This is a genomic window from Hoylesella oralis ATCC 33269 (assembly GCF_000185145.2).
Classification (GTDB): domain Bacteria; phylum Bacteroidota; class Bacteroidia; order Bacteroidales; family Bacteroidaceae; genus Prevotella; species Prevotella phocaeensis.
Window position 1 is genome coordinate 57,672 of record NZ_GL833118.1, and the last position, 115,343, is coordinate 173,014.

88 protein-coding genes, 1 pseudogene and 1 riboswitch (2 of these 90 cut by a window edge) are annotated in these 115,343 nt (G+C 43.2%); of the genes and pseudogenes, 55 read left to right on the top strand and 34 right to left on the bottom strand.

Annotated elements, in window-relative coordinates:
- The 15 genes and pseudogenes from HMPREF0663_RS01915 to HMPREF0663_RS11625 form a co-directional block, all read right to left on the bottom strand.
- Nucleotides 1–1,115, bottom strand: partial view of a type I restriction endonuclease subunit R gene (locus HMPREF0663_RS01915; RefSeq protein ID WP_004368390.1) — the beginning only. It extends 1,852 nt beyond the left edge of the window; the window shows 1,115 of its 2,967 coding nt (coding positions 1–1,115); the start codon lies at nt 1,113–1,115; its stop codon lies beyond the left edge, outside the window.
- A 119-nt stretch (nt 1,116–1,234) separates the two neighbouring features.
- Nucleotides 1,235–2,131 carry a protein adenylyltransferase Fic gene (gene fic, locus HMPREF0663_RS01920; protein WP_004368391.1) on the bottom strand — a complete coding sequence of 299 codons (897 nt, stop codon included), beginning with the start codon at nt 2,129–2,131 and terminating at the stop codon, nt 1,235–1,237.
- Nucleotides 2,124–2,330: a helix-turn-helix domain-containing protein gene (locus tag HMPREF0663_RS01925; protein WP_004362600.1), complete on the bottom strand. Its 207-nt coding sequence runs from the start codon at nt 2,328–2,330 to the stop codon at nt 2,124–2,126. Before HMPREF0663_RS01925 ends, fic begins: the two co-directional genes overlap by 8 nt.
- A gap of 101 nt (nt 2,331–2,431) precedes the next feature.
- Nucleotides 2,432–3,094 (bottom strand): hypothetical protein, encoded by a 663-nt coding sequence (locus HMPREF0663_RS01930; protein ID WP_004368393.1) that lies wholly within the window; start codon nt 3,092–3,094, stop codon nt 2,432–2,434.
- 2 nt (nt 3,095–3,096) lie between these two features.
- The gene (locus HMPREF0663_RS01935) at nt 3,097–4,017 is read right to left on the bottom strand and encodes a relaxase/mobilization nuclease domain-containing protein (protein WP_004368394.1); all 921 of its coding nucleotides are present in this window, start codon (nt 4,015–4,017) and stop codon (nt 3,097–3,099) included.
- Nucleotides 4,014–4,367: a MobC family plasmid mobilization relaxosome protein gene (locus HMPREF0663_RS01940; protein WP_004368395.1), complete on the bottom strand. Its 354-nt coding sequence runs from the start codon at nt 4,365–4,367 to the stop codon at nt 4,014–4,016. Before HMPREF0663_RS01940 ends, HMPREF0663_RS01935 begins: the two co-directional genes overlap by 4 nt.
- Nucleotides 4,368–4,510: 143 nt before the next feature.
- Nucleotides 4,511–5,401 (bottom strand): DUF8464 domain-containing protein, encoded by an 891-nt coding sequence (locus HMPREF0663_RS01945; RefSeq protein WP_004368396.1) that lies wholly within the window; start codon nt 5,399–5,401, stop codon nt 4,511–4,513.
- Between the two features lie 218 nt (nt 5,402–5,619).
- Entirely contained in the window at nt 5,620–6,834 is a 1,215-nt protein-coding gene (locus HMPREF0663_RS01950) for a virulence-associated E family protein (RefSeq protein ID WP_004368397.1), read from the bottom strand.
- Between the two features lie 11 nt (nt 6,835–6,845).
- Entirely contained in the window at nt 6,846–7,202 is a 357-nt protein-coding gene (locus HMPREF0663_RS01955; RefSeq protein WP_004368398.1) for a helix-turn-helix domain-containing protein, read from the bottom strand.
- A gap of 99 nt (nt 7,203–7,301) precedes the next feature.
- Nucleotides 7,302–8,042, bottom strand: coding sequence for a hypothetical protein (locus HMPREF0663_RS01960; protein WP_004368399.1), 741 nt, complete (start codon nt 8,040–8,042; stop codon nt 7,302–7,304).
- 14 nt (nt 8,043–8,056) lie between these two features.
- On the bottom strand, nt 8,057–9,313 hold the full coding sequence (locus HMPREF0663_RS01965; protein WP_004368401.1) for a site-specific integrase: 1,257 nt from the start codon (nt 9,311–9,313) through the stop codon (nt 8,057–8,059).
- A 13-nt stretch (nt 9,314–9,326) separates the two neighbouring features.
- Nucleotides 9,327–9,884 carry a helix-turn-helix domain-containing protein gene (locus HMPREF0663_RS01970; RefSeq protein ID WP_004368402.1) on the bottom strand — a complete coding sequence of 186 codons (558 nt, stop codon included), beginning with the start codon at nt 9,882–9,884 and terminating at the stop codon, nt 9,327–9,329.
- A gap of 207 nt (nt 9,885–10,091) precedes the next feature.
- Entirely contained in the window at nt 10,092–12,005 is a 1,914-nt protein-coding gene (gene dnaK, locus HMPREF0663_RS01975; RefSeq protein WP_004368405.1) for a molecular chaperone DnaK, read from the bottom strand.
- A 155-nt stretch (nt 12,006–12,160) separates the two neighbouring features.
- Entirely contained in the window at nt 12,161–12,409 is a 249-nt protein-coding gene (locus tag HMPREF0663_RS01980; protein WP_231375178.1) for an oxidoreductase dimerization domain-containing protein, read from the bottom strand.
- An 11-nt stretch (nt 12,410–12,420) separates the two neighbouring features.
- Nucleotides 12,421–12,546: pseudogene (locus HMPREF0663_RS11625) on the bottom strand (FAD-binding protein); the annotation flags it as partial.
- Between the two features lie 236 nt (nt 12,547–12,782).
- Between HMPREF0663_RS11625 and HMPREF0663_RS01985 the strand changes: the two are divergent.
- The gene (locus tag HMPREF0663_RS01985) at nt 12,783–13,691 is read left to right on the top strand and encodes a TraB/GumN family protein (protein ID WP_004368411.1); all 909 of its coding nucleotides are present in this window, start codon (nt 12,783–12,785) and stop codon (nt 13,689–13,691) included.
- Nucleotides 13,692–14,096: 405 nt separating this feature from the next.
- On the opposite strand, the gene HMPREF0663_RS01990 is transcribed toward HMPREF0663_RS01985, so the two are convergent.
- The gene (locus HMPREF0663_RS01990; RefSeq protein WP_004368413.1) at nt 14,097–15,335 is read right to left on the bottom strand and encodes a glycoside hydrolase family 5 protein; all 1,239 of its coding nucleotides are present in this window, start codon (nt 15,333–15,335) and stop codon (nt 14,097–14,099) included.
- Nucleotides 15,336–16,352: 1,017 nt separating this feature from the next.
- On the opposite strand from HMPREF0663_RS01990, the gene HMPREF0663_RS01995 reads away from it, so the two are divergent.
- The 13 genes from HMPREF0663_RS01995 to HMPREF0663_RS02055 all read left to right on the top strand — a co-directional run bounded on the left by HMPREF0663_RS01995 (nt 16,353) and on the right by HMPREF0663_RS02055 (nt 41,576).
- The gene (locus HMPREF0663_RS01995; protein WP_004368419.1) at nt 16,353–16,928 is read left to right on the top strand and encodes an RNA polymerase sigma-70 factor; all 576 of its coding nucleotides are present in this window, start codon (nt 16,353–16,355) and stop codon (nt 16,926–16,928) included.
- A gap of 241 nt (nt 16,929–17,169) precedes the next feature.
- Nucleotides 17,170–18,108 (top strand): FecR family protein, encoded by a 939-nt coding sequence (locus HMPREF0663_RS02000; protein ID WP_004368420.1) that lies wholly within the window; start codon nt 17,170–17,172, stop codon nt 18,106–18,108.
- A 139-nt stretch (nt 18,109–18,247) separates the two neighbouring features.
- Nucleotides 18,248–21,637 carry a TonB-dependent receptor gene (locus tag HMPREF0663_RS02005; RefSeq protein ID WP_004368421.1) on the top strand — a complete coding sequence of 1,130 codons (3,390 nt, stop codon included), beginning with the start codon at nt 18,248–18,250 and terminating at the stop codon, nt 21,635–21,637.
- A gap of 10 nt (nt 21,638–21,647) precedes the next feature.
- A complete protein-coding gene (locus HMPREF0663_RS02010; protein WP_004368422.1) occupies nt 21,648–23,480 on the top strand; it encodes a RagB/SusD family nutrient uptake outer membrane protein in 1,833 nt (610 codons plus the stop codon).
- Between the two features lie 137 nt (nt 23,481–23,617).
- Nucleotides 23,618–24,562: a metallophosphoesterase gene (locus tag HMPREF0663_RS02015; protein ID WP_004368423.1), complete on the top strand. Its 945-nt coding sequence runs from the start codon at nt 23,618–23,620 to the stop codon at nt 24,560–24,562.
- 138 nt (nt 24,563–24,700) lie between these two features.
- Nucleotides 24,701–25,849 (top strand): glycoside hydrolase family 5 protein, encoded by a 1,149-nt coding sequence (locus HMPREF0663_RS02020; RefSeq protein ID WP_244859924.1) that lies wholly within the window; start codon nt 24,701–24,703, stop codon nt 25,847–25,849.
- 209 nt (nt 25,850–26,058) lie between these two features.
- Entirely contained in the window at nt 26,059–27,870 is a 1,812-nt protein-coding gene (locus tag HMPREF0663_RS02025) for a glycoside hydrolase family 127 protein (RefSeq protein WP_234955621.1), read from the top strand.
- Nucleotides 27,871–27,917: 47 nt separating this feature from the next.
- Nucleotides 27,918–30,086: a glycoside hydrolase family 3 N-terminal domain-containing protein gene (locus HMPREF0663_RS02030; RefSeq protein ID WP_004368428.1), complete on the top strand. Its 2,169-nt coding sequence runs from the start codon at nt 27,918–27,920 to the stop codon at nt 30,084–30,086.
- A gap of 47 nt (nt 30,087–30,133) precedes the next feature.
- Nucleotides 30,134–31,879, top strand: a complete 1,746-nt coding sequence (locus HMPREF0663_RS02035) for an alpha-amylase family glycosyl hydrolase (RefSeq protein WP_004368429.1) — start codon at nt 30,134–30,136, stop codon at nt 31,877–31,879.
- A gap of 278 nt (nt 31,880–32,157) precedes the next feature.
- Nucleotides 32,158–35,346: a SusC/RagA family TonB-linked outer membrane protein gene (locus tag HMPREF0663_RS02040; protein WP_004368430.1), complete on the top strand. Its 3,189-nt coding sequence runs from the start codon at nt 32,158–32,160 to the stop codon at nt 35,344–35,346.
- An 11-nt stretch (nt 35,347–35,357) separates the two neighbouring features.
- The gene (locus tag HMPREF0663_RS02045) at nt 35,358–37,136 is read left to right on the top strand and encodes a RagB/SusD family nutrient uptake outer membrane protein (protein ID WP_004368431.1); all 1,779 of its coding nucleotides are present in this window, start codon (nt 35,358–35,360) and stop codon (nt 37,134–37,136) included.
- Nucleotides 37,137–37,277: 141 nt separating this feature from the next.
- Nucleotides 37,278–38,705: a GDSL-type esterase/lipase family protein gene (locus HMPREF0663_RS02050; protein WP_004368432.1), complete on the top strand. Its 1,428-nt coding sequence runs from the start codon at nt 37,278–37,280 to the stop codon at nt 38,703–38,705.
- A 678-nt stretch (nt 38,706–39,383) separates the two neighbouring features.
- On the top strand, nt 39,384–41,576 hold the full coding sequence (locus tag HMPREF0663_RS02055; protein ID WP_004368433.1) for an alpha-N-acetylglucosaminidase: 2,193 nt from the start codon (nt 39,384–39,386) through the stop codon (nt 41,574–41,576).
- Between the two features lie 347 nt (nt 41,577–41,923).
- Here HMPREF0663_RS02055 and HMPREF0663_RS02060 read toward each other — a convergent pair whose 3' ends face one another.
- The 3 genes from HMPREF0663_RS02060 to HMPREF0663_RS02070 are packed head-to-tail and all read right to left on the bottom strand — an operon-like array spanning nt 41,924 to nt 43,645.
- Nucleotides 41,924–42,202 carry a DUF4834 family protein gene (locus HMPREF0663_RS02060; RefSeq protein WP_004368434.1) on the bottom strand — a complete coding sequence of 93 codons (279 nt, stop codon included), beginning with the start codon at nt 42,200–42,202 and terminating at the stop codon, nt 41,924–41,926.
- 10 nt (nt 42,203–42,212) lie between these two features.
- Nucleotides 42,213–42,950, bottom strand: a complete 738-nt coding sequence (gene pssA, locus HMPREF0663_RS02065) for a CDP-diacylglycerol--serine O-phosphatidyltransferase (RefSeq protein ID WP_004368436.1) — start codon at nt 42,948–42,950, stop codon at nt 42,213–42,215.
- 2 nt (nt 42,951–42,952) lie between these two features.
- Nucleotides 42,953–43,645, bottom strand: coding sequence for a phosphatidylserine decarboxylase family protein (locus HMPREF0663_RS02070; protein ID WP_036875720.1), 693 nt, complete (start codon nt 43,643–43,645; stop codon nt 42,953–42,955).
- A 117-nt stretch (nt 43,646–43,762) separates the two neighbouring features.
- Here HMPREF0663_RS02070 and dnaE point away from each other — a divergent pair, with 117 nt between their 5' ends.
- The 8 genes from dnaE (at nt 43,763) to HMPREF0663_RS02110 (ending at nt 58,503) form a co-directional block, all read left to right on the top strand.
- Entirely contained in the window at nt 43,763–47,470 is a 3,708-nt protein-coding gene (gene dnaE / locus HMPREF0663_RS02075; protein ID WP_004368441.1) for a DNA polymerase III subunit alpha, read from the top strand.
- Nucleotides 47,471–47,541: 71 nt separating this feature from the next.
- The gene (gene trxA / locus HMPREF0663_RS02080; protein ID WP_004368443.1) at nt 47,542–47,856 is read left to right on the top strand and encodes a thioredoxin; all 315 of its coding nucleotides are present in this window, start codon (nt 47,542–47,544) and stop codon (nt 47,854–47,856) included.
- Between the two features lie 303 nt (nt 47,857–48,159).
- A complete protein-coding gene (locus tag HMPREF0663_RS02085) occupies nt 48,160–49,785 on the top strand; it encodes a glycoside hydrolase family 76 protein (RefSeq protein ID WP_004368444.1) in 1,626 nt (541 codons plus the stop codon).
- A 225-nt stretch (nt 49,786–50,010) separates the two neighbouring features.
- On the top strand, nt 50,011–52,251 hold the full coding sequence (locus tag HMPREF0663_RS02090) for a beta-glucosidase (protein WP_004368445.1): 2,241 nt from the start codon (nt 50,011–50,013) through the stop codon (nt 52,249–52,251).
- A 101-nt stretch (nt 52,252–52,352) separates the two neighbouring features.
- Nucleotides 52,353–55,472 carry a glycoside hydrolase family 2 TIM barrel-domain containing protein gene (locus tag HMPREF0663_RS02095; RefSeq protein WP_004368446.1) on the top strand — a complete coding sequence of 1,040 codons (3,120 nt, stop codon included), beginning with the start codon at nt 52,353–52,355 and terminating at the stop codon, nt 55,470–55,472.
- Nucleotides 55,473–55,816: 344 nt separating this feature from the next.
- Nucleotides 55,817–56,332: a DUF4251 domain-containing protein gene (locus HMPREF0663_RS02100; protein ID WP_004368447.1), complete on the top strand. Its 516-nt coding sequence runs from the start codon at nt 55,817–55,819 to the stop codon at nt 56,330–56,332.
- A gap of 2 nt (nt 56,333–56,334) precedes the next feature.
- Nucleotides 56,335–57,468 carry an energy transducer TonB gene (locus HMPREF0663_RS02105; RefSeq protein WP_016665527.1) on the top strand — a complete coding sequence of 378 codons (1,134 nt, stop codon included), beginning with the start codon at nt 56,335–56,337 and terminating at the stop codon, nt 57,466–57,468.
- 525 nt (nt 57,469–57,993) lie between these two features.
- Entirely contained in the window at nt 57,994–58,503 is a 510-nt protein-coding gene (locus HMPREF0663_RS02110; protein WP_004368449.1) for a toxin-antitoxin system YwqK family antitoxin, read from the top strand.
- Between the two features lie 69 nt (nt 58,504–58,572).
- On the opposite strand, the gene HMPREF0663_RS02115 is transcribed toward HMPREF0663_RS02110, so the two are convergent.
- From HMPREF0663_RS02115 to HMPREF0663_RS02150, 8 genes are all read right to left on the bottom strand, one after another.
- A complete protein-coding gene (locus HMPREF0663_RS02115) occupies nt 58,573–59,322 on the bottom strand; it encodes an exodeoxyribonuclease III (RefSeq protein ID WP_004368450.1) in 750 nt (249 codons plus the stop codon).
- A gap of 3 nt (nt 59,323–59,325) precedes the next feature.
- Nucleotides 59,326–59,901, bottom strand: a complete 576-nt coding sequence (locus HMPREF0663_RS02120) for a DUF4840 domain-containing protein (RefSeq protein WP_004368452.1) — start codon at nt 59,899–59,901, stop codon at nt 59,326–59,328.
- Between the two features lie 47 nt (nt 59,902–59,948).
- Complete coding sequence (gene folE, locus HMPREF0663_RS02125) at nt 59,949–60,542, bottom strand: GTP cyclohydrolase I FolE (protein ID WP_036875734.1); 594 nt, start codon at nt 60,540–60,542, stop codon at nt 59,949–59,951.
- A gap of 20 nt (nt 60,543–60,562) precedes the next feature.
- Nucleotides 60,563–61,252, bottom strand: a complete 690-nt coding sequence (locus HMPREF0663_RS02130) for an SPOR domain-containing protein (RefSeq protein WP_004368456.1) — start codon at nt 61,250–61,252, stop codon at nt 60,563–60,565.
- A gap of 74 nt (nt 61,253–61,326) precedes the next feature.
- Nucleotides 61,327–63,396, bottom strand: coding sequence for a BT_3928 family protein (locus tag HMPREF0663_RS02135; RefSeq protein ID WP_004368458.1), 2,070 nt, complete (start codon nt 63,394–63,396; stop codon nt 61,327–61,329).
- 18 nt (nt 63,397–63,414) lie between these two features.
- Complete coding sequence (locus HMPREF0663_RS02140; protein WP_050786859.1) at nt 63,415–63,918, bottom strand: DUF1599 domain-containing protein; 504 nt, start codon at nt 63,916–63,918, stop codon at nt 63,415–63,417.
- Between the two features lie 109 nt (nt 63,919–64,027).
- Nucleotides 64,028–64,432 (bottom strand): hypothetical protein, encoded by a 405-nt coding sequence (locus tag HMPREF0663_RS02145; RefSeq protein ID WP_004368461.1) that lies wholly within the window; start codon nt 64,430–64,432, stop codon nt 64,028–64,030.
- A gap of 623 nt (nt 64,433–65,055) precedes the next feature.
- Nucleotides 65,056–66,720 (bottom strand): phosphatase PAP2 family protein, encoded by a 1,665-nt coding sequence (locus tag HMPREF0663_RS02150; RefSeq protein WP_004368462.1) that lies wholly within the window; start codon nt 66,718–66,720, stop codon nt 65,056–65,058.
- Nucleotides 66,721–66,907: 187 nt separating this feature from the next.
- Here HMPREF0663_RS02150 and HMPREF0663_RS02155 point away from each other — a divergent pair, with 187 nt between their 5' ends.
- From HMPREF0663_RS02155 to lpxA, 5 genes are all read left to right on the top strand, one after another.
- The gene (locus HMPREF0663_RS02155) at nt 66,908–68,338 is read left to right on the top strand and encodes a CCA tRNA nucleotidyltransferase (protein WP_004368464.1); all 1,431 of its coding nucleotides are present in this window, start codon (nt 66,908–66,910) and stop codon (nt 68,336–68,338) included.
- A gap of 202 nt (nt 68,339–68,540) precedes the next feature.
- Nucleotides 68,541–69,728: an efflux RND transporter periplasmic adaptor subunit gene (locus tag HMPREF0663_RS02160; RefSeq protein ID WP_004368466.1), complete on the top strand. Its 1,188-nt coding sequence runs from the start codon at nt 68,541–68,543 to the stop codon at nt 69,726–69,728.
- A 65-nt stretch (nt 69,729–69,793) separates the two neighbouring features.
- On the top strand, nt 69,794–73,057 hold the full coding sequence (locus HMPREF0663_RS02165; RefSeq protein WP_004368468.1) for an efflux RND transporter permease subunit: 3,264 nt from the start codon (nt 69,794–69,796) through the stop codon (nt 73,055–73,057).
- A gap of 1 nt (nt 73,058) precedes the next feature.
- Nucleotides 73,059–74,450, top strand: a complete 1,392-nt coding sequence (locus HMPREF0663_RS02170) for an efflux transporter outer membrane subunit (RefSeq protein WP_016665530.1) — start codon at nt 73,059–73,061, stop codon at nt 74,448–74,450.
- A 30-nt stretch (nt 74,451–74,480) separates the two neighbouring features.
- Nucleotides 74,481–75,263 (top strand): acyl-ACP--UDP-N-acetylglucosamine O-acyltransferase, encoded by a 783-nt coding sequence (lpxA, locus tag HMPREF0663_RS02175; RefSeq protein ID WP_004368472.1) that lies wholly within the window; start codon nt 74,481–74,483, stop codon nt 75,261–75,263.
- Nucleotides 75,264–75,729: 466 nt separating this feature from the next.
- On the opposite strand, the gene HMPREF0663_RS02180 is transcribed toward lpxA, so the two are convergent.
- Nucleotides 75,730–76,509 carry a radical SAM protein gene (locus tag HMPREF0663_RS02180; RefSeq protein ID WP_004368474.1) on the bottom strand — a complete coding sequence of 260 codons (780 nt, stop codon included), beginning with the start codon at nt 76,507–76,509 and terminating at the stop codon, nt 75,730–75,732.
- Between the two features lie 147 nt (nt 76,510–76,656).
- On the opposite strand from HMPREF0663_RS02180, the gene HMPREF0663_RS02185 reads away from it, so the two are divergent.
- From HMPREF0663_RS02185 to HMPREF0663_RS02220, 8 genes are all read left to right on the top strand, one after another.
- On the top strand, nt 76,657–77,535 hold the full coding sequence (locus HMPREF0663_RS02185) for a cell division protein FtsX (protein ID WP_004368475.1): 879 nt from the start codon (nt 76,657–76,659) through the stop codon (nt 77,533–77,535).
- 143 nt (nt 77,536–77,678) lie between these two features.
- Nucleotides 77,679–77,909, top strand: coding sequence for a DUF3098 domain-containing protein (locus HMPREF0663_RS02190; RefSeq protein ID WP_004368476.1), 231 nt, complete (start codon nt 77,679–77,681; stop codon nt 77,907–77,909).
- Nucleotides 77,910–77,938: 29 nt separating this feature from the next.
- Complete coding sequence (locus HMPREF0663_RS02195) at nt 77,939–78,802, top strand: undecaprenyl-diphosphate phosphatase (RefSeq protein WP_004368477.1); 864 nt, start codon at nt 77,939–77,941, stop codon at nt 78,800–78,802.
- Nucleotides 78,802–79,515: a tRNA pseudouridine(55) synthase TruB gene (gene truB / locus HMPREF0663_RS02200; protein WP_004368478.1), complete on the top strand. Its 714-nt coding sequence runs from the start codon at nt 78,802–78,804 to the stop codon at nt 79,513–79,515. Before HMPREF0663_RS02195 ends, truB begins: the two co-directional genes overlap by 1 nt.
- The gene (gene queA, locus HMPREF0663_RS02205) at nt 79,512–80,678 is read left to right on the top strand and encodes a tRNA preQ1(34) S-adenosylmethionine ribosyltransferase-isomerase QueA (protein WP_004368479.1); all 1,167 of its coding nucleotides are present in this window, start codon (nt 79,512–79,514) and stop codon (nt 80,676–80,678) included. The genes truB and queA overlap by 4 nt, the downstream gene beginning before the upstream one ends.
- A complete protein-coding gene (folK, locus tag HMPREF0663_RS02210; protein ID WP_004368480.1) occupies nt 80,679–81,086 on the top strand; it encodes a 2-amino-4-hydroxy-6-hydroxymethyldihydropteridine diphosphokinase in 408 nt (135 codons plus the stop codon).
- A gap of 182 nt (nt 81,087–81,268) precedes the next feature.
- Nucleotides 81,269–82,657: an SGNH/GDSL hydrolase family protein gene (locus HMPREF0663_RS02215; RefSeq protein WP_004368481.1), complete on the top strand. Its 1,389-nt coding sequence runs from the start codon at nt 81,269–81,271 to the stop codon at nt 82,655–82,657.
- Nucleotides 82,654–84,129 (top strand): MBOAT family O-acyltransferase, encoded by a 1,476-nt coding sequence (locus tag HMPREF0663_RS02220; RefSeq protein ID WP_004368482.1) that lies wholly within the window; start codon nt 82,654–82,656, stop codon nt 84,127–84,129. Before HMPREF0663_RS02215 ends, HMPREF0663_RS02220 begins: the two co-directional genes overlap by 4 nt.
- A gap of 138 nt (nt 84,130–84,267) precedes the next feature.
- On the opposite strand, the gene rpsO is transcribed toward HMPREF0663_RS02220, so the two are convergent.
- A complete protein-coding gene (gene rpsO, locus HMPREF0663_RS02225) occupies nt 84,268–84,537 on the bottom strand; it encodes a 30S ribosomal protein S15 (protein WP_004368483.1) in 270 nt (89 codons plus the stop codon).
- A gap of 140 nt (nt 84,538–84,677) precedes the next feature.
- Here rpsO and typA point away from each other — a divergent pair, with 140 nt between their 5' ends.
- The 10 genes from typA (at nt 84,678) to HMPREF0663_RS02275 (ending at nt 96,359) form a co-directional block, all read left to right on the top strand.
- Nucleotides 84,678–86,480, top strand: a complete 1,803-nt coding sequence (typA, locus tag HMPREF0663_RS02230) for a translational GTPase TypA (RefSeq protein WP_004368484.1) — start codon at nt 84,678–84,680, stop codon at nt 86,478–86,480.
- A 52-nt stretch (nt 86,481–86,532) separates the two neighbouring features.
- Nucleotides 86,533–87,327 carry a DNA-methyltransferase gene (locus tag HMPREF0663_RS02235; RefSeq protein WP_231375179.1) on the top strand — a complete coding sequence of 265 codons (795 nt, stop codon included), beginning with the start codon at nt 86,533–86,535 and terminating at the stop codon, nt 87,325–87,327.
- On the top strand, nt 87,299–88,126 hold the full coding sequence (locus HMPREF0663_RS02240; protein WP_004368486.1) for an MvaI/BcnI family restriction endonuclease: 828 nt from the start codon (nt 87,299–87,301) through the stop codon (nt 88,124–88,126). The genes HMPREF0663_RS02235 and HMPREF0663_RS02240 overlap by 29 nt, the downstream gene beginning before the upstream one ends.
- Before the next feature lie 529 nt (nt 88,127–88,655).
- The gene (locus HMPREF0663_RS02245; RefSeq protein ID WP_004368487.1) at nt 88,656–90,716 is read left to right on the top strand and encodes a TonB-dependent receptor; all 2,061 of its coding nucleotides are present in this window, start codon (nt 88,656–88,658) and stop codon (nt 90,714–90,716) included.
- Between the two features lie 5 nt (nt 90,717–90,721).
- Nucleotides 90,722–91,957 (top strand): MFS transporter, encoded by a 1,236-nt coding sequence (locus HMPREF0663_RS02250; RefSeq protein ID WP_004368488.1) that lies wholly within the window; start codon nt 90,722–90,724, stop codon nt 91,955–91,957.
- The gene (hemN, locus tag HMPREF0663_RS02255; protein ID WP_004368489.1) at nt 91,950–93,314 is read left to right on the top strand and encodes an oxygen-independent coproporphyrinogen III oxidase; all 1,365 of its coding nucleotides are present in this window, start codon (nt 91,950–91,952) and stop codon (nt 93,312–93,314) included. The genes HMPREF0663_RS02250 and hemN overlap by 8 nt, the downstream gene beginning before the upstream one ends.
- Before the next feature lie 5 nt (nt 93,315–93,319).
- Nucleotides 93,320–94,699: a protoporphyrinogen oxidase gene (hemG, locus tag HMPREF0663_RS02260; protein ID WP_004368490.1), complete on the top strand. Its 1,380-nt coding sequence runs from the start codon at nt 93,320–93,322 to the stop codon at nt 94,697–94,699.
- Nucleotides 94,700–94,780: 81 nt separating this feature from the next.
- Nucleotides 94,781–95,257, top strand: coding sequence for a GFO_1088 family ECF-type sigma factor (locus HMPREF0663_RS02265; protein WP_004368491.1), 477 nt, complete (start codon nt 94,781–94,783; stop codon nt 95,255–95,257).
- Nucleotides 95,257–95,724: a PG0215 family putative anti-sigma factor gene (locus HMPREF0663_RS02270; RefSeq protein ID WP_143150398.1), complete on the top strand. Its 468-nt coding sequence runs from the start codon at nt 95,257–95,259 to the stop codon at nt 95,722–95,724. Before HMPREF0663_RS02265 ends, HMPREF0663_RS02270 begins: the two co-directional genes overlap by 1 nt.
- Entirely contained in the window at nt 95,721–96,359 is a 639-nt protein-coding gene (locus tag HMPREF0663_RS02275) for a DUF5024 domain-containing protein (protein WP_004368493.1), read from the top strand. Before HMPREF0663_RS02270 ends, HMPREF0663_RS02275 begins: the two co-directional genes overlap by 4 nt.
- 193 nt (nt 96,360–96,552) lie before the next feature.
- Here the strand turns inward: HMPREF0663_RS02275 and HMPREF0663_RS02280 are convergent, their stop codons facing one another.
- Genes HMPREF0663_RS02280 through HMPREF0663_RS02295 form a run of 4 tightly spaced genes read right to left on the bottom strand, consistent with a single transcriptional unit; the run spans nt 96,553 to nt 99,635 of the window.
- Nucleotides 96,553–97,017 carry a hypothetical protein gene (locus tag HMPREF0663_RS02280; protein ID WP_004368494.1) on the bottom strand — a complete coding sequence of 155 codons (465 nt, stop codon included), beginning with the start codon at nt 97,015–97,017 and terminating at the stop codon, nt 96,553–96,555.
- Between the two features lie 7 nt (nt 97,018–97,024).
- Nucleotides 97,025–98,311, bottom strand: a complete 1,287-nt coding sequence (locus HMPREF0663_RS02285; RefSeq protein ID WP_004368495.1) for an outer membrane beta-barrel protein — start codon at nt 98,309–98,311, stop codon at nt 97,025–97,027.
- Entirely contained in the window at nt 98,308–98,892 is a 585-nt protein-coding gene (locus tag HMPREF0663_RS02290; RefSeq protein WP_004368496.1) for an RNA polymerase sigma factor, read from the bottom strand. The genes HMPREF0663_RS02285 and HMPREF0663_RS02290 overlap by 4 nt, the downstream gene beginning before the upstream one ends.
- Nucleotides 98,893–98,897: 5 nt before the next feature.
- On the bottom strand, nt 98,898–99,635 hold the full coding sequence (locus HMPREF0663_RS02295) for a NigD1/NigD2 family lipoprotein (RefSeq protein WP_004368497.1): 738 nt from the start codon (nt 99,633–99,635) through the stop codon (nt 98,898–98,900).
- A 233-nt stretch (nt 99,636–99,868) separates the two neighbouring features.
- On the opposite strand from HMPREF0663_RS02295, the gene HMPREF0663_RS02300 reads away from it, so the two are divergent.
- The 3 genes from HMPREF0663_RS02300 (at nt 99,869) to HMPREF0663_RS02310 (ending at nt 104,231) form a co-directional block, all read left to right on the top strand.
- Nucleotides 99,869–100,474, top strand: a complete 606-nt coding sequence (locus HMPREF0663_RS02300) for a DUF4840 domain-containing protein (protein ID WP_016665536.1) — start codon at nt 99,869–99,871, stop codon at nt 100,472–100,474.
- 203 nt (nt 100,475–100,677) lie between these two features.
- A complete protein-coding gene (locus HMPREF0663_RS02305) occupies nt 100,678–101,379 on the top strand; it encodes a porin family protein (RefSeq protein ID WP_231375180.1) in 702 nt (233 codons plus the stop codon).
- A gap of 377 nt (nt 101,380–101,756) precedes the next feature.
- Nucleotides 101,757–104,231, top strand: a complete 2,475-nt coding sequence (locus HMPREF0663_RS02310) for a bifunctional UDP-N-acetylmuramoyl-tripeptide:D-alanyl-D-alanine ligase/alanine racemase (protein ID WP_016665537.1) — start codon at nt 101,757–101,759, stop codon at nt 104,229–104,231.
- 91 nt (nt 104,232–104,322) lie between these two features.
- Here HMPREF0663_RS02310 and HMPREF0663_RS02315 read toward each other — a convergent pair whose 3' ends face one another.
- On the bottom strand, nt 104,323–105,063 hold the full coding sequence (locus tag HMPREF0663_RS02315) for a nitroreductase family protein (protein ID WP_004368501.1): 741 nt from the start codon (nt 105,061–105,063) through the stop codon (nt 104,323–104,325).
- 172 nt (nt 105,064–105,235) lie between these two features.
- Here HMPREF0663_RS02315 and HMPREF0663_RS02320 point away from each other — a divergent pair, with 172 nt between their 5' ends.
- The 7 genes from HMPREF0663_RS02320 to HMPREF0663_RS02350 all read left to right on the top strand — a co-directional run.
- Nucleotides 105,236–107,824: an adenosylcobalamin-dependent ribonucleoside-diphosphate reductase gene (locus HMPREF0663_RS02320; RefSeq protein ID WP_004368502.1), complete on the top strand. Its 2,589-nt coding sequence runs from the start codon at nt 105,236–105,238 to the stop codon at nt 107,822–107,824.
- Between the two features lie 6 nt (nt 107,825–107,830).
- Nucleotides 107,831–108,211, top strand: a complete 381-nt coding sequence (gene folB, locus HMPREF0663_RS02325; protein ID WP_004368503.1) for a dihydroneopterin aldolase — start codon at nt 107,831–107,833, stop codon at nt 108,209–108,211.
- Nucleotides 108,212–108,255: 44 nt separating this feature from the next.
- On the top strand, nt 108,256–109,446 hold the full coding sequence (locus tag HMPREF0663_RS02330) for an N-acetylmuramoyl-L-alanine amidase family protein (RefSeq protein ID WP_004368504.1): 1,191 nt from the start codon (nt 108,256–108,258) through the stop codon (nt 109,444–109,446).
- 6 nt (nt 109,447–109,452) lie between these two features.
- On the top strand, nt 109,453–110,352 hold the full coding sequence (locus HMPREF0663_RS02335; protein WP_004368505.1) for an MlaD family protein: 900 nt from the start codon (nt 109,453–109,455) through the stop codon (nt 110,350–110,352).
- Nucleotides 110,353–110,820: 468 nt separating this feature from the next.
- Nucleotides 110,821–112,230 carry a chromosomal replication initiator protein DnaA gene (dnaA, locus tag HMPREF0663_RS02340; RefSeq protein WP_004368506.1) on the top strand — a complete coding sequence of 470 codons (1,410 nt, stop codon included), beginning with the start codon at nt 110,821–110,823 and terminating at the stop codon, nt 112,228–112,230.
- A 201-nt stretch (nt 112,231–112,431) separates the two neighbouring features.
- The gene (locus HMPREF0663_RS02345; protein ID WP_004368507.1) at nt 112,432–112,926 is read left to right on the top strand and encodes a hypothetical protein; all 495 of its coding nucleotides are present in this window, start codon (nt 112,432–112,434) and stop codon (nt 112,924–112,926) included.
- A gap of 58 nt (nt 112,927–112,984) precedes the next feature.
- Nucleotides 112,985–113,082: riboswitch (TPP riboswitch) on the top strand.
- 75 nt (nt 113,083–113,157) lie between these two features.
- Nucleotides 113,158–115,343: the 5' portion of a TonB-dependent receptor gene (locus HMPREF0663_RS02350; protein WP_004368508.1), read on the top strand. It continues 97 nt past the right edge of the window; the window shows 2,186 of its 2,283 coding nt (coding positions 1–2,186); its start codon is at nt 113,158–113,160; the stop codon falls past the right edge of the window.

Below are 115,343 nucleotides of genomic sequence, written 5' to 3' on the forward strand. Positions count from 1 at the left end.
GGCAATAGTCTTTCCTTGTAATTTTGCTTGGTATTTGAGTTCAGAGCAATGCCTAATTTCTGAATGGTTGTAACAATCACCTTATCTGCATAATCGTCAGACTCCAATCGTTGTACAAGAGATTCTGTATTGGTGTTTTCTTCTACACAGTTCTCTTGAAACTTGTTAAATTCCTCACGAGTCTGTCTGTCAAGGTCTTTTCTGTCGACAACAAACAGACACTTTACTATTTCTCTGTTTTCCTTTAACAATGTCGATGCTTTGAATGAAGTGAGGGTTTTGCCACTACCTGTTGTATGCCATATATAACCGTTTCCTCTATTTTCTTCAACACTACTCATAATAGCCTTTACAGCATAAATCTGATAAGGGCGCATGATGAGTAGTTTCTGTTCGCTGGCAACCAATACCATATATCGGCTAATCATTTCTCCTAATTTGCATTTGGGGAGAAACTCATCCGTAAAAGCATCAAGGTTTGTAATCTTATGATTGTCCTTATCTGCCCAATAATATACAGGGAGAAACTGCTCATCAGCATTAAAGTTGAAATATAGGCTGTTGTTATTGGTAAAATAACAAGTGTGCGTCTGATTGCTTACTATAAATAATTGCATAAAGCATAGTAACGAATTAGTAAATCCGTTCCCTATGTCATTCTTGTAATCTACAATCTGTTGCATTGCTCGACGTGGACTTACTTCCAAGGTCTTCAGTTCTATCTGAACGAGCGGAAGTCCATTAACCAACAGAATCACATCATATCGCTGGAAGCTGTTCTTGGTGTTTATTCTTAGTTGATTGACAACCTCATATTCGTTTTTGCACCAATCCCTAATATTGACCAAGCTATATTGCAACGGTGTACCATCTTCTCGGATGAAAGTATTCACCTCTCTCAACATCTTGGAAGCTACATAAACATCGCTGTTGATAATATCTTCAAGCAATCTATTGTATTCTGCATCCGAAAGATGAACTCTGTTGAGTTGTTCAAACTTCTGTCTGAAATTCTGTTCAAGTGCTTCCTTATCATGAATATCCTCACGATAAGTATAATTTAAACCTATAAGTCGTTTTATAAGATTGTATTCTATTGTTTTCTCTGTATTCATAGAGTTTCCTATTTTACATTTTATTATAACGGAATCATATAATTTTCATTGTGAGATAGCGTTGTAATTCTTTTTTAAAAGAACATCCTACCTAACAATAGAGATTCTATGTGGAAAAATCAATCATTCTGCTCATAATAATATGAATAGTCGATACCTTTCATGAACATTTCTCGGTCATCAATCTTAGTGGTGAGTGCAGGCAGTACCAAAGTCTTGATGAGCGTGCTATCTGCTACACTCTCACGCATTGCGGTCAGATATTCGTTTTTATCTATCTGGCTCCAGTCCACACACCGTTTGAGAGAACGCTTTAGCATGAGGTCAAGCCAAATGCGAGTGCTGCGACCGTTACCTTCCATAAATGGATGCGCAACATTCATTTCAACATATTTGTCCATTATCTCGTCGAAGGTTGTTTCTGGCATTCGCTCGATTGCTTGCAGGGTTTCAGGGAAGTGCATACAATTAGCAAAGGTAAAACCACCTTTTGAAATATTTTTGGTACGGATTTGTCCTGCAAAGTCATACAATCCTCCAAAGAGATAAGCGTGTATCTGTTGCAGACACTTGATACTGCCAGGTTCTGCCGTTTGCAAGATGCCACTTTCAAAGAGTTGATATGCTTTCTTCTTGCTCTGTCCATCAATGGTGTTGTCGCTGTAGGTAAACCAATCAAGAAATCCCATTGCCTTGACATTGGGTATTGCTTTTGCCAGTAGAACAACCCCTTCTCCATCCAACATATCTGTCAATCGTTGTTTCCCATCTGGGGCTTGCAACTTCAACTGGTTAGTAGCACTAACCAGTTCGTTATTCTCCTTCTTCAACTTAGTTTTGAGATATTTCCAATAGTTCCTTGTCTTTTGATAATCGTCTTGCTCGTTAATTGCAGCAATGATGTCCAGCACAGAGAACCACCACTTATTGCGTTCGTCATCCCACACCGCCCTAACTTCACGGTCGTTGAAAAAACGAATAGATTTTTTATGCTCTACCATAATAAAGTTACTCATCTGGGGTGTTAATCAATTCCTTTGGATTGACTTGTAAAATCTCTGCTATCTGAAATAGCAATTCTAGGCTTGGCTGTCGACGATTGCAAACATATGAGTTCACAATAGTGAAACTCTTACCGAGTTTCTCTGCAAGCCATGTTTGCTTAATCCCTTTCTCGATAAGCACCTCTTTAATTCTATTAGTTGGACTTTCCATAAATATCATCTGATTGTTTGCAAATATAGTAAATATTCTTGTATAAAGAATAAAAAAGAGGAGATATTTTCTCCTCCTTCAAAAGTCTTATATCTACAATTCTATTTGCCTTTCTTATTTTGTAGATTATTCTGCATTAGGCTATCTGCTTTTGCTTTCAGTCCCACATTATAATCATCTGTATGCTTTTTGATTCTTTTAATTATTGCAGCATTGCGATGAATGTCAAATACATCGTTAAGCCACAGGATTTCCTTTGGGCTACATCCTCTCCATACTCTGATGATTCGGAATTTCAAAGCATCATCTTCATATTGCTGTTTGCGTTGCCACAAGAAGTAGTTGCTGACCAATGAAACAAAACAAAGGACAGATACTGCTACCATATAAGTAAAGACTTTCGAGGACTTGAGGTCAAAACTGTGCCTGTGAATATGTTCCTGCGGTATTGGATGCTCTTTATTCTCCTGCCACTCGTGCAACATGGTCAAGACGCTTGCCACCAATTTGTCCATGGATTTGGCCTCCTCGTCCTTGATGCGCACTTGTACACCAATATACTTGTTAATCACCTCTTTTGTGCGCTGTTCATACTGATTGAGCATTTCCTGTTCTTTCTGCTCATCACTTTGTGCTAGTGTAGATTGGACAGGGAGGGAAACAGAACCGTTCTCCTTTTCTTTTAACTCCTTTAGCTCCCTGTAAATTGTCTCCAGTTTGTTTTTGATTTCCTCAAAGAGGACAAATGTATTATTATTAGCCATAGTTATAAATGTATTTTACGTTTTTTCTTTTTCTTCTTTTTGTCGAGTGTGTTGTAAATCTCAGCAGGGACAGTACCATGAGTTTGAAACAAATCCAATCCTCCTTCTATGAGGTTGTTGGTAATTTCGCTCGTAACACTTGCAACATTGGATATGAGGTTTATCATTCCTTGTGTCTGCTGTTCGTGTTCCCTGTTATTCTGTTGCAGAGCAAAGTCTATCTTGGAATAACTGAAACCCCTATCCACTTTAGAGCCATTGAAATGATAGCCGTTCTTTTCAAAAATAATCCCCTGCACTTCCTGTGAGTTGCCTTTGTACTTGAAACGGACACCAATATCCTGCTTTTTCAAATGAGCAAGTAAGGCTTTCCAATCCCTGCACCGAGCTATTTCTGCTTTCAATGCCTGATAGATCTCATATTTGGTTTTATCAGGTTCTTTCAAGCGGTGTTCCTTGACTTTCTCCTTGCCATCCGCAAAATATAAACCGTATTTTGCGGTCAGTTCCTTGCAAATCTTTTCACTTCTGAATCTATCGTTACGGTCAGAAATGGTCTTGCCATTATTGTCTATCCGATTGAAAGTGATATGAACATGTGGGTGCTCCTTATCGAAATGGCGACCGATAATGTACTGCGTATCTTTTATTCCCATCTTCTCCATGTACTCACGAGCCACTTTCGCCATCCATTCATTGCTGAGCTTGGAAGAATCCTGTGCCGAGAAACTCAAGGAGATATGTCCGACAACCTTACTTACTCGTGGATTCAGTTCTGTCTGGTCGATGAAACTTTGGACAATATGGTTGATGCTCTCCGTTCTCACTCCAGAACTATCAATGAGTTCCGTTCCTTTTTTCGGGTCAAGGATGTAATTGATGACACCCTTGAAGCCTGAGCCTTTCATTATCTTGGCAATCATTTTCGTATCAGATTTAGAATTTCGTCAATCTTGCCAATGATGATTTTGTGAAAAGGAGCAACGACATGAAACCCATCCGCATTGGCACGATGTGCCAATTGATTGAGATTATTTGCCATTCCACACAGCTTGCGGATGAAGTCTGCTTGCTCTATGGTCAGTCGTTCAATGACATTTCCTTTATCAAGAACTTTTCTTACAAACTCACTCATGGTTACTCCTGCGCTTTTGGCTTTGCTTTTGAGCGTATAGTAATCCTTCGTATTCAGTTTCACCGTGATACGGTATTTCTTCTTTTCGGCTACGCCCTTGGTTGGACGACCACCTTTTTTATATTCTGTTTTTATCATACTTGTTTCTTTAATTTGATTTGATGGAGACCAGCGGGATAATCCTCTGCAACGACTGTCAGGAGGTGGAGCAAGTGGTTTTGGTATGCCCAAAACATAAACTTGCTCCCCGAAAAACAGATTACGCAAAGCAAATCCTACAATCATAGCTTAATCCCTTTGATTTTCTTGTTTTCTGTTTTCTCTGAATGCTTGAATTCAGCACATAAATACTCATTTAGGTCTTTATAATTCTGGAAGACGGAAGAGCAGTCTTGAACAGCAAAACCGTTTCTTTTAAGTTGTTCTAAAGTCCGCTTTCCTCCTTCATCATTATCTAAATATGAACAGATGAACTTGTGCTTTGAAAGAAAAAATCTTGACTTTTTGATATTATTAATCGAGTTCAGTATCAGTGCAGCTTTCTTCTCTTCATCTGGACTCATCGTAAGCAGACTAAGATAATCCATAAAACCTTCAAACAGATTGATTTGTTCTGAAGGACTGGGAACATACGACACATCGGAAGGAGGCAAACACCCTTTGAAGTATGGATTGCGCAACGCATACCCATAAGAATTGTTTGGAAAACCTATTGCGTAAAAACTTCTATCACCAATTCTATAATGGATCTCCTTACAATATTTTTTCGCAATGTTCAGATTGATTCCTCTATGTGTGAAATATTCTATGAGATTCGGATGACATAAGAAGGTAGAGCCGATAATCTCTATACGTGATTGGCTTGGAGAATTCGTTTCGCTATTAGCTATGGATAATTTCGGCAGGATATTTTGTTTGCCATTAAACAACTCTATAGCTTGTATTAAACTGCAATTATGTAATTTCTTAACTAAATCTATAAGACTCCCACCTTCATCAAGTGCAAAGTCATACCATAGATTTTGGTTATAATCAACTTTGAAACTTGGAGTATGTTCATTTCGGAATGGACTTTTATACATTCCGTAATAGCCATAATTTTTTATAGGGTATATAGACATACTACCTAAGTAATCTTTAATTGATATTGCTTTAATTTCATCTATTGTCATACTTGTAACTTTTAAGTTTAGTACTTACTACAATGTGATATTCTTGTAAGTCATTGGCAATGAAAGAAAAATATGTAGTACTAACTATCTTTGTAGTAATCATTGCACATGTATATGGTAGGTTGGTAGTAATGAGGTAGTAATACCTTATATCATTATTTACTACGGTCTAACCTTTTTTCTTTCAATGCTTTATCTCTCTTTGTAGTAAAGTAGTATTAATAATTAGTATTGTAACTTTGAATAAAGGGATTTGGAACAATCTTGCGTATATGATAGACATACATTGGATTGCCACTTATCCTTTTGGATTTCCGCAAGAAACCAGCCTTTTTCAAGGCTTCTCCCATTCTCCTTTCACTTAGGTTAAGCGTTGTATATCCACGCAAATAGTTTAGGATTTCAGAAGTGGTCATATAACTCTCTTCGGTTGCTGCTGGCTTTTCCATGCCTTTAAGAAGCATTTCATACTCAACAGTCTGCACTTGAAACCCTTCGCTCTCTTGATGCAGTTCAGCTATTTCCTCTTCATTGAACCAGTAATGATAGTCAACTCTCCACAATTCAACTGCCTCGGAGTACACCTTGTTGATATTAATCTCTTTAGCTGTGTCAATATCAATATGTTCAACTTCAAAAGGTAGAAAGCGACGACTGCCTGTCGGATCTGTTAGAAAATCATTACCATTAACAGATGCCATAAAGCTTGCTAAGTGAGGATACTCTTCTATGTAAGTGTCGTATGGTCTACGATATTTTACTCTTGGTGTCGTTATCAGATTCTTCAATTCATTTTCATCTCTCTTATTGAGTGCCTTTAACTGGTCGTCAATATTGATAAAAAGATATTCTGCAATCAATGTTTGTACATCTTTTCCCTGTGGGTCTATCTTTCCTGTGAAAAGATAACTCTTCAGTTCTTCTGGGCAGAGTAAATCAAGGAAAGTTGTTTTGAATTTTCCTTGTTCACCTGTAAGAACTAAACATGTATGATTACGACACTGTAAATCATCCATAGCATTGGCTACGACAGCAACCAACCATTTTACAAAGTAGTGTTTCCATTTATCAGGATTTCTCACCACAACACAATTTGCCAACCTTATAATTTCAGATTCATCTTCACCTTTAGGCTTTGGAAGATTCAACAAATACTCACGAATTGGGTTAACTTTATTGCAAAAGTCGCTCTCCAATATTGCTCGAATATTATCTGCTGGAGTATATATTCCCAAAGTCCCATCTACCAGCCGACGCATAGAATTAATATCATACTTAGTAAGAGGACGGAATGAAGTATTAGAATCTTGTTCTCGAAACTCTGTTCTACTTTTAACTGTATTAAAACGAAAAGCATAATGCTCTTTCAAGAATTGCTCTATGCGTTCATTCTTAGATTGCTTGGCTCGCCCTTCAGCTCTTTCCTTTTCCATAATACATATATTTATAAAAGGGAAGAATCAGAATGTTTCTCAGAGATAAAAGTTTTTGCCTCCTCGTTGATTTCGGCAACAGTCTTTTTCTTACCTCCTTCAATCCATGCCAACAACTCATCTTCAAAAAAATAGAGATGCTTACCATTCTTATAACAAGGTAGTAAGCGTTTTCGTACTAAGGTGTAAACTGTTGGCTTGGCTTTCCCTATTAGTTTACACGCATCATCTATTCCAATAGGAATACGTTTGGGAGGGACAATAGGTTTTTGTCCTTTACATACTAAATTCTTGATTTCAGCAACTTCGCTGACTAAGTGAGCAACTGCCTTTGGCAAGTTCTCAAAAGTGATTTCATTTTGTACCATAATACTTGTTATTGATTTTTACGGTGCAAATGAAAAAAGTGTTTCCTCTGTGTCCTAAGACACAGAAGAAACACTATAAAAACACAATAGGTTTGTGTGTTATTCTGTTATTTGGTGGTCTGAAAGGCTTTGTACAATAGGTATAGTGCCTTTCTTCTCATCATCACGGAGATGGCTTTTTATGCTTCCAACTTCCACATCTTTGAATGTGATGGCAAAAACCTGCTTAAGGAACTGCGAAATTTCATCTTGTTTGCCAACTCTAAAATGGTTCCATATATTCCAACCAAAATGAAACAGGTCTAAGGCAACTAAACCTTTAATATTAATTGGTTCAACGTGTGATAAGGGAAGCTTGGCGGAGTACAACTCTATATATTCACAAAGCTTGAGCAAATCTTTATCTGAAACATAAGGTGCGAATTGCTGTTGAGTATATTTAATAGCTATAGCACGTTTATCTTGTACTTTCTGGTCCATTAACTTTTGTTGCTGTTGCCGAATTGAGTCAAAGTCCATTGATTGTTGCTGTTGTGTGGAAGATGGACTGTCAACACCGTCTACTACTTGTCCAGCGTCGGATGCTTTATCATTTGTTTTCTCTTCTTGTTTCTTTGGAAAGAAAAACTTGACTAATGCCGTAAATAGTCCCTCAACCAAAATAGACAATATAGAATAAATGATGATGCCTATGGCAACAACACTCCAAAAGACTATTTGTGCAGTAAATTCATCAACCCCTAAACGTAAGGCAACCACTCTTGCAAACAACGCAATGATGACACAAACAACAAGAACGGACAGATAAACTACGATATGTTCAAAATATTTGGTATTCATATTATGTTGTCGAATTAAGTTTTATCATTTTCAATATCTATTTGAATAGCATTGGCTGCTTTATTTTTCTTTTCATCGACAACTTTTGCATATACTTGAGTTGTTTTGACATTTGTATGCCCAAGCATCTTGCTTACAGTATAAATGTCTGTTCCGTTTGCAAGTTGAAGGGTAGCAAATGTGTGCCTAAAGCAATGAAAGCTGAGGTGCTTCTGAATACCAGCTTTTTCAATCCATGCCCTTAATGGACGAGAAATCCAAGAAGGATTTGGTAACCCTTCAAAAACAAGTTGTTCTGGTTGTCTTGGCTCTCCGCAAAGCTTAAACGCCTGTTCCGAGATAGGCATATACTCTACCCCTTTTGTCTTTTTCTGAGTAAAGAGAAGTTTGGCTTGGTTTCCTTCTATAGCTATTTCATTCCATTTTAGTTTTTGAATGTCGCAATGTCTTAATCCTGTCAGAGCTGAGAATAGTGCAGCTCGTTTAAGTACATCCCGTTCACAAGGAGTATTAGCTAACTTGTTAAGTTCATCAAGGGTTAAGTATTCCCTTCGGGATTCTTGTTCCTGTATGCCTTTGATTTTTGCAGATAAATCTATGGTCAAATATCCGTCTATGAATGCTTGTTTGAGTGCAGCCTTAAAAATAGAAAAATATGTGGAAGCTGTGTTTCGTGATATTGTTCCTTTTTTACCTCCACCGCAAGGAGCGGATAACAAGAAATACTTGAAATCTTCTGCCAATCTATTATCTATCTGTGAAAAGAGCAGCGTGTCTCCAGCAAACATTTTCAATAAAACGTGTACTCGCTCCCAGTTTGTTTGAATTGAAAGGGAACTATTACGGTGTCGCTTGTCTGCCACTTTATCAAAGTACTTGATGAAATTTTGTTGCAATCGTTCTTTCTGTTCTGCTTGTGCTGTTTCTGTGTCACTATACAAGCTTGCATTATCATATTCACGCTGCCGTAGTTTTCTAACACTATCTGCATAAATACAGGCCTCTTGGTCTATCTCACTTTTGCACAAGATAATTCCATTCAAGTCCCGTTTAGGTTTGAAAGTTTGGGTCGCTTCGGTAGTACGGGCTGTTCTACTTTTATCCCAAATAGGAGTAGTGATTGTTCTGTTTAGATACTCACGCACTCTTTGTGGAGAATCTTTACCAACTACCCTCACAGGATAGCTTTCTATATACAGGTACCATTCTTTTCGATAGGCACTCTTTCGCAATCGTACTGTTGCCTTTGTATTATCAAGTTCCTTTCTCATTGTATGTCGTGGGTTAGTGTTTATACAAATTGTCTATCTCTGATTTTGGCACATAGACGTAATTACCAATCTGCCTTGTTGGAATAGAATATTTGCGAATATGCAGATATACAGTACTATCATGGATACCAAACTTCTTAGCTATTTCTCCAATCGTATAACAATCTTCAGGCTCAAGCCGATAAGTCTTTACTTCCGATTGTTTTTCTTTTCTTCTTTCATCGTAAGGACGTAGATTAAAGCGTTCTTGTAAATCAGCTTTGCAAATACGTATCATCCTTAGTCCGAGGTTATAATAACGGACTTGCTTGTTTCTGATTAAGCGATAAAGGGAATCTCGTCCAATATCAAATAATGCAGTTGCATCAGCTATTGAGAGATAAGGCTGGTTCTTCGGAACTCTCGCTGCCTTTTCTCTTTTCAATGCATCTAACAGTTCTTCCTTTTTTCTTTGTTTGTATGCAGCTTGAGAACAGTTCTTAGAGCAATATCTAGAGGTAAGCGTCTTTGCAATAAAAGATTTACCACAAATTTCGCATTTCCGCTCTATTTGAAATTTTGCACTCGCCATACTATTTGTATCTATTTGATTATCAATCTATCTTTTAAATTAAGTCGCACTTTATCTCCTATTAAGTCGCGGCACAAATATGGTACAAATATAAGCACAAAAACGATTAAAAACGATAAGATTTAATTATTATTAAGAAATAAAAATCCCAGCAACTTATTATGTTACTGGGATTTACTTATTTTTGATTAGTGTTTGTTAGCACTTTTACTTCACTTCCTCGAAATCGGCATCTTGGATGGTGTCGTCTTGTTTGGGGCCACTGTCTTGTGATTGGGTGCCGGCTTGCTGACCGGCATCTGCGTCGGGTTGCGGGCCTGCTTGGCTGTACATCTGCTGGCTGGCGGTCTGCATCACCGTGTTGAGGTTATTGATGGCTGTGTCGATGGCAGCAACGTCGGCGGCCTTGTGGGCGTCCTTGAGTTGCTGAAGTGCCTGCTCGATGCCGGGCTTCTGGTCGGCAGGAATCTTGTCGGCATTGTCTTTCAGGAAGTTCTCTGTGGTGAATATCAGCGAGTCGGCCTGATTCATCTTGTCCACTTTCTCGCGCTCGGCCTTGTCGGCTGCGGCGTTCTGTTCGGCCTCGGCCTTCATACGGTCGATTTCTTCTTGACTCAAACCGCTGCTGGCCTCGATACGTATCTTCTGTTCCTTGCCCGTTGCCTTGTCCTTGGCGCTGACGTTGAGAATACCGTTGGCATCGATGTCGAACGTTACCTCGATCTGCGGAACACCGCGGCGAGCAGGAGCAATGCCTTCGAGGTTAAACTGTCCGATGCTCTTGTTCTGCGAAGCCATGGGGCGTTCGCCCTGTAAAACGTGGATGGTTACGGCAGTCTGGTTGTCTACTGCTGTAGAGAATACTTCGCTCTTCTTAGCCGGAATAGTGGTGTTGGCATCGATTAGCTTCGTCATTACGCCGCCCATTGTCTCGATACCGAGCGTAAGAGGTGTAACGTCGAGCAACACAATGTCGCCTACACCGCTCTCCTTATTTAATATGGCACCTTGGATGGCTGCACCTACGGCTACCACTTCGTCGGGATTAACACCCTTCGAAGGCTCCTTGCCGAAGTAGTTCTTCACCAATGTCTGCACGGCAGGAATACGGCTCGAACCTCCTACGAGGATTACCTCGTCTATATCAGACGTCTGCAACTTGGCATCGCGCATGGCATTCTGGCAAGGTACGAGACAAGCCTGTATCAAGTCGTGGGCCAACTGCTCGAACTGAGCACGCGTAAGCGTCTTTACCAAGTGCTTGGGCACGCCGCCTTCTGCCGAAATGTAAGGCAGATTGATTTCGGTAGAGGTAGAAGAGCTCAACTCTATCTTAGCCTTTTCGGCAGCTTCTTTCAGGCGTTGCATGGCCATCGGATCTTTGCTGAGGTCGATACCTTCGTCGGCCTTGAAGCCTTGAACCAGCCAATCGATGATTACTTGGTCGAAGTCGTCGCCGCCAAGGTGTGTGTCTCCATTAGTCGAAAGCACCTCGAACACGCCGCCGCCGAACTCCAAGATAGAGATATCGAACGTACCTCCACCCAAATCGAATACGGCAATCTTCATATCTTTGTTAGCTTTGTCTACACCGTAGGCAAGAGCTGCAGCCGTAGGCTCGTTCACAATACGCTGCACGTTGAGCCCTGCAATCTCTCCGGCCTCCTTGGTTGCCTGACGCTGAGAGTCGGAGAAGTAAGCCGGCACGGTGATCACGGCATCGGTAACTTCCTGTCCGAGATAGTCTTCGGCAGTCTTCTTCATCTTCTGAAGAATCATTGCAGAGATTTCCTGCGGCGTGTATTTACGTCCTTCGATATCTACGCGCGGATAACCGTTCTCATCTACAACAGCGAACGGAACGCGCCCTACCTCTTTCTTACACTGCTCATAGGTTTCGCCCATGAAGCGTTTAATAGAGTAAACCGTGTTCTTCGGGTTGGTGATAGCCTGACGCTTTGCAGGATCGCCCACCTTTCTTTCGCCGTCTTTCACAAAGCCTACTACCGAAGGAGTAGTACGCTTGCCTTCGCTGTTAGCTATTACTACCGGCTCGTTGCCTTCAAATACGGCCACGCAGCTGTTGGTAGTTCCTAAATCAATTCCAATAATCTTTCCCATAATTGTATATTATATTTCTGTTATTATCTATGTATTATTCGAACAATAGCGTTCGGTTTCTTTATAACAAAACGTATGCCAAGGGGAAAGGCAGGAATGTCAGCATGCCAATTTGTCAGAAACGAGCGCAATATATTCCTCGTCCGACATAGGCATCAGGCAAACAAATCGTTAAGACCTTCGCTGATTGTAGGGTGCGTAAAGATCATATTGTGCACATAGGATGCCGGTATATGGTTATCGATAGCCATCTTAAAGAGATTGATTATCTCGTGGGAACCGGTACAAAACAGCGTAACTCCCAATATTTCACCGCTGTCATGATCAACGATTGCTTTTAATATACCGTCGGTCTGCGCAAGAACTTTCGCTTTCGGAATGGCATCTGCGGGCAGTTTCTTCACATCTATGTTGCGCACGTTCCGCCATACATCTGCTCACTCTGTTCCACCAAAATCACCTGCCTGCCGTGTTTAGCCAAATCGGCCGCAAGCGTTTTGCCTGCTTTGCCGAAGCCTATGATCAGATTTTCTACTTGCATTCTTTCCATACTTTTTACTTTTAAAATTCGATGTTCGAACAACAAATTTAGATAGAAATTGTAAGATATACAAGAAAAATATCTTTATAATGGTCGTTCATTTCTTATATTTATCGTATATTTGCAGCAGAAGGATATAATAGATACCACCGACGGCGCACGTTATCTACAGCTCCGGTAACGGTATCTGCGGTTTGTAGATTTCACATTATTAATATATATCAAACATACAAACTATGAAAAGATTTTTCGTATCCGCGTTCTTTTCATGCTTCATAGTATGGGGAGCACAAGCACAGCTACTGTATAAGATTTCCGGAAAGGAACTTACCAAGCCTTCGTATATCATCGGCACCTATCATCTTGCCAATGTAGGGTTCGTAGAGTCTGTTCCGGGCCTGAAAAATGCCCTCGACGAAACCGAGCAGGTGTATGGAGAAGTCGACATGAGCGATATGCGTTCGACCGATAACATGCAGAAAATAAAACGTGCAACCACGCTTCCGGAGGGTAAAAAGCTATCCTCTTTGCTCACCAAAGACCAGTTAAAACGTCTTAATGCCTATCTGAAAGAATCCATGGGAGCCGATCTCAACAACCCTGCCGTGGCCAAACAATTCGAACAGATAACGCCTGCAGCGCTGACAACCCAACTGACTTTGCTCATGTTTATGAGAAACCATATGGGGGAGTTCGATCCTATGACTACGTTCGACGAGTATTTTCAGAAGCAAGCCAAAGCAAACAACGAGCCCGTGGGAGGATTGGAAACGGTGGAATTTCAAATAAAGACGCTTTTCGAAAGTACGCCGTTGAAGCGGCAGGTAGAACAACTGATGTGCCTGATAGACCATGCCGGCTTCAATGAACAGATGTCGGAACGTATCGTCAAGGCCTTTTATGCGCAAGACCTCGACGCCATTAAGGCTGCTATGGATGAGAAGATGCACAACAATTGCGACTCTTCACCTGAAGAAGAGAATATGCTTATCTATGACCGCAATGCCGACTGGGCCGAAAAGATGCCGGCAATCATGGCTGCAAAACCTACATTTTTCGCCGTTGGCGTAGGCCATTTGCCGGGCGACAAAGGCGTTTTAAATCTGTTGCGCACGGCGGGCTACACCGTTGAAGGTGTGAAGTAACGAGAAAGTAAATCTTCTTCAGCCCCTTTAAAAGAGAGGAGTGAGGATGAATGATGCGGGATAATAGAAGAACGAGAGGAGTTTCTTTCGGCCGGTAAAAGTGTGGCTTCCCCTTTAACACCGTTTGCCTATAATGTTCATCAACGAATAGTTTGTATGAGATATTGACAACTCTGTTTATGTTAAGTATTGAAATGAGACTCTTTCTTAGTAAAGAATTCTGCATATATGTATATTGGCAATTATCATATTGATTTTTCTTTAATTTTCAAATAGATAATTTTATCTGACTTGAAGTGTATTTTGATTTAAAGGAAAAATTATAACAGAGGGAGTATAAATTTAACAGCGTCGAACCATACTATTTATGGTTCGACGCTGTTAAATTTATGTCCTTGTGTGTCGTTATTTCCCCGTTGCAGAAGTATCTTTATTCAGTTTCTTGAATACTTCTTTGAAATATTTGGCTCGTTCGGTTTCTGTTGCTTGTGGAGCCGGAGCTTTTTCTCTACTAAACCAGAATGCATTAAGACCTTCGGGGCTTTCCAAACTCCATCCTTGCCATTCGCGGAAGGCATGAAAACACCACGAGAAGTTGTTTTTTTCGAAGATGTCGATGACATCTTTAAACCAACGGATGGCAGATTCTACAGGTGCCCATGTGATAACACTGAACTCCCCAATCAAGACAGGAACTTTATATTCTGAAGCAAAGTCTGTCAGCGGTTTGAGTTCGGCCTCCAAGGTTGATTTGTTACAATATGTTTCTTCTTTTTCCCACCAATGATTCTTGGCCTTTCCCGGGTATTCCCTTTTGAAAGAAGCAATGGCTTCTTCATGAGTCATGGTTTTGGAATTGTATTCTCCGTTATATAATATTCCTTGACAAGCAAAGGTTTCAGGACAATAGAAATGAAGACTGTACACTACACGCTTGTCTTTCTGAATAATCTTTTCTTTCTCTTTTTGGAATGTTTCTGCTACCAGACCGGGCTGGAATACGATCCATACGTTTTTGTTTACAGTACGGATTGCCGTTATAATATCGGGTACCATTGCCAACCATTCCTGCACTGCAGCCCTACCTTTCTCGCTGGGTTCGTTGAAAAGGTCATATCCCCATATCTCGTTTTCGTATTCTTTTTTCGTAAAATGTTGTGCAATATTCTTCCACATCCGTATAAGAGCGTCTTTCATTTCCGGATGATTTGTCCAAAAACCACGTTGATTGTGGTCGTCTAATGTCGGTACTTTTCCGTTTACGTAAATGGGAGGCTCGTGCAAGTCTAAAATAACCTTAACATTTACACTTTGTGCAGCACGTACTTTTTCTTCTACCAAATTCAGGTATTCCGGTAAGGCTGTCCATAAGTCTTTTCCCCTTTTCAAAGCATAAGTTGCTGGATTAAGCTGCAATCTTATGACATTGGCACCCCATGTGCTCAAATCCTTGATTGTTTGTACATGCAGACCGTCTGCCGACTGAACCATAAAGCCGCGCACTCTTGGAGGTGAGGTTACTACTGCCGGTGGCGTAGGGGGATTGGGATCCGGATTAGGTTTAGGAGGGTTGTCGGGTATATTTTTGTCGCCGCAAGCAAGTATAATGGGCAGCATAAACAACAATGCGATAATTTTTTTCATAATTACAGTTTTAAGTTAATAATTAAAGTATATAAGCAATACTATGATCTTTCTCACAATTTTAGTTCTAAGTATTAATATGAGGTTATGATTGTATTTTGCTTAATAAATATCTCGATTTAAATCACCTCTTTTAATTATATATTACAATCTAAAAAGCATGAACCCTAAAATGGAAAACAGAATTTATGTAAAACATAAAAAGAATACGACTGTTTGGAGTAAAAGAGATAAAGAAAATAAGAATAATGTTTTTTTACAGTTGTTTGTCATTAGTCTTGTAAATGTAGTCCGTCGTTTAAATATCGTTGTTTGAGCTTTGCCGATACGGCATTAATATGATGAGAGGCTATTGCATCAAAAACACCAAGAACAACGTTTATCTTTCATCACCCAATGATGTATGCCTTATACAGTTATGCTGTATTATCGACACAAGACAGATGTATGCTTATTAACCGATGGGTATATAATAGGATGAACTTATTTTTATGCGGTGTCTACTGTCGGCACGTTGCCTTAATCTATATGGAAGTTATTGATCTTCAGTGCGTTTTTATTTGTTATGATAGTATGAAGAGAGAAATTTAGAAAATGTAAAAGTGTGTATATAACAATAATGCTTTATCGCAGGACTGTGATATCGTATTAGCATAGAATATAAAATAATAAATGCAGGACTGTTAACATCCTCTATTTCTGTTACCTGTGTGTATGAAAACATCCTATGTTTAGCTTCAATAAAAAATATAAATTCTGTTTATATTCTTTTATGAAAAGCCGGACTTATACAAAATTATGTATTTTTAACCTATAGTATTCTTACTTATATAGTTTAATTGTATATTTTTGTTACAATAAAAAATGAAATGCTGATGGAATAAAGTTTTTCTTTTTTCTTGACCACCAAATAAGATGTTACGGTTCATATTTAAATAAGTTGTTAATTTCTCAATTATGTAATATGCTTTATGTCTGAAAAATATATTTACTATAGAATATGGAATATATTATAAAATGAAGATAGAAGAAAGATTTTTTAATACCATATACAACAAATATTATCAGCGGTCATATCTGTTTGTAAAATCATACGTCCATTCGGATATTGTAACCGAAGACATTGTAACCGAAGCGATTATTGCATTATGGGAACACCTGAGACAGCAAGAATACTTCGAACAAGAAGAGAACTCAGGAAAAGATATTGCACCTTTATTGTTTACTATTCTCCGAAATAAGGCTTATAATTATCTGAAACATGAGGCAGTGAGGAGGTCTGCAATAGAAAATTTGCAAGATATAAGGAGTTACGAACTGTCTGTTAGAATATCTTCCTTGGAAGTATGTAATCCTGATAAGATATTCATGCAAGATATCAGTAGGATTGTGGAAGAAACTTTACGCCAACTTCCTCAGCAGACTCGAAAGATATTCCAAATGAGCCGTAATGAAGGAAAGAGCAATATGGAGATCGCATCGGAAATAAGTATATCTGAAAAAACAGTAGAATATCATATTACCAAGAGTCTTAAGGCCTTAAGACTATCATTAAAAGATTACTTGCCTATTTTCTTATTCTTTTTTGCATAATTTTCTTTTTCTTTTTAGGGTTTGAGTTTCTTGAGTTGTTTTATTATAAAGAACCAAACCTAAGATTGAAAAAACATGGAATTACCTAACTTGCAAAGCGTTGTTGCACAACATCTTGCACACTATGTTTCAAAAAGACATGAAAAAGGTTTTTCGTGTGTGGAAGCAGACTGTCTTGAGTTCGGGAATTGAATAGCTTACTCATATTTAAGTTTCAAAACGAAAATGAGATAAAAGAACTATGAATGCGGATTTACTTCATCGATATGTTGCGGGAGATGTTTCTGAGCAGGAAGCGTTGGAAGTTGCAGCATGGATTGCCGAAAGCAATAAGAATGAACATGAATATAAGGTTCTGCGCAGCTTGTACGATATTACATTATGGAGAACGGAAGAGGATGGAAGGTTTTTACAGAAAGGAAAATATGGAATTCTTTCCAAGCCTTTAATAATTAGGTTATGTCGTATTGCTGCGATTATTCTTGTAGTCTTTTCTCTCACATATTGGTGGACTCAAAGAAAGATAAATGTAGTGCCGGTCATACAGATGGTTCATACACCCAAAGGACAACGTACGGAAATGGTGCTGTCGGATGGGACTAAAGTGTGGATCAATTCTAATAGTACCTTAAAGTATAGCGACTTTACATCTCAAGATCGTCGGGTGGTCGAATTAGATGGCGAAGGCTATTTTATTGTAACGAAGAATCCTACTAAACCTTTTATCGTGAAAACTACCCGATATGATATCAAGGTATTGGGTACGGAATTCAATGTAACAGCCTATTCTTCGGAACGTGACTGGCACGCTTCGCTGGTTAACGGTAAGATAGATATCAATGCAAAAGATGGTAGCAATTTGATGGTACTTGAACCAAATACGGAAGCATACGTGGAAAACGGAAATCTGATGAAACGCAGTATGAGCACAATTGAAAGCGCGTTCAAATGGCGTAAAGGGCAAATAAGTTTTGAAAATCGATCAATGGCAGAAATCATTCGAAAATTGGAAACCTGTTATGATGTAAAGATTATTGTCCACAATAAAAGCATTCTTCAAAGCCGATATACGGGAACATTTGCCGTCCATGATGGGATTAGCCACATCCTTAATGTACTGAGTACATACGATAAATTCACATATGTTTTAGAAAAAGATAATAAGATTATCATTTATTAACCTAAAAATGAACCTTATAATATTATAAAAATGAAAGATGATCAATAATAACAAAGCGAGATAATGAGTAGCATTATTATCTCGCAAATCAAATTTGGAATAACCTAAATATTAATAACCATAATTCAATGCCAAGGGTATGAAAAATATGTTAGATACCAGTAAATTTTTCAATAAGACTTTGGAGAGCACAAAACGGCGAGTTGTACTTGTTCTTATGTTATTGTTTACAATCGTCTATGCCGGACAGGCAAATGCTCAATCCAAGAAAGTAACTATTGTAACTTCGGGCATGACAATAATTGATGTTATGCATGAAATTGAAAGGCAAACCGGCTATATGTTTGTCTACAATAATAAAGACATAAACCTGAATAAGGTGGTTAAAATTGACGTTGCCAATATTTCGGTTGCCTCTGTTTTGGAAACGATATTTAAATCTACGGATATCACTTACCAGATGAATGGAAATAATATTCTGTTGATGACATCTGCTCAGAAAGAACAGCTACAAGACGCAGCGAAGAAAGGGCAAGATACGCATCGACAGATTGTGGGAACAGTTAAAGATAAAAATGGTGAACCGATTATCGGCGCTAGTATTAAGGTAAAAGGTAGTAGAGGACAAGGTACAATGACCGATGCTGACGGCATTTTTAAATTGAATGTTCCGGATAATTCAACAATAGAGGTCTCGTATATTGGCTTTATAACACAAGAAACAAAAGTCGGTAATCGTAAGAGCTTTAATATCGTATTACAGGAAGATAAAAAGATACTTGATGAAGTGGTTGTCGTAGGATATGGTAATCAGAGAAGAGTAAATATTGCAGGTTCTGTTGCTTCCGTTAAGGGAGACGATTTAATAAAGTCACCCGTCTCAACAGTATCAAATGCTCTTTCAGGTAAAATGCCGGGATTGGTAACTTTGCAGTCTTCTGGTCTTCCCGGTTCGGATAATGCCACGTTAAAGATACGTGGATTTGATGCGCCACTGGTTCTTATCGATGGTTCTGAAGGTGATATTTCGACCGTAGATGCCAATGAGATAGAATCGATTTCTATTTTGAAAGATGCTTCCGCTTCAATTTATGGTGCACGAGCAGGAAATGGTGTTATTTTGATAACTACCAAGCGAGGTGTCAAGGGTAAGCCAACTTTGACCTTGAATACATCCTTTACTTGGCAAGGTATTACGGATATGCCTAAGATGGCATCGTCTGGACAGATGGCTCAAGTGCGACGGGAAGGGCATTTGCAAAGTGGACAACCGGAAAGCACTGCTCCGTATACAGAAGAAGAAATTAGGAAATATTATGAAGGTACAGACCCTCAATATCCCAATACTGACTGGTATGGTTTGTTGATTAGAGACTGGGCTCCCCAACAGCAACACAACCTTTCGATACGGGGTGGCTCCGATAATATCAAGTTCTATGGTTTCTTAGGCTATTTGAAACAAGAAACCTTATTTAAAAGAAGTGACGCTTTTTACAGACGATATAATATCAGAGGAAGTATCGATGCAAAGATTACCGAAGATTTGTCAGCCAGTATGGATTTTTCTTTAGTGGTGGGAGAACGTAATTATACTACTCGAAATATGAATGAGAATTTGTGGGGTGATTTTTGGAATACATCTCCTATGTATCCTGACAGATTTCCCGATCCTACAAAGATTCCTTATGCAGAAGGTGGAGGCACGGGTGGTGCCCATATTACAACGGATAGAAATCTTTCTGGCTATAACGATACAAGAAGCCAAGAAACAAGGTTTATTGGTGAATTGAAGTATAATTTTCCATTCTTGAAAGGCCTGCAGGCTAAAACCAGACTTGATTATCTGCAGACGTATGCGACACAGAAAATCTTTCAAAAGCCTGTTCCGTTTTGGAAGTATGATTATGGTGCAAATAGATATACGAATTCTGGTAGTTTCGGTTCTTCTGCGAATCTGGGTTATGTTCTTCCTAATAATCGGCGTATGATTTATCAAACGTCTCTTGAATATAAAAATGTATTTAAGAAAATACATGACATAAATGCATTGATTCTTTTTGAGGCAACCGACTATTTCAATACCCGTATTTTGGCCAATAGATCTAACTTTCTAACATCTGCCATAGATGAAATGCTTGCAGGAAGTACAGAGGGGATGACCAATGGCGCTTCTACAACAGAGATGGGACGTATGAGTTGGGTTGGTCGTTTTAACTATACACTTATGAATCGATACATATTAGATGCAACGTTTCGCGCAGATGCTTCTGCAAAATTTCCGAAAGAGTCGCGTTGGGGATATTTCCCGAGTATATCTCTTGCATGGCGTATCAATGAAGAGGCTTTTATGAAGAAATTTGAGAATCTCGATGCTCTTAAATTACGTTTGAGCTATGGCGCATCTGGAAATGACAATGTAGGTAATTTTGCTTATTTGGCTGGTTACGATATTATGGGAGCTAAGGATGGTGGTTCATATATCTTTGGTTCGCAACGCCAAATGGGAATATGGCCGAAAGGTTTGGCTAATCCTGACCTGACATGGGAGAAACTTAAGATCTATAATGTAGGTGTTGATGCATCTTTCTGGAAAGGTTTGTTATATGGTTCTCTTGACGTATTTTATCGTAAGAGAACAGGTATACCGGGAACACGATTGGTAACATTGCCTTCAACTTTCGGCGCTACCCTCCCTGAAGAGAACCTGAATAGTACAAGTACGAGAGGTTTTGAGTTGACGGTGGCATCTTCTGGCCAGTGGGCCGATCTTCGTTGGGATGTGAATGCTAATATATCATGGGCACGTTCTAAATGGATTTACTATGAAGAACCCGATTATACTGATCCTGATCAACGTAGAATAAATAGAAAAACTGGGCAATGGACAGATAGACGGTTTGGTTATGTTGCAGACGGTTTGTTTACTAGTCAGGATGAGATAGATAATCTTCCCTATAATCAAGATCAGCGTAATAATACAACATTACGTCCTGGTGATGTAAGGTTTAGAGATATTAATGGTGATAAAGTGATAGATTGGAAAGATGAAGTCGAAATAGGCAAGGGTACAATACCGACATGGTTTGCCGGTTTTAATCCCACGCTTCACTATAAGGACTTTGATTTAAGTTTGTCTTTCCAAGGAGCATTCGGGTTTGATGTGGTTGCGTCTTTAGGAGGTAATACACGTGAATATTTCGAATCTCGCTGGACTCCGGAAAACAATGACCGGAATGCTTTGATACCCAGAGTGGGTGGAACTAGTGATAATAGTCATATTTCAACTTACTGGTTAGTTTCTGGCGATTATGTGAGATGGAAATCTTTTACACTAGGCTATACACTTAAGCATGAGATATTGAAAAAAGCAAATATTCAAAGTATTCATTTTTTCTTCTCAGGTAGTAATATTTACACTTGGAGTAAATTAAAGAAATATGGTTTGGATCCCGAAGGGCCTTCGGGGAGAGGTGGTCTATATTATCCTCAACAACGTGATTTATCTATTGGAGCAACTGTAATTTTTTAAACGAAAAATTATGAAAACACAGATATATAAGACTAAAAAACTGGGACAATACATTGTGTTTGCTTGTGTTGTTTTATCGGTGACATTTTTTGAAGCTTGTGATGTTTTGGATAAAAAGCCGTTGGACAATATCAGTGATGCTACGGTTTGGAATGACGAGACATTGATCGATGCAGATATTACCGGTGCTTATGCCCAAACTACAGTCTTTGTGAACGAGGCTGATAATGTTGTTTCGGCAAATAAAAGCAACTTTTTTGCTATTTATTTTATAAATAATGTTAGTGATGAATCTAAATCTGCTTCAAATTTTGCAGGTAATGCTTACAGGTTTAAATTTGGTAATTTGAAAATACAAGGAGGGTTGTTGGAATATTGGGAACGCCCTTATAACATCATTCGTGTGTTAAATGAACTTTTGGAACGACTTCCTAACACAAATGTGTCTCAGGAATTCAAACAGAAAAGAATTGCAGAGGTTCGTTTCCTACGTGCTTTTAACTATTTTGCAATGGTAAAAAGATATGGCGGTGTGCCTCTTATCACGAAAGTACAACATAAGAGTGATCCTGAATCAGAGCTTAGGCCCGCGAGAAATAAAGAGAAGGAAGTATATGATTTCATTATTTCAGAAGCTATAGCAGCCAGTAAAGAACTTCCTGATGTTATAGGTGCTGACGATTGGGGACGTCCCAGTAAGTATGCAGCATTGGCATTGGCTTCTCGTGCAGCTCTTTATGCTGGGAGTATTGCTCAATATGGAACTGTAGAGTTGGACGGTGTTATCGGTATTGATCATAACTTGGCCAGCCGATATTATCAGGAATCATATGATGCTTCCAAGGAAATCGTTAGTTCTGCACGATACGCATTGTATAATGATGATGCCGACAAGGTTAAGAACTTTAAGGATATTTTCCTTAAGAAGAGGAATTCCGAGGTAATCTTTGCTCGTCAGCACGACGGTAGTGACAAGGAAGTCGGAGGCGCTGGTTGGTGTTATGATTATTTCCAGTGTCCTTATCCCAACGGATGGTCAAACGGGAATCATGATGCGCCCTACCTTGAAATGGCAGAAGCATTTGAATATAAGGATGGAAGTCCAGGTAAGATAAAGGAAGAATTTTATGAAAAAGATAGACTGGTTACTATGGACGAGTTATGGCAAGATAAAGATCCACGTTTCTTTGCAACGATTTATACTCAGGGTACACAATGGCAAGGAAGAACGCTCAATTACTATAATGGTCTTATTTTACCTGATGGATCAGTTCAGCAGCAAGGCTCTTATGAAGGTGTTTTGGCCAATGGCGAACAGAAGTATTGGGTAGCATGTGGATTTGGTGTGATGAAATATTTGGATGAAAGCAAGAATAACGGAGACGGTTCTACGGCAGGTATCTTTGGTTCTAAGCAAGATTTCATCGTTTTTCGTTACGGAGAAATCTTACTGAATTATGCAGAAGCGGCGTTGGCATTAGGTAAAACAAGCGAGGCGCTTGATGCCGTAAATCAGATACGTACCCGTGCCGGTATTGCGCAACTTACCTCTATCGATGTTGATAAGATTCGTCAGGAAAGACGTGTAGAGCTGGCATTCGAGGGACATCGGTATTGGGATTTACGCCGTTGGCGTATTGCGGAGGATGTGCTATCTCGCAATATGTGTGGTCTGAAGTTTATTTTGGATTATACAACAAGGAAGTTCCGTATCCAGAAAGTAGAAAAGATAGATGGTGCTACAAATACCCCATTATTCAGACATGAAAACTATTATTTCCCCTTAACGCATGTGCGTACAAATCAGAATCCTAATTTAGTTGAGAACCCGGGATATAAATAATATATCTCGATCAATTGATTCTCCTTTTGGAGGGACAAGGAGAGGGCATAATGGAACTTATGTGAAGGATTACACTTTCTCTTGCTATAATATGCCTTAATATTAGGAAACAACAACTTAAAAATAAATAAGAAGAAATGAAAACTTTAAATGTATTATTATTATTCGTATTATTTTCGCTGGGCCTGAATGCTCAAAAGTTCACAATTCCTGTGTTTCCTGATCCACAGAGTGAGGTGGATGAAAGAATGGATATGTTTGAAAGTCAGGTTGATTGGATAGTGAAAAACAAAGAAAAATTGAATATGCCTATTGTTCTTTGTGTAGGTGATTTGGCAAATTTCGACAACTTTACACATTGGGATAAGGCAAGCCAGCAATTCGAGAAGTTTGATAAAATCAGATTGCCTTATGCCTTGACTTTGGGAAATCATGATACTGAGGCTGTGGGAGAGTACAATGGAAGTGCTGCCCCCGGCAATACGAACCAAAACTTGAGAAAGACATTTAAGTTTAATTCCTTTTTTCCGACCTCTCGCTTTATTGCCCAAAGAGGAAGATATGAAGCAGGAAAAAGCGATAATGCCTATTATACTTTTAGAACGGGAAATACCTACTGGCTTGTTTTAACGTTGGAATTCTGCCCTCGTCAGGGAGCTATCAACTGGGCTAATGATGTTGTAAAGGCTTATCATGAATATAACGTTATTGTGCTGACACACTATCATCTGAGTGGTAAGGGCGAAATTGTTCAAAATAATGCTGGCTATGGAGACTTTAGTCCACAGTTTGTTTTCGATCATTTTTTGAAATTGCATCCGAATATTCGTTTTGTTGTCAGTGGTCATGTGATGAAATCGGCATTCAGAGTGGACGAAGGTGTCCACCACAATAAAATCTATCAGATATTGCAGAACTACCAGAACGAGGATAACGGAGGCGGTTATCTTCGTTTAATGCACTTCGATTTGGATAAAGGAACTGTTATTGCGGAACTCTATTCGCCTTTTTATAACAAGTACAAGGAGCCGGAAACGAGATATACGATAGAAGGCCTTGAGTTGGTGAAACCCAAATTATGATATTTATTTGTAGAGATGAACCTAAATCTTTGAACATTCTTGTTGGTGGATTAAATGGTTAAGTTTTTTATATCCCGAGCCTTTAATCCACCAACATTGAAAGACTGGTAGTTTTTGATAATATTATTTAGTATGGTGATGAAAAGTTATACTTATTGTTTATATCTATTCCTTTGTGTGATTTGTGGAGAGACAGCGGTTGCAAAATCTACGGTAAAAAAGACAACGGCAGACTATCCACAGACAGTTCGTGGCTTTATGGTGGAAACTGCAGAACGGCTCGACAAGAAAACACTGGCCGATGTAAAGAGCTGGGGAGCCAATGTTGTGCGGCTTCAGCTTAATCCTTTGAGTTATGCAAAAAAGAGAAATCGTGACTTTTGGGAAGTTTTTCCAGACTATCTTGATTTAGTTCAAGCAAAGATCGATGATGCCCGACGTATTGGAGTAAAGGTTATTGTGGACTTACATGAACCTCCGATGATGGTCGATGGCAAAGTTCCTTCGTCTACAACGCAAGGAACGGAAGAGTTTTGGGATATCCCAGAGCTGAAAGGCAATTTCATTCGAATGTGGAAAGAGATTGCTACTAAGTTTAAAAGCAAAAAATATAACGATGTAATATGGGGCTATGATCTATTCAATGAGCCGCAAATCGATTGGAAGCATACGCCGCAGCAATGGTTAGATATGTCACCTGACATCGTTACAGCTATCAGATACATCGACAAGGATGTATGGATAATTTATCAACCCGGTATCAATAATAACGAATATAAAACTTATGCCCCGCTGAAAGACAAGCGTGTTATATACAGTGTTCACTTTTATAAGCCATTCGGATTTACCCATCAGGGTGTCGAGAAAATATATGGAGCAGACTCATTGTCTCGTGAGCAGGCACTTGCCATTATTCAGAATAAGTATCCCGGTGACTATTACGGGCAGCATTGGGATAGCTCTACCATGGAAGCAGACCTGCGCCCCGTTGCCGATTTTGCTGAGAGGTACCACGTACCGATACTTGTCGGTGAGTTCAGCGCCATAGCATGGGCACCTGTTGAATGTTCAACAGTTTGGTTGAAAGATGCTATTCACACTTTTGAGAAGTATAATTTTTCTTGGTGTTACCATGCTTTCAGAGAGTGGGCGGGATGGAGTTTGGAGCATGCTGAGGGTACAAATGCTTTTTGGTTCAAGCATGATCCGACACCAACTCCTGTAAAATACGAAACGCAACGGGCTAAAATCATTAAAGAAGCATTAAAGAAGAATCAAGTACATTAAATAACTGATGAATAAAGAGAATATCAATATGAGGTCAAGATGAATGATAAGTCTATATCGACCATCTTGAAATTCTGAAAACACCCCTCTGCCTTTCTTTTATTCTCCGTCTTATTTTATAGAAAACAGGTATTATCATGATAAGTAAAAGACTTTTAATAGGCACATTCGTATGTTTGTTTTGTTTACTGTTATCAGCCCAACAACGAGTGAAAATAGTAGTGAAAGATGCCTTCGTGCCAGATAAAGTAGAGACTCTTACAGGTTATGTAGGTGAGAAAATTACCGCCTCTTACAATCATCGAATTCTTGCACAGGATATCGATAAGTTGGTAGAACCTTTTGCAAACAAGGTAGAGGATCATTTATGGCAGAGTGAGTTTTGGGGTAAGTGGATGAATTCTGCTGTCCTTGCTTATCGTTATAAACCGAGTAACCAGCTATTGGACAATATGAGAACGGCAGTAGATAAACTTATAGCAACACAAGATAAGAATGGTTATATCGGTAATTATGCTCCCGAATATCATCTTCATGAATGGGATATTTGGGGGCGTAAATATTGTATCTTGGGCTTACTTGATTATTATGGTATAACCAAAGAAAAGAAAGCACTTGTGGCTGCGTGTAGAGAAGCCGATTTCTTAATGGCGGAACTTAAGGCCAAGAATACAAGTATTGTGAGTATGGGTAATCATCGGGGGATGGCTGCGTCATCGGTATTGAAGCCCATTTGCTATTTATATCGCTACACAGGAAATAAAAAGTATTTAGATTTTGCATTACAAATTGTCCGTGAATGGGAAACCTCCGATGGTCCTCAACTTATTTCAAAAGCAGATATTCCTGTAGGAAAACGGTTTCCTCGACCTGATTATGATAATTGGTATAAGTGGCAACAAGGCCAAAAGGCTTATGAAATGATGTCCTGCTACGAAGGTCTTCTTGAACTTTATCGCCTCACAGGAAACGTTACTTACCTTTCTGCCGTTGAGAAAACATGGCAAAGTATCATGGATACGGAAATTAATATAACAGGTTCTGGTTCAGCAATGGAGTCGTGGTTTGGCGGCAAACAGGTGCAGTATATGCCTATTAAGCATTATCAGGAGACCTGTGTTACGGCTACATGGATCAAGCTGAGCAGACAACTGCTCATGCTTACGGGGAATTCTAAGTATGCCGATGCCATTGAGCAATCGCTCTATAACGCACTATTGGGAGCTATGAAATCCGATGGTAGCGACTGGGCAAAATACACTCCGCTGTCTGGTCAGCGCTTACAAGGATCGGAGCAGTGTGGTATGGGGCTCAATTGTTGCACGGCAAGTGGCCCTCGCGGGCTGTTCATTATTCCTCAAACAGCAGTGATGCAAAGCATTAAAGGTGCTGTTATCAATCTATATATTCCCGGGACATATACGCTCCAGAGTCCGAAAGGACAAGAAATCATTATTACCCAGCAAGGCGACTACCCACAAACCGGAACGGTACGTATCGCTTTCAAGGTAAAACAAACCGAGGAATTTACGCTCTCATTACGTATTCCTGAGTGGAGTAAGGATACTAAAGTAACCTTAAACGGCAACGATGTTGTACCTGCTCATAATGGAAGTTATTTACAGATTAATCGTAAATGGAGCGATGGAGACCATGTGGAACTTGTTTTGGATATGCGTGCGCAATTACATTTTATGGGCGAAAACCCACAATATCTTGCCATTACTCGCGGTCCGGTAGTGCTTACACGCGATGCTCGACTGTCTGGTGCAGATGTGCAAGCTATTATAACACCTGACGTAGATAAGAATGGTAACCTCGATTTGATACCTGTTGCGAACAGAAATCCCAATATTTGGATGATGTTCAAGGCGTGTTTTTATCCAGAATCTTATAAGGAAGAGGAACCGGAACCAATCGAAGTGGAGCTTTGCGACTATGCCTCAGCTGGCAATGCAACATCATCTTTCCCATTCTTTAAAGTATGGATGCCACAACTCTATAATCCGAGAGGAAACTAAAACTCTATACATAATGCGAGTTACATCAAATATAATACAGCAATAAAATGAAAACAGCAATTAAAAAAATATTCTTTATATCGGTTGCCTTAGTATCCGTAACCTTTACTTTTGCTCAAAGTAAAAAGGAAAAAGAGATGATACAGAAAGCCAAAAGCATTATTTCGCAATTGACATTAGATGAGAAAATTAGTCAATTGACACAAGATGCTAAAGGTATAGACCGTTTGGGAATAAAGCCCTATTACTGGCTTAATGAAGCATTGCATGGTGTTGGACGTGACGGAAGAGCAACTGTTTTTCCACAACCCATCAGCCTTGGGGCTACATTTGATCCCGAAATTGTGCAGCAAATAGGTGATGCAATTGCCACAGAAGGGCGTGCTAAATTTATTGTGGCCCAACGACAGAAGAATTATTCGATGTATGCAGGTCTGACATTTTGGGCTCCCAATGTTAACATATTCCGTGATCCACGTTGGGGAAGAGGTATGGAGACTTACGGTGAAGATCCTTTCTTAACAGGCGTTTTAGGTACAGCTTTTGTAAAAGGGATGCAGGGGAACGATCCCTTCTATCTTAAAGCAGCTGCCTGTGGAAAGCATTTCGCGGTGCATTCAGGGCCGGAGCGTACACGTCATACAGCTAATGTAGAACCCACGAAACATGATTTATACGAAACGTACTTGCCGGCATTCAAAATGTTAGTGCAGCAAGGAAAGGTAGAAAGTATCATGGGCGCATACCAACGTTTATACGGGGAGAGCTGTTCTGGCAGTAAATATTTGCTTACCGATATACTTCGCAAGGATTGGGGCTTTAAAGGTCATGTGGTATCCGACTGTGGAGCCGTTACCGATATGTACGAAGGGCATAAACTTGTAAAGAGTGAAGCAGAGGCAGTGGCTTTTGCTATTAAGGCGGGATTGAACTTAGAGTGTGGCAATTCAATGCGGACGATGAAAGATGCACTCAAACAAAAGCTCATTACCGAGAAAGATTTGGATAAGGCTTTGCTGCCGTTGATGATGACACGATTGAAGCTGGGTATTCTGCAGCCGGATGTTGCGTGTCCTTATAATGAGTTTCCTGAAAGTGTGATCGGCAGTATAGATAATCGTAATATTGCGCAACGGGCAGCAGAGGAAAGTATGGTGTTGCTGAAGAATGATGGTGTCTTACCTATTGCAAAGGATATTCGCACGTTGTTCGTGACAGGCCCGGGCGCCACCGATGCTTATTATTTGATGGGTAACTACTTTGGCCTTTCCGATCGCTACAGTACGTATCTGGAAGGTATTGTTGGGAAGGTAAGTAACGGTACGAGTGTTAATTACAAACAAGGATTTATGCAAGTATTCAAGAATTTGAATGATGTGAACTGGAGCGTATCGGAGTCTCGTGGTGCAGAAGTAAGTATTATCATTATGGGCAACAGCGGTAATACAGAAGGAGAAGAAGGGGATGCTATTGCATCTTCAGAGCGTGGTGATCGTGTAGACCTTCGTTTGCCGGAGCCGCAGATGCAGTATTTGCGAGAGGTTAGTAAAGATAGAACAAATAAGTTGGTAGTTGTCTTAACCGGAGGAAGTCCTATTGATGTGAAAGAGATAACCGAGCTGGCCGATGCTGTGGTGATGGCATGGTACCCGGGACAAGAGGGTGGTGTAGCATTGGCCAATCTTCTTTTTGGTGATGCGAATTTCAGTGGTCGTTTGCCGGTTACTTTCCCAGAAACAACAGACAAGCTACCGTCTTTTGATGATTATTCTATGAAAGGACGTACTTATAAATATATGACCGACAACATTCTGTATCCTTTCGGTTACGGCCTTTCCTATGGTAAAGTGGCTTATGGCAATGCTACTGTAACTAAATTGCCGACAAAACATTCTTCCATGACGGTAAGTGTAGATTTAAGTAACGATGGAAACATGCCCGTTGATGAGGTGGTACAGGTATATCTTTCTACTCCGAGTGCCGGCGTTACATCTCCAATAGAATCTCTTGTTGCATTTAAACGTGTGAAGATTGCTCCTCATGCTACTGTAACAACAGATTTCGAAATCCCTGTTGAACGATTGGAAACCGTTCAGGAGGACGGCACATCGAAATTATTGAAAGGTGAGTATAGGGTTATGATCTCGGGTGCTGCTCCCTGCAATCGTTCCAAAGAATTGGGAGTGAGTTGCAGCACTGCAACATTTAAGCTTTGATGGCAGCCGGCTAATCATTGAGAGATACGGCGAAAAGAATAACTAACATGAAAGGTCAACGCTCTATAGATAAGATAACAGCCATAATATTCATTGCCTTATTACTTCAGGTTTCAGCCATGGCGCAAAAAGGTCCTGCGTGGTTAAAGAAAGCTGTTTTTTACCAGATATATCCTTCATCTTATATGGATAGCGATGGAAATGGTATTGGCGATTTACCGGGTATTACCTCTAAACTCGATTACATTAAGTCCATGGGATTTAATGCAATTTGGCTTAATCCTGTGTTTGTGTCAGGTTGGTATGATGGTGGATACGACGTGATAGACTTCTACAAAGTCGATCTTCGTTTTGGAACGAATACAGATTTGGTTACTTTAGTCAACGAAGCACACAAACGGGGTATTCGCATTTGTCTTGATCTTGTGGCGGGACATACCAGTGACAAATGCCGTTGGTTTAAAGAGTCGTCGCAGGCTGATGCTAATTTGCGCTATAGTGATTATTACATTTGGACGAATAAGATTACAGAAAAAGATAAGGAAGACATTGAACTGCGTAAGAAAGAGACGAATACGCTTTATGGGGCGCGTGGACGTTATGTGGAAGCAAATGCTCCACGGGCTAAGTATTATGAGAAAAATTTCTTTGAATGCCAGCCTGCACTCAATTATGGGTTTGCACATCCCGATCCTAACCGGCCGTGGGAGCAACGTCCGGATGCGCCGGGGCCGCAAGCAGTGCGGCGTGAACTACGCAATATCATGGCATTTTGGCTGGATAAAGGTATCGATGGTTTCCGCGTTGATATGGCGTCATCGCTCGTCAAGAATGATTCCGATGGAACGGAAACCAAAAAACTGTGGAAAGAAATGGGTGAGTGGAAAGATAAGTATTATCCCGAAGCGGTGTTTATTTCCGAATGGTCAGATCCGCTGAAAGCTATTCCTGCAGGATTCAATATCGACTTTATGATACATTTCGGTATCAAGGCTTACATCCCGATGTTTTTTGCAAAAGGAACACCTTGGGGCAGTTGGGATGACCATAGGTGCTGTTATTTCGATCGGTCCGGTAAAGGAAGTATTAAAGTATTTATAGAGAATTTTTCGAAAGCTTACAACGGAACGAAGTCTGAAGGCTACATAGCTTTACCTTCTGCTAATCATGATTTTCAACGACCGAATATAGGTACGCGTAACACTCCGGATCAGTTAAAAGTGGTCATGACATTTTTTCTCACCATGCCGGGTGTGCCGTTCATCTATTATGGCGATGAAATCGGAATGAAATACCAGATGAATTTGCCGAGCAAGGAAGGAAGCAATGAACGGGCAGGCACGCGTACGCCGATGCAATGGACGGCGGGTAGCACAGCAGGGTTCTCCACTTGCCTACCCGAGCGTCTTTATCTGCCGGTAGATACAGAGAATGGCACATTAACTGTTGAGGCGCAGGAGAAAGACAGCCTCTCTCTATTAAACTTTGTTCGGCAACTTATCGCATTGCGACAGTCATCTGAAGCTTTAGGCAATACTGGTGGCTGGGAACTCGTGAGCGATGTAAATAAGCCATACCCCATGATCTATAAGCGTGTAAAAGGCAGTGATGTCTATTTCGTTGCGTTAAATCCGGGAAAGAAAAAGGTAGAAGCAACGATAGGTCCCCTCTCTAATAAATATACATCCGTAATCCAAGTGGGGAAGACAGACTGGATAATGCGAAAAGGCAAGCAATGTATTGCCATGGGGGGTATCAGTGCTGCCGTCTTCAAGGTAACGGTCGGGAATTGAGGCCTCATACGAATTAATTTGAAATTAAATGTATGATGCTGATGATGAGAAAAAGAATGTATATAATAGGAATTTTGTTACAGTTGAGAGCCTGCTATTCACATATAATGCATAGATGATTTCGTATAATTAATATATGATATTAACCATTTAAACATGAAAGCCTATGAATCAAAACTATGAATTTAATTAAAGCCTTGATTATGCTCGTATAATCGGCGAGAGTATTATTACTATCAGAACTTAAATCAAATTATTAACTTGTAATCATTTAATGTATGAAAAATAAATTGGATAAAGACTGTATGATACTAACATCCAATATGATGTACAAGAAAATCATACTTATGTCGTTCTTGTTATTTATCTTTGGCGGAGTTATGGTAAAGGCAGATTTGCACGAGAATGCCGTTTATCATATTGAGGCACAAACTGCTCAACAAACCGGCAAGAAAGTAACAGGACAAGTTTCCGATAATAATGGAGAACCCATTGTTGGTGCAAGTGTTGTTATTAAAGGTAAAACGACCGGAGTGGGAGCTATAACCGATGCAAATGGAAATTTCACGTTAGACAATGTTCCTACGGGGGCTGTCCTTGTTATTTCCTATTTAGGATACAACGCTCAGGAAGTCTCCGTAGGAAGACAGTCGAGTGTAAATATAATCTTGACTCCTGATACAAAGTCTTTGGACGAAGTGGTGGTAGTTGCTTATGGTAGTCAGAAAAAAGCAACGCTGACAGGATCCGTAGCATCGATTAATACAAAGGAAATCAAGCAGAGTCCGACGTCTAATTTGGCAATAACGCTTACGGGACGTCTGCCGGGACTTAGCGTCATCCAGCGTAGCGGTGAACCCGGACGTGACAATACATTGCTGTATTTGCGTGGACGTGGTACGATTAACGGCCAAAACCCTTTAATTATGGTAGATGGTGTCGAACGCGATTTAACCTCCATCGATCCAAATGAGGTTGAGAATATATCCATATTGAAAGATGCCTCCTCCACGGCCCTGTTTGGCGTTCGTGGTGCAAACGGTGTTATATTGGTGACGACGAAACGTGGTACAAGCGAAATTCCAGATATAAGTTTGAGTGCCGAAGCCGGTTGGCAAACCTTTACGCGTTGGCCTTCAGAGTTAAGTGCATATGAATGGGCGCTGCTGAAAAATCAGGCTTGGCATAATGATACTCCTAATCCTACGCCGTTACAACGTCCGCCTTACTCGGATTACGCATTGGATAGATATCGTTTGCAGGATCAGCCTGCAGCTTATGGTGACCACGATTGGGTAAAAATGCTGATGCATAAGTGGGTTCCACAGACACGTTATAACCTAACATTGAACGGCAAAGGTGCAAATGTGGCTTACTTTGTAAACGTTGGTTATCTAAATCAAGGTGGACAATTCAAACTCGATAATTCCGAAAATAGGAACTATGATGCCAAGAATTACATGGATCGTTTCAATTTCCGTGCAAATATCGATGTGGCTTTGAATGCACGTAAGACTTTGAAAGCGTTTCTGAATGCTGCTGGTGTTTATGAAAAGGTTAATGGTCCGAATATGACCTCTACGGCAGTTATAGAGCAGCTTCTGACCAAATGGCCTGTTATTTTGCCCGGTCCGTTGACACCAGATGGACAAGTTTTAGTTGGTGGGGGAGCATATCAAGAGTCTCCTTGGGCGCAAATCAACAGGACAGGTTACAAGAAAGAAACTCGCAGTTCTATCACGGCGACGTTCGGTATGCAGTATGATCTGAATTCTATTGTTAAAGGTTTGTCACTGAAAGCAGTCGCTTCCTATGACAGTAAAACTTACAACTATTTGGTAGGCTCGCGTTCTTATCAATATTGGGAGCAAGTTGTTGATCCCAATACAAAAAATCCTGATGGCAGCGATAAGATTACTTATAATCGAATACGTTCTGATTTTGACAATACTCCTCTTTCTACATCTAAGTCTGCTACATTTGCATCGTTCTATGATGTTCAGTTCCAGATTATTTATAACCGTATATTCAATAAAAAACATTCTGTAAATGGTTTGCTCATGGCACAGCAGCAATCACAAATAAAGACAGATCAGGTGCTTCCCTACAATGTAAATGGTTTAGCTGCTCGTTTGGTTTACGCTTATGATGACCGTTATATTGCAGAGTTTGATGCAGGGTATAATGGTTCGGAACAGTTCGCTCCCGGGCACCGATACGGTTTCTTCCCCTCTATTTCTGGTGCTTGGAATATTTATAATGAGCAATTCTTTAAAAAGTCTTCATTGGCAAAGACCATCGATAAGCTGAAATTGAGATTATCTTATGGTGTTGTTGGAAATGATAAATTGGGTGGAGACCGCTTTTTATACTTAGATAATATAGTGAGAACCGGCAGCGGTTATTCCGAATCTATCCAAAACAACCATAGTATAGCAGAAAGTTTCTTTGGTAATCCAAATTTGAAATGGGAGACAGCAAAGAAGTTTAACTTCGGTTTTGAGATAGGTTTATTGCAATCATTGAACCTGTCTGTAGATATCTTTTCTGAGCGACGCGATAACATCCTGATCAGAAAACAGACAATCCCTGATCTTGTCGGTGTTGCAACACAATCCGTAATACCTCCTTACAATTTGGGAAAGACAAAGAATAGAGGATACGAAATAGAGTTGAATTATACGAAGCCCATCAATCGTGACCTGCTTGTTATGTTGAAAGCGAACTTCAATTATAACGATAACGAAATCGTTGATGTAGACGAGTTGAGGTATGATGATACCTATGCGTATCGCTATAGACGTACGGGGTATATGATCGGACAACAGTGGGGATTGAAGTCGGATGGTTTCTTCAAAGACCAAGCGGAAATAGATGCTTATGCAAGATACGATGGTATCCAGCCCCGTCCGGGTGACTTGAAGTTTGTCGATGTCAATCACGACAATGTTATCAACGATAAGGATATGGTTCCCATTGGCTATTCTGATGTACCAAAATACACATGGGGAACAGCTTTAAGTGTCACTTATAAGTATTTCGATATCTCTGTTTTGTTCCAAGGTGCGTTTAAAGTTACCGGTATAATCTCGGGAACAGGTCCTTGGGAGTGGTACGACTTCCGTAAGTTCCATCAGAAAGCTTGGACAGCAGAGAGAGCCGCTGCCGGTGAAGAGATATTGTTTCCTGCATTGTCTACGGCACAATCTGCCAGTGAATTGAGAAGCAGCGACTTCTTTAATATGAATCGTTCTTACGTTCGTTTGAAGAATCTTGAGATTGGTTTCACATTACCACAATCTTGGTCGAAGGTATTGAATGCCAAGAAAATTCGCATTTATGCAAACGGATATAACCTGATTACTTGGGATAAAATGAAGTACGACGATTGGGATCCAGAAGTTGTTAGGAATAATGACTATCCTATTTTGAAAGTATTAAATGTGGGTGCTAATATTACATTTTAAATTGTAAGAATATGAAAAGCAAAATAACGAGAATGTTGCTGGCCGTCATGGCTGTGGCAATGACATACGGATGTTCTGATGAATTGAATATTACCCCCGACGGTCGATTGACGTTGGATATAATTTTTAGTGATTCAGACTATACCGAACAGTATGCGAATTCGATGTACGAGTATATTCGGAAGTATGGTAATGGATATCATTATTACACATGGCTGTCGGCATTCACAGACGATGCCACTGACAGTCAGGCTCCTGCAGATACATGGTTGATGCTCCACCAGTGGAACCAAGGCAATTTCAGTGCAGCAAATCCTCCGTTTATGGCAGGAAGTACTACTTTGCGCTATTCGGAAAGAGACTTTTGGGGTACAGCCTTTGGCGGAGTAAGAAAGACAAATGTCTTCCTCACGCGTGTCAATAATATGAATATGCCCAATGAAGTCAAGCGTGATCGCTATATGGCAGAGGCACATGTATTGAGAGCCCATTATTATTTTGAGTTGATAAAGAATTTCGGTGGAGTTCCTTTATTTGCGGAAGATATTACGCGGAGAGATAATTTCGCGGATATCGAGCGTGCCTCCTTCGATGATTGCGTGCAGTTTATAGTGAAAGATTGCGATGAAGCAATTGCAAGTAAGGAGCTGCCTTTCCGTACTATGGAAGATGGTCAACGGGGCAGAATGACTAAAGCAGTTGCCTATTTTATTAAGGCTTCGGCCTTGTTGTTTGCGGCCAGTCCACATTGGAATCCAAGCAACGATGTCGTAAAATGGCAGACTGCGGCAACTGCAGCGAAAGAAGCTTTAGACCAGCTTGTCTCTCATGGTTATCAGTTGTTCCCCAATTATGAAAGATTTTTTATCACCCGTCCTGATAAAAATCAGGACCCGCTTGATAAGGAAACGATCCTCGAAGCTATCGATACTTGGGGATATGGCAGTCAGACCTACAGACGTTTCGGCGTAATATGCTATTTGATGAATATGATCCCTGTGGATTTTGCGTCAGAGAAGTGCGGATTATGCCCTTCACAAGAATTAGTAGACAGCTACGAGATGAAAGACGGAACGGTTCCTATTCTGGGATACAATGATGATGCTCATACCAAACCGATCATCAACCCAGCATCAGGTTATGATGACCAGAAACCGTATGTAGACAGAGATCCGCGTTTCTATGCTTCCGTTTGGTATAACGGAGCCTATTTCGGGAAGAAAGACGGAAGAGATATTTATATAGAATCGTTTGTTGGTGGAAGACATGGAATCTCTGGTATTAAGCAGCGTACTCCGACTGGATATTATACCCGCAAGTATGTCGATCCATCGATGCGTTCAGCAGGATCAAGTAAAACATTGTGGCGTATTTATAGATTGGCTGAACTGTATTTAGACTTGGCTGAGGCAGAAAATGAGGCGAACGGTCCTACACAAATAGCTTATGACGCTGTGAATGCAACGCGTCGTAGGGCAGGAATGCCGGATATGCCGACAGGATTGACCAAAGACGAATTCAGAGAGCGTGTGAGAAGGGAGCGGCGCGTAGAGATGGCTTTCGAAGAAAATCGTTTTTATGATCTTCGTCGCTGGAATATTCTTGTTGAAAATTCGCGCTTGAAGACCGGTATGCGCTGGACGAAAGCAGCAGATGGAACTCTGTCGAATGAACGTATTCTTTCAGTCGACTGTCATGCAACGGCAAATGAAAAGTATTACTTGTTACCGATAGATTTAAAAGAGATAATACGTATGCCGTTGGTTAAACAAAACCCGGGTTGGGAATAATATAAAAAATGAGTCATATCGCTGCGTCCGACTTCAGGTGGGCGCAGCGATTTCATTGGTTCCGGCATATTTTACCGGATGGCGGCAGAATAATTTATAAATTTTATTATCATCCTTATATTGTAATTTAGTTGTGCGTTCATGAATATAAAGCCTTTTATCAACATGGTTAGAGAGTTTTCATTGCTTTTGTGTGTGTTGGCAACTTCAGCAGTTTTTGCGCAGAGTGTGGCTCGAAAGTTTCAGCTACCGTTGTCGGAAGATGGCGAAGCATCGCTTTTCGTCTATCTGCCTTCTTCGCCTACCGGTTGGGCCATTGTCGACTGTCCGGGGGGTGGATATGCTGTTTTGAGTATGGAGAATGAGGGCCACCAGTGGGCAGAATATTTCAACAAGCAGGGTATAGCTTATTTCGTGCTGAAATATCGTATGCCTCATGGCGATTGTTCTATCCCTATCGGCGATGCTGAAACAGCCATACGGTTGGTACGCGATAGTGCTGCCGTGTGGGGTGTCAACCCGTATGATGTAGGTATTATGGGCTTCTCTGCAGGTGGCCATTTGGCCAGCACGCTGTCTTCCCACGCACCTTTGTCGGCTCGACCAAACTTTTCTATCCTTTTCTACCCCGTTATTACAATGAAACGTGACGGTACTCACAAAGGTTCATGCCACAATTTTTTAGGAGAACACCCCGATGAGCAGTTGATAGAATTTTATTCCAACGAAACTTGCGTGCGTGTACACCAGACTCCGCCCGCCATTCTTTTTTTGACTAATGACGACTACGTTGTACCACCCGTGGAAAACGGGGTGGCTTACTACAGTGCTATGCGCCGTGTGGGTAATCCTTGCTCGATGTTTATTTACCCTTCAGGCGGTCACGGTTTCGGTTTCAGCACATCATGGCCATATCATAATTTGATGCTCAGCGAGCTCACAGAATGGCTCCACAGATTGCCTTCACCTCGCCATGATGCGCTCAGAGTGGCATGTGTCGGCAGTTCGTTCACCGAAGGTAGCGGTATCAGAATGGCTTCGCAAAGTGCATATCCGGCTCGGTTGCAATCTTTGCTGGGTAACAGATATTACGTAAAGAATTTCGGTGTGGATGGTAGTACGATACTTCGTAAGAGCAGTAGTTCCTACATGAATGAGCAGGCTTTTAGGGATGCTCTCGATTTTAAGCCAGATATAGTTATCGTAGAGGCGGACTTTAATAGTTCTAAGTCTGAAGATCGGCAGCGTAGCCGTGAGTTTGCTGCAGATATGCAGGTACTTATCGATTCTTTCAAGGCATTGTCCTCGAAGCCTCGAATATATTTTGTAACGTCGGGTTCTTCTTTGAAGTCCGGTCGTAAAGTAAACAACGGTTCAATGTCAAAAGGCACAATTTCTCTTATCCGCAAGTTAATCAAGAAAAACAAGTGCCGTTTGATAGATGTCCCCACCCATTATGTTACAGAAGCCGATAATATGCATAAAGGTGATATGTATCCCAATGAGGTTGATGCTTGCCGTGTGGCAAAGAGTATATCTGAGGGGTTGGCGCGTAAAACTAAATACTAATATCGCGTGGAAATAATTTATCTTTATCTTATGTTTATTGTATAACAGATATATACCTGTTTTGTATCGATGTTACAGCACCGGTGTATGGAATATATATTATTGAAGTATGGAAAATAAACAATGTTTTCGGCATATTGGAAGTACAGACTTTCTTTTATGTTGTTGTCATTTTATCATGCCAATGAAGTTCATATCTGTTTGATTATTACTATATCGTAAAACTACTGATAGATGGCAGAAAAAATATGTTTTTTATGTTTACCTTAACTGTCTGTTGCTACGATTGCTTCAATATCTGCAGTCTGGTGAATATACGTATTTAAAAAAATATATGAACATGTGCAATGGAAATGCTTCGATAAATCTGAAAGCAGGATAAATAGGTTCTCTTTCAGCTTATTATACGACTTGTAAAATCACGGAAATCTTTGGATATTCCATAGCTTTTATATATCTTTGTAACAATGTTAAAACGTGTTTGAAACTTTTGCGAATGATGTAAATTCATAAAGTTTGGGGTGTAATCGCATTACGTCACTTTGGTATTGGTTCGTAAAGTTATAATCGGTAGCTAATGAAAAATAACATCTTTAGATTATGAAATATGAAGTAAACATAATATGAGTATATTCTTTTTGTCTGTTTAATAAAAAATATCTAATAATTAATATAACAATGAAACGCTACAAAATTATTACATGGGTACTTTTGACGATATTGTTCCCTTTCACAACAGTGGCACAAGATAGTGATCTGATCACTATTCAGGGATTGGCGAAACGGCTTATACCGCAACAATCCGCACAATTTCAGTTTATAAAACTACCTGCACACAAAGGAAAAGACTGTTTTACTCTTGCGAGTAAAGGCGGTAAAATAGTGATTTCTGGTAACAATGCCAACTCTATGGCTGTTGGGTTAAATTATTATCTGAATAATTATTGCCGTACAACTGTATCGTGGTATGCAGAAGTTCCAGTCGTTCTTCCCGCTAAATTACCGGATATAAAATCGCCGGTTTCGTCATCTGCTAAAGTGGCGAGACGCTTTTTCTTCAATTATTGCACTTACGGATATACGGTACCGTTCTTCAATTGGAAAGAATGGGAACGACTTATCGACTGGATGGCCCTCAATGGAATCAACATGCCATTGGCAATTACAGGACAAGAAACCGTGTGGTACAATGTATGGAAGAAACTCGGTATGACCGACAGCGAGATACGAAGCTATTTTACGGGGCCTACCTATCTGCCATGGCATAGAATGGCAAACATAGATCGCTGGAACGGTCCGCTGCCTAAAGAGTGGCTGAACGGGCAAAAGGAATTGCAAAAGAAAATACTCGCACGTGAACGGGCTTTCAATATGAAGCCGGTGTTGCCTGCCTTTGCGGGACATGTGCCTGCTGAACTCAAGAGAATATTCCCCGATGCAAATATTAAATCGTTAGGCAAATGGGGAGGCTTTGAAGAGAAATATCTCTGCCACTTCCTCAGTCCCGAGGAACCTTTGTTCAGCAAGATACAGAAGCTGTATTTGGAAGAACAGACGGCTCTATTCGGTACCGATCATATTTATGGGGTGGACCCGTTTAATGAAGTGGAGCCACCCAGTTGGGAGCCTGCGTATTTGAGAAAGGTCTCTAAAAACATGTACGGTACGCTTACCGCCGTCGATCCGAAAGCAGAGTGGATGCAAATGGGGTGGATGTTCTCTTACGACAATAAACACTGGACACCTGATCGCGTACAGGCTTTCTTGACGGGAGTCCCTAAAGGCAAGATGTCACTGCTCGATTATTATTGTGAGAATGTGGAATTATGGAAGACCACGGATGGATTTTATGGGCAACCTTATATTTGGTGTTACTTAGGTAACTTCGGTGGGAACACCACATTGATGGGAAATGTAAAAGAAAGTGGCAGGCGTCTTGATAATGCATTGGCCAACGGGCAGCGTAATATGTTAGGAGCAGGTTCGACATTGGAAGGCTTAGACGTGATTCAATTTCCCTATGAGTATCTATACAATAAGCTATGGAGCCATGCTGTTGCAGATAGTCGGTGGATTGATGATCTGGCAGACCGCCACTACGGAGGTGTCTCTCCCTCGGTACGTAAAGCTTGGCATATCTTATTCAATGATATATATGTGCAAGTATCAGCCTCGATGCAGGGAGTCTTGACCAATTTTCGCCCTGCTTTAAATAATAATTATCCGCACCGCACTGCTATTGAGTATCCTGCAGAAAGGCTCGAAGAGGTGTGGAGATTATTGCTCGATGTTCCCCGTTGCGATAGGAATGAATTGCAATTAGATATTATCGCCGTGGGCAGACAGGTTTTAGGTAACAGATTTGCTGTCGTTAAAACGCAGTTCGATTCGGCCTATGCCAATAAAGATATTCCAAGGTTGAAGGCGAAGGCCTGTGAAATGGAAGAGCTGCTCGGCGATTTGGATCGTCTTACATCATTCAACAGCCGCTGTTCCATTAATCGGTGGATAGACGATGCACGTAAATTAGGCTCAACTAAAGAACTGAAAGATTATTACGAAAAGAATGCACGAAACCTCATTACCACGTGGGGTGGGAATATCAACGATTATGCAAGTCGTACATGGGGTGGACTGATTGGTAGTTATTATGCCCATCGGTGGCGTCTTTATATTGACGATATTCTCGCAGCTGCTGAAGCCAATAAGGAATTTGACCAAAATGCGTTCAATGAAAAGGTTTCGAAATTCGAGCAGGCATGGATTATCTCGACAGAACCGATAACGGTTCCGAAGAGAACCGATTTGCTTACTTTTTGTCGCATACTCATACAGAAGTACGGCTTGAACAGTGCTATGAATAGAGAATAGTTTTTTTTAAAAGCGTTCATAAACCTCCGCTCTGATATGGGCGGAGGTAAGATATACGTACTATAGATTGGTGTGCGAGTTATGAACGGAGATGTATGGATAGCTCTTGAAGCCGGTAATATTATGCGGTAATTTAATGTGAATTCGATGAATTCAGGATAAAGTAAGTTGTGTATCGCTCGTTCTTTACATGTTCTATGTATGGCTTCTTTGGAAGTAAGCTGTAAACTGTTGTTCTCCAAAGAGGTGCCATCGCAAGATTATCGAGGCATTTGCGTCTGGAACGTTGCACTTGCGTAATGTTCTTGCTTGTATTTCTTATTTAACATAGTGCTCTTTTCACTGCTCTAATGTTCATGATCTACTTCTTGATAATCCACGTATTCGCCTTCGTCTTTGGAGAATATTTTTTTATTGGCTTCCTGCTGTGTACGTCTGTCGATAATCGTTTCTTCGTCGCTAGCTTCACCATGCGTATAAGATGAGCGGTGTTGCTGTTTGTTCATTTGGCGCCTGAAATTGTCGGCAGCCCGATGAATCTGGTTATACAAACGATATGCAAATAGTGTAATAATAAGCACTATAGCAATAAAAATAAGTAGAATAAAATTGAGAAAAGTAGCCATATACGAAAGATTAGTCGGGCTTCTGTTCGTCCTTCTCCTTAGTCTTAAGAGCAATATAACACGAAATAACAAAGTATAGAGCTATGACTAACCAAAAGCCGTTGAGTGCTCCAAATAAAAAAAGTATAAAGACTGAAGTCAAGATAAAACCGTATTTCACTTCGTTTCCATGCCATCCCCAATGCTTGAATTTTAGAGCGAACATAGGTATCTCTGATACTAATAACCACGAACTGAGACATACAAGTGCGAGGAGTACGAAAACCATGTAAGGAGAATGTTCGAAATACGCGGCTCGGCTGATGAGCAATGAGCCCCAAAATAGCGCATTGGCTGGAGTCGGCAGCCCAATGAAAGACGTTGTTTGGCGTTCGTCGATATTAAATTTTGCCAGTCTGAGTGCCGAAAATGCGGCCATAATAAAAGCGAAATAGGGCAGATAAGTACGTAAGGGCTCCATAAAGTACGGATAATCCATTACACTTAATTCTGCAAAAATAATGGCAGAAGGAGCAAAGCCGAAAGTGATATCGTCGGCAAGCGAGTCGAGTTCTTTACCTATTGGCGAAGATACATGGAACAAACGGGCACTCATGCCATCGAAGAAGTCGAATACAGCACCAATAATGATCCATGCCAGTGCCCCTACCATATTGCCGGAAAATGCAAAAAAAGTAGCGATGCAGCCCGAAATCAGATTGCAGCATGTAAGAGTATTGGGAATGTTTCTTGTAATGAAATTAGCCATGTTTATTTTAATTTTGCAATAACGGTTTGGTCTCCGGTAGTGCTTTGTCCCATTTTCACACAGACTTCCGTACCAATAGGCAAGAATACATCGACACGGGAACCGAATTTAATAAAGCCGAGATGCTCGTCTATATAGCATTCTTCACCCTCTTTTGCGTAGGTAACGATGCGCCTTGCCACTGCACCAGCAATCTGCCTGCATAACACATCCACCCCTTCTGGTGTCGTAATCATCACATCGGTATGTTCATTTTCCTCACTTGCTTTGGGGAGCCATGCTTTGTGGTAATTTCCGTTAAAGTGTTTAACGAATTTCACCTTACCATCTACGGGAAACCAATTGGCATGTACGTTAAATAGACTCATGAATATGGATATCATGAGGCGCTTCTCGTGAAGATATTCGTTCTCTTCAACCTCTTCGATAACCACGATTTTGCCATCGGCAGGGGCTACTACGATTTTATTGGTGTCTTCGGAAGCGAAATATCTGATAGGACATCTGAAGAAATTCAATATGATACCATAAATTAATCCGAAGATGAAAAGGAAACTCCAAAAAGGTATTTTGCTGTCAAAACTATGCCAAAGAATCAGCGCAACGGCAGCTATGACAATAAAGCTATTGATGATCATATCTGTACCTTCGCGATGTATTCTGATTTTCTTTAGTTTGTTTATCTTTTTTATCATAGTAGGCAGAACGATTTTTACTGCTTGCAAAGGTAATCGTTTTTTATTTATTTCGCAAATTTTTTTGGTTATATCGTTTTTAAGCAGTAACTTTACGGCTCAAAGTTTATCACGGTTATGGAAGATTACGTACACTTGCACGTCCACACATATTATTCTATTCTTGACGGACAATCTAAGATTTCTTATCTTGTAGACAAAGCTATTGCCGACGGTATGCGCGGTATGGCTTTGACAGATCACGGTGCAATGTTCGGTATCAAGGAGTTTTCTGATTATTGTGAGGGAGTGAATAAGAAGCGGAAAGCCGAGGGTAAGGAACCTTTTAAACCGATTTTCGGGTGCGAGATGTATGTGGCTCGTCGCCATAAAGAGGATAAGGAAAAAGATAGCGGTGATAAGAGCGGATATCATCTAATCGTATTGGCTAAAAATTATAACGGCTATAAGAATTTAATTAAACTCGTCTCTCGTTCTTGGGTGGATGGCTATTATTACCGTCCACGTACCGACCATGATGATTTGGAACGCTATCATGAAGATTTGATTGTATGTTCTGCATGTATTGCCGGTGAGGTTCCGTCGAAAATACTCAAGGGAGATATTGAAGGCGCACGTAAATCCTTAGAATGGTATAAACGGGTTTTTGGCGAAGATTTTTATTTGGAATTGCAGCGTCATGAAGTAAAAGATCCATCGTTGATAGCCAATCGGACTACATATCCCTTGCAGGAAAAGGTAAATAAAATATTGATAGAGTTTGCCAAAGAGTATGGTATTAAGCTGATATGTACTAATGATGTGCATTTTGAGGATAAAGAGACGGCGGAAGCACATGATCATCTACTCTGCATATCTACACAGGCCGATTTGGATGATCCGAACCGAATGAGGTATACCAAGCAAGAGTGGTTCAAGACGCGTGCCGAAATGAATGAAGTTTTCTATGACATGCCGGAGGTGTTGAGTAATACACTTGAGATACTCGATAAAGTAGAAATATACAGCATTGGGCACGATCCGATCATGCCATTCTTTCCAATTCCTGAAGATTTTGGTACGGAAGAATTATGGCGCCAGAAGTTTACAAAAGAAGATCTTTATAAAGAATTTTGTTCCGATGAGAATGGAGAAAATATGATGTCGCCAGAAGAAGGGGAACTGCGAATCAGACATTTGGGAGGATATGATAAGATATACAGGATCAAGTTCGAGGCTGATTATCTGGCAAAACTCGCCTACGACGGTGCAAAAAAGGTGTATGGTTCTCCGATGCCTCAGGAAGTTATTGAGCGTGTAAAGTTCGAACTCCACGTAATGAAGACGATGGGATTTCCGGGATATTTCCTTATCGTGCAGGATTTTATTAATGCTGCGCGTAATGAATTGGAAGTTATGGTGGGCCCGGGGCGTGGTTCTGCAGCTGGTTCTGTGGTAGCCTATTGTCTGGGTATTACCCAAATTGATCCTTTGAAATACGATTTGCTATTCGAACGTTTCCTTAATCCCGACCGTATATCGTTGCCTGATATTGATACAGACTTTGATGATGATGGGCGTGGGAGGGTACTCCAATGGGTGATGGATAAATACGGACATGAGAATTGTGCACATATCATTACCTATAGTAGTATGGCCACGAAGAATTCTATTAAGGATGTAGCACGTGTGGAGAAATTGCCTTTAGAAAAATCGAATGCTTTATGTAAGGCTATTCCAGACAGACTTCCCGATGGAATGAAGATGAATCTTACCAATGCCATTTATTGTACACCGGAATTAAAAGAGGCTGAAGCCTCTACTGATCCTCGTGAACGTAATACCATTAAATACGCAAAGATGCTTGAAGGTACAGTTCGTGGGACGGGTATACATGCTTGTGGTTTTATTATCTGTCGAGATCCGATCAGCAATTGGGTTCCTGTTTCCACAGCAGATGATCCTGATTTCAAAGATAAGAAAGTACCAGTAACGCAGTATGATGGGCACGTAATCGAGTCTACTGGACTGATTAAGATGGATTTCCTCGGGCTGAAAACGTTGTCGGAATTAAAAGAAGCCGTAAAAGATGTAAAAATATCATTGGGTATAGAGGTAGATTTGGACCATATTCCGTTGGATGATGAGCTTACTTATAAACTTTATCAGGAGGGACGTACTATCGGCACGTTTCAGTTTGAGTCGCCCGGTATGCAGAAACATTTACGTGAACTTCATCCTACAGTATTTGAAGATTTGATAGCGATGAATGCATTATATCGTCCGGGACCGATGGATTATATCCCTGACTTTATCAGGAGGAAGCATGATTCTTCGTTGGTGCAATATGATATTCCATGTATGGAAAAGTATCTGAAAGATACCTACGGCATTACAGTATATCAAGAACAGGTGATGTTGTTATCGCGGCAACTGGCCGGTTTTACCCGTGGCGAGAGTGATGCACTCCGTAAGGCAATGGGAAAGAAAAAGAAAGCGATCGTAGATGCTATGAAGCCTAAATTTATCGAGGGCGGGAAAAAGAAAGGGCATGATCCGAAAGTACTTGAAAAGATTTGGACCGATTGGGAGAAGTTTGCTTCGTATGCATTCAATAAATCTCATGCTACTTGTTATTCGTGGGTGGCTTATCAAACGGCCTATATGAAGGCACATTATCCAGCGGAGTATATGGCTGCCATTATGACACGAAGAAGATCAGACATCAAGGAAATTACTAAATTGATGGATGAATGCAAATCGATGAACATCGCAACTTTAGGTCCGGATGTGAATGAAAGTTATCTTGAATTCGGTGTAAACAAGAAAGGAGAAATACGTTTCGGACTGGCGGCAATAAAGGGTATGGGGGATGCAGCCGCCGAAGCTATCATAAAAGAACGAGAGAAAAACGGAATTTATAAAGATATCTTCGATTTTGCCCAGCGTGTAGATTTTAGTTATGTAAATCGTAAAGCTTTCGAAAGTTTGGCTGTTAGCGGCGGTTTTGATGATTTCGGCCTGCGTCGTGAGCAATATCTCGGTGTAAATACCAAAGGTGATATGTTTTTGGATACCTTAGTAAGATATGGACAAATGTATCAAGCGGGGCAGACGGAAGCACAGAACTCGCTCTTTGGCGATGCCGATGCGATAGAGATTGCTACACCCCCAATACCACAAGGCGAAGAATGGAGTACGATTGAGAGACTTAACCGTGAACGCGAACTTGTAGGTATCTATCTGTCGGCGCATCCGCTCGACGATTTCAGTATCATTCTAAATTCGATGTGCAATACTCATTGTTCGGAATTGGATAACAAGGCGGAGCTTGCAAAGAAAAACGAAATAACGATCGGGGGAATTGTAACAGGTGTAAAATCTAAATTTACTAAGACAGGTAAACCTTGTGGTTTTGTAACCATTGAAGACTATGAAGGCAGTGGAGAACTTGCGTTTTTCGGCGAAGAATGGGGAAAGTGGAATGGAATGCTCACAGAAGGATGTACGGTATTCATCACTGCGAAATGTCTGCAGAAATACAGAGACAGCGATTATTACGACTTCCGTATTTCTGATATACAGTATATGCAGACAATAAAGAAAGAGCGGATAGAAAAGTTTACTATTACAATGAATGATGTTGCGGTAGATGAAAGTCTTGTGAACGATATTGCGACGATGGTCGTTCAAAATCCGGGTACCACACAGCTATATATTCAAATTGTGGACAAGGAACACAATAATAGTATTTTATTACGGTCGATGGCTAAGACTGTCAACTTAACACACGACTTTATCAATTATATTGAAAGTAATCCGGAAATGAGTTATCATGTAAATTAAAATATAACATAATCTTTAAAAATAAGATAAGATTTACCGAAATAATTATTTAATAAAAGAAAAATCATAAGATGGAAGTTACAATTACAACCGAGAATTTCGAAAGTTATAAGAATGGCGAACTGCCATTGGTAGTAGATTTATGGGCGACATGGTGCGGACCGTGCCGGATGGTGGGGCCGATTATCTCTGAACTTGCCAACGAGTACGACGGTAAGATCGTTGTAGGAAAGTGCGATGTAGAGGAGAATGATGAAGTTGCCATGCAGTTCGGAGTTCGCAATATCCCTACTATTCTCTTTTTCAAAGGCGGTCAGCTCGTAGATAAATTTGTAGGTGCAGCACCTAAGGCTACGATAGAAGAGAAGTTTAAGGCTTTATTATAGGCGGAAATAAATTCTTCATATTGTTCAATGAACTATAATAATCATTGTTATTTGGTAAGAGTTTAATTTTATTTTATCCATCACAAAGAATGTTCAAAGAAGAGATGGAAAAATAAAGCAATGTCATTATATATCCTTTTTAGTACTTATTTTTGTATAAGTTTTAATATCAGGATATATAATGTCATTATGATATTAGTGGTATTTGTAAACCGTATGATAATTTAATCATTATCTTTCGAGAAATATGAAGTTCAAAGATGATGTTTGATTATATTTTTTAAGAAATGAAATCCAACACAAATGAGAGCGTTTTTCTTTATTCTATTGGCGATAGGCATTACTGCCAATGTGAATGCTTCAAGATTGAAAACATCTGAAAGCCATAAGCTCGTTGCCGAACAAAACTTGAGAAGGGCCATGCAGCTTCTTGATACTGGCATTTCGAAGTTCTTTTCTGGTGATGATATGAGGATGGCAGACGTCTATGACGTGGCCGTTCATCGTGCTAAAGGTACGGCAGATGTGTGGCCTTATACGGCTGTAATCGAGTCGGTAAATTCGGTTCTCGAAGCTTTAGAGAGAACGAAAGACATCTATCCCGATATTTATGTAGACAACCACGAGCGTTATGTAACCCTGCTCGGCAAGTTACATGACAATTTGGGCTACTATAAAGGCAATTTTTCTTTGCACTCTTATGCTCGTATTGGCAATTGGAGTGTTTACGGAGTTCACAGAAGCGGTTCGATAGGAGGTGCAAATGTCGCCGGTATAGAGAATGTGTATGACGATCAGGAATGGCTTATAAGAGAGCTGCTTCGTACATACAATCTCACTAAAGATAAAAAATATCTTGATGAGGCGGAGAATTTGGCAGCTTATGTCATAGACGGATGGGACTGTTATCTTGATGATAATGGCGATGAGTATGGCGGAATAACATGGGGGCCGGCCTATAATTCGAAGCATTCTTGCAGTAATGGTCCGTTTATTTCTCCGCTCGTTTGGCTGTATGATATCTATAAAAACGATGTACATACTACGATGGTCAAGCGAATTATAACCGGCAATGGTACACGAAAGACCGAATATCCGCTAAAACGCGATAATTATCTCGATTTCGCCAAGAAGATATATGCTTGGCAGAAAGCCAAACTCTTGCGTAATGGTGTGTATGCAGATATGCTGGGAGCCGATAATACGATACAATATGTAACTGTTGGCAACAAGAAATACCGTAAACATGTGGATGTAGGAGGTGCTACGGGGACAGCTTTTTCGTATAATACGGGCACGATGCTCTCTGGTGGTGCCGATTTATATCGTGTAACAGGAGATGCTTCTTATCTCTCTGATATCCGATTGTTATCAAGGGTATCTTATTTCAAATTCGCTTCTGCGGTTACGATCAATGGCAAGCAATATCATGAGTATGTGTATCGTACAAGGTCGAACAATGAAAAGACGGTTTATTATTGGGACGGTTTCGACTGTTGGTTCCACGATGTATATATGAGAGGCCAGCAGGCCGTGCACGACTTTTTTGGTGGTTACTCAGAAAAAGTGCTCGATGAGTTCCAGACAAATCTCGACTATGCATTCGATAATTATCTGAAAGATGGGCTGTTGCCGGTAAATTTACTTGGCGGATGGGGTGCAGAAATCGGCGGTGAATGGAGAAATATCTCCGAAATACGTTGTATGTTCCAGTTTACTTTTGCTTCCGAATATGCCATGCTGGTAAAATATAATATGGATGTTACCGGAGTAAAACGGTTGCAGGAAAACGTTGGGCAGGTTGAACACGTTAATGTTTATACCGTTGATGGACAACAATTGCGGAGCAATATTTCGAAAGAAAATTCGTTGAGCGGGCTTGCTCGGGGTATTTATGTTGTGGATGGTCGTAAATATGTAGTGAGATAGGGATGTTAAGGAATGCTATGTTCTTGCAAATGTAACTATGTCTGCAATATATTTTAATAAAGTCTGTTTATTTAAAATGTGAAACCTGATAAAATAAAACTAAACTTAGAACAGAATAACCTTTAGGCTTTTCTTTGGCAATGTTAATAATAAAAAATGTTATTGATACGCCAACTTCAATAAAAAGATGTACTTTTGTAAAACATTATAATTTTAACCTTGAATATGAATAAATTACTTTTAGGAGCCGTTTTTTTTATGGTATCCAATGTTATTTGTGCACAACAACTTAGACTGAATGAAAAAAATGTAGACCAAATTCTTAAGGCAATGACGCTTGAAGAGAAAGCGCAGTTGCTGGTCGGAGTATCTCAAAACCTTGTGAACGGTGCTGCCGGTGCCGTTGCCGGTTTTCCGCAATTTGGTATTCCGAGTGCTATTTTGGCGGATGGTCCCGCTGGTTTGCGGATTGATTGGAAACGCGACGGCGATCGTAATAGCTATTATACTACGGCATTCCCTGTCGGTAGCTGTCTTGCAGCATCGTGGGATGTAGACCTTGCACGGCAGGTTGGCGCGGCTATGGGTAATGAAACGAAAGAATTCGGCTGCGATGTATTGCTGGCTCCCGGTATGAATATCCATCGTAATCCCCTGTGCGGGCGTAATTTCGAATACCTTTCGGAAGATCCGGTTGTATCAGGAAAGATCGCAGCGGCCATTGTGCACGGTATTCAAAGTAGTGGTGTAGGTGCAAGTGTTAAGCACTTTGTGGTAAATAGTCAGGAAGATGCTCGTCAATCTGTCAATGAGATTGTTTCGCAAAGAGCCTTGCGTGAGATTTATTTAAAGGGTTTCGAAATAGCTATCAGAGAGAGTAATCCGTGGACGGTCATGTCGTCTTATAATCGTTTGAACGGTCCTTTCACACAGGAAAACTACGAATTGTTGACTACGTTGCTGCGCGATGAGTGGAAATATAAGGGAATGGTGATGACGGATTGGACAGATCCACGCAACACAGTAGCACAAGTTCATGCCGGTAATGATCTGATGGAACCCGGGCATAAGGAGCAAGTACAGCAGATTATCGATGGGGTAAAAAACGGTAAACTAAGTATTGAAGAAGTTAATCGTAATGCAAGACGCATTTTGGAATTTATCCTAAAAACACCTAAATATCATGGGTATAAATTTAATAACAAACCTAATCTGAAAGCTCATGCTGCCCTCGTTCGCATCGGAGGTGCCGAAGGTATGGTACTTTTGAAGAACGAAAACGGGGTATTGCCATTGAGTAGCAATGTTAAGACGGCAGCTCTTTTCGGTAGTGCATCCTATTATTCCATGTCGTGTGGTTTGGGTTCCGGTACAGTTAATCCCGATCATGTGGTGAATATTGTAGATGGTTTGGCCGATGCAGGTATCAGTTGTACCAAAGATTTGCAAGAACTGTATGCGGAAATGCACCGGTTTGAAGATGCTCGTCATGCCATGGAACGCGGTGATGACTATGATTGGAAGCCCGGACGTGTGCAATATTCAGAATTTGAGTTGGGCGACAATGCCATCCGTTCGCAGGCTAATAAAGCCGATATTGCCATATTTACGCTCGGTCGTGAGGCAACAGAAGGCTCCGATCGCCCCGTTACAGGCAACAATGGATTTAATCTGACCGATTTAGAAATAAGGATGCTCAAAAATGTTTGTCGTGAGTTCCACGCTTTGGGCAAGAAAGTAATTGTGGTGATCAATAGCGGCAGCGTAATTCAGACTGCCAACTGGAAAGATGAACCCGATGCCATACTTCTTGCATGGCAGCCCGGCGAGGAATGTGGATATTCGGTTGCCGATGTTCTGACGGGGAAAGTAAATCCATCGGGAAAATTACCTATGACGTGGGTAGAGGATGTAAAGGACCATCCATCGACTAAAAATTTCCCGATGAAAGATGGCTGTAACCTTAGTGAATCGCTTCACAAAGAGGGTATCGATGTCGGATACCGTTATTTCAACACGGCACAAAAACAAGTATCTTATCCTTTCGGTTATGGATTGAGCTATACATCTTTCTCTTATTCGAAACCGGTTGTAAAGAAAACAAAAGAAGGTTTCCGCGCTACTCTTGTGGTTTCAAACACCGGTAATAGGAGTGGAAGAGAGGTGGTGCAAATGTATGTTTCCGCTCCGAAAGGGAATTTGAAGAAACCTGCAAACGAACTAAAGGCATTTGCCAAGACTAAAACGTTGAATCCGGGCGAGAAACAAGTGCTGAGTTTCGATGTTTCAAACTATGGACTTGCGTCGTTTGACGATGCTCTTGACCAATGGATCAGCGATAAGGGAATATATGTAGTAAAGTTCGGTGCATCGGTGGAAGATATTAGGGCTGAGGCCAAATACAATTTGAAAAAGGCTTTCGTCAAGAAAGTGAATGATATATTGAAGCCTAACAAGGTTCTCTAATCTGCTTATTGTTTAATACGGAAATGTATCGGCCTAAAAGTTATGTCTCCTATGAGAGTATAATATAGAGACTGTTACATTTCCATGTTTTGCTTTTTTATATGAAAAAACTACTTATCACTTCGGCTTTAATAGCCATGAGTCTGCCATCAAGTGCAGTTATCGGGCAATTGCCTACGTTTTCCGAATGGCATGATATGCAGGTAAACGAGGTCAATCGTTTCCCTATGCATACTAATTTCTTTACTTACGAATCGGTAGAAAAAGCATTGAAAGGCGATAAAACCGCATCTTCCAATTATCTCTCTCTCGATGGAGAATGGAAGTTTAATTGGGTAGAGGATGCCGACAAACGCCCTACTGATTTCTACAAAACGGAGTACAACGATGCTTCGTGGCACACAATGAGGGTTCCCGGGATATGGGAACTTAACGGATATGGCGATCCGGTATATGTAAATGTAGGCTTTGCATGGCGGGGACATTTCAAGAATAACCCGCCTGAAGCGCCGATAAAAGACAATCATGTGGGTTCCTACCGTCGTGTTGTCGATATTCCTAACGATTGGAACGGCCGACAGGTTGTCGCTCATTTCGGTTCTGTTACATCGAATATATATCTTTGGGTGAATGGGAAGTTCGTAGGATATGCCGAAGATTCGAAGGTAGCTGCAGAATTTGACATTACTCCATATTTGAAGAAAGGCAAAAACCTGATAGCTTTCCAAACCTTTCGCTGGTGCGATGGCAGCTATTGCGAGGATCAGGATTTCTGGCGTTTGAGCGGTGTAGGACGTTCATGTTATCTTTTTACCCGCGATGCATCGACTCAGATTACCAATATCCGCGTTACTCCCGACTTAGAGAATAACTATACGGATGGCACGCTTGCTGTCAATGTCGACGTTAAAGGGCACCCCATCGTAGAGTTCCTGTTGCTGAATGACAAAGGAATTGTGGTAGGCAAGAATACTGTAGACTTTAAAAAGCATAATTTCGGGGCAATTCATTTCAAGTTACGGAATGTAAAGAAGTGGACTGCAGAAACGCCCTATCTCTATACTCTTGTGGCTACGGTTATGCAAAATAATAAAAAGATAAGCGCAATACCGCAGAAAGTAGGTTTCCGAAAGGTAGAAATCAAGGGCTCCCAGTTGCTTGTCAACGGGCAACCTATTTATATCAAGGGTGCCGACCGCCACGAGATGGATCCCGATTTCGGCTATTATGTAACTCCGGAACGCATGCGGCAAGACCTTCAGATAATGAAGCGTTTCAATATTAATGCCGTGCGTACATGCCATTATCCCGACGATCCTTTGTGGTACGACCTATGTGATGAATACGGAATTTATATATGTGCCGAGGCTAACCAAGAGAGTCATGGCTTCGGATACGGCGATGAAGCGGTATCGAAGACGCCTCTTTTTGCCAAACAAATATTGGAACGTAACCAACATAACGTAGAATCGTTCTACAATCATCCAAGTATTATCTATTGGTCTTTGGGCAACGAAACCGCCGATGGCCCCAACTTTGCGGCAGCATACAAATGGGTTAAAGAGCGCGACCATAGCAGGCCGGTGCATTGGGAGCGGGCTATAAAAGGCGATAATACGGATATTTACTGTCCTATGTATTTGCCGCAAGATGAATGCGAGCGCTATGCATTTTCGACAGCCCCCGAAGATCAGAAGCCTTTAATACAGTGTGAATATTCTCATGTCATGGGTAATTCGGGCGGAGGCTTTAAGGAATATTGGGATTTAGTGCGCAAATATCCCAAGTTTCAGGGCGGTTTTATTTGGGATTTCGTAGATCAAGGGCTACACGGAAAGGACGCACAGGGGCGCAATATATATAAATATGGTGGCGATTACAATACTTATGATCCTTCCGACAACAACTTCAACTGCAACGGACTCATAAGTCCGGACCGCGTACCTAACCCGCACATGTATGAAACAGGATACTACTATCAGAATATTTGGGCCACGCCTGTCGACCTTAATGCGGGTAAAATCAAAGTCTATAATGAGTATTTCTTCCGCGATTTAAGCAATTATAAGCTCGTATGGAATATCACAATAGACGGCAAGAAAGTGCAGAATGGCGAAATAGACAATCTTGACATCGCACCCCATGAGACCAAAGAATACGCGTTGGGCTATCGTCTCGGCGACTCATATCAGGGAGAAGTGCTTCTGAATGTGGCATTCTGCCTGAAATCGGCAGAACCGCTGATGGAGTCAGGTCAAACTGTTGCGTACAATCAGATGCCGATCAAAGATTATCAGTTCGGTAAACCGATGGTTTTGAAAGGCGAGCAAGGCAGTAAATTGAAGCTTGTCAATAAGAAGAATGCAGATGCCATTACGGTGTCGAACGATCTTTGCAACATTGTTTTCAATAAGACTACAGGCCGCCTTACCGACTATACAGTAGGCGGACAACATATATTGGGCGAAGGCGGAACGCTGAAACCGAACTTCTGGCGTGCCGTAACAGACAACGATATGGGGGCGGAACTCAACCTTAAATATAAGGTATGGCGGAACCCTGTATTCGAGTTGCAGCACATAGATGCTCGAAAGCAGGGCGATGCCGTACAGGTGACGACTGTTTACACGATGCCGGAAGTAAAAGCCACACTTGCGCTTGTTTACACTATCGACAGGGGAGGAAGCATGCAGGTAGAGCAGAAACTGACGACAGATAAGGCTGCCAAGGTGCCGAATATGCTGCGTTATGGTGTGGTGATGGAACTTCCGTACGATTTAGATCGCTCGGAATTCTACGGCAGAGGACCTATAGAAAATTATTCCGACCGCAAACATTCACAGTCGATCGGTATTTATTCTATGACTGCCGATGAGCAGTTCTACCCCTATATCCGTCCGCAAGAGAGCGGAACCAAGAGCGATATTCGCTGGTGGAAGCAGACCAACAGCGCTCAGAAGGGCTTCCGCATAGAGTCGGATAGGGCATATTCTGCCGGTGCATTGCATTATGCCATTGCTGATTTAGATGGCGGAGACAAGAAGGAGCAACGCCATTCGCCGCAAGTTCCTAAGTCTAAGTATACCAATCTTTGCCTCGATTTGGTACAAACCGGCGTCGGAGGAGTAGACAGTTGGAGTCCTAAGGCCGAAGCACTACCCGAGTATCGAGTTAACTATAAGGATTATAACTTCGTATTCCGCATTATTCCGTTGAAATAATGTAGCGGTTTTCTTGATAAAATGCAACCTCTGCCTGTATTTCCCGTATGGAAATAGGCAGAGGTTTTTCGTTTCTGTCCAGACTGCAGCGGGCGTGGAGAGTTTGTAAGTATTCCGAATGTGTTGGAAAAGAGAGGGGCGAGTTTGAAATAGGCATGTGGTGTATCGGTAATAAACTGCAAGTATAAAACGATTATAAGTACTGTCTAATACAGATATACCGTCTTTTTAAGGATAGGAGTAAGGGTGTATAGGGCGATAAGAGCATGCAGAACTAAAAAATGCTAAAATGCTCTTTGTATGTTGGAAATATCGTATCTTAGCAGAAAAATAGGAGGATATGTATGAAGAAAATAATATTATTGACAGTTGTTTCGGCGGTTTTAGCTGGTTGTACGGTATCGCAACAAACTGTACAGCAGAAGGCTGAGCAGCAAATAAGGACTGCACGGCAGGTGAGAGAATTATTGCAAACCCGCCGCTATGCCGTGGATATTAAATATATGTATCCGCAGCGAGGCATGATGAAGGCTCTCGATTACGGATATGGGGTTCGTATATCGGGCGATTCTATCTATTCTTATCTGCCTTACTTTGGGATAGCTCGCGGATATGTGCCATATGGAGGAGGGAAAGGTTTGCATTTTAAGACTGTTTTTTCTGATTATTCGATACATAAATCTAAGAAACATCTTACACAAGTCGTGGTTATTGTAACCAATGAGGAAGACCGTTATCGATATACTATGGACATTTACGATAATGGGAACGTGCAACTATCTGTGCAGGCCGATAGACGCGATTTCATTTCTTTTTCGGGAGAAATGGTTTTGGACGACAAGAGAAATACGAAAGAATAGGCATGAGAAAGCTATCGATATTATTGGTTGTGATGCTGTGCTGTGCGAGTATGTCTGCTACAGGCGCATCGGTGGAGCGGAAATGGAGCACAATATATGTGAAAGAGCACCTGTATTACCATCTTGGAGACGAGTTGAATGTTGTCGATATAAATATAGAATGGCCGGAAGCTATAGATTATTCGGCTGTAAAACCGTTGCAACAGTTTATTTCGAAGAAACTTTTTCAGGTGGAAGCCGATAATCTGAAACAGGCTTATACGGCTTTCAAGAAACGGTTCGGGGAGCCTGTTACGCAAAAGTTCGATACGCTTCCCGATGACCGTAAGTATTGCTATGTAGACTGTTCTTTGAAACAAATTGCACATAGCGAGGGGAGGTTCATCTCTTACCGCCTTTCTTATGTTTCGTCTCCGGCCTCTCTGTCGTCGCAACCGAGCGATACGGTAAACATCTTGTTTACCTACGATGTTATTCATGATAGGGTGTTGATGATGAAAGACATATTGCGCGGAAACCGTGTGTCTGGCGATGTAGGAGGACAGGAGTTTTTCTTGAGGGTAGTCGATGGAACGAATGCAGATATTCCCGATGATATTGGGGCCATGTATCTCACAAATGCGTGTTTGTATGACAAGGGGATGCTTGTCGATGCAGTAGTGGTTACGCAGGAAAGTTTCCATATTCCGGTCTCCTCGGCCATTGGATTAGAGGATAATAAGAGCTTCTTTTCGAAGGGCTCGGCAGGTTTGTTTAATGATCGTACGCCAGTGGTGCATTCTGTCTTTAGGCCTGATAGTACGACATTGGATGGGCGTGTTATCGCGAATACTGTTGATGCGAAGCCGGCCTTTCAAGGCGGTATGGATAGTTTGCAGCATTTTCTTTCTTTGCATGTGAAATATCCCGATTTCGAAAGATTTAATAATATACAAGGCAGTGTGTTACTTTCTTTCGTTGTAGACGAGCGCGGACAAATTTGCGATATACGTGTTATTCGCCCCGTATCTCCTGCCATCGACCGTGAAGCAGTGCGCGTGTTGGGCATAATGCCACGGTGGGTACCGGCGAGAAAAGGCGATATGGCGGTGCCGTTCGAAATGAATATTCCGATTAGTTTTCAAGTCGTAAACTGACGGGCTGTGAACATTCAACCGGTGTGTTTAAGATTGTAGGAAGGCAGAGGAGCCAGATGACAATCTTTTTTTTATGTATTTATCTCTTTATTTTTTCCTTTGTCTTTAAATAGCATTTCATGCTGTTTTAGTTATCTTTTTGTGATTTGTGGTGTGCTTATTATGTCCGATTTGTAAGTATATTCTCTTTAAAGTCATCACAATGGTAGTGTGGTAAATATATTTTACATTATAATTGAAAGTGTGTTGGTGTGATAGGTGCAAGGGAAATACCTGTTGTGTGCATAAAAGTGTCATAGTGTAAGTTGAAGGGCTAAATTTTAAACAGTACAAAGTATGCGTATTTGCAAATTGTAAGTTTTGGAGCCCGTTTTTATTAGTTTTGGTTTTTTAATGTACCTATATGTTTTAGTTGTATTTTTGATGAAAAATAATGATAAAATAAAGTTAATTTTTTGTATGTGTTTCAATTAAATATATTACTTTTGCGGCAGAAAATGAATAAAAACCTAAAAAATATAGAGTATGAAAAGAGCTATTCTTTTATCAATGGTATGTATGATGACCGTTTTTAGTTTCGGTCGCAATCATGTTTCTGAGAATGCAACAGTTGTTGCAGACACTATTTTTTATAACGGTAATATGCTGAATGTTGCCAATAGAGCGGATGCAAGTTATTATCGTTTACTTATGAGAACGGCACATGGAATGAAGACTCAGGATGTGTTTCAGGACTTTTATCTTGATGGAACACTAAAGGCTGAGGGCGGTTACAGCTTTATTGATTTGAGCAATGATGCCAATACTGTTTTGGATGGTGAGATAACTACCTACTATGCAAACGGTAAAGAGAAATGGCATGGCAATTATGTAAATGGAAAACGTGATGGGTATTTCACCATGCAAATGCGTGATGGAAGCGTCGCTGTGGTAGAGTTTGTGAAAGGAGAGTCAAAGCATAAGTATTATACAGTGACGAGTCCCGACGGGAATATGCAGAAACTTCCTATATCAGAACTGAAATCTCTCTTATAAATACAAAACATAAAATCATAAAATTAACGTAAAAAGGTACACCTCGTGATGAAGTGTACCTTTTGTTTTTTATCTTAAATCCAATTCTATGGGGCAATGATCGCTGCCGTAGATGTCGGTATGTATCTTTGCATCGGCAATTCTTTCTTTCAATCTCTCCGATATGAGGAAATAGTCTATGCGCCATCCGGTGTTTCTTTCTCTTGCACGAAATCTGTATGACCACCACGAATAAGTAACTTGTTCTGGGTAAAGAGTTCTGAAAGTGTCTATAAATCCGCCGGCAAGCAGTTCTGTCATTTTTTCTCGTTCCTCGTCTGTAAATCCGGCATTGCGCCTGTTTGTCTTGGGATTTTTAATATCAATCTCCTCGTGGGCTACATTCATATCGCCGCAAACAATAACGGGTTTACGTGCATCCAATGCCAGAAGATACGCTTTGAAGTCGTCTTCCCATCTCATACGATACTCTAATCGGCGCAGTTCATCCTGTGAATTAGGCGTATATACCGTTACAAGAAAGAAATTCTCAGTTTCAAGTGTTATCACTCTGCCCTCATGATCGTGCTCATCGATACCCATACCGTAAGTTACGTTTAGTGGGGTTTGCTTTGTAAAGATGGCCGTACCCGAGTAACCTTTCTTATCTGCGTAGTTCCAATATGATTGGTAACCGTTGAACGCCAAGTCGAGTTGCCCTGCCTGCATCTTGGTTTCTTGAAGACAAAAGAAGTCGGCATCGAGCGATTTGAAAGAGGTTTCGAAGTCTTTGCCCACACATGCTCTGAGACCATTCACATTCCACGATATCAGTTTCATGCTTTAATTTTCTATGTAGAAGTAAACAGGAGTGAAAGTTGTCGTAGTATTATCTATCATCATAGAATTTGCGACAAAGAAATATCCCATACGCCTATTTGCGGGTAAGAATACGCATGACAGTGTTTGTATAGCGAACTGTACGACGGCATTGTATGTTCTTCCGCCATCGCTGAAGCTGAATTTTAATTCCGGACTAACTGTTCTAAAGCCGTAAACAGAGGAATTTAAGGCGTAGAATTGCATGTAGCATTTCACTTCAGCTGTGGTCGATGTGTTTTCTAATGCTGTTTTGATGCTTGGAGCTATCGATGAAGCTCCCTTGGCAAGTATAGATACCGGAAAATTCTTTACCGTAATCAAGGAATCTACTTTCCAGTTAATGTTATTTACTGTACCGGAATCCCTGTCGCAAATCCACTTCATCTTGCCTGAATAGGTACCTTGCATATTCTGAAGTGCAATTCTTAAGTTCTCTACATTTAGGCCATTGTCTGAATTGTCCGAGTTTCCAAGACACGAGGTTATCGCTATCATGCAGCTGATACCTACAAAAAGTTTAGCAAAAATAGATTTCATGTTCGTGTATTTTATAAAAGTTTGTAGTAATAAGCTATTTATTTAGTTTATATTCTTTTTGTTTCTCCCCGCAGCAGGTTCATGAACTCTTCGCGGGTTTTGGCTTGGTTAAAGGCCCCGCTAAAGTCGCTTGTCGTTGTAATGGCATTCTGCTTTTCGACTCCTCTCATCTGCATACACATGTGTTTTGCCTCGATTACCACCATTACTCCGAGCGGTTTCAGCGTTTCTTGTATACAGTCTTTTATCTGTTGTGTCATTCTTTCCTGCACTTGAAGGCGGTGACTGTAGATATCCACCACACGTGCAATCTTACTAAGTCCCGTTATATAACCGTTAGGAATATATGCTACGTGCGCTTTTCCGTAGAAGGGCAGAAGATGGTGCTCGCACATAGAAAAGAAATCGATATCTTTTACAATGACCATCTGGTTGTAGGTTTCGGCGAAAAGGGCATCTGTAAGTACCCTATGCGGATCTTGTCCGTAGCCTCTGGTCAGTATCTGCATGGCTTTGGCCATACGTAAAGGTGTTTTTTGCAACCCATCTCTGTCCGGATTTTCGCCAAGCAGCGACAATATGTCTTTATAATGTGCGGCGAGTTCTTCGAGTCCTTCGCGCGTATCTGTTTCTGAATTCATGATCATTCAAGCTGCCTGCTTTAATATTGTACGGTTATTTTCCCTTTTACTATACATGCCTGTTTGTAACCCATCGATTGTATTTTTCTTAAAACGATATTGGCTTCCTCCAAACTTCGGTAGTTTCCTATGCGACATATCCATCTCGGAGAATAGAAATGTACATATATCGGTTCTTCCGGAAAGTTCATTTTTATCTGGTTGCGGATACTTTCAGCGCGTTGTCTGTCGGCTCTCGAGTTACCTCCGGCAAATACCTGTACGCGATAGCCCGTTACTTTGTAGATGTTACGCGGTACCTTTTTACGCAAATCAAGCGTTGGTATATCGAATTTATCGGTCTCTGTTTTACTTTCATTCTTTTCTTTTTTATCGATTACCTCGTGTTTGGTAGTGTCTTTCCGCTTAGCCGAATCGTTCTCCTGCTGCTGACGTATGGTGGCTGTTTCTGCTGTACGTTCAGGCGTTGTTGCCTTATTAATTGTTTTAGTATCTTTCTGTTCTTTCTTTACTGTTTGTGTCTTTGCCGGTTCTTTTACCGCGGCAGTTCGGTTCTTACCGTTCACTAATTCGTCTATTTCCTTACTCTGTTTTACGATAACAGTACCTTGTCCTTGAACTTTCTTTTGCAGATGTTCAAGATAAGTCTGCGCATTAGCATTGATAGCAGAACAGAGTATAATAATAAATAATGTGACGAATTTCTTCATTTTGCAATATTTATAAATAAAAAGAAGCAAGGTCACCTGCCATATCGACAGGTACCTCGACTCTTATAGCGATGTTATTTCTTCCATGCATCGATGATGCCTTTGAAATCGGCAGCCTTTAAAGAGGCGCCACCTATAAGACCTCCATCGATATCAGGCTTTGCAAACAGCTCGGGGGCATTACTTGCTTTGCAGCTTCCGCCGTAGAGTATTGTTGTTTCTTCGGCAACTTCTTTGCCATATTTTTCTGCAATAGCCGAACGAACAAAGGCATGTATCTCCTCTGCTTGGTCTGAAGTTGCGGTTTTGCCGGTACCGATAGCCCAGATAGGTTCGTATGCTATGACGATATTTTCGAACTCTTCTGCACTCAGGTTAAATACAGAGCCCTCGAGTTCTGCTTTTACAACCTCGTTTTGTTTATTGGCTTCGCGCTCTTCAAGTGTCTCCCCGATACAGAAGATAACCTTCAAACCGTTCTTCAATGCAAGCAATACCTTCTCTTTAAGGACTTCCGGCGTTTCATTGTAATACTGGCGACGCTCCGAGTGCCCAAGGATAACGTACTTTGCACCGGTACTCTTCACCATTTCTGCAGACACCTCTCCCGTGTAGGCACCCTTTTCTTTATCGGCACAGTTCTCAGCTCCGAGCGCTACAACATTCTGATCGAGCACATTTGCTACGCTCGCAAGGTGAATGAACGGGGTACAGATAACCACATCGCAGTTCGGCTTGTCGCCTTTCAATGCATTGTTAATCTCGGTAGTCAATGCAACTCCCTCTTGTAAATTGAGGTTCATCTTCCAATTACCTGCAACAATTTTCTTTCTCATCTTCTTTCTGTTTTTTATAAGTTTATATATTTTGTTAGAATGTTCTTTGCCCTTGAGCCATCGGCTCCATGCCCAAAGACGATCGGCGATGGTCAGTAACAGGAGCGGAAGTATGAACCAGAGGAAAATTTTGACCACTTTACCCGGAATACTATCATCGGGCATCTTTCCTATTTCCGTTTCTGCAAGCGGTTTGTTCAATATTCCTGTATCGGGTAAATCGTTATGGCTCCATTTACGGATAACAACTCCGTCTTTTAATAACAGTAGTCCCGGGTTGCTTCGGATGATGGTCTTCAATGTCGTTGCATCGGTATTGAAGAATTTATATTTTGCCCCTGTTATGTCTTGCCAATTCTTAATGGCCTTTTGAGAGCTCGCTGTAAGGTAGTAAAACGGATAACCGAAGTCTTGTGCATATTCGTATATCTGGTCTATATCGCCGAAGTTACTATCGTCGGCATGCTCAAGATAGGGTGAAATCAGTAGGAATGTATAGCCCCGATGGCCCAATATCTCGTTTGTTTTATCGTTGCCGCCTATTTCTTGTATCGAAAAGTCATGGATGGGCGGCACATATCCGGTTTTTGTCTGTACGGTTTTCGAGTCGATGAATGTCCATGTAGAGTCGGGATAATTGTCGAGTGTGAACTCTTTACGTACCCCATTCTTCTCCATAATGAATGTTGTTTCGAACTCAGGCTGCGGGGCTTCTTTCGGTATCTCCATGCTCTTGGGTATGTCGCTCCCGATATGATAGGGACGGAAGTCGAACATAGGCAGCTTATACAGACTGTATGCACTCGAAAAGAGTATAAACACGATGGTATAGTTGATCACTATCCATTGATTGGATTTAGATATGGCACGCTTCATACGGAGCGGAAACCATGCCACCACAGCCGAACACGCAAGCAACACCAAGTTTTTGGCGAGCGTCATACCGTTGGATAGCTTTACCGCATCGCCGAAACATCCGCAGTCGGCTACCGGATCGGCTATGAATATCCATATTGTAATTATCGTCATCACGGCGATAAACAGGCAGATAAGTTTGGATGTAAACCGCCTACGTATGGCAAATAACAAGAATATGCCGAGACAGAACTCCAATGCCGATATGCTGATAGAGGCGGCAAGCGTTATCCAATCGGGTACAATACCCCCCATCGACAGCGCTTCTAAATAGTCCTGTATCTTATATTGAGTGCCAAGCGGATCGACAGCCTTTACAAATCCCGAGAATATCAGTACGGGGGCAACTGCCAATCGGCACATATTGACTGCTATCGTCTTGAACAATTCCACGCTTAATCTGCAAGTCTGTTATTCCGAGAGCCTAATGGCACCGAACACAGCATAGTTGATGATATCCATATAATTGGCATCGATACCCTCCGAAACGAGCGTTTTACCATGAATATCTTCCAATTCTTTTATCCGTTGAACCTTGGTGAGAATGAAGTCGGTATAGCTGCTAATGCGCATAGAGCGCCATGCTTCGTCGTAATCGTGGTTCTTTTTGAGCATCAGTTCGAGGGCTTTCGATGCCTGTGTGTCGTACAACCGCAAAGCGTCGTCGGGCAGCATGTCTACCTCGTCTACAAACCCTTTTTCTAATTGTATCAGCCCGATGATGCCATAGTTGATAAGAGCAATGAACTCAGGCCTGATACCTTCGCCTACTAAAGACTCGCCTTTGATTTCAAGAGAGCGTATTCGTTTGGCTTTGATGAAGAGTTGATCGGTAAGAGACGATGGGCGCAAGATACGCCACGAGGCACTGTAGTCGTGAAGTTTCTTTGCAAAAAGTTCCCTACACTCGTGCATTACGCTTTTAAACTGTTCTTCCGTGTTCACTTGATTCGTATTTATATCGGATGCAAATTTACTGATTTCTGCCGAAACAGCCAAATAATTTATAGGATGGAGCGTAAGGCTATTTCTGCTTTTGGCGCATCTTGATCATTCTTACCACACAGCACATGGCATCGTAACGGGCTTGCAACGAGTCTCGTTTTGCACGGAGCATGTTGGCGCGATATAGGTTTTTCTCTAACGGAATTAATCCCAAAGTGGCTTGCAGTGCCGAATCGGTGTGCGCAATATCGTTTTGTGCCATCTTTAAAGAGGCATTCTGCCATACGGTAAGCGCCTTCTTGCGGGCTTCTATTGCCGTGGGATATTTCTCGCGCAGCGATGTTATAGAGTCAAGAGTTTGCCTGTATGCTCCCTGATTGTATAGTTCTTCGATCTTAGAGAGCATGGCAAGAGCCTTATTGTCTTCGGTTTCGGCGCACGAAGCAAAGGCTAATGCGATGATGATAAGCCAAATATATCTCATAACAATGCAAAGTTACGAATAAAAACTTGGTATAATGCAACGATAGGCGGTTAAACTTAAAATATTTCTGTGAAAATCTGTGTAAATTTATGTAGGGAGATAGGGATGAGAGATGAGCGATTAGGGATGAGCGTTTGGTGAGTGTATCGTAGGAATTTAGTTCACCTAAGATTTTTAGAATGGATAATTACGTCTTTTTCCCCTTATTTGGAGCTTCTTGAGAGTATAGGCAGAGAACGTTTCTACGGAACGGATATTAATCATAAATCTTTTGTTTTTCTTCCCTGTGTTCTTGCTCCGTATTTATTAGTTAGGCCATCTGTGACCGACAGAGGTGCTGCCTATACCCGATAAATATGCTCTCTATGTTCGATAGACGGATGGGCTGATTGTACCATAGAGACTTGCTTTGCTAAATTTCCTATATGTGTAGCATGAAAGAGATAGTGCTTATGAGAATTCAGGCAGGTTTAATTCCTGCGATACGCCCACCAGACGATCTTCACTAATCCCTCATTATTCATCACCAATCCCCTTCTGTAGAGGGGGAAGGATAGGTGCCTTCTTTTCCTTCCTTACTTTTTTCCTGTTCCTGCTTCTGCCGAGTTTGCCAGCTTGCAGTATCAGAAAGAAACACTAAATGCGGCTCCTAACGAAAATGTAGACATGTATTTTCGTTGACGGCTGGTGTAAGAGTGTATGTAACTGTCGGCATTTGCCGACTGTCCTTCGTAGGTAAGTTTCTCTGCTGCAGCCTTGATAAACTGCGTAGGTGCGTAGGTGATGTTATATTTCTGCCTGCAGAAGTCGTAATCGAGATATAATCTCCATGCGAAAAACGACTTTTGAGCGAAGGTAAACGATACACCTGTGGCGACATTAGTGGACTTGTCGCCCTCCATATTCAGATATTCCCATGAGGTATCGTATTTGTTTGTTGTTACAGAACCGTCGTTTCCTTGGTGCATTCGTACCTCGTAAGTAAGGAATTTCTTACCGTTGTTGTTTTCGTATGACATGTCTACGTCCATTTTTACGCCTTTGGCATGCGCGTCGATGTCGATTCCGTGCATATAGCTGCGCCCTATAAGTAGCTTAGTGCCCACGGCGCAGTGCGATGATATGGGCAGACTGAAATAAAGGCCGGCACCTGTGGTGAATTCAGACAGGTGGTCTGAATTTACTTTCAGGGTGTACTCCTCGATAAATCTCCCTATCGTAGGGCTGAAATCGGCAAGGTCTCCTAATGGATTTTGCGTAAACTCTTTCCAGTTCTTTACGCGTTTTGAACTTATGCGCAACCTTCCTCCTACGCCTATATAAGGGTTAAAGAAGTAGGCTCCCTCTACTCCGATTTGTGTAGATACCGTGAACTTCAGTTCTTGAGCAGGCAACTCGTCGTAATATTCTTCCAATTGCAGGTCTTTTACGGGTAGTTTAAGCGACTGATTCCCCAGTCCTACGCCTGTTTGAATGTTGAAAAACGAGGGGTACCTTGTCAGGTCGTTCTGTAAAAGCAGGTCGTTTTTTATGATACCTTTGCCTTTGAACAGCAAATCGCCTATGGAATAACCCAGTTCGGTGGACAATATACCGATGCCGGCACCGGCAAACGTATCGCTTACCCAGTGGCGGTTGTTGAGTACGCGCATGCATCCGGTGGCGGTGGCCAGTGCATATCCCGCGATTGAGAACCAAGGACTGCGTGTCATACCATACTCCTTGTGAAAGATGGTGGCCGCTGCAAATGCCGTAGCCGTATGCCCTGACGGAAACGAATTGTGACTTGTGTCGTCTGGACGTAACTCCTTGGCGGTATATTTTATACCATTGACGAGCGCAGCCATCACAACGTACGAAGCTGCACTGCTAACTAAATAGCGCGGCCAGTTGCTTCTGCCCTCGTATCCCGCTGCTTTAAGACCGGTAGCTGCCACGAGCGGCAGGTATTGGCTATAGTTGTCGGTCTCGTTGTGGAACTCATAAACGAATTTATTGCGCAGGTCACGGAAGTTTTTACGGTCTCTCCGCAGTAGGATGCCGGCCGTAATCCACGGGATACTTGTCAGAGATACGTCGCTTTTAAAGCTGTGCTGTTGTGTTTGGTATGCTGTTTGTATCGAATGGAAAGCATGGATAAGTGTATCGGGCGTGGCAAGTGTACCCCTTGTGCCTTGTATAATAGGCTGAAGAGTATCGGGTGTTTGGATGCTGTCGGAAGGGACTTGTGCCGAAAGCGTAATTAAGCAGATGAATTGTATGAGTAAAGTAGTTATTATAAATTTCATCCCATTACCGTTTAGGTGCAAAATTAATGATATAATTATGCATACTCTTGTGGTTTTACTTGATTTAGTTATTTTTAACTCCTGTATTGGTTTTCTGCATTCTTCCGTGCAGGCATAATTCTGCTATAATGGTTCTATGAACCGAAAAATATTCGTATCTTTGCATCGCTAAAGCGTAATATTTGTAATGAAACTATTTTCTGATGCCGATTTGGCACGCATTCTCGATAAAGACATATTCCATAAAATTTCCTTGGCAGCCGACTCTCTCGGCATGGAATGCTATGTGGTGGGCGGTTATGTGAGAGACATATTCCTCGAGCGCCCCTCTAACGATATCGATGTAGTGGTGGTGGGAAGCGGTATACAGGTAGCCGATGCGCTGAAAAAACTACTTGGCAGGCGTGCTCATATTTCTGTTTTCCGTAATTTCGGTACGGCTCAAGTGAAGTTCGGCAGTATGGAAATCGAGTTTGTGGGGGCACGTAAGGAGAGTTACAGTCACGATTCGCGCAAGCCGGCAGTGGAGAACGGTACGCTTGAAGATGACCAAAATCGCCGCGACTTTACTATTAATGCTTTAGCAATATGCCTGAATAAAGAACGTTTCGGTGAGTTGATAGATCCTTTCGGTGGGCTTGAAGACATGGAAGACGGCATTATACGGACGCCACTTGATCCGGATATCACCTTTTCAGATGATCCCTTGCGTATGATGAGATGCGTAAGGTTTGCCGCACAACTTAATTTCTTTATCGAAGATGCGACTTTCGAGGCGCTTAGGCGTAATGCCGACCGCATAAAGATCGTGAGTGCAGAACGCATAGCCGACGAACTGCACAAGATAATGATGACGCCTGTGCCGAGTAAAGGGTTCTTCGAACTCTATCGTTCGGGTTTGTTAGAGATCATACTGCCCGAACTTTGCGCCCTCGATGTGGTGGATACGCGGAACGGAAAGGCACATAAGAATAATTTTTATCATACGCTTGAGGTCGTCGATAATATCGCCAAGCATACCGATAACCTGTGGCTGAGGTGGGCTGCTTTGTTCCATGACATCGGAAAACCTCGCAGCAAACGGTGGAACCCTGCCGTGGGATGGACGTTTCATAACCATAACTTTATCGGTGCAAAGATGCTTCCGGGCATTTTCAGACGGTTAAAGTTTCCGATGGATGCCAAACTGAAGTTCGTTCAGAAATTGGTGGATATGCACATGAGGCCCATTACGATAGCAGATGATGAGGTAACCGACAGTGCCGTACGCCGTTTGATGAATGATGCAGGCGACGATGTAAACGATTTGATGTTACTTTGCGAGGCCGATATTACAAGCAAGAATGCGCAGCGAAAGCAGCGTTTTTTGGATAATTTCCGTATTGTTCGCGAGAAATTGAAGAACTTGGAAGAGCGTGATTACAAGCGTTTGTTGCAGCCGTGCATCGATGGTAACGAAATTATGGAGATGTTTCATCTGCAGCCTTCGCGCGAGGTGGGGGCGCTGAAGCAGAGTCTTAAGGATGCCGTTCTTGATAATAAGGTGCCCAATGAGCGGGAACCGTTACTCGAATTGCTGCGTAAGAAAGCAAAATCTATGGGACTTATGGACCGATAGATGTAAGAAAAAGAAGAAACGTCTTTACTTTTTTTTGCTTAAATTTGTTTCTTTATAATAATTGTTAAAAGTAATGTAACTTGTGAACATAGTTACTAAGGAATGATTATTTTTGCATCGTAAAACTTTTCTAAGTGTAGAAGTTTTGTCTTGTGGTCAGGTTTTTAGTATCGAGATTATAAATTATAATATTTAAATAGGTATGAAGATTAAGAGTGTTTTATGCTTTATGGTTGCTGCAACGCTAATGGCGTGTGGTGGAAAGAGTTCCATGAAGATGGGTGATAATCAGTTTCCGATTAGGACGATCGGTTCTTCTAATGCGGATTTGCAAACCACCTATCCCGCAGCTGTCAAGGGTGTTCAGGATGTGGAGATACGTCCTAAGGTCTCCGGATTTATCACAAAAGTGTGTGTACATGAAGGTCAAACCGTTTCGGCAGGCCAGTTGTTGTTCGTTATAGACAACGAAACGTATCAGTCGGCAGTGCGTCAAGCCCGTGCAGCAGTAAATACTTCGCGTGCTCAACTGAATACTGCGAAGCTGACGTATGATAATAATAAGAAACTATTTGATAGGAATATTATCGGGCAGTATGAACTTTCAACGGCTCAAAATAGTTATGAAACGGCTCGTGCAGCCCTTGCTCAAGCGCAGGCTTCGTTAGCTTCGGCCAAGGAAACACTGGCTTATTGCTTCGTGAAAAGTCCTACTGCCGGCGTTATCGGTAGTCTTCCTTATAAACAGGGAGCCTTGGTAAGTGCTTCGAATACGCAGCCTTTGACCACGGTTTCTAATATCAGTACCGTAGAAGTTTACTTCTCTATGACAGAAAAAGATATCATGAACCTGACCAAGATGACCGGCGGAATTAATGAAGCTATTGCGAAATTCCCGCCTGTAAAGCTGCAATTGGCGGACGGGACGGTTTATAATCAGCCCGGAAAAGTGGTGAAGATGAGCGGTGTTATCGATGCTTCAACAGGTGCAGCAAGTATGATTGCCCGTTTTCCCAATCCCGATAAACTGTTGAAGAGCGGTGCTTCGGGACAGATCGTTGTAACATCTAATAGCAGTAACGCTATCGTAATTCCTCAAGAGGCTACCTCAGAAGTGCAGGATAAAGTATTTGTTTATCTTGTTGGTAAAGATAATAAGGTGAAATATACGGAGATTAAAGTCGATCCGCAGAACGATGGAAAGAACTATATTGTTACGAGTGGTCTTTCCGTAGGCGACCGTATAGTAACGAAAGGACTTACCAAACTGTCTGATGGAATGGAAATTAAGCCGATTACAGAAGAGCAGTATCAGAAGAATTTAGATGATGCAGTGAAGAAAGGTGAAGCCAACAGCAGTTCAAGTAAGTTTATCGATGCCATGAAGTAATTCCTCATACGAGGATATTATATATGTGCAGATAAACGAATAGGGATAATAATTTCAGATAACTTATGACATTTACACATTTTATCAAGCGTCCGGTACTGTCTACGGTAATATCGATATTCTTCGTATTATTGGGAGGAATCGGACTTATATCGCTGCCTATCGCGCAGTATCCTGACATTGCACCGCCGACGATCGCGGTTTCTACGACCTATACCGGTGCCGATGCGCAGACGGTAATGAACTCTGTAGTCACGCCATTGGAGGAAAGTATCAACGGTGTAGAGAACATGACGTACATGACTTCGCAGACTACGAACGACGGTTATGCATCAATTACCGTTTATTTCAAGCAGGGAACAAACGCAGATATGGCGGCTGTGAACGTTCAAAACCGTGTGAGTCAGGCGCAGGCATTGCTACCAGCAGAAGTAACAAGGGTGGGCGTTACCGTTTCTAAACGCCAGTCTTCCCAAGTGTTGATGTATACACTGACTACAGAAGACGGCAAATACGACGATGAATTCCTTACCAATTACAATAACATCAATATCATTCCGGCTATTAAACGTATCAATGGAGTCGGTGATGTGAATACTCCCGGTATGAAGACCTACTCTATGAGAATATGGTTGCAGCCGGATAAGATGAAGCAATATGGCCTGATTCCCTCGGATGTGACGGGTGCATTGGCGGAACAGAATATAGAAGCTGCTCCCGGAAAGTTCGGTGAACAGAGCAATATGGCCTATGAATACGTGATGCGTTATAAAGGTCGTTTGAAAACAGCCGATGAATATGAGAACATTATCATCAGCAGTGACGCGAACGGACAGACACTGAAATTAAAGGATGTAGCTAAGATTGAGCTGGGAGGATTGCAGTATTCCGTTTCAATGAAGAACAACAACCAGCCCTCTGTGATGGGTATGGTGCAGCAAATTGCCGGTTCTAACGCCAATGAGATTGCCAAGAATGTGAAGGCAGAGCTCGATAAACAGGCCAAGAGTTTCCCTCCCGGGATGGAATACAAGATCAATTATGATGTAACAGAGTTCCTTTATGCTTCAATAGAGGAGGTTATCAAGACACTTGTCATTACGCTTGTACTGGTATTCTTCGTGGTTTACATCTTTTTGCAGGACATGCGGTCGACGTTAATTCCGCTGATTGCCGTGCCTGTAGCATTGATCGGCTCATTCTTCTTCCTGTGGGTATTCGGATTTTCCATCAACCTTCTGGTACTTTCGGCATTGTTGTTGGCAATTGCGATAGTGGTGGATGATGCCATAGTCGTGGTGGAAGCCGTGCATGCCAAACTCGATCAAGGTTACCAAAGTGCACTAACGGCGTCTATAGATGCTATGAACGAAATTTCCGGAGCCATCATTTCTATTACTTTGGTAATGGCAGCGGTGTTCGTGCCGGTATCGTTTATCGGCGGAACCAGCGGTACTTTCTATCGTGAATTCGGTGTTACGATGGCAGTAAGTATCATCATTTCGGCTGTCAACGCATTGACATTATCACCCGCATTGTGTGCCATATTCTTAAAACCCCATGCAGATGAAGAGGGTGAACATAAGTCTACATTCATCAGCAGGTTCCATGCAGGCTTCAATATCGTATTCGATAAGACAGTCGCTAAATATAAGAAAGGTGTAGAGAAATCCATTAATCGCCGCATTCTTACGGGAGTTATTATCCTTATAGGCATCATAGTGCTCGTGGTAACAATGCAGACAACCAAGACAGGCCTTGTGCCCGACGAGGATACAGGCACGCTGTTCGTCACCATATCTACACCGCCCGCCACCAGTCAGGCACGTACTCAAGAAATTACGAATATCGTAGATAAGATGTTGGCAAGCAATCCTGCTATTCAATCCCGTGAGCAAATCGTGGGTTACAACTTCATTGCAGGACAAGGTTCCGACCAAGCTACTTTCATTATCAAGCTGAAACCGTTCGAAGAACGCCCCGGTGGATTCTTCCATAACCTTGCAGGTTTGTGGGAAGGAGACGGTATCAAGCGTTTCTTCATCAACTCTAAGTCGAGCACGGCCGTATTGGGTATGATTTACAAACAGACTGCCTCCATCAAAGATGCACAGATCATAGCCTTTCAACCACCTATGATTCCCGGCTTCGGTGCTACCAACGGTGTAACATTCTCTATGCAGGATAAGACGGGAGGCGACCTGAATAGGTTCTTCAATATTACCCAAGAATATCTTGCAGAGCTAAACAAACGTCCGGAAATTCAGACGGCTATGACATCTTACAACCCGAACTATCCGCAGTATATGGTAGATGTGGATGTGTCGAAGTGTAAGCAAAGCGGTATTAGTCCTTCTACTGTGTTGACAACATTGCAAGGTTATTACGGTGGACTTTATGCCTCCAACTTCAATGCCTACGGCAAGTTGTACCGTGTAATGGTACAGGGCGATGTGGCAAGCCGTATGCGTCCCGACGGTCTTTCCAATATTTACGTGCGCACTTCATCGGGCATGGTTCCCATAAGCGAATACGTTAACCTGCGAAGAGTGTACGGTCCGTCGAATATCAACCGCTTTAACCTCTTTACATCTATCAATGTCAATGTTACTGCAGCCGACGGATATTCGTCCGGTCAGGCCATTAAAGCGGTGGAAGAAGTGGCTGCCCAGATGCTTCCGGAGGGTTATGGACTCGATTATTCGGGCCTTACGCGGTCGGAACAAGAATCGAGCAACTCCACTGCAATTATCTTCTTGCTGTGTATAGTGTTCGTTTATCTGATCTTATCTGCACAGTATGAGAGTTACATTTTGCCGCTCTCTGTCATCCTGTCTCTGCCGTTCGGTCTTGCCGGAGCATTTATCTTCACGCAGCTCTTCGGCCATTCCAACGATATCTACATGCAGATTTCGCTGATTATGTTGATCGGTCTGTTGGCCAAGAACGCCATCTTGATAGTACAGTTTGCCCTTGAGAGGCGCCGTACAGGTATGGCCATTCGCTATAGTGCCATATTGGGAGCCGCCGCACGTCTGCGTCCTATCCTCATGACATCGCTTGCCATGGTTATCGGTTTGCTGCCTTTGATGTTCGCATCCGGTGTAGGTAAGAACGGTAACCAGACGCTTGGAGCCGCTGCAGTGGGCGGTATGCTCATCGGTACACTGATACAAATCTTCGTTGTACCGTCGCTATTTGCCGTATTCCAATGGCTGCAAGAGCGGATAACACCGTTGAAGTTCGAGGATGAAAACAATCCCGAAGTAGCTGCGGAGTTAGAACAATATGCCCACGGCAAGTTCATTCAATGTAAAGAAAAAGAATAAAATGAAGAAATTAAATATCATTATAGCAGGTCTTGCAGCGCTGGTTCTTACCGGCTGCAAGAGCCTTTACGGAAAATATGAGCGCCCCGAAGTACAGACAAGCGGTCTCGTTCGCGATGCTATGTCTGCCGCAGACACCCTTGCCGTCGGAGATACGGCGAGCTTCGGCAACCTGCCTTGGCGCAGCGTTTTTACCGATCCGCAGTTACAAGTGCTTATAGAGCGAGGGTTGAACCATAATACCAACCTGCTCAATGCAGCGCTCAACGTGCAGATAGCAGAGGCTCAACTCAAGTCGGCCAAGCTGGCTTTCTTGCCTTCATTCAGTTTCTCACCGCAAGGAACAATCGCTTCGTGGGATGGAAACAAGGCTACCAAAACCTATAGCCTGCCTATCAATGCCTCTTGGAGTGTAGACCTCTTCGGCAATCTGCTGTCGCAAAAGCGGGCTGCACAGATAACTTTGCTTCACTCGCGCGACTATCAGGTGGCAGTACAGACCAATCTTATTGCCAATATGGCCAACATGTACTACACGCTTTTGATGCTTGATAGGCAGTTGGAACTGGTGTCTGACATGGAAATATTGACCAAAGACACGTGGGAGATTATGAAAGTACAGAAAGAAGCGGTAAGGGGCGTGCGTTCTACAGCGGTGCAGGCAGCCGAGTCGAACTACTATTCCGTGCTGACGAGGAAGGCAGATTTGAACCGTCAGGTGCGCGAAACAGAGAATGCACTCTCGCTGCTTGTAGGTCAACAAGTGCAGGCTATCCCGCGCGGGAAGTTAGAAAGTCAGTCTTTACCTACCAATCTTTCTACCGGTGTAGGTGTGCAGTTGCTCAACAATCGTGCCGATGTACATGCTGCAGAGATGTCGCTTGCCCAGTGTTTCTATAATGTAGAAACCGCTCGGTCGCGCTTTTATCCGGCACTGAACCTCAGTGCATCGGGCGCATTTACCAATAGTGCCGGCGGCATGATTACCAACCCGGGCAAATGGTTGCTCTCTGCTGTGGGTTCGCTTACGCAGCCTATCTTCCAGAACGGTAAGCTCATTGCCGGATTGAAGGTAGCTAAAGCGCAGTATGAACAGGCATATAATACATGGCAGAACTCTATATTGACCGCCGGAAGCGAGGTTAGTAATGCGCTTGTTTTATACAATACCTCCGACGAGAAGAGCAAGATAGAGGCCAAACAGATAGAGGTACTCAAGCAAAACGTGGAAGATACCAAGGCTTTAATGGCCAGTGCCGGCAGTACTTACTTAGAAGTAATCTCCGCACAACAGTCGTTATTGAACACTGAACTATCTAAAGTATCCGACGATTTCAGCAAGATGCAGGCTGTCGTAAATCTGTATTACGCCTTAGGAGGCGGCGCCAAATAGCGCATAACGTTTAACTTAACAAGAAAAGATATGGCAAGTGAAATAAGTGCAAGGGCAGAAGTATCCCCCAAGGCCAAGATCGGAGATAACTGTAAGATATTTCCTTTCGTCTATATAGAGGATGATGTCGTTATCGGAGATAACTGTATAATATTCCCGTATGTTAGTATCATGAACGGTACGCGCATGGGAAACGGTAACAAGGTGCACCAATGTACGGTGTTGGCTGCCATTCCTCAGGATTTTAACTTTCGCGGAGAAGAGAGCGAACTGGTTATTGGAGACAACAATACCATACGCGAGAACGTCGTTATCAACCGTGCCACGCATGCCGGAGGGCGTACTGTACTGGGCAATGACAATATGTTGATGGAGGGAGTTCATATCTCTCACGACACCAAGGTGGGTAACCATTGCGTGTTCGGTTATGGAACTAAGATTGCCGGAGACTGCGAAATAAGCGACGGGGTGATATTCAGTTCGTCGGTAATCGCCAATGCTCGCACGCGTGTGGGGAGCGGTTCGATGATACAGGCAGGCACGACATTTTCGAAGGACGTACCGCCTTATATCGTTGCGGGCGGTGTTCCTGTGAGCTATGGCGGTCCTAATACCACGATGATGACGGCATACGGCGTCGACGAAAAGGTGCAGAAGCACATCGCCAATGCCTATCGGTTGGTATTCCATGGGCAGAACAGCGTGTTCGATTCTGTGCTCCAAATCAAGGAACAGGTACCCGATTCGCCGGAAATCAGGAATATTATCAGTTTTATAGAAACCACAAAATTAGGCATTATCAGTAAAATGTAATTCATACCTATTACGTTTTATACTGTTATGAGAGGGACTGATCGTGAGGTCGGTCCCTCTTTTATTGTGATAGGAGTAGAAAATGGCTGTCTCGCCCTGCTTTTTTAAAAGAAACGTAATTCCAATTTGTTTATGCTTCTCCCTTTGGAAAGGGGAGACAGAAAAGGGGGCAATTCCTTTTGTTCACAACTTAGAATCTCTGTTCAGCCTTTCATTATAGAGCAGAAAAGTACACGGTACCGTAAAAACTTAGCTTGTTTAAGCACTCTAAAATGGCCTTTTTCTCAAAATATATGTATAAGAATTTAAACAAGCTAAATTCCTGTAATCCGTTTAGGTTGTCTGTTTGTCAGCTATAGATGGTGTGGCTATCTTGATTAAATTATACATCTAACGAAGTTACCTTATACATCTAACCGCCCTAACCTGTTTCTGCCCTCTGTTTAGAGGGGTAAGGTAAGGTTCTTTAATACGATGCCGTGCAGGGAATGCCCATAGCTTTAACACGGTCGCGGATGGCGTTCAGTTCTGCGGGAGTAGCTTTCTGTAGGTCGTGATCGGGCGTTTCGCGGTCGATGGTGTATATCATAACCTCCTTGGGAGCTATGTATCTCACTGCTTTCAGCCACGGTTGTACGAATTCATCGCCCGTGTTATCTACGTTATGCACGCCGCTCATGCCTTTCATGAACATGGTTTGTATAATCAATTTGCCGTTGAAAGACTTTAAATCCTCAATGAGTTGCTGTACATCGAAGTGTTTGTTTACCGGCTGGTCTACCAGTTTAATGTAGTCGGTATTTACTGTATCGAGCTTTAGAATGTTGTTGTCTACCTTCAAAAGAGCGTTGTGTACGGCTTGTTTGTGTATGAAAGTAGAATTGCTCAGTACCGATATTTTGGCTTCAGGGCAGTATTGGTTGCGCAATCTCACGGTGTCGTCGATGATTTCTGCAAACTCCGGATGGCTTGTAGGTTCGCCATTACCCGCAAAGGTCAGCACATCGAGATGCTCGTCGGCCTCGTGCATCTTCTTCAGTTGTGCTTCCAATGCTTTCGATACCTCTGCTCTTGTAGGGCGTTTCCGTGTAGGTATGCGGTCTTTATTGAACCCGCATTCGCAGTAGATGCAGTCGAAAGTGCAGCTCTTTCCGTCTTCCGGCAGCAGATTAATGCCTAACGAGAGCCCCAACCGTCGGCTCCTGACAGGCCCGTATATAGGTGCGGGGTAAATTCTTGTACTCATAATGAAAGGCTTCTCCTTCGGTTTGTTAAGTCATGCAAAGGTAAATATTTTTAAAATACGTACGCGTTAATACACGTTAAACTGTCGTTTGGTCATATTTTTTTTTGTTACTTTGCAACAAAATTGGACTGTTATATCCTTTTTGATATGGGAAAGAAGCGAAAGAAAACCGGCAGTCGTTACGGATTGCAGGGCGTAACTCTATGTATAAGTATTGCATTGGTGCTCATTTTATTGGGAATGATAGTGTTTTCGGTGCTTACTGCACGTAATCTGTCTGCCTCGATCAAGGAAAATCTTTTGGTAACCATGGTGCTTCAGGAAGATATTACGAACCCGGAAGCTCGCCAAATATGCAAGACATTACGCACGAAATCCTATATCAACAGTATAGAGTATCTTAGCAAGGAACAAGTTCTTCGTACGCAAAGCAAGCTGATGGGTGCCGATCCTTCGGAGTTTATCGGCAGCAATCCCTATCTGGGATTTATAGAATTGCGTATGAATGCCGACTATGCCAACAGCGATTCGTTGCGCTGGATTGTCAAGGAACTTAAGAAATATCCCAAGGTTGGTGAAGTTACTTATCAGCAAGACCTGATGGATAGTGTGAATGAAAACCTGAGTAAGGTAAGTTTCGTGCTGCTCATTTTGGCAGTATTGCTCACTTTCGTGTCGTTCACATTGATTAATAACACCATAAGACTCAGCGTTTATGCCCGCAGGTTCTCTATACATACTATGAAACTTGTGGGGGCATCATGGTCGTTTATTCGCGGTCCTTTTATAAGGCGTGCCGTGTGTTTCGGACTGATAGCTTCCGTATTGGCCGTTTTAGTGCTGTCAGGATGCTTCTATGGGCTTTATAGATATACCCCCGATATCCTCAATGTGGCCACATGGGAGGTGTTGACGGTCACTGTAGCGTCGGTATTTGTATTTGGAATGGTTATAACTGGTACATGTGCCAGCATTTCAGTAAACAAGTTCCTGAAGATGACGGCAGGAGAACTCTACAAAATCTGACGGTCTGTTGCCGGAAAGGTGGCTGTATAGCGTGGGCCGAAGGTGCTTATATGTTTTGAAATAAAAGGAATAACAATTAATAGTAAGAAAACCTGAGTGCTTCGGGAGCTCTGTGCTCCTGTGGCAGACGGATAAACTTGAATATGGATAAAAGGAATTTAGCATTCGATAAAGTCAACTTTATCATGTTGGCAATCGGCATGTGTGTGGTCATTCTCGGCTTTATATTGATGAGCGGCAGTGGTTCTACGGAGACTACTTTCGATCCGGAAATCTTCAGTACTGTACGTATAAAGGTTGCGCCTGCCCTGTGTTTCATCGGTTTTGTATCGATGATTTACAGCATTATCCGTAAACCGAAAGATAAACAGTAAACATCTGTCACGTCATCTAATTTCATATAATGACCGTATTACAAACGATTATTCTGGCAATCGTAGAAGGATTGACCGAGTTTTTACCCGTTTCGTCGACGGGACACATGATTATTACCCAAGGATTATTGGGTATAGAAAGCACACCTTTTGTAAAGGCGTTTACCATTATTATACAGTTTGGCGCCATTCTCTCGGTGGTGTGTCTTTATTGGAGGCGCTTTTTCCGTCTCGATCATACGCCTGTACCGCCGAATAGTTCGGTATTCAAGGCGTTTATCCATAAGTGGAATTTTTACTGGAAGCTGCTTGTAGCTTTCGTACCGGCCATGGTTATCGGTTTTGTCGGTAAGATGTCGGGGCTTATCGACCGCTTTTTGGAAAGCGTAGAAGTCGTTGCAATAATGTTAGTTGTGGGAGGTATCTTCATGATATTCTGCGACAAACTGTTCAATAAGGGCAAAGAAGAAACGGTACTTACCGAAAGGAGGGCATTTAATATCGGCCTCTTCCAGTGCATTGCCATGATTCCGGGCGTGTCGCGCTCTATGGCTACCATCGTCGGAGGGATGTCTCAGAGGCTTACAAGGCGTGCCGCAGCCGAGTTCTCGTTCTTTCTTGCCGTGCCAACCATGGCAGCTGCTACCGCTCTTGATGTATGGGAAGTGTTCTTCGGCAGCGATGCAAACACCTCGTGGGCCACACCTGACAATCTTGCCATGCTCGCCTTGGGCTGCGTGGTGGCATTCGTAGTGGCGCTGCTTGCCATGAAATGGTTCGTTGCTTTCCTTACCAAATACGGATTTAAGTCCTTCGGAGTCTACCGAATTATTGTGGGCGGCTTCATTCTTTTATGGCTTTTATTGGGACATAACTTATCGATGGTAAGCTGATGAACTTCTTCCAAGGAGAGATTATTGCCATCGACAAGCCTTTAGGCATAACAAGTTTCGGGGCTTTGGCACACATCCGTTACCTGCTCACCCGACGTATGGGGGGGACAAAGGTAAAGGTCGGGCATGCTGGAACACTCGATCCGCTGGCCACGGGGGTATTGATACTTTGCACAGGGCGTGCTACCAAGCAGATCGAAAGCCTGCAGGCGCATACCAAGGAATATGTGGCAACGCTGCAACTTGGTGCAACTACGGCCAGTTATGATTGCGAACATGAGGAGAATGCGGCCTTTCCGACGGCACATATTACGCGGGAAGCAGTCTTGAAAGCTATTGATGGCTTCGTCGGAGATATAGAACAGGTTCCGCCTTCGTACAGTGCATGCAAGATAGATGGCGAACGAGCTTATACATTAAGGCGTTCCGGCGAGAACGTAACACTGAAACCGAAACGCATAAGGATAGATGCAATAGAATTGATCGGTTTCGATACCGCTACTATGCGGCTGACCATTCGTGTTGTCTGCGGCAAAGGAACCTATATAAGGGCGCTTGCGCGGGACTTGGGACGGGCACTCGATAGCGGTGCGTACCTCGTTTCTCTGCGCCGTACACGAGTAGGAGCCATCCGAGTTGAAGACTGTATCGATTACGACCGCTTCGATGAATGGCTCGATAAACAAGAAATAGAAAGAGAACATAATATATGAAGTTATCACAATTCAAATTTAAACTGCCCGAAGAGCAGGTGGCATTGTATCCTCATAGCTTCGAACGTAAGTTCAAGAACGAGGATGGAACGAAAGAAACGTTTAGGGTTACTCGTCGTGATGAGAGCCGATTAATGGTGCTTCATAAGAAAACACAGGCCATAGAGATGTTCAAGAAAGATAAAAAAGGTAAGCCCATCGAGGGCGATTACCTTGATTTTCGGAACATATTGGACTATTTCGACGAAGGCGATACATTCATTTTCAACGATACGAAGGTATTTCCGGCACGCTTGTACGGTACCAAAGAAAAGACCGATGCTAAGATAGAAGTGTTTCTTTTGCGCGAACTGAATGAGGAAATGCGGCTTTGGGACGTGCTTGTAGAACCTGCCCGTAAGATACGTATCGGCAATAAACTTTTTTTCGATGATACGAGTACCATGGTTGCAGAGGTCATAGACAATACTACGAGCCGTGGTAGAACGCTGCGATTTCTGTACGATTGTCCGCACGAAGAGTTCAAACGCGAGCTCTTTGCATTGGGTGAAGCGCCGCTTCCCCGATATATTATCGATAATAGAGAGAACCATCATGCCGTCAAGGAGGATTTGGAGAACTTCCAGTGCATCTTTGCAAAGCACGAAGGTGCCGTAACTGCTCCTGCTACAGGTTTGCACTTCAGCCGCGAACTGATGAAGCGAATGGAGATACGCGGTATCAATTTCGCTTTTATTACCCTGCATTGCGGTCTCGGAAACTTCCATGAGATAGAGGTAGAAGACCTGACCAAGCATAAAATGGACTCCGAACAAATGATTATCGATGCCGAGGCGTGTGAGGTAGTCAATGCTACTAAGAAAGGCGGCCACCGCATCTGTGCCGTGGGTACGAGTGTGGTAAAGGCCACGGAAACGGCAGTCGGTACCGATGGAATGCTTAAAGAGTTCTCCGGATGGACTAATAAATTCATCTTTCCCCCATACGATTTCGGGCTTGCCAATACGATGATTGCCAATTTCTATCATCCCCTTTCAACGTTGCTGATGCAGACAGCTGCATTCGGAGGCTACGATTTGGTGATGCAGGCCTACGAAATGGCTGTAGAAAACGGCTATAAGTTCGGTTGTTTCGGCGATTCCTTGCTTATTTTAGACGATTAAATGCACAAGGTATATCTTGGTTTGGGTGCAAACATAGGTAATCGCAAGCGAACCATTCGGCAGGCTATAGAACGCATAGAGGAACTGATCGGCACGGTTGAATGTCGATCGGCTCTTTATGAAACTAAGCCGTGGGGCTTCAATTCGCCCAATGATTTCATCAATGCCTGCGTGTGTTGTTCTACTGTTCTTAGTCCGCGACAGGTCTTGGTATCGTCTCAACGGATAGAAAAAGAGCTCGGTCGTACGCATAAGTCTGTAGGCAGTGTGTATCAGGATCGTGTGATAGACATCGATATTCTGCTGTACGATGATATCAGACTGAACGAACCCGACCTGAAAATTCCGCACCCGTTGATGCAAGAGCGCGATTTCGTGATGATACCTCTGCAAGAGTGTCTTGAATAGAGGTTATCTCTATCGTTGCTACATCATATATCTGCTATGATTAGATGCAGTGCCTGTTTGGGTTAAGTATTGCATCTATTTATTGAAAAAGTTTTGTTTTTGTAAACAGGTTAACATGTATTTTTATACCTTTGCGCCCGATTACGGTTGTGAGATATGGCTTTAAAATGTGATATAATTAAATGAATCAGCCCGCAAAGACGTTTTCTTTAATCGGCATTGTCGTATTTTTGTTGTTGATGATGCACCAGTTGCCCACGCTGTCGGTCGAAGGTACCGAGCTTAGGCATGTCAACATTTTGAGCTTGTTGTTGCCCGAACCCGAAGAAAAGGAGACCGATGTCGTTCCTATTCCTAAGGCTCCCAAACCGTTGATGGCGGTAACGACGGCGGGAAAGCATGTACGTTTCGTTGAAAAATGGGACAAAGGTGTGACACCTATCGTAGACTATTCGGGCGGAAAGGCCGGAGGTATGAGCCATTTCTATGCCATGCTCGACAGCGTGAAGCAGCTTAAACGGCCGGTACGTATTGCCTATTACGGCGATTCGTATATCGAAGGCGACATTCTTACGGCAGATCTGCGAGAGATGTTTCAAGAGAAATTCGGCGGTAATGGCGTGGGATGGGTAGATTGCGGCACACCGATAATCGGTTCGCGTCGCTCTATACAGCAGAAATACAGCGGTATTACCGAGTATGCAGTGGTAAAGAAACCTTTCGACAACAGCCGTCAAAGTCTGGCAGAACGCTATTATGTACCCACAGAGGGGGCACATGTGTTTACTAAAGCGTCGCGCTTCTATCCTCATTCCAAGAGTTGGACTTCGTCAAAGCTCTTTTTTCGAACTTTATCTTCATTGTCTATCGAAGCTATTCCCTCATCCGGCACGCCTATATCGCGTGTCTATGGCGGTTCTACAGATGTTCAAATGTTCGAAACCGTGGGAAATATGAGCTCTGTCGATTACAGATTTACAGATGTAGGGGCAGGAACAACGCTTTTCGGTATAGCTCTCGAGTCGGCTACGGGTGTGATATTAGATAATTTCAGTATGCGCGGATCGTCGGGAACCTCGCTGGCCAAGATACCCATGAGTACGCTGCACGATTTCCGTAATATGCGCCCATACGACCTGATCATACTGCATTTCGGGCTCAACGTGGCCATAAAAGGCAATCCCATCTCGGTATTGCGGGGCTATACCAATAAAATGAAGAAAGCGGTACAGCACTTTAGAGAGGCTTTTCCTACGGCAAGTATCATGATAGTGAGCGTTCCGGATCGCGATCAGCGTTCGGATAATGGTATTAAGACGCTGCGCGAGGTAAAGAACCTTGTAGCTCTGCAAGAACAATTGGCTGCCGATACGCATGTTGCCTTTTATAACTTTTTCCAAGCAATGGGCGGCGAAGAAAGCGTAAAGCAGCTTGTTGATCGCAATATGGCCAATAAAGATTATACTCATTTGAGCTTCGGAGGCGGGAAAGCGATAGCTAAAAAGGTGTTTCCCTCGTTTGTTACGGGGCTTAAGAACTACAAACGTCGTAAAAATATAGAGCAACAATGATAGAAAGACTGATATCCGTACTCTCGTACAACCCGAAAGAGCCGATGATATTTTCGAGCGGTACCTTTCTTATATTGTTTCTTTTCTTCACGTTTTTCTACATGTTGCTGCAAAAGAAGCTCACTCCACGGCTGTTGTTTGTTACGGCTTTCTCTTATTATTTCTATTACAAGAGCAGCGGTATGTACTTTGTGTTGCTGGCAATCGTAACGTGCAGCGATTATATTATAGCCGGTTTTATATATCGCAAACGCGAAAATCGAATACTCGGGCAATGGCTTGTTGCGCTTAGTCTGCTGATCGATCTCGGCTTGCTCGGCTATTTTAAGTACACAAACTTCTTTGCAGGCATGATATCCCAAATGATCGGCAGCAATTTCCAGCCGTGGGATATCTTCTTACCGGTAGGTATAAGTTTCTTTACCTTTCAGAGTCTCAGCTATACTATCGATGTGTACCGCGGTTCGTTGAAACCTCTGCCATCGATACTCGACTATGCTTTCTATGTTTCTTTCTTTCCCCAACTGGTTGCAGGGCCTATTGTAAGGGCGGCAGACTTCGCTCCACAGATACGAAAGCCCATTGTTATCACGAACGACATGTTCGCGCACGGGGTGTATTTCATTGTGATAGGACTGTTCAAGAAGGCGGTTATCAGCGATTATATCAGTCTGAACTTCGTAGATCGCATATTTGATAACCCTACACTTTATAGCGGTGTAGAAAATCTGCTGGGCATCTACGGCTACGCTTTGCAGATTTATTGCGATTTCAGCGGCTATAGCGATATGGCTATCGGCATAGCCTTGCTGCTGGGTTTCCACTTCCCGTTGAACTTCAATGCGCCCTACAACAGTTCGAGCATTACCGACTTTTGGCGACGTTGGCACATTTCGTTGTCGACATGGATACGCGATTATATCTATATATCGCTGGGCGGCAACCGTAGGGGGAAGGTACGCCAGTATTTCAATCTGTTTGTAACCATGCTTCTTGGCGGACTTTGGCATGGTGCGAGTCTCAACTTCGTGGCTTGGGGCGGCATGCACGGCCTTGCATTGGTGGCGCATAAATTTTTCAGAACAGATGTGTTGCACCGAGATCGGCATTATCGGAGCCATGGATGGCGGCGTTTTGTGGCTGTCGTGCTTACTTTCCATTTCGTATGTTTTACGTGGATATTTTTCCGAAGCTCTACGTTTGCTGTTGGATGGAGTATGCTCTGTAGGGTGTTTACGGCTTTCCATCCCGAACTCTTCGTACAGATATTGGCGGGATATAAATATGTATTTGCTCTTATGCTCTTCGGATATGTAAGTCATTACTTGCCCGATAGATGGCAAGAAGATATTATCGGTGCACTCAAACGCTGCAATGTAGTGGTATATGCTCTGCTGATAGTAGCCGTAATCTATATTGTCATCCAGATTAAAAGCAGCACCATCCAGCCGTTCATCTACTTCCAGTTCTGAAAAAACGGTATCTCTGACGTCGGTAGAATGCCTGTCTGACCGGCTTGGGATGTATGTGTAGCAAAATCATAGGGTATATATAACAAAAAAGGCGAGCCGTAACGACTCACCTTTTTACATGCCTTAAACAAAGTAGTACTACTTGCGAAGCCCGAGAGCTTTTATGATTGCACGATATCTCTCTACGTCGCGATCGTACAAGTAGTCAAGTAATGCCCGACGTTTTCCTACCAGCATTGTCAATGCCCGGGCGGTAGTATGATCTTTACGGTGCGTTTTAAGGTGCTCCGTCAGGTGGGAAATACGGTATGAAAACAATGCTATCTGGCTCTCTGCAGAACCGGTATCAGAGTTAGACTTTCCGTATTGTCCAAAGATCTCTTCTTTCTTTGTCTTGTCTAAATACATAGAACGTTACTTAAAATTAGTGTTATTAATTTGCAAAATGCGGATGCAAAGGTACAACTTTTTATTGAAACGGCAAATGTTTACGATATTTATTTGTAACTTTGCACGCAATTTCATAAGGTATTTATAGGTAAAAACAAATGCAGGACATCAGAAACATTGCCATTATTGCACACGTTGATCACGGTAAAACTACTTTAGTCGACAAGATGATGCTCGCCGGAAAGCTCTTCCGCGAAGGACAGGATAACAGCGCACAGGTATTAGACTCCAACGATTTGGAGCGCGAACGAGGCATAACCATTCTTTCCAAGAACGTTTCTATTAATTGGAAAGGCTCGAAGATCAATATTATAGACACGCCGGGGCACTCTGATTTCGGCGGTGAAGTGGAGCGTGTGCTCAATATGGCCGACGGTTGTATCCTCTTAGTGGATGCTTTCGAGGGCCCAATGCCGCAAACTCGCTTCGTTTTACAGAAAGCCTTACAGATAGGATTGAAGCCTATTGTGGTGGTAAACAAGGTGGATAAGCCGAATTGCCGGCCCGAAGAAGTCTACGAAATGGTCTTCGACTTGATGTTCTCGCTCAATGCAACGGAAGAACAGCTCGACTTTCCCGTTGTTTATGGTAGTGCCAAAAACGGATGGATGGCAGAAGATTGGAAAAAACCTACCGACAATATCGATTATCTTCTCGATAAAATCATCGAAATAATCCCTGCTCCAAAGCAGATAGAGGGCAGTCCGCAAATGCTCATCACCTCGCTCGACTACTCTAATTATACGGGTAGAATTGCGGTAGGTCGCGTTCACCGAGGCACATTGCGTGATGGTATGAACGTTACGATATGCCACCGTGACGGCTCACAGGAGAAAACGAGAATTAAAGAACTGCACACTTTCGAAGGTATGGGCCATGTGAAAACCGATCATGTGGACTCCGGGGACATTTGTGCGGTAATAGGACTCGATAAATTCGAGATAGGTGATACCATTTGCGATTACGAAAATCCCGAACCGTTGCCTCCTATAGCAATCGATGAGCCTACGATGAGCATGCTTTTCACTATTAACGATAGTCCTTTCTTCGGTAAGGAAGGTAAATTCTGCACAAGCCGTCATATCAACGAACGCTTGCAAAAAGAACTCGAAAAGAACCTTGCATTGCGTGTGCGCGCCTTCGACGACAGCACCGATAAGTGGATAGTAAGCGGCCGAGGTGTACTTCATCTCTCGGTGCTTATCGAGACCATGCGTCGCGAAGGCTATGAACTTCAGGTAGGTCAGCCGCAGGTAATCTACAAAGAGATAGACGGTGTGCGCTGCGAACCTATCGAAGAGCTCACCATCAACGTGCCCGAAGAGTTCTCAAGCAAGATGATCGACATGGTTACACGCCGCAAAGGCGAGATGACTTCTATGGAAAGTCAGGGCGAACGTGTGAACATCGAGTTCGATATACCCTCGCGCGGCATCATCGGTTTGCGTACAAATGTGCTCACAGCCTCGCAGGGCGAAGCTATCATGGCACATCGTTTCAAAGAGTATCAGCCGTTCAAAGGCGAGATAACCCGCCGCACCAACGGTTCTATGATTGCTTTGGAAACGGGCACTGCATACGCTTATTCGATCGATAAACTGCAGGATCGCGGTAAATTCTTTATCGATCCGGGCGAAGAAGTGTATGCCGGACAGGTGGTAGGAGAGCATGTTCACGACAACGACCTCGTGATCAACGTAACCAAGGCCAAGCAGCTAACCAACGTGCGGGCATCGGGTTCCGACGAAAAAGCCCGCGTTATTCCCAAAACTGTGATGAGTCTTGAAGAATGTCTCGAATACATTAAGGGCGATGAATACGTAGAAGTAACGCCGAAGAACATGCGTATGCGTAAGATCATCCTCGACCATTTGGAGCGCAAGCGTGCCGGCAAAGAGTAAATGTAAGATAATGTTAGAGGAATATCTTAATAAAATTATCAATGCTAATTGTATGGAAGTTCTGAAAAAACTTCCCAACAACAGCATTGATCTTGTTGTAACATCTCCGCCATATAATCTGAAGAACTCAACAGGAAATGGGATGAAAGACGGGCGCGGAGGTAAATGGTCCAATGCAGCTCTTATAAAGGGATACGATAGCTATGATGACTGTATGCCGAATGATGAGTATGCAAAGTGGCAACACGAAGTATTATTGGAACTTGTTCGTGTTATCAAAGACGACGGAGCCATATTTTATAACCATAAATGGCGCGTACAGAACGGACTTATGCAGGATCGTCACGATATCGTTTATGATGTTCCGCTTCGCCAAATTATTATTTGGAAGCGTAAAGGAGGTATCAATTTTAATGCCGGTTATTTTCTTCCAACATACGAAGTTATCTATTTTATCGCTAAAAAAGACTTTAAATTAGCTCCTCATAGCAATAATTATGGTGATGTATGGGAGATTATGCAAGAACAACGCAACGATCATCCGGCTCCGTTTCCTGTAGAACTTATCGATCGTATCATATCTTCAACTACCTCACAAATAATTTTAGATCCATTTATGGGATCGGGAACTACCGCTGTTGTTGCTGCTGGTTTAGGGCGGGATTTTATCGGTATAGAAAAATCACCAAAATATTGTGAGGTTGCTATGCAACGGCTTGAGAGGAATAAAATTAATTCGGAAGTTGCAAAATTCCATCAGCCTACCTTTTTTACAAAACCATTGGCCAAGAAATATAAACCTTCTAAAAGCATGAAAAATGAACAAAGTATTGAAATCGATTTCTAAAGAAGAACTAATTAACAGGTTTAATGAAATATATACTCAAGGCTGGATATTAAATCGACGCGGAAATAATGATGGAGCTGTAGGGAATGTTTTAGAGGATTTGCTTGGCATACCAGAAAACAATTTACCTATTCCAAATGCAGCCGAATGGGAATTGAAGGCACAGAGAGCGAATACTTCATCATTGCTGACGTTATTTCACATGGAACCATCACCGCGTGCATTCAAAGTTGTTCCGAATATCTTGTTACAAAAATATGGCTGGCCTTCTGCTGAGGCAGGTAAAAAATATCCTATTGATGAGAAATCTTTTAGAGCAACACTTAACGCTAAGAATTTTATTGATCGCGGTTTCAAAGTGAATGTAAATGATGAACAAAAAAGGGTTGAAATTGTTTTCGACAGCACTAAAACAGCAGAACGGCACAATGAATGGATACGAACAGTAAAGAAACGTGTAGGGCATACCGATAATTTCGATATCGTTCCTTATTGGGGATTTGATGATTTATTTCATAAAGCCGGTATAAAATTAATGAATTGCTTTTATGTTCGTGCAGACGAAAAAAGAGAGTACGAAGGTCGTAAGCGCAAAAGTTACTTTCTCTATAATTATGTATTAAAACTTTCGCAATTCAATCAAAGTAAATTTATAGATGCCATTCGTCAGGGCAAAATATATATTGATTTTGATGCCCGTACGGGCCATAACCACGGTACAAAGTTTCGCATGCATTATAACGATATACCTTTGTTATATAAAAACGCAGAAGTTATCATTGATAAAACATCCTTGTAAGCAAGAGCATCCTCGAACATTTAGAGCGCAAGCATGCCGACAAGGAGCAAAATTATTATGAATAAATATATTTAGTTGTTTTCTTATGCTGTTTTTCATGTCGGCTCATCATGGCATAAGTATATTTTTGAGTACCAGTAAGTTATGATGTGATAGCAACTGAAAGCATGGCAGAAGAGTTGCTGTCAGCGTATTTACAGAAGTTCTAAAACATCCGTAACCCATTAAAAGACGGTCTTTATGTTGTAAGGAGACCATCTCTTTACGCTAAGAACCACGGAGGTTGACCGTGCGAAGTACGGAGGTTGACACGATGAACCACGGAGGTTGACGCTAAGAACCACGGAGGTTGACATTGTGAAGTACGGAGGTTTACCATTAGGAGGTGGCATTTTATTCCGGTATGTTTTCCATATACCGCCGACGGATGCGTGGAACGGTTGAAATATCCTCATAATATAGGATTTCATAAATCGACGAATTATTGTATTTTTGTGCCCGAACAATAACGAATAAGATTTAAAGTAAAATGCTTTGTACTATTTTGCTGTTGGCTTCGTGCGCACTCGATGGAGGCGCCGGAACGGCAGATACCGCCGCTATCAGGACTATGGGACTCGACGAGGTGACCGTTGTAGAGTTCAAACAGAACAGGCGCAACCTTGCTCCGTCGTCTGTTTCGACGGCCGATGCACGCTTTCTGAATAATCAAGAGATAACGAGTTTGAAAGAACTTACGGCCGTTATGCCCAATTTCTTTATACCCGATTACGGCTCAAGACAGAACACTCCCGTTTATATACGTGGCATCGGAGCCAAGACAAAGGGCCCTGCAGTGGGCTTCTATGTAGATGGCGTGCCTCATTTTGAGAATTCTGCCTTCGATATAGATATGTTCGATGTGGAGTCGGTGGCCGTTTTACGCGGTCCGCAGGGTACGCTTTACGGGCGTAATGCCATCGGCGGTATCATCAACGTGCACACGTTGTCGCCGTTGTATCACCAAGGTACGCGTCTTAAAGCGGGTTACGGCAGCAGGAACGATGTAGTTGCACAGTTCTCGCATTATATGAAATTCTCCGACAGATTGGGATTTTCCGCCGCCGGAGGGTATCATCATAACGACGGTTTCTTTCGTAATCTGTTCACAGGCAATAAGGCCGACGATATGAACGACGGCTTCGGGCGGCTCAACTTCGTGTGGGCACCGTCTGCACAGTGGACGCTCCGCCTTAACAGCATGCTCGACTATTCCGAACAAGGCGGCTATCCGTATGGAGCGTATAGCCGTACCACGGGCACCACATCGCCTGTTAATTATAATAGGTATAGCTCTTATCGCCGCCTGATCTCCACTTCGGGCTTCAATGCGCGGTACGAAGGGCAGTCGTTCGGCTTCAATAGTCGAACTTCCTACCAGTTCATTAAAGATCATCAGGCCATCGATCAAGACTTCACCCCTAAGGATTTGTATTTTGTCATCAACGAATTGCGGCAGAATATGGTAAGTCAAGAGTTCACATTCAAGTCGAATCATACCAGACGTTACCAATGGATATTCGGCATATTCGGCATGCTTCAGAACGTTAACAACACCCTTGAAACGCAATATATCGCCAAGGATCAAGCGTTTCCTACGCATTATCGCATACCCGTTTATGCCTTTGCGCTCTATCATCAGTCGTCTTATAACATTTGGCGCGGCCTTTCGATAACGGCAGGGCTGCGTTTCGATTACGAATATGCCAATCACCGTTATCTTCGGCGCAGCTATCAACTAAGCACAAACGGCAATTGGATGGATGTTAAAAGTAACGAGAGCTCCCTTCATTTCAGGCAACTAACGCCGAAATTCGGCCTTCAATACCTTACAGAAGTGCGAAATCTCTATTACATATCGGTTACCCGCGGCTATAAGGCAGGCGGTTTCAACCAGTCGTTCCGAACAGACGACGAACGTACATACTCGCCCGAATACAACTGGAACTACGAAGTAGGGGCGAAACTCAACCTTCTGCGAGGCACGCTGACGGCAGAAACGGCGCTTTTTTATATAGACTGGCGCCATCAGCAGGTTAACCAAACCGTGCCGGGGATAGGGAATGTGTTGCATAACGCAGGGCATTCCAGCAGTAAAGGGTTCGAATTGTCGCTCATGGCACGCCCTCTGTCGGGTTTAGAACTCCATTTAAGCTACGGATATACCTATTCTAAGTTCATTGAATATCGAAAGAGCGCAACCGTAGATTATTCCGGAAACAGGTTGCCGATGGTTCCGCGCAACACGTTGGCACTGAACGTGGCTTATACATGGCGGCCTGCTCGCGGTATCGTCGACAAATGGGTGCTCGGTACAGGCCTTACGGGCGTGGGAAAGATATATTGGGCCGAAGACAATGCCGTGGCACAAGACTTTTATACGTTGCTCAATGCCAAGATAAGTGCAACGAGCGGCAATTTTACATGGGAGGTGTGGGGCAAAAATCTTACCGATACGAAGTATAATACCTACAGCTTTAAGGCGTCTGCCGACTATGCCCAGCTGGGCCGACCGGCACATTTCGGAACGTCTGTAGTAGTAAATTTCTGATACGGATGAACGGTCTTTCGAAAATATCTGTACGCTCTAATGGCGGCGAAGTGCTTACTTTGGGCACTTTCTTTTGTTTGTATGTGGCACAGTCGGTACCTTCGAGCTTCTTATCTACCGCTTTACAGGTGCTCATGCGCGAGAATAACTTCTCTTTATCTACCATCGGACTGTTACAGATGGTAAAACTACCGTGGATATTGAAGTTTCTATGGGCGCCGCTGATAGACCGCAATTGCGTTACCGTGGCCCATTACAAGCGTTGCATCATCTCTTCGGAACTGGCTTATGCCGTTATTCTGCTTGTTATGGGCATGTTTCATATTGCCACCGATATCTATCTGATCATCGCATTGGTAATACTTTCGCTTGTTGCTTCGGGCACACAAGACATCGCAACCGATGCTCTGGCGGTATTATCTTTTACGAAACGCGATAAAAGCATGGTAAACAGCATGCAGTCTATGGGTGGTTTCGGCGGCACGCTTCTTGGTAGCGGTGTTCTTCTTATAGTGCTCCACCGTTACGGTTGGAGCGTTGTGTTGCCCTGTCTGTGTATTTTCGTGCTGCTTGCTCTTATTCCCTTGCTGTTCAACAAGCGGCTTACGATTGCGGAAAAAACTGCAACCGAACGTGCCAGAGCGGCCGATTTCTTGTGGTTCTTTGCCCGAAGAAGCATCTGGCGGCAGGTAGGTTTCCTCCTTATATATTATGCCGGCCTTATCGGAATACTATCGATGCTGCGCCCGTATCTTGTAGATAACGGCTATACAATGAGAGATATCGGAATTATGAGTGGTATCTTGGGCACTTGCATGGCATGTGTATCGTCTTTAGGAGCGGGGTTTATCGTGCGTAGAATAGGCATCTATCGGGCGCGTATCTTATTTGCCGTGCTAACGCTTTGCACTACGGTGTTCTTTCTTGCCCAGTCTTTCCTGCCCGTAAATACCGTTTTGCTCTGCTTGGGTATCGTTCTGTTGTGGGGAAGCTATGGGTTTGCCTCTGTTGTGGTCTATGTTTCGTCGATGAATTGCGTACGTTCGGGGCGCGAAGGAACAGATTTTACCGTGCAAATAGTGCTCACCCATACCAGCGGAATGCTGATGGCAGCAGTCGCCGGAGCACTGTCCGACCGTATCGGCTACCACGGATTGTTTGCGGCAGAGGTAGCCATAGCAGCACTGTCTTTGGTCTATGTACTTGCTATGTTCAAGAAAACGGAGGCGAAAAATGAATAAAGAACTGATCGAGAAATACAACATACCTGTGCCGAGATATACCAGTTATCCGCCGGCCAACTACTTCTACGACCTTTCTGCTGCCGATTATCTTGCCGCAGTAGACGCATCTAACGCAGCTGCAAACAATCTGGTGTCGTTTTACCTCCACATCCCGTTCTGTTCAGACCTGTGCCATTATTGCGGTTGTAATTCATATTCCATGGGTAAAGATGGCATGTTGGAGCGATATGTGGCAGCTCTGCACAAAGAGATAGATATTATTGCCGCCCATATACGGCCGGATAGGAGCATTTCACAGATACACTATGGCGGCGGAAGTCCCACTGCGTTGCCCATACATTATATACATGAGCTGAACGACCACATGCTCTCGCTGCTTCCGGTAATCGATCGGCCGGAAATAGCCATAGAGTGTCATCCGGGTTATCTTACCGCCTATGACTGGCAGAAGCTCATCGAGTGTGGTTTTACACGCTATAGTCTGGGCATACAAGACTTTGACGAGCGCGTTCTGAAGGCTGTTAACCGGCGTCCGTCGTTACTTCCGATTGAGGAAATTCTCCATCTGTTGCGCTCATCCGGTGCAACTGTCAACCTTGATTTCCTGTTCGGATTACCATATCAAACGCCTCTGAGTTTCCAACATGCCATAGAAATGGGTGCCGAATTGCAACCTGAGCGCCTTGTAACGTTCAGTTACGGGCACGTGCCATGGGTTCATAAGCGGCAACTTATATTAGAGAAGTACGGTCTTCCTACAGGCCAGACTAAACAGGAGATGTATCAGCGGGCGGTAGAAGTGCTCTACGGGGCAGGTTATCGCAGTATCGGACTCGATCACTTCGTACTTCCCGACGACGAATTGAGTATAGCTCTCGATACTAAGTGCCTGCATCGTAACTTTCAGGGCTACTGCACACAGCGCACAACGGGCCAAGTATATGCCTTTGGGGTAACGGGTATCAGTCAATTGGGTTCTGCCTATGCGCAAAACGGTAGGGATATACCGGCTTATATCGATGAAATTGAGAGCGGCAGACTGAATGTCTGTCGCGGATATATCCTCAACCGTCGCCAACAGATCGTGCGTGAAGTTATCGAAGCCATGATGTGTAACTATTATATTTCGTGGAGCGAAATAGCCCGAAGGCTGTCGCTGACGCCGAAAGAGGTAAAAGCTGCCGTGAATTACGATGAGGAACATCTGCGCAGGATGGCCACCGATGGCATTATAGATTATACGCCTGACGCTATTAGTATGACTTCCGAAGGCTCTCCTTTTGTAAGAAATGTGGTGGCAATACTCGATCCGTTGATGTTGAACACTACAAAGAAATTTTCTAAACCTATTTGAAAACGATGGAGAAACAATCTTTCAGAGAACGTGAAGCCGTGGTGATCGGGGCCGGAATCACCGGTCTGACTGCTGCATTCTATGCTCGTAAGAAGGGTAGGGATGTAGAAGTGCTCGAACGCGAAGACCGTATAGGTGGCCAAATTGGTACTTATCATGAAGACGGATATACTTTCGAGAGCGGTCCGAATACGGGTGTAGTGTCGTATCCCGAGGTGGCCGAACTCTTTGCAGACATGGGGGAAGCCTGTCGGTTGGAGCTTGCACGCGGCTCGTCCAAGCGTCGTCTTATCTGGAAAGGTACGCAATTCCACGCTTTGCCTGCCGGTCTAACGGCTGCATTTCGCACTCCGTTATTCACATGGCATGATAAAATCCGCATTATAGGAGAGCCCTTTCGCAAGAAGGGCGTCGATCCGAATGAGACGGTAGGTGAGCTTACCGTTCGCAGATTGGGATATTCGTATCTTAGGTATGCCGTAGATCCGTTCTTGTCTGGCGTTTATGCGGGCGATCCCATGCGACTTGTCACCCGTTATGCGTTGCCCAAACTGTACAATCTAGAACAAACATACGGCAGTTTCATACGGGGTGCCGTAGCTAAGGCTAAGGAACAGAAGAGCAATCGCGACCGTTTGGCTACGAAAAAGGTGTTCTCTGCGCATGGCGGAATGGGCAATTTGGTGAATGCTTTGGGCGATGCGATAGGCGCAGACCGTATAACGATCGGCGCCAGAGATATCGTTCTCGTGCCCGACAGCGGTCGTTGGCGGGTGGAATATACCGATGCCGGCGGCAACGCATGCTGCATACGTTGCGCCAAGGTGGTAACTACGTGCGGGGCATACAGCCTTCCGGCGCTGCTGCCTTTTGTGGATAAGGAGCGTATGAAGGCTGTGAACAATCTTTACTATGCCCCCATCGTGCAGGTGGGGGTGGGTGTTGCCGATACTGCAGGCGTCGGTTACAACGCTTTCGGCGGACTTGTACCCTCGTGCGAACGGCAGAATGTGCTCGGCATTCTTTATCCCTCGGCCTGCTTCGAGGGCCGTGCACCCGAGCGGGGTGCCGTGTTTTCGTTCTTTATGGGCGGTGTTCGTCGCCCCGATTTCGTAGATAAAAGCGACGAAGAATTGCTGACCATCGTCGATGATGCCCTGCACCGTATGCTCAAGTTGCCCGATATGGTGAAAGCAGATACCGTGCGTATTTTCCGTCATCGCCGTGCCATCCCGCAATATGAGGGCAATACAGGCGAGCGATATGCCGCTATCGACAGTATCGAACGGCAATACGGCGGACTTAGGATTGCCGGAAACATCCGCGGAGGCATAGGAATGGCAGACCGTATCAGGCAGGCTGTGGCCGTTGCCGCAAAGCTCTGAAACGATTGGCGGGCCATAAAAAACATGTTTTTTCTTTCATTTAAATGTCACACAGTTGCTTTCTGAGTGTATTATATGTAGATGATGGAGCAAAAAGACTTCGAGATATTCGTCTTACAGACGCGGCTTAAGCTGCTCAGGTCGGCCGAAATCCTGCTGAAGGATGCCGATGATGCAGAAGATGCGGTGCAGGACACGGTATTTAAACTGTGGGCCATGCGTAATCGGCTGGACGAATATCGGTCGGTAGAGGCTCTGTCGATGGTGGTGCTGCGCCGTATCTGTCTGAACCGTTTGCGCCGTGCAAATTTCGATTTGCCGCCGACTGTTCCCGATACGGAGCCCTCTGCAGAACAACGGCTCATAGGAAGAGAGGAGACAGAGCGTGTGGAAAAGCTCATTGCATTGCTGCCCGACAAGCAGCAGACCGTATTGAGAATGAAACATGCAGACGGACTTGAAACCGCTACAATAGCCCAACTCACGGGCATTAGCGAAGAGGCAGTGAGGCAAAATCTATCGCGTGCCCGCCGCAGGATATTAAAATATTTCGAATGATGGAAAAAGAGAATATAGACAGAATGAGGTTCTTGGTGGAACGTTTTATGGATGGAGCCACCACGAATGGCGAAGAACAAGAGTTGTATGAGCTTTTCAGAAGCGACGGCGTGCCTGCCGACCTGCGCAAGTTGCGCCCCATGTTTGCATGGTATGCCGGCGGCATGCAGGCTCCGTTGCCCGTCCGCCGCCCGTTGAGGCGCCGCCTGTTTACGGTAATTGGCGTTGCAGCGGCGGTATTGCTGCTTTTCGGAGCCGGCTTAAGTATAAGGCGGCACATGGAGAACGAACGGATGTACGAGATATATGCCGGCAGTTACGTTATTAGAGGCGGCAAAAAGATTACCGATCTGCGGAAGATAATGCCCGAACTGCAACGGAATGCCGACCGTGCGGAGCGCATCTGCAGCGAATTGAGCAATGGCACGTATGCTGTAAACAATGAAACCAATATTCCAACGATATGAAAAAACTGTTATTGATCCTCTTTGCTGCGGCCCTTGCCATGCCCATGTCGGCGCAGCAGCGCATAGGAAAAATAGTGAAAGAGCTCGAAAGCAAGGGTATTGAGGGTTCTTTGGTAATGAAACGGAACCGGCAGACGAAGAAGGTGTATATGCGTTCGCAGAGCTTTATATTTATCAGTAAAGAGAACAACTATGCCAACATGCTCGTAAAAGCCTTTAAAGACGAAAGCGAAAATGCCGACGAGTGTTACCTTAACCAGTCGGCTCAAACGCTGATGGGAGAGTTAGGTAAAGGCTTTACAATGGGCAATATGCGTAAATACACCTTGGTTTTTTCTGAAGGAGATGTACAAACAACGTATATACTCAAGGTAGAAACTAAAGACGTGCCCAACAAATACGTTATTTTGCAGATTATTACACGTTACAAATCGGTGCCGGCCGACGAGCTTTCTCTTGATTTCAGTCCGGGCAGTATGAACGATGGAACGGAGATAGACCTAAGTTCTATCGGCGATATGTTGGCCGATATCGACCTTTCCGGTTGGAACTATGGCAAGAATATGCACATGGAAGATGTGAAAAAAAGTATAGAAAACCTGAAAAAACAACAGCAGAAGCGGCTGAAACGGTAAGTTCCGAAATCTCTCTCTTTAATTGATAACGAAACAACCCCATCGCGGTTGCGCTTACAGAGGTAAATGGTAAGGGCGCAACATGCGGCGGGGTTGTGCATTATAGGTACTGTATGTGGGAGGTAGGCCGTATGCCTGTCGGGCGTAGAAGTATGCCGTAACGGCGACAGACGATACGTCTGTACGCCTCGTGTTATTGCTTAACGAGCTTTACGTGCGCCCTTTCGTATTTTTTGTCGACCACGATAAGGAGCATAGGTTGCATAGACGACGTCATTTCTTCGCCCACCCGCTCGTGATAGATAAACGTAAGCGTGTCGCCATTTGCCGAAAGGTCTAACGGTGTGAGCTCGGTATTGCGGTTGGTGATGGGCGAAACAACTGCGATAACGAACTGGTGTTTGAAGTTTACCTGTGTGGGGATGCCGTCTTCGCCCATGTGTGCGGCCATGCCGAACATACGGCCGAATTCTTTCAGCGTAGTGATCTTCGGGTTGGTGGGCAGCGGTTCGTCGTTAATGAAAAAATAGTTTTGGGCTACTGTGTAGGGAACCTTGGGCACCGGTGCGGTGGATTTTTTCATCGTGTTGCATGCAAATACGAGAAACAGCAGGCACGCTGCACCCGCTGTCATCATGATTGTTCTAATCTTATTCATATCTTTTTTATTTAATATTTAGTCTAATTCCGATATTCAGGTTGAAGTTGAGAGGCTTATCTTGATAGATTGTAGCCACGCTGCTTTTATTGTCGAAGTAATAACTAAGGCCCGGTTCGGCGAAGATACTGAACCGTTTATCGACCTTGAACTCGGCACCTATCGCCCCCGTAGCAGAAAACTGTAGGCGATTCATGCTTATATCTTCGTCGGTAATGGCCGATACTTTGTCGTCTACAATGGTGTTGGTAGTGGCTTTTCCCTTAACCATTTTCTCCACAGTGCCCCCTCCCGATGCATACAGGTTGAACCAGCGATTGCTCCATAGGCGGTAATTCACATTGACAGGTATGCCCATGTACGAGAGTTTCTGTTTGGTTTTGTAGGCGTAGGCCTCGGATTTTCGAGAGATATCCGAGGCAAGATAGGTGTACGAAACGCCTCCTTCGATGCTCCATCTGTCGTTTATATTATATCTCAATGACAATCCGAAGCGCACAGGTTGGCGGTGATGCACCTCTGTATGGATATCATTCTCGCGGTTCATAACGGCATAAGTGCCTTTACCATCCATATCTTTGCCGTGCATACCGATGGGATCGGCTGCTGCAAGCATTGGTACGTTGTTGGCAGAATGGTTCTGCGCTGTTGCTACATTCGATACGAAAGCGCTTGCCATAAGTCGGTTGTCGGCGGTTGTCGACGGGGTGTACTCCGGCATAGGTACGGGGTAAGAAGGATATTGTTGCCGTTGAGGCCGGTTATGCTGCTGCTCTTTCTTCTCTGTTTCCTGTTTATGTGGAGCGGGAACGATGGTTACAGACTTCTCAGATGGGGAGTCTTGCACAGTTGCATCTGTGCTTTGTGTGGTATTGTTTGCCAGATGTGGTATTTCTGTAGCGGCGGTCTGTGTTGCCGATGTTACTGTAGTGTTGCCTGTAGGGGCGTGTCTTGCGGGCGATGCTGTGCCTGCAGAACCGGTCGATGATGCGAGTGTAGGCGTGATGGGGGCGGCAGTCGGCGTTGCAGGAGAGACGGTTTGCCCCCTGTTCAGGGAAGCTGTGTTCGAGGTGTGCGGCTTGTCTGCATGTCGATAATAGAGGATGAAGCCGCTCCCGCAGATGAATATAATCATGGCAGCTGCGGCAATACGTCGCCATACAAGCGGTATCTGCGTGGCAGACCTCTTGCTTTTAGCAACGGCTTTCTCAACTTCTGCCCACGACACCTCGGGCGCCGGTTGGCGATAACCGGCGAGCTTTTGCTGCATTTCTTTTCTCCATTGTTCTTTCATCGTGCCTTTTGTTTTGAGGTGTTGTATTGTTCTATTTTCTTTGCAAGCAGGTTCTTCGCCCGATGCAGCTGCGATGCCGAGCTGTCTTTCTTAATGCCTAATGTAGCTGCAATCTCTTGATGGCTCTTGTTTTCGAATACATAAAGGTTGAAAACCGTGCGGTATCCTGTGGGCAGTTCTGTAATAAAGCGGTGTATAACGTCGGGAGGAATGTCGCTGATCGGCGGATCTTCTTCGTCTTCCCTGTATTTCTCGCTGTCGGGAACATCCCATTCTAATGTGACGAACTCACCGTGTTTCTGCTCTTTCAGGAACTTTAAAGACTGGTTTACGGCGATCTTCGTGGCCCATGCCTGCAGGGAACCGGCACCACGATACTCGAATTCACCCACATGAGTAATGATATTGACCAGACAGTCTTGCAGAACATCTTTCAGAGAGTCGCCGTTTCCCACGTATCGGGCACATATTCCGGTGAGATAGTCGGCATAAAGAGCATAGAAATCGTGCATCGCCGTGCTGTTTCCATGGCGAAGTTGTTTTACCAATTTCTTCTCTTTGTCTCCGATAAAGAAGTTCACCGTTTTTAGTTGACGTATTTTATCAGCGTACCGAATGCAATGTTTGCCGATGAATTAGTGGCCTTACGTGTGCAGTATTTGAACTTTGCCGTCTTCTTTCCGCTATATGCATTCCACTCAAGAGTAAGGTCTACCGTTTTTCCATGCGTATCGGGAAGGTCGTTGAGACGGAATGCAACGATGGCATCTCCTACAGCTCCCCAGCGATCACCTTGTGCATTGTGGTAGAAGGTTACCTTGTAAGGCTCTTTATTGCTACCGGTTGCCACCAGATTAACTATGTGGCGGCTGCCGTTGCTCCAACGTGTACGGAAGCGAAGTGTAAGGTATCCGTCTTCTGCAATGGTCACCCAATCGTTCACGATCTCCACCGGATCGACTCCGTAGGTACTTGTATTCTTATCGCCCAGTGTAACTGCCATTCGTTTAGTTAGGATACTGTCTATCCAGTTGATATTAACAGCACGGCCAGAATGCATTGTAGGACGGTCAACCATAGTGTAATTTACCAGTGCACGCACCTCCTTTTTGCCGAAGGGCGATGCTTTCATATTGGCAGGCAGCAGTGTTGTCGAGTCATTTAGTTGCATGTAAAACGACGAGTTGTCGCTGTTGGGCTTCACGGTGACAAGGGCTGTTGGGTAAAGACGACTGTAATCGTTGTCATCGTCGGAGCATGATTGAAGACCGAAAGCACCGGCTATCAGCGCAAGAGCTAAGGTCCATAACGTTAATTTTTTCATAATTTCTTCGGTTTAAATGTTGTCTTTGCCCATTTAAATTACAATATTACGAAAACTTGCATCAAGAATATGCCTTTTTTTCTTAAAATATTTTAAAGTAAGGTCTATCGCCCGAGTTTGAAAGTTGGTATATCTGATTATGATTTATTAACATAATAAGGATGCAAGTTTTACGAAATACCCCATTTATAGGACAAAAGCAATTAATCGTTATAACTCAAAAAACAAAGACAATGAAAACATTTAAGATTTTTACAGTAGCATTATTAGGTTTAGTAACAATGGCTTTTACGGCTTGTAACAGCGATGATAATTCTTACAAGCAGCTTACCAAAGAGGAGATTGCGCAGTGCCTGCTTACGGTAAAGGGCAGTTATGAGGGTAATCTGATCTATAAAAGCGAGAACAAAAAGAACCCTAAAGATATGACAGATACAGTTGCCGTAAAGTGGACTATTACCAACGACAGCACGTTAACGATTAGTAAATTCCCGTCGAAAGTACTGGCTTTCAACGTTACCGATGCGGAATTGAAGAAGGCTTTGGAGGAGGCAGCAGACCAAGACATGACATGTCGTATCGGTTTCATTAAGACCTCGCCGGTTACTTTCTTGGTTAATCCTGTAACACCCAGTTTCGATTTGACCTACGGAGGTAAGAAACATAAGGTGCAGGTTGCCTTTGCTGTTAACAACTTCTCATCGTATGGCGTATACAACGCTACCAAAAAAGTGCTCGGTATGCAGATTGTAGAAGGGCTGATAGGTGTAGACGGCACTCGTACAAATTATCTCAAGCAGGTGGTTCCGTTCGTTCTACAATCGACAAAGAAGATATAAAGATTCAGTATGACACTTATTTCTGACGAACATAAACAGTAATTAATAATCATTCAATTCGACTTTAGTTTATGTAGAAATGAAGCGCAGTGGACGTTGATGTCCGTTGCGCTTTTTCCATATAAGATAAACGTCTCTTTTCGAAAATGAGCAGAATTATAATAAAATGCGTAAAAAACCGTTTTAAAGTAAAACAGTATCACATGAAAAAGTATATTTTTGCAACCTTATTATATTTGGTTTCTTTGGATAGTCTTGCACAGAGCCTCGCCGGAACGTTCTCTCTGATACCCCGTCTCGGCGTAAATGTTTCCACTTTATCGGGCAATTCGTATTACTACGTGGCGAGTTCGTCGGAGCAAGGAATAGAGGATAAACCCGTTATGAAGGGAAGTTTTACTGGCGGAGTAGACCTGATGTATCAGTTTACCGATGTGCTCGGCGGTTCCATAGGTGTATTCTATTCCCTGCAGGGGTGCCGTTATAAGGATCATGAAGAATATTACGACAACGCTAAATTGCTTCATGGCGTGCGTAGGAATGTAGTGAACTTGCACTGTTTGAATGTTCCGTTGATGCTGCATGGGTATGTTGCCGAAGGTCTTTCTGTCAATGTAGGCCTGCAGGTGGGCTTCCCGCTCCACGCAAAGTCGAGGCATGAGTGGGAAGAATATACCGTAGATGCTAAAGGGAAGCGTACTTTCAGCGCGGAAGGCGTATTCGATGCCAATGTTACAGGAAACTTCAAGAAAGTGGAATTGGCAGTTCCGATGGGCATATCTTATGAATATATGAACGTTGTTCTTGATGCCCGTTACAATTTGGGCATCACAAATATCGCGAAAGTGGATAACGTTAAGGACAATGGTTTTATGTTCACCGTGGGTTATAAGTTCGACCTGTGATTTTAAAAAGTGAAGGAGAAGGGAGAAAGACTGCAAGGACAATTAAGATATACCTATGGTATAAGCCGGATAGACAGGCAATCTAAGATGCTTAAAATGCCTATGTAAAATACTTAGGCCATACGAGTCTTTACGTTGTGGCATACTCTTCTTTCTTGAGAATGGCACAGGGGAAGGGGATGGCTTGCTTGCATGGCGGCGATGCACCTATAATATATGCTAAAAATAATAGGCGAAAAATAATTCAATCTCTTTGCCGTAAGTGGGAAAAGGAGTATCTTTGCACTCGGTCGGTGGGCTATGAGGCAGCGCGAAATACGGATTTCGTGGCTGTCGGCTGCACCGTCTTGATAAGAGAATTAAATATAATAAGGGCTATGACTTATACTATCGAAAGGGTTGCAACGCTGATCGGAGCGCATCGATACGGCAACAGAGATGCCAATATCGGCTTTCTTTTAACCGACAGTCGTTCGCTTTGTTTCGCAGAAGAAACGTTGTTTTTCGCTTTAAAGACCGATCGCAACGATGGTCAACACTTCATCGGCGACCTGTATCGTCGCGGTGTATTCAATTTTGTGGTAGAACATTTGCCCGATAATTACGACACGCTTTACCCCGATGTCAACTTCCTGAAAGTGGTAAACCCGCTCGGTGCGCTGCAAAGGCTGGCCGAACGCCATCGCGACGAGTTCGATATTCCGGTCGTGGGCATCACGGGCAGCAACGGCAAGACTATGGTGAAAGAGTGGCTCTACCAGCTGCTATCGCCGCAAATGGTCGTTACACGAAGCCCAAGAAGCTATAATTCGCAGATTGGAGTGCCCCTCTCGGTGTGGCTCATGAACGAACTGACGCAGATAGGTGTATTCGAAGCCGGCATCAGTATGCCCGGCGAGATGGCCTCGCTGCGCAGTATCATACAGCCCACCATCGGGGTTCTTACCGGTATAGGTACCGCCCATCAGGAGAACTTTGCCTCGATGGAGGAGAAATGCAGCGAAAAACTCAAGCTATTCCACGACTCTGAAGCCGTTATCTATAATGCCGACGATGATCTGATTGCCCGCTGCATGGAGCAATCCGGCTATAAAGGCCGGCGTATGGGCTGGTCGCAGAAAGACCGGAACGCCCCGCTGTTCGTAAAAACCATAGAAAAGAAAGAAAACACTACCACCGTTACTTATGTATATAATGGTAAAGAAGGGCAGTACTCCATACCGTTTATCGACAGCGCATCGGTTGTAAATTCCATTACCTGCATGGCTGTGAGCCTGTATCTCGGGCTGTCTGCCGACGATTTAGACCGCAGAATGCAGCGGTTGGAACCCGTAGCGATGCGCTTGGAGGTGAAGACCGGTCAGCACGGGTGCACCCTTATCAACGATTCTTATAACTCTGATGTGAAATCACTTGATATAGCTCTCGACTTTATGAACCGCAGACCGGACCACAAGGGGCGCCGACATACACTCATATTGAGTGATATTTACCAAAGCGGAGAGTCGCCCCGTGAGCTGTACAGAGAGGTTTCGACGCTTGTACAAGGCCGTGGAGTGGAGAAATTCATAGGTATCGGCCCCGAAATATCGGCACAGTCGGACGAGATAAAGGTAAGAGAAAAGTTCTTCTTCGAGTCGGTCGACAGCTTTATAAGCAGCGAAGTGTTCCGCTCTCTGCGCGATGAAGTGATCTTATTGAAAGGCTCTCGCAGCTTTGGGTTCGATCTGTTGACCGAGCTTTTGGCCCAAAAGGTGCACGAAACCATACTTGAAGTGAACTTAAATGCCGTTGTAGACAACTTAAACCATTATCGTAGCTTCATGAAACCGACCACCAAACTCGTTTGTATGATAAAGGCAGACGGCTATGGTGCGGGGGCTGTAGAGATAGCAAAGACGCTGCAAGACCACAGAGTGGACTATCTTGCCGTGGCAGTTGCCGATGAAGGCGTTACTTTACGTAAGAACGGAATAACTTCGAACATCATGATAATGAACCCGGAAATGACGGCTTTCAAGACTATGTTCGATTATGATTTGGAACCCGAGGTATATTCGTTCCGGCTGTTGGAGGCGCTTATCAAGGCTGCAGAGAAGGAAGGAGTCGCCGGTTTCCCCGTCCATGTCAAATTGGATACGGGTATGCACCGCTTAGGTTTCGATCCTAATAAGGATATCGACCGACTTATCGCCCGTATGCAGCACCAGAACGCCGTAATTCCGCGCTCTGTATTCTCGCATTTCGTAGGTTCCGACAGCGACAGCTTCGATGAATTTTCGGCACGGCAGTTCGCCCTGTTCGATGAAGGCAGCCGTAAACTGCAGGCTGCATTCCCGCATAAGATACTTAGGCATATAGACAATTCCGCCGGCATAGAGCATTTTCCGGAGCGACAACTTGATATGTGCCGGCTCGGATTGGGGCTTTATGGCATCGATTCGCGCAACAACCATATTATAAATAATGTGTGTACGCTGAAGACAACTATCCTTCAGCTGCGCCACGTGCCGGCAGGAGACACGGTGGGTTATTCGCGTAAGGGTGTTATCGACCGCGACAGTGTGATTGCAGCCATACCTATAGGCTACGCAGACGGGCTGAACCGCAGGCTCGGAAACCGGCGATGCTATTGCTTGGTGGGCGGTAAAAGGGCAGAATACGTAGGCAATATTTGCATGGATGTGACCATGATAGACGTGACAGGTATCGACTGTAAGGAGGGCGACAGTGTGGAAATATTCGGCGACCATCTGCCTGTAACAGTGTTGAGCGATGCTCTCGACACCATTCCATACGAGGTTCTTACATGTATCAGCAACCGTGTAAAGCGGGTGTATTTTCAAGATTAGCCGAAAATTACACCTTATTATATATAATAAGCGTGGCGTTCATGCAATATGAACGCCACGCTTGTTTTTTGCAGGAGCTCCGTGTAAGGTGTTAATCCATGAAACCCTGTCGGCGAAGAGCGGCGAGCAGAGTTTGCGAAAGTGCCTCGTTATCTTTCTTGGTATAACGAATATCGGTGAACACTTGTGCGAGTGTTTCCTTATGATTGATTGCTACAAATTGCCTGTTTTGGGGAAGTTCTTCTTTCGGAGTGTAGAACCGATCGATCATTTCGGGCGAATAATCGTGATAAGTTTCGCTGTGTATGATTGCATTTAATGGCAATCGATCCGATTGGGCGGGCATCTCGTCGGGCCATCCCAAGGTAATTGTTGCAATCGGCATAACCAATTTGGGCAACTTCAGTATGTCTATAATCTTTTCGGGCATATAAACCGTGGTGCCGAGATAGCATAAGCCGAGCCCTTGTTCTTCGGCAATGTTGCAGAAAGTTTGGCAATATAACAGTGTATCAGAGGCCGCATTGACGAATGAAAGGAAATTGCTGTAACCGGGATTTGCCATGCGTTCCTCGGCCCAAAGGGTAGTACGTCGGAAGTCTGCACAGAAAGTAAGCACCACAGGAGCACCCTCTACCATCGGTTGATTGAAATGTATCGGCGATAGTTGACGTTTTTTTTCACGGTCGCGGGTAATGATAACGGAATAAAGTTGCAGGTTTCCCATCGTTTGAGTGTGCTCGGAATCGGCCAAGAGTCGGTGAAGAAGTTCATCGGATACATCCTCTTTAGTGTATTTACGGATGCTTCGTCTGCTTAATAGTGATTTCATTTTTTGATCATTTTATTTCTACAAAGTTAGTAAAAGTTTCCTGTTTTGGCGAACTTCTTAGTATTTTATTTATATAAAATATATGGGAAATAGTTTTAGTATGTGGAAATAAAATCGTAGTTTTGCACACACTGGACTAAAACAAGAACATAATATTTAAGATATACGTATAATGGAAAATCAGAAAACTTACTCTTTTGAGGAGGCGTTTGGCGCTTCGTTGGAATACTTTGGTGGGGATGAGCTCGCTGCACGTGTATGGGTGAACAAATATGCGATGAAAGATAGCTTCGGAAACATATTCGAGAAGTCGCCTGAAGATATGTATTGGCGCATCGCGAACGAGATTGCAAGGATCGAAAAAAAGTATGCCAATCCGCTTAAAGCAAAGGAAATATTCGAACTTTTAGACCATTTTCGGTACATAGTGCCTGCAGGTAGCCCAATGACAGGTATCGGAAACGATCATCAGGTGGCCTCGCTGAGTAACTGTTTCGTAATAGGTCTCGACGGCGATGCCGACTCCTACGGGGCCATTATGCGCATTGATGAGGAGCAAGTTCAGCTGATGAAGCGCCGTGGGGGGGTGGGCCACGACCTGAGTCACATACGTCCGAAAGGCTCACCTGTTAATAACTCGGCTCTTACAAGTACCGGATTGGTGCCTTTTATGGAGAGATATAGCAATTCCACACGCGAAGTAGCGCAAGATGGTCGCCGTGGAGCGTTGATGTTGAGTGTAAGTATCAAGCATCCGGATAGCGAATTATTCATTGATGCTAAGATGACAGAGGGGAAAGTTACGGGAGCTAACGTGTCTGTAAAGATAGACGACGAGTTTATGAATGCCGCTATAAGCGACAAACCTTATACGCAGCAATTCCCTATAGATAGTAAGAACCCTCAGTGTACCAATAGTATATCGGCGAAAAAGCTCTGGGAAAAGATCGTACACAATGCATGGAAGAGCGCCGAACCCGGGGTGTTGTTTTGGGATACCATTATTCGGGAGAGCATACCCGACTGTTATGCCGACCTTGGTTTCCATACCGTAAGCACCAATCCGTGTGGTGAAATCCCATTATGTCCGTATGACAGTTGCCGTCTGTTGTGTATCAACCTCTATTCTTATGTGGTAAATCCGTTTACAAAGGATGCTTATTTCGACTTCGATACCTTTAAGAAGCATGTACAGATAGCACAGCGAATCATGGACGACATCGTGGATCTCGAGCTTGAAAAGATAGACAAGATCATGGAAAAGATAACTATTGATCCGCAAAGCGATGAAGTGAAGGGAGCTGAATACCATCTCTGGGAGAAGATAAAGTACAAAAGTGGGCTTGGAAGGCGTACAGGTGTGGGCATTACAGCGGAAGGCGACATGCTTGCAGCTATGGGATTGCGCTACGGGACACAAGAAGCGACAGACTTCTCCGTAAGTGTTCACCGCGCTTTAGCGTTGGGGGCTTACCGCTCTTCGGTAACGATGGCGAAAGAACGCGGTGCATTCGAGGTTTACGATGCTAAGCGAGAGGAGCGCAATCCGTTTATCCTGCGCTTGAAAGAAGCCGATCCCGAACTTTACAGAGATATGGTGCAATACGGTCGTCGTAACATTGCGTGCCTGACAATTGCACCAACCGGCACCACTTCTCTTATGACACAGACCACAAGCGGCATAGAGCCAGTATTCATGCCCGTATATAAACGCCGCAGAAAAGTGAACCCCAACGACACCGATGTGCACGTTGATTTCGTGGATGAGGTAGGAGATTCGTTCGAAGAATACATCGTTTATCACAAGAAGTTCCTTGAGTGGATGCGGATAAACGGTATCGATTCTACCAAAAAATATACTCAAGAAGAGATCGACGAGCTCGTTGCAAAATCACCATATTATAAAGCTACGGCAAATGATGTGGACTGGTTGATGAAGGTTCGCATGCAAGGAGCCATCCAAAAGTGGGTAGATCACTCCATCAGCGTAACCGTTAACCTGCCCAATGAAGTGGATGAAGCGCTGGTGAACCGCCTGTATGTGGAGGCTTGGAGGAGCGGATGCAAAGGCTGCACCATCTATCGAGACGGAAGTCGCGCAGGGGTTATGATCTCCGTATCGAAGAAAGATAAGAAAAAGAATGAAGATGGAGAGGCGGTAAAAGATAATAATATGGAGCAACTCGGTATGCCCCCGTGCCAACATCCGCAAGTAACAGAGGTGAGACCAAAGGAACTTGCCTGCGATGTGGTACGTTTCCAGAACAACAAAGATAAGTGGGTTGCTTTCGTAGGTCTATTGGATGGCTATCCTTATGAGATATTCACCGGCTTACAGGATGATGAAGAAGGCATCGTATTGCCCAAGACTGTGACCAAAGGAAAGATCATTAAGCAGACTAATGAGGATGGAACACACCGTTATGATTTCCAATTTGAGAATAAAAGAGGCTATAAGACTACCGTTGAAGGGCTGAGCGAGAAGTTCAATCCGGAGTATTGGAACTATGCAAAGCTAATATCCGGCGTGCTTAGATACCGTATGCCGATCGACCATGTGATTAAACTTGTGGGCTCGCTCCAACTGAAAGACGAGAGTATAAATACTTGGAAGAACGGCGTGGAACGTGCTCTGAAGAAGTATATCGTAGACGGTACCGAGGCCAAAGGGCAAAAATGTCCGGTTTGCGGGCACGAAACACTTATCTATCAAGAGGGATGTTTAATCTGTAAAAACTGCGGAGCATCGCGTTGCGGATAGGGTGGAATGAAAGTACATTCAAGTTATATTTATGTTCGAAACCTGCGGTGCCATGCCTATCATGGCGTGATGCCGCAAGAACATGTTATAGGCAACGACTATAGAGTGAATGTCTGTATCGCTTATAACATAGGTGTAGCGATGTTATCCGATATGCTTACCGATACTATCAGTTATGCCTGTGTTTGCGATATCATCAAAATAGAGATGGCGGAAGTCTCTCAATTGCTCGAAAACGTGGCATATAGAATAGGCAGGCACCTGTTCCGACAGTTCCCCAATATAGAAAAAATAGACATAGATATTGCCAAAATCAATCCTCCGATGGGTGCGGATTGCGATTGTGCCGGTGTAGAATTACACTTAATAAATGATAAAACCCTTTAGATAATAACGGTTTTCTCACATTATTTAATTACTTTTGTAACGATATGGGCAGAAAGTCGTTAATTTCTCTGATAACTCTTATTGTATTTGCAACTATGTCTATGGCTGCAAATAAGCGTTTTACCCTTGTTATCGATCCCGGGCACGGCGGGCATGATGCCGGTGCATTGGGTGCGATATCCAAGGAGAAAGAAATCAACCTTACCGTTGCGTTGGCTTTCGGACGATATGTAGAGCGGAATTGTCCTGATGTTAGAGTTATTTATACGCGTAGAAACGACGTGTTTATCCCACTGATGGAGCGGGCAAACATAGCCAATCGCAATAAAGCAGACCTCTTTATCTCCGTTCATACGAACGCTCTGCCGGCAGGAAAGCAGGCACGCGGCTTCGAAACATATACCTTGGGTATGCACCGCGCAAAGGATAATCTCGACGTAGCCATGCGCGAAAACTCCGTTATCTCTATGGAGAAAGGCTATCAGCAGACGTATCAAGGCTTCAATCCCCGATCATCCGAGAGCTATATCATGTTCGAATTCATCCAAGGGAAGAACATGGAAAAGAGCATAGAACTCGCTAAAATGATACAAAGCAATGTGTGTAGCACTGCTAATCGGCCCGATAAAGGCGTGCACCAAGCCGGTTTCCTCGTGTTGCGCGAAACATCTATGCCCAGTTGTCTGATAGAACTCGGCTTCATCACCACGCCGGATGAAGAACGTACACTGAACAACAATGGTCAGGTAGATGCCATTGCAAGGGGCATATACAATGCTTTTATACAGTATAAGAGCAAGCACGACGGCAAGATAGTGGTGCCCTATAAGGCCGAAAAGGCAGAACCTGTCGATATTCCGACCGTGGTTCCGCAACCTTACAAACCGGTAAACGATCCCGAAAAAGTTGTTCCTAACACAGAAGAACAGCCCGTTGAGGCACCGTCTGAGCAGCCTGTAGCCAGCGTACCTGTATTCAAGATACAGATTTTTGCCGTCAGTCGTAAGCTCCGTCCGGACGATGCTCATTTAAAAGGCATTACCGATTACGACAGTTACGAGGAGGGCAACCTGTACAAATATACCTATGGAGCTTCCACAGATTATAACGAAATCAACAATCTTCGCAAGCAGATTGCCGACAAGTTCCCACAAGCGTTTATCGTAGCCTTTAAAGATGGCAGGCGAGTAGATATCAACGAAGCCGTCAAGGAATTCAGATTAAATAAAAAATAGATAACAATGAAGTTTACAAAAGAGATAAAGATAGCCGTCGTTGCCATCGTTGGAATAATCGTACTTTTCTATGGTATGAACTTTCTGAAGGGGCTTACCTTGTTCTCTGAAGACAATATATATTACATAGCCTTTAAAGATATCAGCGGTTTATCGTCGTCCAGTCCTATTTATGCCGATGGATATCAGGTCGGAGTGGTTAAAGGAATAGAGTACGACTATAGCCATAAGAAGGATACAAGGGTTATCATCGGCGTAGACAAAGGCATGCGGATACCCAAGGGCAGTTCGGCCGAGATCGTTAGCGATATGCTCGGTAACGTAAAGGTGAACCTTCTACTTGCCAATAACCCGAGAGAGAGGGTTAATCCGGGTGAGACCATCAACGGCAATATCAATAATGGAGCCTTGGGAAAGCTATCGTCAATGGTGCCTTCAATAGAGAAAATGCTGCCGAAACTCGACTCTATAATGTCGAGTCTCAATATGCTTTTGGCCGATCCGGCTATCGCACAATCGCTTCATAATGTGCAGACCGTAGCCTCGAACCTTACCACTACCACACGACAACTGAATATATTGACGGCCAATCTGAACCATAATGTACCGGTAATGATGAGGAAAGCTAACGGTATACTCGATAACACAGACCGGTTAACAACCAACTTAGCTGCCATAGATGTCGCAGGAACGATGGAACAGGTAAACCATACCATCGCCAACGTGAAGGAACTCACGGCACGCCTGAACAGCAATCAAGGCTCGCTTGGCCTGTTGATGAACGATGCAAGCCTCTATAACAATATGAATTCGGTAATGCGAAATGCCGATTCTCTGATGGTTAACCTGCGTCAGCACCCTAAACGTTATGTTCACTTCTCACTCTTTGGCAGGAAAGACAAATAATCCGTCCCCGATAGGGCTTATATCTGTTTTCTACAGGCGATAGGTCTAAGGGCGAAAGGCCGTATATCTATCTTCGATGGAACTATCGGATAATATCGTTAGGTGGTACTCTTAATTAAAATTAGTCTAAATAGTGGCGCTAATGTTTCACGGCTTCGGGCAAACTGTCCGAAGCCTTTATTTTTATTTGCTTTTCCGCCTTGTTTCAATATGTTTCACTGTTATTTCTCATATCTTTATCAAATGTGCTTTAAATAGCTCGATATCAGGATGTTACAAAATACAAAATCTACTTTTTTGTATACCGTTTGACAGAAACATGTAAAGTCGGTAAAATAAGCACTTTATGCATTTATCATTAAAAATTTATAAATCCGTTTATTTGTTTTATATAAAATTCTTTTTTAATTTTGCACTTACGTTACAATGAAAAATATGTCGGAAGACGTATCTAAAGTCGTTTTATAGATGAAAGTAAGCCCTAATTCCTGTTGGGAAAACGCCCTTGCGCTTATTCGTGAGAACGTTACAGAACAACAATATAGTACATGGTTCAAGCCCATTGTATTCGAATCGTACGACGAAACGAAGAAAACAGTGCTGGTAAAAGTACCGAGTACGTTTGTTTATGAGTATTTGGAAGAGAATTATGTAGACTTACTGAAGAAAGTGCTTGGCCGTGTATTCAGCAAAAACGTGAACCTTGGTTACCGTATAATGGCCGATAAAGAGCATAACATTACGACTGTTGTAGAGGGTGTTGTGGGAGATACCGATCCTAAACCGAAGGCAATCAGCCGAGGAAACCAATCTCCGTCGCTCATGGATGCGGTAAAAATGCAGCCATTAGACTCGCAACTCAACCCTCATCAAACGTTTGCAAACTACATAGAGGGCGACAGTAACAAACTTCCGCGGTCTATCGGACTGTCTATAGCAGAGCATCCGAACACGGCACAATTCAATCCGATGTTCATATACGGCCCGTCTGGCTGCGGTAAAACGCATCTTATCAATGCTATAGGTATGAAAATCCGCGAACATTACCCACGGAAACGGGTGCTATATGTCAGTGCGCGGCTCTTTCAAGTACAGTTTAGCAACGCTACATTGCGAAACAGCGTAAACGATTTTATCAACTTCTACCAAACGATAGACGTTCTAATCGTGGATGATATACAGGAGTGGATTACTGCAGTAAAAACACAGAACACATTCTTCCATATTTTTAATCATCTATTTAAGAACGGTAAGCGTATTATTCTTGCCAGCGATCGCCCTCCGGTAGACCTCGAAGGCATGAACGACCGCCTGCTTACCCGTTTTTCTTGTGGGCTTATTGCCGAATTGGAGCAGCCTAATGTAAAGCTATGTATCGATATCTTGAATAATAAGATACACCGCGACGGGCTGGATATCCCCAAAGAAGTGGTTGAATTTATAGCCTCTTCGGCTAATGGGAGCGTGCGCGATTTGCAGGGAGTGGTTAATTCGTTGCTGGCATACAGCGTGGTTTACAACAGCAGCATCGATATGCGTTTGGCCGAGAGAGTGATTAAACGTGCCGTAAAGATAGACGACAAGCCCCTTACTATCGACGATATTCTCGATTCGGTGTGCAATCATTTCAACGTATCCGCAACGGCCGTCAACAGCAGGAGCCGTAAACACGACCTCGTAGTGGCCCGCCAAGTGTCGATGTATCTTGCACAGAAGTACACTAAAATGCCCGCTTCGCGCATCGGCAAGCTCGTCGGAGGGCGCGATCATTCCACGGTTATCCACAGTTGTTCGCAGGTAGAACAACGGTTGAAGATAGATCGCCTGTTTTCAGACGAGATACAAAGCATCGAAAACTCATTCAAAATCAAGCGGTAGGTTACCTGTTCGGAAAACTTACACATGGCGGATATGCGCGATAAAAGTAGGGTGTATCCGCGATACATATACTGTATAAGGTGGATAAACCACCTATTTATTCTTCCGATTTCATCGAAAGATAATCGCGAAAGCGCATGGTTGTTTTAAAAAGATGTTTTATCTTTGTCTTCGAAACCTTTATATTAAAACCGAAAAACAATGATAAAAGATGCGACAAACACTCTGAACATCAGGCGAAGAGCCTTATTCCGCCTTGCCGTTTTACTGCCGATAATACTTATATCCATAGCTGTTACGGCACAAAAAACGCAAGGGCGTAAGGGTACTTTCATAGTTCCGAACCGTAAATGTGCAGTAGATTTCCTGATTTCAGATATCGAAGCAAAATCTTTAAAACACAATGCAGAGGACGAAGAGGCCTTTTATGTGTCGCAAGATGATGGGATGTATTACTCAGTGGTATCTTGGGAATGCTTGGAAAAGCATCGTATCAAGATCGTCAGAGTGCCCGCAACTTACAAATATGCCAAGTTCCCTGATGGAACAGTTATGCCGTTGAGCGCTGATAACCAGTTCACCATCATGCTCTATATGCCCGGACGAAAGCCCAAGGAGGCCGATACAACGACGATGGAAGATGAGATTAAGGATTATTTCCGCCCCGTCGAGCCTAAGAAAACACAAAGAAAATAAATTAAGTTTTATTTTGTTTCTTCAAGAAAACGCCTTATCTTTGCATCCGACTTGCAAAAGGTAAGTTAAGGGGTGCTGCGATATTTCGCGGCTGAGATCAAACCCTATGACCTGATCCGGGTAATGCCGGCGTAGGAAGGCACACAGTGTGTGAAAAACGAACCTCAAGCATTGAACCCCAAGTTCATGCTCCTTTCCCCCTTTTATTTATTCATTTAAATTAAGGTATTTATGAACAAAAGTGCATTAACGATTGCAATACTTGCGTGTGTTGCAACGGCTAACGCGGCCAATCCTAAGACCGAAAAGATCGATACGCTAAAGGCGTATGAATTACAGAACGTGCAGGTGGTGGCCACACGGGCCGACAAAAAGACGCCGATGACCTATTCAGACCTGAACAAACGGCAGATCAGCGCCGTTAACCACGGCAAAGACGTGCCGCAGTTGCTGGAGATGACGCCGTCGGTTACCGTTTCGTCAGACGCAGGTATGGGTATTGGCTATACTGGAATACATGTTCGTGGCACCGATCCCACGCGTATAAACATCACAACCGACGGAATTCCGATGAATGATGCGGAGAGTTCGGCCGTTTTCTGGGTAAACATGGGCGACTTTGTTTCCAGTGTAGAGAGCATACAGATACAACGTGGCGCAGGTACATCGACCAACGGCGCCGGCGCTTTCGGCGCTACGATCAACATGCAGACCGAGAGTATCGGCATCAAACCTTTTGGCAGTATCGACCTTTCGGGCGGTTCATACGGCACGCACAAAGAAACTTTCCGCTTCGGAACGGGCCTCTTGGGCGATCATTGGGGCTTTCAAGGTCGGCTATCCAATATCGGTAGCGACGGTTATATAGACAGAGCATCGACACGTTTGAACTCTTATTTCATGCAAGGAGGCTATTTCAACGATAATACCGTGGTGAAGTTCATCACCTTCAACGGCACAGAAAAGACTTATCATGCATGGGATTACGCTTCTAAAGCCGACATGAAGAAGTACGGGAGGCGCTATAATCCAAGCGGAAAATATAAGGATGCCGCCGGTAACACGGTCTTTTACGACAACCAGACCGACAATTACCACCAACAGCACTATTATCTGATATGGAACCAACGACTGTCTAACGCTTGGAAACTGAATGCCTCGCTGCATTACACCCACGGTTTCGGCTACTATGAGCAGTATAAAGCCGACAGCGAAGATAGCCATGTGAAGCTCTACAAGTACCTGCTATCGAGCACGCTCGGCAAGTATAGCGACCTTATCCGTCGCAAACAGATGCGCAACAACTTCTACGGAGCCGTCGCATCCGTGAGTTATGATGCCCGTAAAGGGCTGTCTGCTATCCTTGGAGGTGGTTGGAACAAGTACGATGGCGACCATTTCGGTAACGTAATATGGGTGCGTAGCTTTAACGGAAGCATCGATCCGAACCACAAATACTATGATAATAACGCCCGAAAAACCGATGCCAACATCTACGGAAAGGTGAACTACGAGTTCTTGCCCGGCCTTAATGCTTATGCAGACATGCAATATCGCCGTATTACATATAGGCTCCAAGGCTCTTCTCAGGAGTTCGACAACAACAAGAAGCAACTCCCGTTGGACTTGGATCGCACGTACAATTTCTTCAATCCCAAGTTCGGTTTGGTCTACACTGCCGGCCCGAACCACACGCTATATGTCTCTTACGCCATTGCACATAAGGAACCGACGCGCAATGACTTCGAGAATATGCTGGCAGAAACCAAGCCTGTTGCTCCTAAAGCCGAAAGACTGAACGATTTGGAGGTAGGTTATAAGTACCAAGGCAGTATTTTCAGCGCCGGCGCCAACTTCTATTACATGGATTACGATAATCAGTTCGTGCCGACAGGCGCGCAGGATGCCAACGGCGAAATGGTATCTCGCAACATCAAGGACAGCTACCGAATGGGCGTAGAACTTACGGCCGGTCTCAATCCTTTTAGGGGATTTAACTGGAACATCAATGCTACATGGAGCAAAAACCGTGCAAAGAACGTCGATGTAACGACAATCGATCCGGTTACATGGGCCGAATCGACCGCCAATGTGGGCACTACACACCTTGCATATTCACCCGATTTCATCCTCGGCAATATGTTCAGTTACGAATACAAGGGCTTCACGGCATCGCTGCAAAGCAAGTTCGTGGGCGAACAATATATGACCAACTCCAACTTCCGCAGCTATGCAGAGAAAGATGGCAGCCAAACCAGCGCCATGATAGATAGCTATTTCGTGAGCAACTTCGACCTTTCGTATACCTTCAAGCTGCGCGGTATCAAGAGCGCAACGGTGGGATTGACCGTTTATAACCTGTTTAACGAGGAGTATGAGAGTAACGGTAGCTGCTCTATGAATTTCAAACAAGACGG

Bases quoted from the DNA above. Each gene is read 5' to 3' on its own strand.
- HMPREF0663_RS02185 (WP_004368475.1), top strand. From the start codon at position 76,657: ATGGGAAAGAAGCGAAAGAAAACCGGCAGTCGTTACGGATTGCAGGGC.
- HMPREF0663_RS01950 (WP_004368397.1), bottom strand. From the start codon at position 6,834: ATGGAAAAGGAAAGAGCTGAAGGGCGAGCCAAGCAATCTAAGAATGAA.
- HMPREF0663_RS02100 (WP_004368447.1), top strand. From the start codon at position 55,817: ATGAAGAAAATAATATTATTGACAGTTGTTTCGGCGGTTTTAGCTGGT.
- HMPREF0663_RS02150 (WP_004368462.1), bottom strand. From the start codon at position 66,720: ATGAAATTTATAATAACTACTTTACTCATACAATTCATCTGCTTAATT.
- dnaA (WP_004368506.1), top strand. From the start codon at position 110,821: ATGAAAGTAAGCCCTAATTCCTGTTGGGAAAACGCCCTTGCGCTTATT.
- HMPREF0663_RS02245 (WP_004368487.1), top strand. From the start codon at position 88,656: ATGCTTTGTACTATTTTGCTGTTGGCTTCGTGCGCACTCGATGGAGGC.
- HMPREF0663_RS02040 (WP_004368430.1), top strand. From the start codon at position 32,158: ATGAAAAATAAATTGGATAAAGACTGTATGATACTAACATCCAATATG.
- lpxA (WP_004368472.1), top strand. From the start codon at position 74,481: ATGGCAAGTGAAATAAGTGCAAGGGCAGAAGTATCCCCCAAGGCCAAG.
- HMPREF0663_RS02170 (WP_016665530.1), top strand. From the start codon at position 73,059: ATGAAGAAATTAAATATCATTATAGCAGGTCTTGCAGCGCTGGTTCTT.
- HMPREF0663_RS02030 (WP_004368428.1), top strand. From the start codon at position 27,918: ATGAAAACAGCAATTAAAAAAATATTCTTTATATCGGTTGCCTTAGTA.
- HMPREF0663_RS02270 (WP_143150398.1), top strand. From the start codon at position 95,257: ATGGAAAAAGAGAATATAGACAGAATGAGGTTCTTGGTGGAACGTTTT.
- HMPREF0663_RS02120 (WP_004368452.1), bottom strand. From the start codon at position 59,901: ATGAAATCTATTTTTGCTAAACTTTTTGTAGGTATCAGCTGCATGATA.
- HMPREF0663_RS02345 (WP_004368507.1), top strand. From the start codon at position 112,432: ATGATAAAAGATGCGACAAACACTCTGAACATCAGGCGAAGAGCCTTA.
- HMPREF0663_RS01995 (WP_004368419.1), top strand. From the start codon at position 16,353: ATGAAGATAGAAGAAAGATTTTTTAATACCATATACAACAAATATTAT.
- truB (WP_004368478.1), top strand. From the start codon at position 78,802: ATGAACTTCTTCCAAGGAGAGATTATTGCCATCGACAAGCCTTTAGGC.
- HMPREF0663_RS01930 (WP_004368393.1), bottom strand. From the start codon at position 3,094: ATGGCTAATAATAATACATTTGTCCTCTTTGAGGAAATCAAAAACAAA.
- HMPREF0663_RS02250 (WP_004368488.1), top strand. From the start codon at position 90,722: ATGAACGGTCTTTCGAAAATATCTGTACGCTCTAATGGCGGCGAAGTG.
- HMPREF0663_RS02010 (WP_004368422.1), top strand. From the start codon at position 21,648: ATGAAAACACAGATATATAAGACTAAAAAACTGGGACAATACATTGTG.
- queA (WP_004368479.1), top strand. From the start codon at position 79,512: ATGAAGTTATCACAATTCAAATTTAAACTGCCCGAAGAGCAGGTGGCA.
- HMPREF0663_RS01990 (WP_004368413.1), bottom strand. From the start codon at position 15,335: ATGAAAAAAATTATCGCATTGTTGTTTATGCTGCCCATTATACTTGCT.
- HMPREF0663_RS02085 (WP_004368444.1), top strand. From the start codon at position 48,160: ATGAGAGCGTTTTTCTTTATTCTATTGGCGATAGGCATTACTGCCAAT.
- trxA (WP_004368443.1), top strand. From the start codon at position 47,542: ATGGAAGTTACAATTACAACCGAGAATTTCGAAAGTTATAAGAATGGC.
- HMPREF0663_RS01945 (WP_004368396.1), bottom strand. From the start codon at position 5,401: ATGACAATAGATGAAATTAAAGCAATATCAATTAAAGATTACTTAGGT.
- HMPREF0663_RS01970 (WP_004368402.1), bottom strand. From the start codon at position 9,884: ATGGCGAGTGCAAAATTTCAAATAGAGCGGAAATGCGAAATTTGTGGT.
- HMPREF0663_RS01925 (WP_004362600.1), bottom strand. From the start codon at position 2,330: ATGGAAAGTCCAACTAATAGAATTAAAGAGGTGCTTATCGAGAAAGGG.
- HMPREF0663_RS01960 (WP_004368399.1), bottom strand. From the start codon at position 8,042: ATGAATACCAAATATTTTGAACATATCGTAGTTTATCTGTCCGTTCTT.
- HMPREF0663_RS02155 (WP_004368464.1), top strand. From the start codon at position 66,908: ATGAAACTATTTTCTGATGCCGATTTGGCACGCATTCTCGATAAAGAC.
- HMPREF0663_RS02310 (WP_016665537.1), top strand. From the start codon at position 101,757: ATGACTTATACTATCGAAAGGGTTGCAACGCTGATCGGAGCGCATCGA.
- HMPREF0663_RS02240 (WP_004368486.1), top strand. From the start codon at position 87,299: ATGAACAAAGTATTGAAATCGATTTCTAAAGAAGAACTAATTAACAGG.
- HMPREF0663_RS02115 (WP_004368450.1), bottom strand. From the start codon at position 59,322: ATGAAACTGATATCGTGGAATGTGAATGGTCTCAGAGCATGTGTGGGC.
- HMPREF0663_RS02265 (WP_004368491.1), top strand. From the start codon at position 94,781: ATGATGGAGCAAAAAGACTTCGAGATATTCGTCTTACAGACGCGGCTT.
- HMPREF0663_RS02280 (WP_004368494.1), bottom strand. From the start codon at position 97,017: ATGAATAAGATTAGAACAATCATGATGACAGCGGGTGCAGCGTGCCTG.
- pssA (WP_004368436.1), bottom strand. From the start codon at position 42,950: ATGGCTAATTTCATTACAAGAAACATTCCCAATACTCTTACATGCTGC.
- HMPREF0663_RS02050 (WP_004368432.1), top strand. From the start codon at position 37,278: ATGAATATAAAGCCTTTTATCAACATGGTTAGAGAGTTTTCATTGCTT.
- dnaK (WP_004368405.1), bottom strand. From the start codon at position 12,005: ATGGGAAAGATTATTGGAATTGATTTAGGAACTACCAACAGCTGCGTG.
- HMPREF0663_RS02105 (WP_016665527.1), top strand. From the start codon at position 56,335: ATGAGAAAGCTATCGATATTATTGGTTGTGATGCTGTGCTGTGCGAGT.
- folK (WP_004368480.1), top strand. From the start codon at position 80,679: ATGCACAAGGTATATCTTGGTTTGGGTGCAAACATAGGTAATCGCAAG.
- HMPREF0663_RS02195 (WP_004368477.1), top strand. From the start codon at position 77,939: ATGACCGTATTACAAACGATTATTCTGGCAATCGTAGAAGGATTGACC.
- HMPREF0663_RS02295 (WP_004368497.1), bottom strand. From the start codon at position 99,635: ATGAAAAAATTAACGTTATGGACCTTAGCTCTTGCGCTGATAGCCGGT.
- HMPREF0663_RS02335 (WP_004368505.1), top strand. From the start codon at position 109,453: ATGAAGTTTACAAAAGAGATAAAGATAGCCGTCGTTGCCATCGTTGGA.
- hemG (WP_004368490.1), top strand. From the start codon at position 93,320: ATGGAGAAACAATCTTTCAGAGAACGTGAAGCCGTGGTGATCGGGGCC.
- HMPREF0663_RS02045 (WP_004368431.1), top strand. From the start codon at position 35,358: ATGAAAAGCAAAATAACGAGAATGTTGCTGGCCGTCATGGCTGTGGCA.
- HMPREF0663_RS02140 (WP_050786859.1), bottom strand. From the start codon at position 63,918: ATGCACGAGTGTAGGGAACTTTTTGCAAAGAAACTTCACGACTACAGT.
- fic (WP_004368391.1), bottom strand. From the start codon at position 2,131: ATGAGTAACTTTATTATGGTAGAGCATAAAAAATCTATTCGTTTTTTC.
- HMPREF0663_RS01965 (WP_004368401.1), bottom strand. From the start codon at position 9,313: ATGAGAAAGGAACTTGATAATACAAAGGCAACAGTACGATTGCGAAAG.
- hemN (WP_004368489.1), top strand. From the start codon at position 91,950: ATGAATAAAGAACTGATCGAGAAATACAACATACCTGTGCCGAGATAT.
- HMPREF0663_RS02060 (WP_004368434.1), bottom strand. From the start codon at position 42,202: ATGGCTACTTTTCTCAATTTTATTCTACTTATTTTTATTGCTATAGTG.
- HMPREF0663_RS02320 (WP_004368502.1), top strand. From the start codon at position 105,236: ATGGAAAATCAGAAAACTTACTCTTTTGAGGAGGCGTTTGGCGCTTCG.
- HMPREF0663_RS02110 (WP_004368449.1), top strand. From the start codon at position 57,994: ATGAAAAGAGCTATTCTTTTATCAATGGTATGTATGATGACCGTTTTT.
- HMPREF0663_RS02095 (WP_004368446.1), top strand. From the start codon at position 52,353: ATGAAAAAACTACTTATCACTTCGGCTTTAATAGCCATGAGTCTGCCA.
- HMPREF0663_RS02300 (WP_016665536.1), top strand. From the start codon at position 99,869: ATGAAAACATTTAAGATTTTTACAGTAGCATTATTAGGTTTAGTAACA.
- HMPREF0663_RS02305 (WP_231375180.1), top strand. From the start codon at position 100,678: ATGAAAAAGTATATTTTTGCAACCTTATTATATTTGGTTTCTTTGGAT.
- HMPREF0663_RS02275 (WP_004368493.1), top strand. From the start codon at position 95,721: ATGAAAAAACTGTTATTGATCCTCTTTGCTGCGGCCCTTGCCATGCCC.
- HMPREF0663_RS02145 (WP_004368461.1), bottom strand. From the start codon at position 64,432: ATGAGATATATTTGGCTTATCATCATCGCATTAGCCTTTGCTTCGTGC.
- HMPREF0663_RS02235 (WP_231375179.1), top strand. From the start codon at position 86,533: ATGGAAGTTCTGAAAAAACTTCCCAACAACAGCATTGATCTTGTTGTA.
- folB (WP_004368503.1), top strand. From the start codon at position 107,831: ATGAAAGTACATTCAAGTTATATTTATGTTCGAAACCTGCGGTGCCAT.
- rpsO (WP_004368483.1), bottom strand. From the start codon at position 84,537: ATGTATTTAGACAAGACAAAGAAAGAAGAGATCTTTGGACAATACGGA.
- HMPREF0663_RS02090 (WP_004368445.1), top strand. From the start codon at position 50,011: ATGAATAAATTACTTTTAGGAGCCGTTTTTTTTATGGTATCCAATGTT.
- HMPREF0663_RS02215 (WP_004368481.1), top strand. From the start codon at position 81,269: ATGAATCAGCCCGCAAAGACGTTTTCTTTAATCGGCATTGTCGTATTT.
- HMPREF0663_RS02070 (WP_036875720.1), bottom strand. From the start codon at position 43,645: ATGATAAAAAAGATAAACAAACTAAAGAAAATCAGAATACATCGCGAA.
- typA (WP_004368484.1), top strand. From the start codon at position 84,678: ATGCAGGACATCAGAAACATTGCCATTATTGCACACGTTGATCACGGT.
- HMPREF0663_RS02055 (WP_004368433.1), top strand. From the start codon at position 39,384: ATGAAACGCTACAAAATTATTACATGGGTACTTTTGACGATATTGTTC.
- HMPREF0663_RS01955 (WP_004368398.1), bottom strand. From the start codon at position 7,202: ATGGTACAAAATGAAATCACTTTTGAGAACTTGCCAAAGGCAGTTGCT.
- HMPREF0663_RS02015 (WP_004368423.1), top strand. From the start codon at position 23,618: ATGAAAACTTTAAATGTATTATTATTATTCGTATTATTTTCGCTGGGC.
- HMPREF0663_RS01985 (WP_004368411.1), top strand. From the start codon at position 12,783: ATGAAAAGATTTTTCGTATCCGCGTTCTTTTCATGCTTCATAGTATGG.
- HMPREF0663_RS02285 (WP_004368495.1), bottom strand. From the start codon at position 98,311: ATGAAAGAACAATGGAGAAAAGAAATGCAGCAAAAGCTCGCCGGTTAT.
- HMPREF0663_RS02190 (WP_004368476.1), top strand. From the start codon at position 77,679: ATGGATAAAAGGAATTTAGCATTCGATAAAGTCAACTTTATCATGTTG.
- HMPREF0663_RS01935 (WP_004368394.1), bottom strand. From the start codon at position 4,017: ATGATTGCCAAGATAATGAAAGGCTCAGGCTTCAAGGGTGTCATCAAT.
- HMPREF0663_RS02005 (WP_004368421.1), top strand. From the start codon at position 18,248: ATGAAAAATATGTTAGATACCAGTAAATTTTTCAATAAGACTTTGGAG.
- HMPREF0663_RS02180 (WP_004368474.1), bottom strand. From the start codon at position 76,509: ATGAGTACAAGAATTTACCCCGCACCTATATACGGGCCTGTCAGGAGC.
- HMPREF0663_RS02020 (WP_244859924.1), top strand. From the start codon at position 24,701: ATGAAAAGTTATACTTATTGTTTATATCTATTCCTTTGTGTGATTTGT.
- folE (WP_036875734.1), bottom strand. From the start codon at position 60,542: ATGAATTCAGAAACAGATACGCGCGAAGGACTCGAAGAACTCGCCGCA.
- HMPREF0663_RS01940 (WP_004368395.1), bottom strand. From the start codon at position 4,367: ATGATAAAAACAGAATATAAAAAAGGTGGTCGTCCAACCAAGGGCGTA.
- HMPREF0663_RS02330 (WP_004368504.1), top strand. From the start codon at position 108,256: ATGGGCAGAAAGTCGTTAATTTCTCTGATAACTCTTATTGTATTTGCA.
- dnaE (WP_004368441.1), top strand. From the start codon at position 43,763: ATGGAAGATTACGTACACTTGCACGTCCACACATATTATTCTATTCTT.
- HMPREF0663_RS02165 (WP_004368468.1), top strand. From the start codon at position 69,794: ATGACATTTACACATTTTATCAAGCGTCCGGTACTGTCTACGGTAATA.
- HMPREF0663_RS02160 (WP_004368466.1), top strand. From the start codon at position 68,541: ATGAAGATTAAGAGTGTTTTATGCTTTATGGTTGCTGCAACGCTAATG.
- HMPREF0663_RS02315 (WP_004368501.1), bottom strand. From the start codon at position 105,063: ATGAAATCACTATTAAGCAGACGAAGCATCCGTAAATACACTAAAGAG.
- HMPREF0663_RS02130 (WP_004368456.1), bottom strand. From the start codon at position 61,252: ATGAAGAAATTCGTCACATTATTTATTATTATACTCTGTTCTGCTATC.
- HMPREF0663_RS02220 (WP_004368482.1), top strand. From the start codon at position 82,654: ATGATAGAAAGACTGATATCCGTACTCTCGTACAACCCGAAAGAGCCG.
- HMPREF0663_RS02035 (WP_004368429.1), top strand. From the start codon at position 30,134: ATGAAAGGTCAACGCTCTATAGATAAGATAACAGCCATAATATTCATT.
- HMPREF0663_RS02000 (WP_004368420.1), top strand. From the start codon at position 17,170: ATGAATGCGGATTTACTTCATCGATATGTTGCGGGAGATGTTTCTGAG.